A 94859-nucleotide genomic window follows, 5' to 3' on the forward strand; every position below is an offset into this window, starting at 1 on the left:
AGTGACACCAACCGGTGGCAAGGGCGTTACGACAACGGTTCCGACGGATACGACTAATCCAGGTGGCACGACTGGTACAACTCCAGGTGGCACGACTGGCACAACTCCAGGCGGCACGACTGGCACAACTCCAGGTGGTACCACTGGTACAACTCCAGGTGGCACCACCGGCACAACTCCAGGTGGCACAACCGGGACAACCCCAGGTGGCACGACTGGTACAACTCCAGGTGGCACGACCGGGACGACCCCAGGTGGTACGACCGGGACGACCCCAGGTGGCACGACTGGTACAACTCCAGGCGGCACGACCGGGACAACTCCAGGCGGCACAACCGGGACAACCCCAGGTGGCACGACCGGGACAACTCCAGGTGGCACGACTGGCACAACTCCAGGTGGTACAACTGGCACAACTCCAGGTGGTACGACTGGCACAACTCCAGGTGGTACGACTGGCACAACTCCAGGTGGCACGACCGGGACAACTCCAGGTGGCACGACTGGTACAACCCCAGGCGGTACAACGACTGGTACGACCCCAGGTGGAAGCACAACTGGCAATACCAAGACTTCGAACAATAATGGGTCAACGATCAATAACCCATCAGCAACGAAGGACAATAATGGCAAGGTCACGGTTACTGGCAATACTAAACCAAACGCTACTGTAACAGTCACAAATAGTAACGGTGAAAATGTTGCTACTGGTACAGCTGACGGCGATGGTCACTTTACAGTCACTGTTTCTAGCAACCAAGATGTTAACCCAGGTGATCAATTAACAATCACAACGTCGGCTGGCGATACCGCAACTGTGACGGTTGAAAGTTCAGCTGATCAGACCACTGGTTCTGGTTCAAACAACACTAATGGTGGTAACGATTCATCGGCCAACGGTGGTGTCGCTAACGGCTCAAGCTTGAATGGTGGCTCTGCAGTTGGTTCAGCCAATGGCAGTGCAACCGCAAATGGTTCGAGCGTTGCAGCTGACACGAGTTCACAGTTAGTTGGCAATGGTAACAGCAGTAATGCAAATGCTCAAAAGCAATTACCACAAACTAACGAGAATCAAAGCCACGCTGGTGTTCTTGGACTGCTTAGCCTCATCTTGGCAAGCTTAGGCTTTGCCGGTGCTGACAAGCGTCGCAAACGCGACTGATTAAAAGGATTAATGTGAATCTCCATTTACACTTTAATTCTGGTTTATAAATGCAAAAGCTCTTGCTCCTTCATTAGGAGTAAGGGCTTTTGTCGTTTCACATTGCAAATGTTCAGCATTTACACAACAAAAACCCTCTAACGATCACAGTTAGGGGATTTTTAGTCATACAGAATGACGCTGATGAAGAAGTATCAACGGACTGACTTAAAATAATTTTTTAAAATAAAGTAAAATACTATGCAGTCGCATACTTAATGTGTTAAACTCGGTTACATTGCAGAACGGAAGATGTTAAAAATTTCCGAATATAAATGCTGCAAGTGAAAATAATTGAGTGAAACAAGCTGAATTTAGAGACCAAATCACTTGTTGAGCTTCATCAACTATTAACCTAGTATTCCAAAGGCTGTACACAGGTGATTTTGGTTAATTGGAAAGGACGGCTTTTATGCCACCATTAAAAATTAAGAATCGGACTTATCCGGATCTACAGATACCAGCAGGTTACCAAGTTGTGGTGGATCAACTGGTACCGCGCAACGGGCAACAGGTTCATTTGTTACGCTACCAACCCGCCAATTTACCCGAGGAAGCATTGAATCGCGAGCATGTCACCGTAATTTACGGCGAAAATGGGTATTTATATTCATATAATGCATTGACGCAGCCACAAAGCGGCAAGTTGCCAACCGAAAAGCAGGCCTTTGACAAGGCGGAGCAAATCTGGCAGGAAATTGACCCAACTTATCGAAATGAGTTGGAACAGTTACGCAGCCTGACGAATCAAGAGCGAACCTACGTAAACGATGATGGGGAGACCGTCACTATCCCACTAGTGTGGGCAAAATATGCAAACACAGTCAAAGATGGCAGTTACGAATGGGTTGGCCTGGGGCCCAACAATCAAGTCGTTGAATTCGAGCGCGAAAGTTACTGGGATTTCTCAGCTGGGCGTCAAAAGACGGAGATGTGGAACGGTGACGACTGGATCCTTGCTCGGCGAGGTTTAGGTCCGCAACTTTCAGCACCGTGGCCAGCAGCCTAGAAAAAGGTTTAGATTTTAAAATACGTGATTTAAAAATAAACGAGTAGACAAGATAATTTTATCTTGGCAGATCAAAGGAGACTAAAACATGAGAAAAGCAGTCATTGTAACCGGGGCAAACTCTGGGTTAGGATTTGAAACCACTAAGCAAATTGCACAGCGAGAACCAGACTATCAGCTGATCATGGCGTGTCGTAACATGTCTAAGGCGGAAGCAGCTCGAGAAGAAATCATTAAAGATGTGCCTAGTGCAGACATTTTGTGCCTGGAGTTAGACACCTCTTCGTTGGCGAAAGTCCGGACATTCGTGGAAGAATTCCGTAAATTAGACATGCCGCTATACGGGTTGGTCTGCAACGCGGGCGTTGCTGGCCGAAGTGTGCACGAAACGGCGGATGGTTTCAATAATATCTTTGAAACTAACTATCTTGGGCACTTTTTGTTAACGCAGTTGTTGTTGCCAATGATGACCACGGATGGCCGAATCGTCACGGTCAGCAGTGATCGTCATGATGCACCGAAGGGAATCACTTGGCCCGGGGCAGATGTTTTGGCACATCCGGGTAAAAATCCCCGTGCTGACCAACTGAGTTACTCGTATTCCAAACTATGTATGATCTTATTTGCGTATGAATTAGACCGGCAGTTAACGGCGGCGGGCCAGCCTTTGGCGGTAAATACGGTTAACCCGGGGCTGATGATTGAAACCGGTTTGGCAAAGGATAAATCTCGCTTTACACCAAAGATGCTCGAACATTACGCTGATATCATTGCGACAGCCGCCGATTCGGCTAAGATGATCGTTAATTTGATGTTCGACTCTGAATTTGCCACTGGCTCTGCAAGGTACTTTGACCTTCGCAGTAACCATCCAATTGCATCGTCCGACTTGTCATATGACAAAAAAGTCGCCCGTGAACTATGGGATTACAGCATGGATGCAGTCGGCTTGAACAAGTAGATTTGTTCATTATTGGTGAATCAATTGGGCACTTGACTGCCAGTTGGTCCATCTTTTTATTTGGAGACTAGGATTTGTGAAATTAATTTTGAGAAGTATTGCTTATCCAAAAAAATAGGCTTGACAATGATTTTTGAGATGTTAATATTATGGCAAATATATTAGAATATTAAAAATTCTTTGAGATGAGTAGATGCTTTAACTTTTACAGAGAACTTGTATGCGGTGAAAGCAGGCAAAGAAAAGGCGTCGAATATGGTCTCTTAAGTTGAATCTAGTAGTAAGGTTATGCCGAGCTATTAGCGGGCTTGTGTCCGTTATTTCTTACACAGAGTTAGAGTTCAAACTGTAACTCACAGAGCCATTTTTTGCGAGAAAAATGGAAATTTAGGTGGTCACACGGTTATCGTCCTTAGATTCTTTGATCGGAATCTAGGGACTTTTTTAATATTCTGAAGGGAGTTTTTATATGTCAGAAAAAAATATCAAGAATTATCAGCAAAAACTTGTGGAGTATATTCACTTAAGTTCCGTTTCAGCCCAGCATAAAAATATTCCAGAAACTGCAGGATTCTTAAAAGGAATCTTCGAAGAACTTGGTGGCCAAGTCAAAGTTTTTAAAGATCAAAAATTCCCCCTTGTTTTCGCAGACTTTCCTGTTAAATCCAGTACAGACGACGTTCCCACAATTCTCTTTTATAATCATTATGATGTTCAACCGGCTACACCACTTGACCTTTGGGATAGCGACCCTTGGACGTTGACAGAGAAGGATGACAAGCTGGTGGCTCGAGGCATAGCTGATTGTAAAGGCGATTTATTTGTCAGATTGACAGCCCTAAAAAATTATCTAGATGAACATGGTGAACCACCAGTTCATATTAAATTTCTGGTTGAAGGTGCTGAGGAGATTGCTAGTCAGGGAATGTCATACTATTTAAAAAAGTATGCTTCACTATTTCAGACAGATCTTATTATTTGGGAGTCAGGTTCGAAGAATGCTATTGGGCAGTTAGTAATTTCTGGTGGCAATAAGGGAATTAGCTGTTTCGAGTTATCGACTGATTCAGCTAACAGTGATTTACATTCATCGAACGCAGCCATCATAGATGGTGCTCTTTGGCATCTCATAGACGGTATTGCTAGTTTAAGGAAAAACGGAAAAATTGCCATTGAAGGCTTTTATGACGGTGTTGAAAGACCTTCAGAAAGAGCCAGAGAACTTGCACATAAGATGTATTTTTCTGCTGATAAAATAAAGCAACAATATAAATTACAATATCCGTTTATTCAAGGCGATAACCTAGAGGCTATTAAAGAAGCTTATCTATTTGAACCAAGTTTTAATATTGAGGGTATCAGCGGTGGTTATGAAGAACAAAGTGTAAAGACTGTTCTTCCTAAACACGGTGTAGCTAAATTCGATATGAGATTAGTGCCGGGGCAAGATCCTGTTGATATTGCTGCAAAAGTAAAAAATCAGTTAGTTCAAAATGGTTTTGGGGATGTCCATGTAAATTATACAATGGGTGTTACACCTTATCGTTCCGATATGGACGCTCCCTTGATAACTAAATTAATTTCAACAGCACAAGAAGTTTATGGCGGTGAAGATAAAGTTGAAGTTTTGCCGACTTCAGCAGGCACTGGTCCTTCATATTTGTTTAATCATTATTTAAATGCACCGGTTGCAGCGTTTGGTATTGGAAATGCTAATTCAGGCGCTCATGCGCCTAACGAGAATGTTTTTATATCTGACTATTACTCAGGTATCAAAATGATTGAGAAGTTTTTTGACAAAGTCAAAGAGTCAGGTATTGTTAATAAAAAGCAAATTAGCATTGACAACTAAAAGAATTTTGATTAAGATTTGATTATAGAGCATTAATTGATTTTTAAATTATTCATTTTACAACTTGTTTAAACCTTTACAAACAAAGGTTTACAATCATTAGAATGACACATTAACATTTAATATACTGATAATCGATAAGAAGAAGAGTAGCCAAAAAAACATTTTCAGAGAACCTCGCGGGTGGAAAGAGGTAATGCAATGATGGTGAAGATGAGCTTCTTGAGGATGGTAAATGGTGGAAGCTGTTTACCCGGCAGGATCCGTTAGCATCCCAAGCATGAATGTGCTGTTGAGGTAATCCATGAAAGTGGCTTATAAATAAGGGTGGTAACACGGAGTTTTCGTCCCTTTGTCATACAAAATGACAAAGGGACGAAAACTTTTTTATTTTAAATCATAAATTATAGAGTTGGTAATTGAACAAGAGGAGAAGAGTAGATGATTTATCGTGCGCGGGAACCAGCTAGTAAATATAATTCATAAGTTGTAATTTGAAAAAGAGGGATGTTTAAATGGCAGAACCAATTATTAATCTAGAAAATATCAATGTATTATTTAATCAGACAAGTACCGCTGTTACGGCTGTTAAAAATGTCACATTACAGGTTAATAAAGGTGAAATATACGGTGTGGTTGGATACTCAGGAGCGGGTAAGTCTACTTTAGTTCGAGTTATTAATCTGCTCCAATTACCAACGAGCGGTAAAGTTGAAGTTAATGGCGATGTGCTATTTGAAAAAAATGATACCGTCAGCAAACGAATTGGAGCTAAGGACTTAAGGGTTAAGCGAAGAAATATTGGTATGATTTTTCAACACTTTAACCTTTTGGAAGAAAAAACAGTGCTAAGAAATGTCGAGTTCGCATTGCGTCATAGTCAAAAGAAAGAAAAAGAGATTACAGACCGAGCTATTCGATTGTTAAAGCTAGTAGGCCTTGAAGACCGTAAAGACTTCTATCCAGCACAACTTTCTGGTGGCCAGCAGCAAAGAGTTGCAATCGCCAGAGCCTTGGCAAATGATCCGGAGATTCTAATCTCGGACGAAGCAACTTCTGCTCTTGATCCTAAGAGTACAGTTCAAATCTTAGACTTACTAAAGCGAATCAATCGAGAACTAGGTTTAACAATTGTTTTAATCACTCATCAAATGGAAGCTGTTAAACAAGTAGCTGACAAAATTGCTGTGATGAGTTCAGGTGAAATTATTGAACGAGGGGATTTGGTTAACGTCTTTACCCATCCTCAAAAGGAACTCACGAAAGAATTGATAGGAACTAAAGGCGAATTAGCCAAAGCTATTCATTTATTAGATAAGGATGCTATTGAAAATCTTAATCATGAGGAATGGGAACTAGTGCATCTCACCTACACAGGCCAAGATGTTGTTGATCCTATAGCGGCCACGTTATATAAGAAGTTCGACGTGGAAGTTAGTATTATTTTTGGAAATGTAGATGAATTACGTGGTACGCCTGTGGGAACATTGTTTGTCACTCTAAAAGGGGATGCAAAGAGTCGTCAGAATGCCGTTGATTATCTTAAACAGGTGGGCGTCGACGTTGATGAGTATAATTCTAAGGAGGTGATTGCATGATTCAGTGGCTATCGCACGTGATGCCTAACGTTGTACATCTTGGCTGGTTGGGTCAAAACGGCTGGTTAACTTCCATTGGTCAAACTTTATACATGACTCTTTGGTCAGCTTTATTCGGTGGCGTTGTTGGTATGATCTTTGGGGTTGGCCTGGTCATCTTTGATAAGCATGGAATTGCTGAGAATAAGATCTTATTCAATATCTTCGATAAAATTGTGTCAGTATTTCGGGCTATTCCCTTTATTATCTTATTAGCATTCATAGCACCAGTGACCCAAGCAATTGTCGGAACTCAGATTGGACCAACCGCAGCTTTAGTTTCACTTTCATTAGGTGTATTTCCATTTTACGCCCGACAAGTTCAGGCAGCTATTTCCAGTGTGGATCAAGGCAAAATCGAAGCTGCACAGTCGCTAGGTGCGACAACGTCAGATTTAATTTTTGATGTTTATTTGCGAGAGGCTAGTTCAGAACTAATTAGGGTTACCACCGTTACATTGATTAGTCTAATTGGTTTGACAGCGATGGCGGGTGCTATTGGTGCCGGAGGACTTGGAAATACAGCCATTGCATACGGCTACAACCAGTTTTCAAATGATGTCACGCTTGTTGCAACGCTTTTAGTTTTAATATTAGTTGTTATTGTCCAACTCTCGGGTGATGCACTTGCACGGGCTACCAGTCACAGTCATCGATAATATAAAAAGGAAGGTCATATATTGAGTGAGGAAGACAATGAACGAATTAAAGTTTTACAGGATTTAATTAAGATTCATACACCAAATGGTAATGAGATTGAGGTTTCAAAGTATATTGGTGCCCTTTTTGATAAATATGGTATTTCATATAAGATAGATGAATTCGAAAAGGGTAGATCTAATTTAATTGCCGAAATTGGCGAGAAGAAGACGGATGATGTACTAGTACTAACTGGACACCAGGATACCGTCACAGTTCCTAATGCAGACGATTGGAGTCACGATCCCTTTGGAGCTGAAATTGTTGATGATAAGTTATATGGGCGTGGTGCGGCGGATATGAAAAGTGGTTTGGCTGCTCAAATATTAACTTTTATTGAGCTGGTAAAAGAAGGTTATAAGATACCTGGCACACTTCGTTTTATCGTGACAGCTGGTGAAGAGTTAGGTACTCCTGGTGCCAATCATTTAAATGAGCAACACGCGGCCAAAGATGTTGATGCTATGATTGTTGGGGAAGCTACGGATGGAAATGTTGTGTTCGCTCATTCAGGTAGTTTCAACTATCAGATTAAGAGTAAGGGGAAGTCTACACATAGCTCCACGCCTCAGCTTGGAATTAACGCGTTGGATGGATTGAACGAGTATTACAATCGTGAAAAACATATCTTTGATGGGGCACCGATTGATGATTATTTAGGCAAAGTAGTTCACAGTGTTACGCTTATCAATGGTGGGGATCAAGTTAATATTATTCCGGAATATGGTGAACTCTTTGGTAATATCCGGCCGACTCTTGCTTTTGATAATCAACACGTCATTGATACTATTCAAAAAACGGTGGATGACATCAATGCCAATAGCAACTATGATTTAACTTTTAACGTTCTGCATAGCTGGCACCCTGTTGAGACAAGTAAGACTAGTCGCCTAGTCAAGGCTGCTAAACAAGCTGCCGACAAAGACTATGAAGATAGGGAAGTCAAACTGATTACTTACAACGGTGCAACAGATGCCAGCGTCTTCACCAAAGACAATCCCAATATTGATGTGGTTGTTCTTGGACCTGATAATGCAAACGTGGTTCATCAAACTAATGAATTTACGACAATTAGTAGCTATTTGGAAACTTTAAAAACATATAAAGATACAGTTAAGAACTATTTTAATTAAAAGCTTAGAAAACAGAGGAGAATAAGTCATGAAAAGATCGACAAAATGGATCATTGGAATTATTGTGGTTGTAGTAATTGTAATTGCTGGTTACTTTAGTTTTGGGGGTAGCCTGAGCGGCAAACAAAAAGCACAAACGGTCACTATTGGCCGAGTTGCACCTTCTAAAGCCGATGAGTCAATCTGGGATGTTGTCTCAAAGCAAGCTAAGAATAAATATAATGTAACCATTAAATTTAGAGATTTCACTGATTATGTTCAGCCTAATAAGGCAGTTCAAAATGGTGAAATTGACTTGAATTCGTTCCAAACGAAACAATATCTTGACGTTTGGAATGCAGCACATAAAAATAGTACTTTAGTTTCAATTGGTTATACAGTTACTACTCCGTTACGACTATATTCTCACAAGGTATCGAACGTTAAAAATCTAAAGCGTGGTGCCACTATTGTGATTGATAATGATGCCGCTAATCAAGCTCGTTCGTTGGAATTACTTCAAAGTGCCGGTTTGATCAAATTGAATAATTCAAAGACACCTACGCCATCGGATATTGTTTCTAATCCTAAAAAATTTAAGATTACACCGATTGATGCTAATCAGACAGCTCGTCAGCTTGATGATGTAGATGCAGCTATTGTAAACGGTGGTTTTGCAAGTACTGACCATGTGAACCTTAAGTATTCGATCTACAAAGAACCACTAACCAAGACAAATGAACAATACTTTAATGTTATTGCTGCTACAAGCAAGAATCGAAATAAAAAAGCGTACAAAGACGTTGTTAAAGCTTATCAAACTAAAGCTGTTAAAAAACAAATCAATAAGAGTTACGGACAGCTTGAGCGTTCAGCTTGGGACATTAAGTTTTAAACGATAAATGAATATAAATGTGCCTTTATGATTAAAAAGGAGTGCCACTGCTTTCCTGATTTAAAAGTGATGAAAGCAGTGGCATTTTCTGTACGTTACCCAAAGGTTTCTATAGTGTCCAAAATTCATTTTAAAGGGTTTTAAATAGAACATTAGTAGGAGGTTATGAAAATGAAGACAACATTTGTGGCAGTTGGGGACGCAATAATTCAACGGAACATGCCACGTGGTGGTTATCCGGGTTTTAATAAAGTTCAAGCAATTTGTCAGGGCGCTGATGCTAGTCAGTTTAATTTGGAGACTACAGTTCATAAATATGAGTCATATGGTTCACAGTACAGCGGAGGTGGTTATTTCTGCGCCAATCCTAGTGTCTTGGATGATTTAAAAAAGTTTGGCTTTAATATGACAGCTTTTGCAAATAACCATACTATGGACTACTCATATGATGGTTTACTGAAAACGTTAGATTACGTGGATCAATCGGGTATTAAATTAGCCGGCGCAGGACGTAATCTACAGGAGGCATCCAAGCCAGTCTATTATGATTCTGCAAATGGGCGAATAGCTGTTATCGGGGTTACAAGTTCATTCAATGATGCCGCAATTGCAGGGGCAGCCTCCGTGTATTTAAAGGGAAGACCAGGCTTAAATCCATTGAGACACAAGAGTACTTACTTTGTGACCCGTGAGGATGCTAAAGTTTTAAAACGCCTTGTAAATTATACGCATGCGGACGATGGCAATCGTTTGTTAAGAACAGCAGGCTTTTTACCAGAAGTCGCTGAAGACACCATTACTTTAGGTGATTTCCGCTTTAAAATCTCATCAAGTGTTGGTCAGCATACTGAAGTGGATTCAAAGGACATGACTCGGATTTGTCGCTCAATTGAAGAGGCTAAGGATCAGGCGGATTTCGTGATCGTTTCAATTCACTGTCATGAAATGGAAACGGACGACCGTGAATCAATACCCGAATTTTTAACACAGTTTGCACGGAACTGCATTGATGATGGTGCTGATGCAATCGTGGGTCATGGCCCCCATACTTTAAGAGGAATCGAAATTTATCAGAATAGGCCAATCTTTTATTCTCTTGGTGATTTTATACTGAACATTCAAAGTATGTCTAAAGCTCCAGCCGATTATTTTGAAATGTATGACTTACCATCGGATTCAACTATTAAGGATTTATTTAATGCACAATGGGCCGGTTATACAAGAGGGATGCAAGTGGATCCTAAACTTTATCAGGCTGTTATTCCACAGTGGACTATGGCAGATGACCGTTTGACGGAGTTAAAATTAACTCCCGTCGAATTAGGCTTTGATTATAAACTTTCTGACGGACGAAAGGGATGGCCAGTCGTTTCTAATAAAGGTCAAATTTTACAACGAATTGCTGACCTGTCAGAACCCTTTGGAACCAATGTAAAAATTGATAATGATAGTGCCGTTATCCAATTATAGTCCGACATCAATAGATGCTCTTACATTTTAAGTATGAGCATCTTTTTTGATGCATCATTATTTAAATAAGTTACAACTTTTATGGCATAAAGTTTTACTTGTCCGTTATGAGTAATTTAGACCTGCGTGTGTTAAAAAGGCAGGCAACAGAATGTAATTGTCCGATTCTGGGAACCCCATTTTAGGGGGAATAAAAATAAATAGTAAACATATTGTACAACATCTTTTAATTTCGACTGCTGTGCTTAGTGGCCTGTTGGTAACGACGCCATTGACTGTAAAAGCAGACATGATTGTTAATTCTGGGAATACTGCTGCAGTTATGATGATTGCACAGGCGATAATCAATTGTACTAACATAGCGAAAAGCCCGCCCAGTGATTCAATTTTGCGCCCAAATGACACGTCCGAAATGAACCCACAAATCCCCTCACTGCGAATGACCAGCTACCAAGCCGCCAGGGAGTCAATCACAAAAATTACCGCAACCTATTGACTCTCAGTACTCAACAATGGCATTCGTTGGTCTCGGATTGCTGATAGGTTTTCTGGGGGTTGGTTAGTTTCAAACGCTGCCGAAATTAATTTATAGAACTAAAAAAGCACCTTGCAAACGACTGCAAGGTGCTTTGGTGCTGCAAGTATTTAAATTACAATGGGCACAATAATCCGACCCAAGGTGATGGCGACATCTTGACTATTCAAATTTAGTGGTTAATCGTTTCAGGTCCTTAGTTGATAGGCCTAATCCCTTGGTCAAATACCCGTGGAGCGAGCCGTACTTTTTATCGGCCGCTTGATAAGCCGCGTTCAAGTAACTTGACTTAACCAATAAGGTATCGCGCTTTCTGGTTATAGCTGCGCTTGAATATCGTTCCCTTTTCATGATTGAGACCTGGTGATTGATTGCGGTCCGATTGGCTTTGTTGGAGGCCAGATAATCTTGAAAGATGGTTTTTTTCGGCACCCCTAGTGAGGTTAGGACTAGCGCACTGGCGAACCCGGTGCGATCCTTACCCTCACTGCAGTGCCATAAAACGGCTTTGTTATTGGGGGCGGCTAATAAAATGTTAAAAAGTTCCCTGTAAGCGTGACGAGCCTGTTTCGTCGTCACAAATGTCTGGTATAACCTGATCATAGACTTAGACCCGCTTGAGCGCGCAATTCGATTCACACTTGCTAGCGTTTTATCAGAAACGACTGGGTCTTTGACGTACTTGACGCCCGTGATCTTAACGTCAGGGACGCTTTTAATTTTAGCTGGTGTTCGAAGATCCACGACCTCAGTTAAATGATATTTTCCCTTGAGTGTGCGTTGACCAGTGCGGGTCAGGTTGGCTAACTTTGATGACCGTAATAGCCGGCGATATTTCACCCGATGTTTTGACGCTGTTTTATAGCCACCTAAATCACGAGCGTTATTGACCCCAGCCAATCTAATGATGTGATGATTAGAGGACGCCGTTGTCGGTGTGGTATGAATTGGCATGGCACAACCCGCCGTTAGCCCTAGCAGCATCATTAAAATAAATAGTCGTTTTTTCAATCGTTTCACCTTCATTTCCTATACTGTACCGAATTAGCCTGCTGCTGACAAGTTTAGATGCCTTAATAAGGGAATTTTAAACGGCAGATTTAAACTGAAAGTAAATTTGGCATGTTAAGCTTTAAAAGGAGTCAGTTTCCTGGATTCGGAAATTAATAGGAGGGTTTCATGATGAGTGATGATTTTAAAATGTCAGCCGCACAGAAGGTTAAAATTCTAAGTGATCTAGTGGCATTCAAGTCGGTCAACGACCATGAAATAGACGTTGCTAAATACATTCAGAATTTGTTGAAACAATATGATATCGAGGCTAAAATACTTCCGATTACGGATACTCGTGCGGACCTAGTTGCTGAAATCGGCAGCGGTCATCCCGTTTTAGGGGTGTCCGGACACATGGACGTCGTGGCCACCGGTGATGAGACAAAGTGGCATACCGACCCATTTAAGTTAACGAAAAAAGACGGCCAACTGTACGGTCGTGGCGCAGCCGATATGAAGTCGGGACTGGCAGCCTTAGTCATCGCACTGATTGAAATCAAGACGAATCGCCTGTTGAAGCAAGGAACAATCAGACTAATGGCAACGATGGGTGAAGAGGTTGGCGAACTTGGCTCGCGTAAATTTGCGGATGAGGGCTACATGAATGATGTCGATGCATTGGTGATCGGTGAACCAAGCGGTTACGACGTGGCATATGCTCATAAGGGATCCATGGATCTGCGGCTGTCCTCAGCAGGTAAAGCGGCCCACAGCTCGATGCCTGAACAGGGTTACAATGCAATCGACCCCTTGCTTGACTTACTGGTAAAGGCCAATCAAGCATTTCGAGAAACCGATAAAAAGAGTGCTTTGCTGGGTCAATTGACCTTTAACACGACTATTTTTAATGGTGGCGATCAGGTTAATTCAATTCCGGAATCCGCCAGCGCTGAAATCAACGTCAGAACGGTGCCAGAATTCAATAACGATGCGGTCAAAAAGCAGATGGAAGCGCTCGTGGACCAGCAAAATTCCCGTGGTGCCAAGATCTCTTTGGATATTTATATGTCACAGCCTGCCATTGAGACGACTGGTGACTCATTTTTGATCAGTTTGATCAAAGAAATTGGTAATCACTATGCCGAAAATCCGGTTAAGGCGGTACCTTTACCAGCCGTCACAGACGCCTCGAACCTGCTGCACGGGAAGGGAAAAGATTTTCCACTAGCGATTTTTGGCCCCGGCAGCAACTCCGTTCACCAAGTTGATGAATACGTCAGCCAGCAGATGTTTCTGAACTTCACTGACATTTACGTTGAATTGTTCAGTCGGTATTTAAACGAATCAAACTAGTCAAATTCGCCACCCAAAGCAATCAGCAACACAGCCTAAGATGATTCACCATTGATTGTTCCTCAACTTGCGGTAGAATTTAAGTATTCGATTGCCTGTAAAGTTTGAAATGCAGTTTAGGAGACTGCATTTTTAATTGGCAATCATCCTACATTTGTGAGGGGCATTCATTCTAATGAAACGAAAAGTTAAAGCGTCACCGGCGTTGCGGCGATCCATGACCGCTGGGCAAATGGAAATGATTTCGCTTGGGGGCGCAATCGGTGTTGGGCTGTTCATGGGGTCAACGTCTACGATCAAGTGGACGGGGCCCTCAGTGTTACTGGCGTACATGTTTGTGGGGCTGATCCTCTACATTGTCATGCGCGCTTTGGGGGAAATGATCTATATTAATCCGGGGACGGGTTCTTTTGCGGACTACGCAACGGAGTACGTCCATCCCTTAGCTGGCTATCTGGCAAAGTGGGCAAACGTGTTCGAGTATATCGTTGTGGGTATGTCGGAAGTGGTGGCTGCCACCCAGTATCTGGAGTATTGGTGGCCACATATTAATACCTTTACCGTTGGTGTCATTATCATCGTTTTTCTGCTGGCGGCTAATCTCGCCAGTGCTAAGGCGTATGGCTCACTGGAATTCTGGTTTGCCATGATCAAGATCATTACCATTATCATGATGATTATTTTAGGCTTGTTAGTGATCTTCTTTGGCTTCGGCAACGGTGGGCATCCCACTGGCTTTAGTAATCTGTGGGCTCATGGTGGCTTCTTTACCGGCGGTTTTAAGGGCTTCTTCTTTTCTATGTCAATTATTGTTGGCTCGTATGAAGGTATCGAACTGTTGGGTATCACGGCCGGCGAAGTGGCTAACCCGCAAAAGGCGATCGTTAAATCGGTGAAATCCGTTCTTTTGCGAATTCTGATTTTCTACGTAGGAGCGATTTTTGTGATCGTCACCATTTATCCGTGGAATAAGTTGAGTTCAATTGGGTCACCATTTGTCTCGACCTTTGCCAAAGTCGGCATTACATCGGCTGCCTCGGTGATCAACTTCGTCGTCCTAACCGCTGCGCTATCCAGTGCCAATTCAGGAATCTATTCGTCGAGTCGAATGCTGTTTAAGCTGGCTCACGAAAAGGATGCACCAAAAGTTTTTGGGCGATTATCCAAACGGGTCGTTCCCGATGCTGCCATTTTGGGCATCTCAGGCGGAATTTTAATTGGCTTTTTGTTGGATATCGTTTTTTCCGCGCAGAACAAGTCGGCTTCCAACCTTTTTGTGGTGGTCTTTAGTTCATCTGTTTTGCCCGGTATGATTCCCTGGTTCGTAATCCTATTAGCTGAACTGCGTTTTCGCAAAAATAACGCTATCGTGATGAAGGACCATCCCTTTAAGTTGCCACTCTACCCATTTTCAAATTACTTTGCGATGATTGTATTGGTGGTCATCGTTGGCTTCATGTTTGTTAATCCGGATACTCGAATCTCGGTGATCGTCGGTGCTGGGGTGATGATTCTAGCCACCGTGTTCTACGTGGTGCGTCACCGTCACGGTCGCCTGGATTAAAGAACTGGCAAATTTTAAATGCAGATGATTTATGATGTTGACGAAGAGTTCATTTAAAAGAAGAAATCAAAGACAAAGGACGTGCATAAATTGGCAGAAATCACAATTGACCCAGAGTTTCGACAGCTATTTCCAGACGCCCAGATTCGGACGTTGACCGTTCACGGATTGAATAATCAAGTTGATGACTCTAAGACCGCACATTATCAAGCACTGTTGGATGATGCCATGGATGAGGCCCAACAGTATTTGACGGAAGACACGTTCCGGTTTAATCCGGTCGTGGCTCAATGGCGGGAAGCCTTTACCAAGTTTAAAAAGAAACGTGGCGCTCGCTCATCCATCGAGGCGCTACTGAAGCGGGTCAGTCAGGGAAAGCAGTTACATCCAATCAACCCGCTAGTCGATATTTATAACAGTGTTTCGTTGGCGTACGGCGTTCCTTGCGGTGGCGAAGATCTATCCAAGATTGCTGGTACGATGCACCTTGGCGTGGCTAAGGGCGGAGAGGCGTTTCATCCTTTAGGTGAAGATGAAGACGATCCCGCATTACCAGGCGAAGTGATTTATTACGATGATATCGGTGCGGTCTGCCGTTGCTTTAACTGGCGCGATGGTGCCCGAACGGAATTGACTGAGCAGACCACCGACGCAATTTTAGTCATTGAAGCAATTAATGAAGAGCAGGGGAAGCGTGCTGCTGAAGCGGTCAAAGTAATGTCTGACAGCATCGTTGGTGAACTTGGCGCCAAGGTTGAATAGTGCTTGCTACTTTAAAGTCCAAGCAGCCAGCAAATCAACTTCCGTGAATTCTAATCTGTAGATTCAAAATAAGGAGACTTCCTGTATTTGGGAAATCTCCTTTTTAATGGCTAGTTAGCAGTCCTGAAACGATCGAACAGCAATCATTTGTGCTGAACAATTAAGGACGCCATATTTTTATCAATCGTATTTTATCGGACACTTTTATTATTCTGAAACAAGTTGAAAATATTTATCCCATAATTACCCCATTTAGGTAAGCGATTTCTCAATTTGATATCGACTTTGATATGGTTATGTGGTAGCTTAACCTTATATATTCTTTTATTAAAGATTAAGGGTTAGCTATTGGAAATAGTTAACAGCATTAATAAAAATGATAAATACGGGGGAACGTTTTTGACCCGGTTAGCAAATGGTGATTACTAACTTGGTTGAAGTTTCGTTCCTTTTTTTGCGCTTTTAAGGGATGAATGTGCTAGCCATTTGGTTAGTGGATACTGAGGGGAGATTCTGTGATGTCAAAATTTAAACAACGCCAGTTTCGTCAGGCAACAGCAACGACGACCCGACGCTATAAAATGTATAAAGCGGGGAAATTTCTTGTATTTTCAAGCCTGTCGATCATTGCTTTTGCGTCGATGTCATTGTTTGGAACTGGAACGCGTGCTAAAGCAGCTGATACTGCCGTTGTACAGACGGCTTCGCAGACCAGTAGCGATTCAACGAGTGGCTCTGCTGGATCCAGCACCGCAACGGGGGATCTTGATAGTTCGAACACGACTCAAGCTGATGATTCCGCAGGTAACACGAAAGTTGCAGAAACTGGTGATTCGGACGCTACAACCAATAATACGACTAGCAATACCGATAATAAGAGTACAGATGCGGCAAAGCCAACGACGTATTCAGCTGCCAACCAGCAAAACAATGTGACTGATACAGCGACTCAGAAGGCTGCCAGTCCAGTGACGGCTAGTCCGGCAACGACTGCTGTTCAGGGTGCTGATGACACCACAAACAACAGCACTGATTCAGCAGTGACAAGTGCCAGTTCAATTACAACGGCTAATTTGAATGGCGCTAATCCTGATAATGTCACGGCAGACGGTAGCTATTCTGGCAATGATGCCAACAGTGTTGACCTCAAGGACAGCAGTGCGATTACGGCCAATTTTAAAGGTATGCAGGTTACTAAGGGCGACGACGGTAAAATTACGACTACCAATATTACCAGCAACATTAAAGATGGCACCCTGACACTGGTTCCAGCAACGACGAAGAATGCAGCTGGAACGCTGGTTTTTAAGAATCAAATTGACACCACGAAAGATTTCCAGTTTGAAGCGGAATTAACAACGGCGGCTTCTGGTACTAACAGCGGTGGCGGTCTCGGGATTATTTTACAGCCTGTGGATCCGCAAGATGCTGGGGTTGGTGCAGATAGTAACCCTGGAGACGACATTGGGATTTATGGTCAGCCGAATACGACTTTTGCCGGTCGTGATGGTTACGTTGATACTTCGCATCCTGATCGTGCTGACTTGCCTTGGAATAATTTAAGCATTCGGCAAACGGATGCACAGGGTGTTCTGACATCGGCAAATACATGGAAGGACACCACGAACACTGCAGCGGTCGCAAACCTCTTGACGGAGTATGTTACTTTAGTTTGGACCCCACAGACAGTCAATAGTGACAATACGGTTACTGGTGACCTGGTCTACACCACCTATTCCGACGCTGCCCGAACCCAAAAGGTTCAAAGCGTTGATGGCAATGGTGTTATTTTGAATCGATCCGTTTCGATTGCTGCTTTCGGTGCGACTGGTGGGAATACCAGTTTAAGAACGGTGACCGCCAATGAATTTCAAGCGACGATCACATCTGTTCCGGTTCAAATCAACTATGTGGATGTGGATACCAATGTCGTTTTGCATGACCCGGATACGACGAACATTAACGTTGGTGATTCCTTGACGGTAGCTGACACTACCGATTTGTCTACCAGCACTTTTGCACCCCGTGTGATCAACGGCTACCGGTTCGTAAAAGCCGTTTCGCAGCAAAGCGGAACCAATACGATTTCAATTACCAATAACATTTTAAATGCCTCGACTCAAGGCACTAACGTCAACGATATTACCGTTTACTATACTGAGCAAAACACCTTTTCTGTGCAACCAGTTGATGTGCAGGGTAATGCGATCGCTGGCCTTGCGCCAACTACGATGACCGGTGTCATTGGAAAGACCGTTTCAGCACCAACTCATGCCGGCTATACTTCTGACCCAACGGTGACCGTGCCTGCAGATAACGGTGCGGTTGTGCCAATTACTTATACAGCTCAGACTGCGGGAAAGGTGACGGTCAACTATGTCGGGGCTGATGGGATTGCATTACCAACGGCAGTTCAACCGCAAGCAGTCGTGTTAACTGACGGTAAAGTCGGCGATGTATTTAACGTTCCCACACCCCTTATTAAGGGTTATGTTCCAGACCAAGCCGCTGTAAGTGCGACGTATAGTGCTGATGATCAAAACTACACCGTCACTTATACGCCAACCAATAATCCGTATACGATCACTCCGGTGGATGAAAATAACCAGCCAATTGCGGGGCTTCGTACAAGTAGTGGGACAGCCGCAACCGGCACTCAAATTACACTGCCGGATTACAGTGCTGATGGCTATGAGGCGGTTGCTGGCCAGCAAATCATAAGTGCACCTGATCAGACGAACTATAACGTTCAGTACAAGGGTGCTGCCATTACATTAACCGTTCACTATGCCGGTTTACCCGCTTCAATCCAACCGGCAGACGGGACTGAACAGATTGAAGTCGGTGACCAATACAACATTGTGTCGCCGACCATTGCCGGCTACACACCTGACCAGGCAGTCATTTCGGGTCTTTATCAAAAAGATACTGCTGCGAACCGGACTTTCACAGTTACGTACACGCCGAATGCTGCCCAAGCTAAGTTGGTTTATTCTGGGCTGGATGATGCGACTGCAGCCAAGATGCCAACGGTGACGGTTACTGGCAAGGTGGGTGACTCCTACACGATGAACGCACCAACTGTCACCGGCTACACGGCTGACAAAACCTCAGTAACGGGGACGTATGGAGCTGATGACGCTGATAACATTCAGGTCATTAATTATACTGGGCAAGACGCCAAGGTGACTGTTAACTATGTCGATGCGGATGGTAAAACACTCAGCACCGCGGTTTCTCAGTCCGGTAAAGTTGGCGGTTCTTACTCGATCACGTCACCAACGGTCGATAACTATACTCCTGAAACGGCGACGGTCACGGGAACCTTCACAGCGGACTATTTGGACACTGATAACAAGACGGTGACGGTCAAATACGATCGAAATGACGGCATGATCTCCTACACTGTGCAGCCAGTTGATAAGAATGGTAATTCGATTCAAGGCCTCACGACCACAAATGAACTGGGGTTGCCGGGGGCTGCAATCACAACTCCTGACTATTCACAACAGAGTTATGTGGTTCTGCCAGGACAGAAGCTTCAGGTGCCAACTACCAGCAATCAAACGGTTAACGTTGAGTATGGTAAACAAGTCAACTATCGAATCGTGGCAGTCGATGAAAATAAGAAGCCAATCACCTCAATTCCAACTACCGAAACGTTGCAGGGAATTGCGGGTGAAGCCGTAACGCCAGGCACACATGATGGCTATCAAAGTGTCGGCACGTATGTTGTTCCAGATGCTGACGGGGATTTACAGGTCGAATATGAGCCAAAGTCATTTGATCTAAAGATTCAGCCAGTTAATGTGAATCAGCAACCGATTTCCGGATTACAGTCAGTTGATGTGGGGAATGTTCAAGGAGATAGCACCTTTTCTGATTTTCCAACGTTTTCTGGATATGTACTTGCGGATGATTCACCAATTGCCATTCCGTTGAGTGATGAAACGTCGTACACGGCTCAGGTCGTGTATTTGAAAACTGCTGTTCTAAGCCTTTCTGGTGAAGACAGTGTGACCTATGATGGACAATCACATTCGCCTGATCCAGACCAGTATACGGTAAGTCTTCCTGATGGCAGTTCGCTGGCATTAACAAGTCAGGATATTCAAATCACGTCGACTGCCGGAGCGACCAATGTTGGAACGTATGATGTTACTTTGACTGATGCTGGGGAAGCGGATGTTAAGAGCCAATTAGGGTCGAACTATTCGGTTAGTTTTGATAACACGAAGGTCGGCACGTTTACAATTGATCAAGCTACTCTAAAGCCAATCGCACCAAACGAAGCAACTATTACTTATGGACAAACAACGCCAACATTTACTGTTGATACTCAAAATAACCAATTAAACACTGCTAATCTCACGCAGGCTGATTTTAGTTTTAGTGATTCAGACGGTAAGTCATTGGCTGATGTACCAACAAATGCAGGCCAGTACCGGGTTATGGTGAATGCAGCTGGTCAAAAGCAGCTGCAAGATGATAATCCAAATTACAATTTGACTGCAGCAGATGCATTTAATAGCAGTGATTTTACAATCAACCCAGCTGCAGCAACCGTTACACCGACTCTAAGTGCGTCACAGATTACCTATGGTGATCAAGCACCGACAGTTCAAGCAATTGCAACCGATGAGGCAGGACAGTTAAATCAAACTGATTTAGCAAACAGCAGCTTTACCTACACCAACACTGCCACTCAGCAGACGTTGACGGATATGCCGACGAATGCTGGCACCTATACAGTGGCGTTAAGTGATGAGAGTCAAAAAGCTCTGAATAACGATGATCCTAACTATAAATTGAAATTCAATACGACCACTTTCAAGATTCAACCAGCCGAGTTAGCCGTTCAATTGAAACAAGTTACTAGCACTTATGGTGACGAAAACGTGCCAACGTTTACGGTTGATGATCCGTCTGGCGAGTTGAATGTTGCTGATCTAAGCAACGCAGACTTCAGTTTCATTAATAATGCGGATCAAAGCAAGACGGTTTTGACCTCATTACCAATCGATGCTGGAACGTATACGGTTGAGTTAACAGCAGATGGACAGCAACAGTTGAAGAATGATAACCCGAACTATACGCTCTCATTTACGACTGGTACGTATACCATTAATCAAGCTACTCTAAAGCCGATCGCACCAAACGAAGCAACTATCACTTATGGACAAACAACGCCAACATTTACTGTTGATACTCAAAATAATCAATTAAACGCAGCTAATCTCACGCAGGCTGACTTTAGCTTTGTTGATTCAGTCGGTAAGTCATTAGCTGATGTTCCAACAAATGCAGGTCAGTACCAGGTTGTGTTGAATGCAGCTGGTCAAAAGCAACTTCAAGATGATAATCCAAATTACAATTTGACTGGAACAGATGCATTTACTAGCGGTGATTTTACCATTGATCAAGCGGCAGCATCACTTACAATCACCGGTGGTAAAACGTATGATGGTACGACTGATTTGACGACGTTACCAACAGTGAATGCCCCTACAGGTGTCACGGTACCTACGCTGACAGCTAGTGATTTTACAGCTCTTACTTCTGCCAATGTCGGCAGTTACGAGATTGACTTGACGGCGGCTGCTTTGAAGGACATTGCCGACCAAAATCCTAATTACAACATTTCAGTTGGCAATAAACAGTACACTATCACGGCAAAACCAGTTTCTATCAGCCTTTCTGGGGCATCTAGTGTTGCCTATGATGGTCAGACGCATTTGCCTGATCCAGACCAATACACGGTAAGCCTTCCTGATGGCAGTTCAATGGCATTAACAAGTCAGGATATTCAAATCACGCCGACTGCCGGAGCGACCAATGTTGGGACGTATGATGTCACTTTGACTGACGCTGGGGAAGCGGATGTTAAGAGTCAATTAGGGTCGAACTATGCAGTTAGCTTCGACAATAAAGTTGGCACCTTTACCATTGATCAAGCGGCAGCATCACTTACAATTACCGGTAATAAGATTTATGATGGTACGACTGATTTGACGACGTTACCAACAGTGAATGCCCCTACAGGTGTCACGGTACCTACGCTGACCGCTAGCGACTTTACAGCTCTTTCTTCTGCCAATGTCGGCAACTACGAGATTGACTTGACGGCGGCTGCTTTGAAGGACATTGCCGACCAAAATCCTAATTACAACATTACAATTGGTAAAAAACAGTACACTATCACGGCAAAGCCAGTTTCTATCAGCCTTTCTGGGACATCCAGTGTCACTTATGATGGGCAATCACATTTGCCTGATCCAGATCAATATACGGTAAGTCTTCCTGATGGCAGTTCACTGACATTAACAGGTCAGGATATTCAAATCACTCCGACTGCGGGAGCGACCGATGTTGGAACGTATGATGTTACTTTGACTGATGCCGGAGAAGCGGATGTTAAGAGTCAATTAGGGTCGAACTATGCAGTTAGCTTCGACAATAAGGTCGGCACGTTTACGATTGATCAAGCGGCAGCAGCACTTACAATCACCGGTAGTAAGATTTATGATGGTACGACTGATTTGACGACGTTACCAACAGTGAATGCCCCTACAGGTGTCACGGTACCTACGCTGACCGCTAGTGATTTTACGGCTCTTTCTTCTGCCAATGTCGGCAGTTACGAGATTGGTTTGACGGCGGCTGCTTTGAAGAACATTGTCGATCAAAACCCTAATTACAACATTACAATTGGCAATAAACAGTACACTATCACGGCAAAGCCAGTTTCTATCAGCCTTTCTGGGACATCCAGTGTCACTTATGATGGGCAATCACATTTGCCTGATCCAGATCAATATACGGTAAGTCTTCCTGATGGCAGTTCACTGACATTAACAGGTCAGGATATTCAAATCACTCCGACTGCGGGAGCGACCGATGTTGGAACGTATAATGTCACTTTGACTGACGCCGGAGAAGCGGATGTTAAGAGTCAATTAGGGTCGAACTATTCGGTTAGTTTTGATAACACGAAGGTCGGCACGTTTACGATTGATCAAGCGAAAGTATCGCTTTCAATCACCGGTAGTAAGATTTATGATAGCACGCCTGATTTGACGACGGTACCAACAGTGAAAGCACCTGCAGGGGTTACGTTGCCTACGCTGACAGCTAGTGATTTTACAGCTCTTACTTCTGCCAATGTCGGCAGTTACGAGATTGGCTTGACCGCGTCAGCTTTGAAGAACATTGCTGCGCAAAATCCTAATTACAATCTATCCTCTACAGGATCGTATACGATCAAGCAAGCTACCTTAAAGCCAATCGCACCGAACGAAATAACTATCACTTACAGCCAAGCAACACCGACGTTTGCGGTTGATACTCAGAATAATCAATTAAACACTGCTAATCTGACTCAGGCTGATTTTAGTTTTAGCGATTCAGATGGCACAGCATTAGCTGCTGTACCAACAAATGCTGGTCAGTACCAGGTTATGTTGAATGCAGCAGGTCAAAAGCAACTTCAAGATGACAATCCTAATTACGATTTAACTGCAGCAGATGCATTTACTAGCGGTGATTTTACGATTAATCAGGCTGTAGCAACCGTTACACCAACTCTCAGCGCATCGTCAATTACTTACGGAGATCAAGTGCCGACAGTCAAAGCGATTTCTGATAAGACGACTGATTTGGCCGACAGTGAATTTTCATATACAGATGCGAATGGGAATACTTCTACCAGCATCCCAACTGAAGCCGGGACTTACACCGTGGCTTTGAGCGCTGATAGTCAAGCTAAATTGGCGGTCGACAATGCAAATTACAAACTGACATTTGACACCACAAAGTTATTCATCAATAAAGCTACCAACACGGTTTCATTGAGCGCCACGACGCCAATTGTCTACGGATCGACCCCAGTATTCACTGCTAATTTAGGGGTGAAACTCGTGAACTCGGCAACGATTGACCAAAGTGATTATGATATTTATCAAGATGGTCAATTAGTTAACATGGGTGCTGGTAAGTTACTCAGTGTGGGAGACTATACGTTCAGTTTGAAGCAGTCAGTTCAGGATTCCATCACTTCACAGAACCCTAACTATGCTGTTAAGTTTGGCACCGGTGCATTTACCGTGACATCAGCTACGGCGACCATTACGCCGACTCTTAGCAGTTCCCAAATCACATTCGGCAATCTAGCGCCGACGGTCCAGGCAAATGCAACCGATGAGGTGGGGCGGTTAAATCAAACTGATTTAGCAAACAGCAGCTTTACTTACACCAACAATGCTACTCATCAGATATCCACTAAAAGGCCGACTGATGTTGGAACCTATACAGTGGCGTTAAGTAGCGATAGTCAGGATACTTTAAGGAATGACGATCTTAATTACACATTGAGCTTTGGTACAACCACCTTCACGATTCAACCAGCTAATTTAGCCGTTCAACTGAAAGCAGTTACTAGCACTTATGGTGACGGAAAAGTACCAACGTTTACTGTGGATGATCCGTCTGATCAGTTGAATATTGCTAATTTAAGCAACGCGGACTTTAGTTTCATTAATAATGCGGATCAAAGCAATACAGTCCTGACCTCATTACCAACCAATGCTGGGACGTATACGGTTGAGCTGACGGCGGCTGGTCAAAAACAGTTGCAAAATGATAATCCGAACTATGCGCTGTCGTTCAGTAATGGCACTTATACCATTAATCAGGCTACTTTAAAACCAATCGCACCAAGTGAAGCAACGATCACTTATGAACAAGCAGCACCAACATTTACCGTTGATACTCAAAGTAATCAATTAAACATAGCTAATCTCACGCAGGCTGATTTTAGTTTTAGTGATGCAAATGGCACGGTATTATCTGCTGTACCAACAAATGCAGGCCAGTACCAGGTTATGCTGAATGCAGCGGGTCAAAAGCAACTGCAAAATGACAATCCTAATTACAATTTGACTGGAGCAGATGCTTTTACTAGCAGTGATTTCACAATTAACAAAGCTGATGCATCACTTACAATCACCGGTAGTAAGATTTATGATGGCACGCCTGATTTGACGACGTTACCAACAGTGACAGCACCTGCAGGGGTTACGTTGTCTTCGCTGACAGCTAGCGACTTTACAGCTCTTTCTTCTGCCAATGTTGGCAAGTACGAGATTGGATTAACGGCGGCTGCTTTGAAGAACATTGCCGACCAAAATCCTAATTACAACATTACGAATGGTAATGAACAGTACACTATCACGGCAAAACCAGTGTTGGTCAGCCTTTCTGGAGCATCTAGTGTGACTTATGATGGCCAAACACATTTGCCTGATCCAGACCAATATACGGTAAGTCTTCCTGACGGCAGTTTGCAGGCATTAACAAGTCAGGATATTCAAATTATTCCGACTGCTGGAGTGACCAATGTTGGGACGTATGATGTTACTTTGACTGACGCTGGAGAAGCGGATGTTAAGAGCCAATTAGGGTCGAACTATTCGGTTAGTCTTGATAACACTAAGGTCGGCACGTTTACGATTGCTCAAGCGAAAGTATCACTTACAATCACCGGTAGTAAGACGTATGATGGCACGACTGATTTGACGACGTTGCCAACAGTGACAGAACCTGCAGGGGTTACGTTGCCTACGCTGACAGCTAGCGACTTTACAGCTCTTACTTCTGCCAATGTTGGTAAGTACGAGATTGGCTTGACGGCGGCTGCTTTGAAGACAATTGCTCAGCAGAATCCTAATTACAATTTATCCTCTACAGGGTCGTATCTGATCAATCAAGCTACTCTAAAGTCAATCGCCCCGAACGAAGCAACCATCACTTTCGGTCAAGCGACACCAACATTCACTGTTGATACCCAAAATAATCAATTGAATATTTCTAATCTGACTCAGGCTGATTTTAGTTTTAGTGATTTAAATGGTCAGTCATTAGTTGATGTACCAACAAATGCAGGTCAGTACAAGGTTATGTTGAATGTAGCTGGTCAAAAGCAACTTCGAGATGCTAATCCTAATTATGATTTAACTGCAGCAGATGCATTTACAAGTGGTGATTTTACAATCAATCAGGCTGTAGCAACCATTACACCAACTCTAAGCGAGTCACAGATTACTTTTGATGATCAAGCACCAACAGTCAAAGCGATTTCTGATAAGTCGACTGATTTGACCGACAGTGAATTTTCATATACGGATGCGAACGGAAATACATCTACAGAAGTGCCAACGAATGCTGGAACTTACACAGTTGATTTGAGTGCTGATAGTCAAGCTAAATTGATAGCGGATAATCCCAATTACACACTGATATTTGGCACTGCTACCTTGACGATTAACCCAGCTGATGCAAAAGTCACACCAACTCTAAGCGAATCACAGATTACTTATGGTGCTCAAGCACCAACAGTTAAAGCAAGTTCTGATAAGTCGACTGATTTGGCCGACAGTGAATTTTCATATACGGATGCGAACGGAAATACTTCTACAGAAATGCCGACGAATGCTGGGACTTACACTGTGGCTTTAAGTGCAGATAGTCAAGCTAAACTGACAGCTGATAACACTAACTACAAACTAGCATTTGGCACTACAAAGTTAGTCATCGATAAAGCGATTAACACCGTTTCATTGAGTGCCACGAAACCCGTGGTATACGGATCGACGCCAACCTTTACTGCTAATTTAGGTGCAAATCTCGTGAGCGCCGCAACCATTGACCAAAGCGATTTTGATATTTATCAAAATGGTCAGTTAGATAACGTCAGCGATGGTAAGTTACTTGACGTAGGAGATTATACATTCAATTTGAAACCGTCAGTTCAGGATGCCATCACTTCGCAGAACCCTAACTACGCTATTAAGTTCGGCACGGGTGCCTTTACAGTCGCATCAGCTACGGCGATGATTGCTCCAGTTCTCAGCAGTTCCCAAATCACATTTGGTGATCAAGCACCAACGATTCAGGCAACTGCAACCGATGAGGCAGGACAGTTAAATCAAACTGATTTAGCAAACAGCAGCTTTATCTACACCAACACTGCCACTCAGCAGACGTTCACGGATATGCCGACGAATGCTGGCACCTATACAGTGGCATTAAGTGATGAGAGTCAAAAAGCTCTGAATAACGATGAGCCTAACTATAAACTGAAATTCAATACGACCACCTTCACGATTCAGCCAGCCGATTTAACCGTTCAACTGAATCCAGCCACTAGCACTTATGGTGACGGAAAAGTACCAACGTTTACGGTTGAAAATTCGTCTGGTCAGTTGAATGTTGCTAATTTGAGCAACGCAGACTTTAATTTCATTAATAATGTGGATCAAAGCAAAACGGTTTTGACCTCACTGCCAACAAATGCCGGAACATACACGGTTGAGTTGACAGCGGCTGGTCAGAAACAGTTGAAGAATGATAACCCGAACTATACGCTGTCATTCAATACTGGTACGTATACGATTAACCAAGCTACTCTAGAACCAGTTGCACCTGATAAAGTCGCCATCACTTACGGTCAAGCAACACCAAAATTTACGGTTACTAACCAGGGTAATAAGTTAGATACCTCTAAGCTCACTCAGGCGGACTTTAGTATTACCGATCAAGCCGGCAACGTCTTAACCACTGTGCCAGTAAATGTTGGTCAGTACAAAGTTGAACTGAATGAAGCTGGTCAACAGCAGCTGAAAAATGATAATCCAAATTATAATTTAACGGGTACGGATGCCTTTACTACCAGTGCATTTACGATTACTCAAGCCGCAGCACCAAGCGTAAAGCTGAATAATGCGCAAATCGTATATGGTGATCAGACGCCAAACTTTACCGCTCAAAACGATTCCGATTTGGATCTGAGTGGTTTAACCAACAGTGATTTTGAATTTGAAGATAATCAGCATCAGGCGCTGACCGGGATTCCAACCAACGCGGGTTCATACACCATCACGTTAAATGCAGCTGGCTGGCAGCAGTTAGCTCAGGCCAACCCGAACTACCAGTTCACAGCCCAAGCACTTAGCGATGGGACCTTCACCCTCACACCGTTTGAAGTACCAACCGTTACTGTAGCCTCGCAGCAGATCATCTTTGGTACCACGCCGACCTACATGGTTGATTACGACCAGGTTGGTGGCGGTGTCCAGGAAGTGGCACTGGATCCTGAAGACGTTACCCTGACCCCATTTACTGACAATGATCATCCAGAAAATGAAAATTATACCGTCAGCTTGAATGCAAAAGGTAAGGCTAAACTTGCTGCTCGTGATGCAAATGACGCTTTCAGCCAAACGGTATTTAAAGACGGCACACTCACCATTCAGCCACTGCCAGCCTCCGGTGTTAAAGCTGCTGACCAGACAGTGACGTATGGGAAGGATACAGTTCTTCAGGCGGGTTACGGTCAGGGCTTAACGTCAGCCAGTTTGAGTAATGACGACTTTGCCATTTTCGACTCAAATGGCAATCAAATGACGCAGCCAATCTCGCAACTAGATGTTGGTGAGTATACGGTTCGTCTTAATTCGGCTGGTAAAGCAGCGGTTCAGAGTGCCAATCCGCATGACAGTTTCAGTTCATTTGGCGATGGGACGCTGACAGTTGTTCCCGCAACTGCACCAGAGGTGACGGCATCAAACTTTACCATTAACTACGGTAGTCAAGAAACGTTGCCAGTCTTTACGGTCAGCTCAAAACAGGACTTGAATCTAAATGGACTGTCGAGCGCCGACTTTGATATCAATGGTCAACCAAGTACCAATGGTGAAACACTCCCCGTAGGAAACTATACGATCACCCTTAATCAGGATGGTCAAGAAGCCATTCAGCAAGCTAATCCAAACTACGATTTCGAGCCAGGTGACTTCCTAAGCGGGACCCTAAGCGTGAAGAAGGCTAGTGCAACGACTGTCACGCCAGCTACCCAGACGATCAGCTATGGGGAAACGCCGACGTTAGCCGTGACTTACGGTAACGGTATTGTGGATCCGCAACTAAATGCTTCAGACTTTACGTTCACTGATTCGCAGGGCAAGGTTACCGATGGTATCGTCCCTCAAAATGCGGGGACTTATGCCGTTACGATCAACGCGAACGGGCAAGCTAAGGTTCAGCAGCAAAATCCAAACTATGAGTTCGATGCTTCGGACTTTATGACCGGTCAGTTGGTGATTGAACCAGCTAAAGTCACCGGTCAAGCCGTAGCAATTGAACCCGGCTCGAAAACGTATGATGGTGCACCGATTACGGCTGTTCAGGTCAGTCTGTCAAAGCAATTTTTGTCACCGACCTGGCAAATGGGTGATTTTACCAACACTACCGATCCAAATAAGGGCTCATATACGGTTAGCTTGAGTCAGCAGGGCTTAGCGAGACTGCAAGCTGCTAATCCAAATTACGTACTCACTTTGGCGAACGTGACGCCGGCAACTTATAAGATCCTGCCTGCAACATTGGCGGCCGGTTCGATCAAGGTCGGCGATAGCGGCAAAGTGTACGATGGCAGTAATATGGTCACAGCATTGCCAACGGTGACAACGGCAACTGGAATCACGTTGCCAACGTTTATTGCCAGCGACTTTACCGCACTGCCATCGGTCAATGTCGGCACCTATGCAGTTGGTTTGAATGATAAAGCCATTAAAGCAGTTGCAGATCTGAACCCGAATTACGTGATCACAGGTGACAGTATCGCAACTGGTCAATACAACGTGTCTCCGGCTACAGTAACGATCTCGGCAAACAACGTCAGCAAGGTCAGTGGTCAGGCTGAGCCGAAACTTACGGCAGTCGTCACGGGATTGATTGATAATGATCAGTTGGATTACCAGCTAGTTCGCACTGGCACAGATGAGCCAGGTACCTGCCTGATTACGGTCAACGTCACTCCAAATCCGAATTATTTGGTCATAGTTGTTGATGGTCAGTTCACCATAACACCAGCGCCAGCAGATTCAGGTCAACCAGGTGTTACGCCGAATAATTCGAATTCTGCAGGTCAGACGGCTACGACGCCAGGGACACCAACCGGATCAGGGCAACAGACTACGCCAACGACAACGGTTAATCCTGGTGGGCCGAACATGCCGGAACCGACTAAAAAGCCTGGTAACGGGCAACAGCCAAAGGCACCAAGTCAACTGTCATCAAAGCCGGAAGCCCAGCGAAAACAGGCGGGCATCATACCTGTACGGAATCATCGATCGTCAAGTGAGACCAACGCTCAACAGTCAGCTGAGAATGCAAGGTCAACTCATTTGAAGACTGCGGGTACAAGTCAGCCGCTTGCTCAACGGCAGACTAATAAGGCCACTCATGAATTGCCACAGACCGGTGAAACTTCACAGGGATGGTTAGCAGTTCTTGGGGCGAGTCTTTTGGGCTTGTTGGGTCTCTCAGCTCGTCGTAAGCGTCAGCACTAAGTATTATTCAAACGAAACCGAATCAAGTTAACGGTCAGATTTACGATTTGTGATCTGACGGAACATGAGAAATACAAAGAACGGTATGGAATCCAATTGAGGGTTTCATGCCGTTTTTGAGTTTCATTGAGATGGTGCCGCAGTTGAACGACTGAACAAATTGAAATGAAACTGAATTTTAATTTTTTAATTCATTTCTCATAATATGTGATATAATGTCTATTAACTACATGGTATGTGCAGTGGCAAACATAGTAACTGATAGCCAATTACATATAGAGGAGTGTTTTAAATGACTTATAAATTTTCAAAGCGTGTTCCACAAGGTGATACTGATGCTGTTGGTGACATTTTAAAAGTTGCTGGCGACCCGAAAGTCATGTCATTTGCGGGTGGTTTACCGGCACCGGAGTTATTTCCCGTGGCTAAAGTGAAGCAAGCAGCTGACAAAGTTCTTGATGAAAAGGGCCCGGCTGCGTTACAGTACGGCTCATCTCAAGGTGTGCCTGAACTGCGTGACGTCATTTTAAAGCGCCTGGAAGTTGAAGGAATTCACACGGATACTGATCATATTATGGTTGCTACCGGTTCGCAGCAATCGATTGACTTGACCGGAAAGATGTTTATTGACGAAGGTGACGCTGTCATCGTTGAAGATCCAACTTATCTGACTGCCATTGACGTGTTCCGTTCATACGGGGCCAAGTTTGTTGGCGTTGATATGGATGAAGACGGGATGCGGATGGATTCCTTGGAACAGGCTCTAAAGGATAATCCGAATGCGAAATTGATTTACACTGTACCGACCTTCCAGAACCCAACTGGTCGGACAATGACCTTAGAGCGTCGTAAGAAATTAGTTGAATTAGCTGACAAATACGATGTTATGGTGCTGGAAGATAACCCGTACGGCGCCATTCGTTGGGAAGGCGAGAACTTACCATCATTGAAGTCGATGGATACTACCAACCACGTCATTTACATGGGCACGATGTCAAAGATCTTCTCACCAGGCTTACGGTTAGGCTGGGTCGTAGCTGATCCCAAGCTGATCAAGAAGTATACCATGATGAAGCAGTCTGCCGACTTACACACTGATAGCCTTGCGCAATACGTTTGCGCTGAGTACTTCAAGGAAAACGACATCAACGACCATATCAAGGCCATCACTGCACTGTATCACAAACGTGAACAGCTAATGGTCAAAGCAATCGATAAGTATTTCCCAAAGGGTGTTAAGCACAGCAACCCTGAAGGCGGGATGTTCTTGTGGGTCATGGTTCCTGGCGTCGAAGATTCACAGAAGTTATTCGACGCAGCCCTGAAACGTAACGTTGCAATCGTTCCGGGCGACCCATTCTTCGGTAATGCCACGATTCCTGGCACCTTCCGGATGAACTATTCCAACACTCCAGAAGACAAGATCGAAGACGGTGTTAAACGGCTTGCCGAGGCGATTGAAGAAGTCATGTCGGTTAGCGCAACGAAGTAGCAAGTTAAATTAAAATGCATTTAAAAAAAGGACGTTAGCCATTGTTGGTTGACGTCCTTTTTGAATATCAATAAATCAGTACATACCAAGTAGTTTCCACCAGCCGAGGCCAATGAACACGTAAACCAAAATCTCAAAGACTGATACTAAAAAACCGATTCGCCACCATTCACGCTGGGTCAAAAACCCGGTCGAAAAGTAGATTGAGGCCGTACCCGTTCCGTAATGGGTCGTAGCAGGCGACACACAAGTTAAGAGTGCTAACAGCATGGTCGTGACTAACGGTGAGGCACCCAGACCTACCAGCACAAGTGCGAAGGGAATGAAAAAGGCCTGAATATGAACCAGCACACTGGTTAAGAAATAATGAATGTAATAGTAGGCTAAAATAAGAATCGCACCAGCCAATAATAGTCCAAATCCCTTGGTGGCATTGGTTAGATTCAGTTGGATCCACTTGATGACACCGGAGCCATTGAGGTACTCAGTGACCCCAATCAGGGGTGCTAACCAGAGCAGGATATTCCAACCCTGTTTTTCAGTCAGCACATCATCGACTGAAATGACGTTGAAGACTAGTAGTAGGGCTAAGCCAATTAGAGCAATCAGCGTATTATCCAGTTTAGTGATGCCCGAAGTCGCCCATAAGCTGATCGTCAGTATAAAAGTGGCGATCATCAACCATTCTTTAACCGACATTTTGTCCAGCCCGTTGAGCTCTTTTTCAGCGGTGTCGCGGATGACCTGCATGTTTTTGATGGTTGGCTTATGCAGCCTCAAAATCAAAATTGGCAAGCCAATCAAGGCAACAAGGGTGGGTACGCTGGCGTAAATGAACCATTGGATCCAAGAAATATGGATGTGAAAGGCACTGTTAGCTAGACTGACAGCTAATGGGTTAGTTGCCATGGCCGTTAAGAATAGGCCGCCCACCACTAGATTTTGGTGGAAAGTGACTAATGTGAGGTACGAACTCAACGTTGGCTTTGGTGCCGCTGTTTTCTCATCCAAGGCGTCAGTGATCGATTCGTTGATGGGAAACAGGATGCCGGCGCCCCGGGCGTTGGTATTTGGAATAATCGGGGCCAAGATCAGATCTACCATGCTCATCGTGTACGCTAAGGTCACCGGTGAGCGACCGAACCATTTGATTAACGTGTAGGCGAGTCGTTTACCCAGTGGTGTCCGCTTAAAGCCAATCGCAATGAAGAAAGCAAACAGAACCAGCCAAACGGGGCTAAGACCCAGAAACGAAAATAATGTCATGGCTGGAATCGCGCCAGTGACACCCAGTAACGCAACCATTACGAGAGAAAGGGTCGCAAGGGGCGCAACGTTCAGCACACAGCCGAGAATAAATAGCAAAACCAAAATGAAACTGTGCCACCCGCTGATGGTAACCCCTGCAGGTGCATGCTGTAACCACAAATAACCTAGACCTAAAAGCCCAATCACAAAAACGCTTAAGTTAATGCGATTGGTTCGCTTTATGTTCATAACCTAAACTCCTCCAAAGTTTATTTTGGTTTGGGCACGTTGCTCAAGGTGACGGTACTAATGCTAATGAGCTGTTGCCCAAGCACCGTTTCAGTATACCATGTTTGTAGCGTGTTTCCGATATGGACAGGAGTGGCAGTGGTGACCAATTTTCCATGGCTTACTGGTCGAAGGTGATGGGTCGTAATATCGACGCCGACAGCCACGCGGTCGTCTGGCAAGTTTTCGTTAGCCCCAAGGGAGGCCGCGGTTTCCGCCAAGACTGCATTTATTCCGCCGTGCATGATTCCGTATGGCTGTTTAACGGCATCGGTCACCTCAAGTGATATAATGATTTTTGTCTGAGTGATTTGTTCAGACTTGATGTGCAGCAGTTCGCTAAGATTCATGGTTAACCTCCATTATGAAAGGATTGATACTATTGACTAGTGTAACTTGGAAACCGGTAAAAACCTATAGTGAAATTATTTTTGAACGGGCGGATAAAATTGCGAAAATCACTATGAACCGACCGAAGAAGCTAAATGCATTTACACCGGTAACGATTCACGAGATGATCGACGCCTTTAACATTTGTCGCGATGACAGTACTATTGGCGTGATTATTCTAACGGGTGCCGGCGACAAAGCGTTTTCGTCCGGCGGTGATCAGACCGTGCGTGGCAATGGCGGCTACGTGGGTCCCGATCACATTGCGCGCCTAAACGTGCTGGATCTGCAACACCTGATTCGGATCATTCCTAAGCCAGTTATTGCGATGGTCAAAGGCTGGTCGGTTGGCGGTGGCAACATTTTGCAACTGGTTTGCGATCTAACCGTCGCCGCTGACAACGCGCAATTTGGTCAAACCGGTCCGAAAGTCGGTAGTTTCGATGCTGGGTATGGTTCGGGGTACCTAGCGCGAGTGATTGGTCATAAGCGGGCTAAGGAAGTCTGGTTCCTCAACCACTTCTATTCAGCCAAAGAGGCACTGGCCATGAATTGGATCAACCGGGTGGTACCATTGGCTGAGGTTGAATCTGCTACCTTGGACTGGTGTAACGAGATTTTGAAGAAATCGCCAACTGCGCTGCGTTTAATTAAAGCCGCTATGAATGCGGACACGGATGGTCTGGCTGGCTTGCAGCAGTTGGGTGGCGATGCCACGATGTTGTTCTACACGACGGATGAAGGCAAGGAGGGCCGCGATGCATTTAATGAAAAACGTGACCCTGACTTCGATCAGTTCCCGAAGTTTCCTTAAAATTACAGGTATAGGAAGTCGATAACTTTTGGATAATTGGATAAAAAAACAGGCGTTGATCAACCCTAACAGGCTGGCAGTTGATGACGGGACAACGCGCTATACCTTTGCGGAAATGGCACCCATTGTTGCTGATTTGGCGGGCAAGGTAGATTCACTGACGAATAATCAGCGGGTGGCGATTGAAACTGATAATTCGCTCAACGGCTACTTGATGGCGTTGGCTGTTTTAGCCAGTGGCCGGACTATCCTGTGGTTAAATCGACGATTAGCCCCCGAAGAAATTGAACGTCAATTAACAGATGCGGCAGTCGACTTATTGTTGGTTGCAGATGAAATGGCTGACTTTAAGTTTTCTGTAATGACCTATCGATTTAGTCAGGTGCAAAGTTTGCCGATTGAAAAGCCCAAAATGATTGCTCAATTCGCCGACGATGCAGTTGCCAGCATTATGTATACTTCTGGCACTACGGGCGCACCAAAAGGGGTCTTGCAGACCTTCAACAATCATTTTTCGTCAGCGGTTTCTTCAGCTTTAAATTTAGGCCTTTCCTCTCATGATGAATGGCTATGTACTGTACCAATCTTTCACATTAGCGGCTTTTCCATTATGATGCGTGGCCTGATCTATGGCATGGCGGTGCGTCTGGTCGACCATTTTGATGCGGCTACCATCAATCAAATTCTGGTCAAGGAGCCGATTTCAATGATTTCAGTAGTGCCCTACATGCTAAAACGTTTGTTGACCGAGCAGGAAAATACCGGGACACCTTATACTGCCAACTTTCGAGGAATGTTGCTAGGGGGCGGACCAATTGACCGCCAAGCTTTAGAGCGCTGTCAACGGCTGGATCTATCAGTAGTTCAATCCTATGGAATGACGGAAACCTGTTCGCAAATTATTGCGTTAAATTACGCGGATGCGGCTGATGAACTTGGATCCGTTGGTAAGCCCTTGTTTTTGACACAACTGAAGTTAGATAGCGATGGCGAAGTGTTGTTGAAAACACCGGCTTTGACACCTGGTTATTTGAATCGGCCAGAAGCTTTAGCAAATAAAAAAGTTAATGGCTGGTACCAAACTGGGGATATTGGGCATTTGGACGCTGATGGTTTCCTTTTCATCGACGGTCGAAAAGATGACATGATTATTTCGGGAGGCGAGAATGTTTTTCCTAACGAAATTGAGAATGCCTATGCTGATTTTCCGGGATTAGAGGCGATTGCGGTCGTTAAGAAAGCCGACCCAAAGTGGGATCAGGTTCCAGTGGCGTTTTACGTGGCGGAAGAAGACTTGAGTGAACAAGCACTGGTTGCATACGGTCGAAAGCATCTAGCGCATTACAAGGTACCAAAAGCTTTTTACCGGATCGCAAAATTACCAATGAATGCTGGGGGTAAGGTTCAGCGATATCGGTTGATTAATACGCTTGAACGATGAGTCAAAAAATCTTGAAAGGGTAATTCTTTTTATTTTCAAATCAAGTATCGAATCAAAGACTTATCATTTGGCTAGTTTAAAGCCATGCAAAAACTCAGATCGGGGATGTATAGCGATATAAAAAGTGGATTCTTACATTTTTGGGGAATCTACTTTTTATATTGCTAAATGCCATGCTCCTAGTGCGTTTTGTCACAATCACTAATATCTTTTATTACATTTTTCACTAAAGCCTTCAATTTTACAAGTTTTTTTCGTATAATAACGGCAAAGAGCAATTATTTAAAATACCCAATGTTTCCTATTGTACGAAATTTAACTTTTGATGTATGATGTTCTTATACCGCGCCGTAATTAGATTACTCATGTACGCTAATCTGATGAATCAAAAGTACTTCTCCCTATTGAAACTTTTTTAAACTAAATGTGTTCCCCCGTATTACTCACTATTAGTTGTTCGTCAGAATATTTAGCTTGAGTATTGGTTATGGCGTCAAAAGCTCTGAACAATTCCCGGTTCAGGGCTTTTCTTTTTGCCCTTTTAGAATGGAAGGTTTTAAAACGTATCCAGTGTTTATTGCTGTTATATATAAACTTTACTTTAAATTTCTACCCAGAATGTCATCGAAAAGAGCTTGCAGCAAAACTGCCTTATTGACAAGAATGTCACTCATCTCTTCACTGAAAAACTTGCGCTGGTCTTTATCACTTCTGGGCGTTAACCCTAAATTAAACGAGTGTCAAGAATCAGATCCCGGCTGTATCGCAAAAAAGGAAACTCCCCAAGTTCAGGAATTTCCTTAGTGGGTCACTATCTTCTGGAATTTAACCGAGTCTTAGCAGATAGTCTGCTGGTCAATCATTTTCTTTTAACCAGTGATCCAGTACGCTAATGAATTCATCGTGCTGATCCAGTAAAGCTAAATGACGGCTGTTCGCAAACAGGTGCCATTTGGCACCCGGAATGTGGTCGTAAACGGACTTGGCGATCAGTGGCGTGCACAGATCATCGGTACCGTTGGTGACTAAAACGGGAACGTGGATCTTCTTTAAATCATCGGTCACGTCATAATCACTGATGGTGCCATTTTCGGTGAATTCATTTGGCCCTTCAGCAATCAGGCTAGCCCGTTTACCATTGGTTTCTCGCCGCAACGGTTCCGGTGAATTCTCGTCTGGATCATCCCAGCAATAACGTTCCATGTAACGGTCGTTAGCTGCCAAGTACTTAGGTCCGGAAAAATTTCCTGTCCGTTCGGCTTCAGCAATGGCTTCACGGTCTTCATAGCTGAGGTACGAGATCAGGCGGTGCTGTTCCTGCGTCCAAAGCTTAATGGAGGCGGGTGAACCGTCGATCATGACACTTTTAACACCGGTTTGGTCATACTGGGTCAGGTACAGCATTTCCAGCATGCCACCCCACGATTGACCTAACATATGTATCTGGTCGAGATGCAGGTATTTCCGTAACGCAATCAACTCTTCCGCCCAGGTCTCTTTGACGTACACGCTCTCATCTTCAGGCAATGAAGACTTGCCGCAGCCCACTTGATCGTACATGATCAGCTGGCGGCCAGTTTCAGCGTAATCGTCCAGCAGTTCAAAATAGTTGTGTGAGGAGCCAGGTCCTCCGTGGATCAGTAGTAAAGGCGCCTTTCCAGGGGTTTGTTCACCGACGATGCGGTAGTAAGTTTTATACCCGCGAAATGGCATGTAACCTTCTTTGATTTTCATTTGATCAGCCCTTCCAGCAATGTGTTTACCACTCGATTGTACCGCTTCTAGACAGGTCCAGTCACGTAAATATTAAAAATTGATGAGTTATTAAAATGCTTTTCAACTGCATTTAGTCCGATAGTCTGTACCGGATATTGCCTCACATTCATCATGAACGGCATTGTTTTGCCATTCCATGCTATCGTGTTGCTTGAAAGTGCCATGAGAAATGGCATAGAATATAATTGGTGGTATCGATAACACATATGTGGAGTGGTGAATGCTTATGGCAGATGAAATGATAGCATTAACAGAAGCTGATTTAGCAGAATTACGCGCAATCAGTTTAGAAACGTTTAGCGATACTTTTGGCCCGTTTAATTCTGATGAGGACATGAAGACTTACTTGGACAATGCTTATAGTTTGAAGACTCTGCAAGCAGAAATGGATAATCCTAACTCGCAGTTTTATTTTTTGAAGCATGATAACAATATCGTCGGCTATCTGAAACTTAACGTTGGCGACGCCCAGTCTGAAGAGCAGGGCGGTGACGCACTGGAAGTTGAACGGATCTACGTTCGACCGGGTTTCAAACGGCGCGGGTACGGCGGCCAAATGATGAAGTTCGCTCTCAGCCGTGGTTATCAGCTTGGTAAGCAGTTTGTTTGGCTGGGTGTGTGGGAACGAAATCACGCTGCTCAAAAATTTTATGAGCAATTTGGCTTTGAAATGTTTGATGATCATCTGTTTATGCTGGGTAATTCCCGCCAGCGCGACGTTTTGATGAAGAAACAACTAGGGTAAATGAATCCGTGGTGACGTTCGAAAGTGAGCGTCATTTTTTAATTCTGAACATGTTATTAAAGGGACTCTCGCGAATCCCAGGGAAATTTTCATCGTTTTCACTCCCAATCCAGGGCCAATTTCACGTAAAATAGAGTTAGAAATTATTCACGGGAGAATTGAACAAATGTCTTCACAAAAATTGAGTCTTCATAACCTTATTTTTATTGGGATGATGCTGTTTGGCTTGTTTTTTGGTGCTGGAAACCTAATCTTTCCAGTTTTCGTAGGCCAGCAGGCAGGTACTAATTATTGGCCGGCCATGATTGGTTTTCTGATTTCGGGGGTTGGGCTTCCGTTACTGGGAGTGGCAGCCATCGGAATCACTAAATCCGAAGGGGTGTTCCAGCTCGCCCAGCGCGTGAGTCGGCCTTACGCCTACGTTTTCACCGTTTTGCTTTACCTCTGTATCGGACCGTTGTTTGCGTTGCCCCGGCTGGCCTCCATCTCGTTTGAAGTGGGGTTGAGCCCCTTTGTTGACAGCCATCAACAGACGTTTGGGTTGCTGGTGTACTCGATCTTGTTCTTTCTGCTAGCCTGGTGGTTTGCACGCAAACCGAGCAAAATCATGGTCTACGTTGGCAAGTTTTTGACACCGGCCTTTTTGATTTTGTTAGCTGCTTTGCTCCTCATGGTGTTGATTAAGCCAATGGGACACGGTGCTAGTCCAGTGGGTGAATACGCAACCGTGCCATTAGCCACCGGTTTTACAGCGGGTTATTCCACCATGGATGCCCTGGCAGCTTTGGCATTTGGTATTATTGTGGTCAATGCGATCCGCCAGTTAGGAGTAACTTCTCCGACCAGAATTGCGACTGATACCATTCGTGCCGGTAGTATTGCGGTTGCCTTAATGGCAGTGATTTATGGGCTACTCGGTTTACTGGGACGAAACGCGTTAGGGCGTTTTTCACGGGCAACTAATGGCGGTCCAGTACTAGCTAACGTTGCCCACGCCTATTTTGGTAGTTTTGGTAACATTTTGTTGGCGTTATTGGTAATCGTGGCGTGCCTAAAAACCGCCATTGGTCTCATAACCGCCTTTGGTGACACCTTTAAGGAACTCTTTGCCCGGGCATCGTATCCGTGGCTGATTATTTTTGCCAGTGCGGCACCGTTGCTTTTTGCCAATATTGGCTTAGATCGTTTACTGGCCTTTTCAACGCCGCTGCTGTACTTTATCTATCCGTTAGCTATCACCCTGATTTTAATGGGATTGCTGACCCGCTTCCTAGGTGAATCACGCTGGTTATTTGTGACGGTGACGGTTTTTACGGTTATTCCAGCGGTGCTGGATGGGTTAAATGCACTGCCAGCGACTTTACACCATGGTTGGATTGTCAGTCTGCTGCACCTTGGCCAGTTTTTGCCCGGATTCAGCGTTGGCTTGGGCTGGACGGTTCCAGCGTTGATTGGGCTGTTAGTAGGTTGGATATTGTCTTTTAGCGCTGGTGAGATACGATAATACATTAAGTTAAAATGCACCACAGCCTGGTTGCTGTGATGCATTTTAACTTGTATTTATTCAATAAATTGAAATCACTAAATATTTCTAAATTAGTAAATTACAATAAATTTTATTTTAGTGAATCGTTATTCTTAGATAAATTAGCTTTGAGTAAGCTCATTAACTCTTTATCACGCTGTCGAATTATTTTTTTACCATTTTTAGCAGACCAATCAAAGAACCCTTTACCAGTCTTCAAACCAAGGCTATTTTCAGCGACTAGTTTTTCTAGAGAAGGATCAGTTCCAGTTTCAGCCGACAAATCTGCATAAATATATGAACTTATATTTTTAAAAATATCAAGTCCACCAAGGTCAGCACTGGCCACCGGGCCAACTAGATTCCACCGTCGACCCAAACTGTATCTAACAATATCATCCACAGATTGAGGGGAGGCGATGCCTTGGCGGATTATATTGAATGCCTCCCGTAAAACGGCCATTTGAATGCGGTTACCCACAAAACCAAGTGATTCTTTTTTTAAAGGGACAGCATGCTTTCCAATATGATTCATTAATTCAACGGTTATATTAACTGTTTTTTGACTGGTCTTAGCTCCAGGCACAATTTCCACGAGTGGCATTAGTTGAGCTGGATTCCAAAAGTGCGCAACTACAAAACGTTCAGGCTTTGACAAGATAGATTGAATTTCTGTTGGACTTAGACCAGAAGTGTTAGTGGCCAATATAGTATCATCCGTGACATAATTTTCGACTTTTTTCCAAACAGATTTTTTTACGGCCATATTTTCAGAAACAGATTCAATTACATAATCAACGGAAGATAAAGCATCTTCATAGTTAGTTGTGAAATGAAGTCGGTTTATAATTTCAACATCAGGTTCGGTTAAAATATTAGCACTATTAAAGATCTCTAAATCTTTTTTGATATTCTTAAAACCCTCATTGAGAGCTTTTGTAGAGGTATCTAATACGTTAACTGAATAGCCTTTTAGTGCAAAAAGAAGCGCTATTGCGTGGCCCATCGTTCCTGCACCAATGTTTGTAATAGTTTTAATTTTTTTGATTGTCATAAGAAGTTCCTCTCAGACGGTGGCCAAATTCATATTTTTTATTTCACAAGGAAGGCTATTTTTGTTACAAGTTTATAACTATTTTTATTAAATTACAATAATTAAATTTAAATGGTTAACGCTTTAATCTAAAATAAAACTATATAAAGTCTGAATTATTGAGACCAATACGAATATAGGAATATATAACACTTTTTTTTTTTATATTTAAAGGTATTTTAAAAATAATATAATTTGTGAAGATATATACAAATAAGCAACAAAACCAAAGAGTTCTGTTGCTTATTTGTATAAAAAATCAATCAATGTCCATGTAAAGTATAATTATTTGATGCTACGATTTAATCGTTGAGAGGGGTTTAGAAAACTAAACGCAGCTCAATATTAGAAATTTGAAGGTGGCCAAAGTGGAGCAGGAAGGCTATTTGAATAGGCGCGAATTACCGTGTCAATTGCTTCGCTTGTACCAATTGTTAGTGCCCACTGAATAGAATTAAGAGCTAAGACTGCATAAGATAAACAAAGATAGTCAGCTTCCAAGTGTGAAGGTTCTGATTTAGTAATGAAGGTTAAATGGTCATGATAGGTAGATTTTAAAATATCCATTAAATCATCCCATAAGTAATGGTTATTTGTTTTTACCTTAAACATAGCTAGCATAGCCTCTCGGTCTTTGAAAATAGTTAAATAGAAAGTTCGCATGGATGCTGAACTATCAGTGGGTAAAACGGGTTTCTTAAAACGTTTCGTTAGTGCAAGCTGAAATTTATTAATTAAGTTTTCACTAATGATATCTGCAAGTTGGTACTTGTCCGCATAGTGAGCATAGAACGTTTTGTGATTAATCAAAGCTTCGTCCAAAATATTTTGGACTGTTATGCGCTCAAAGGATTTATTTTTTAGCAGTGAAATGAAAGCCCTTTCAATTGTTGTTTTTGTTTTAATAACCCGGAGATCTTTTGAATTACTCATGTCTTACCTCCTTAACAAATATTTTAGAGTAATGGACATGTGAAAGCAACGAATGAATGGTAATCAAAGCATTAAATTTCTAAATTCAAAATAAATTGGAGGTGTCAAAATGGACTTTATCACAAAATTACGCAAGCGAATTTCTGATAAGCCTGTTCGAATTATTTATCCTGAAGGCACGGACTTAAGGATTCTTATTGCTGCTGTTAAAGTGAATGCTGAAAAAAATGTTAAACCGATTTTAATTGGTCCTGAGAGTGAGATTGTTTCTCAAGCAGAGTCAGAAAATGTTTCTTTGGATGGAATTGAAATTATCGATCCGTCACATTTTGAAAAGCTTGATGATTACGTTCAGTTGTTTGCCAAGGAAACAGGTTTTCCAGAGATAGCTGCTAGGGTAGTTATTAAGAAGCCTCTTGGATTAGGGGCAGCAATGATACGCTTTGGTGATGCTGATGCTATGGTTGCTGGTGCGATTAATACAAGTGCCGATGTAATTCAGAATAGTAAACAGATTATCGGCTTAAAAAAAGGTATTAGTGCGCCATCGTCATTAATGGTAATGCAAACGCCTCATTACCAAGGTGCTGGCGATCATGCTCTGATTTTCGCCGATCCGGGAGTTAATCCTCATCCGAATTCTTCCGAATTGGCTGATATAGCCATTACTAGCGCACAAAGTGCCGGGCGTTTGTTCGGATGGAAGCCTAGAGTTGCAATGCTATCATTTTCAACTCAGGGCAGCGCTAAACACCCAGATGTGGAGCATGTTGTTAAAGCATTAGAAATCGCTAAAGAGCGTGCGCCACATCTGCAAATAGACGGAGAAATGCAAGCTGATGCCGCTTTGAATCCAGCCGTAGCCCACAGAAAGATGAAAAAGGCTAGCGGAGTAGCAGGAAGGGCCAATATTCTAATTTTTCCAGACTTAGATGCTGCTAACATCGGTTTTAAACTTGTTCAACAATTAGGTGATGCTAGTGCATATGGCCCATTTCTACTAGGATTTAATAAACCCGTGAGTGATTTGTCTCGTGGCTCTACAGTTGATGACATTGTTGGGGTCAGCTTTATGGCGGCTTTGGAATTTCAAGGTCAAAACCAGCAGATTTAGACTAGTTATTCTCATGCTAAACAAATTATTTAAAAAAAGAGGTCATTACTATGGATACAAGCATAAAAAACAAAGTTATTGGGGCTTTTGCAGAGACAACAGGGAAATCAGCCTCAGAGCTGTCTATGAAAACTCGTATTGAAGAGGACCTAGAATTAAAGTCGATTAACATGTTTACTTTGGCCGCAATGCTTGAAGGCAGCTTAGGATCAGCACCTGATGCAGATGAAGCTGAGAATCTTAAAACCATTGGAGACTATGTTGAATATTACAAAAAGTAGACTACCACTTTTGTTTAGAAGGCACCTTAAAATTTGTATTAAAAACAAGTAGGAGGAATAATCATGTCAAATACTTATAACAATACTTTTCATACAAAAGTTGGGAATTATGCTCGTGACGTTTCTATTATTGGGGTGGGTAATTCTCCGTGGATGCTAACGCATAAGCACCCTGAATGGAATGGTATTACCGAACAAGAATTATTTGCTCTTTCAGCAATTTCAGCAATGGATGACGCAGGAATTACTGGGAAAGATATTGATGCTCTTGCATATAGTCAACTTTTTACCGAGACTTCACAAGTTATTAATCCGAATGTCTTCGTTGAAGATTGGCTAGGAATGCGAGGTAAAGCCTCATGGCATACAGAATCTGCCTGCACTTCTCCAGCAATAGCCTTTGATACTGCCGTTATGGCGGTCGCGTCTGGTAAATATGATGTGGTTTTAGCTGGTGGAGTTGATATTGCTCAAAGTCGTCCAAAGCCCAATATGCCAGCGTGCTTCAGAGAACCACAAACTGCTGATGAGCTTCATAAAATTGCTGCAACTCAATGGACTGACACAGCTTATACAAGATATAGTACCGATGAAGGCGTAGGAATGATGGAAGATTATATCCCTTATTATATGAATAAATATGGAGTAACTTCTGATCAAATCGATGATGCATTGAATGGTTTGGCTATTAGTGATAGTCGTTCCGCTGCCTTATGCCCTGACGCTATTATGGACGAATCTTATGTTCAACTTGCCAAAAAGGCTGGCTATGATGATGTGCATGAATATATGAAATCACCTCACAATCCTAAAATAGCTAACTATGTTCGGGTTAGTGGTACTACCAAGTATGCTGATGGTTCAGCTGCCGTGATAGTTTGTGCCAGCAATATAGCTCAAAAAATTTCGAAGAACACACCGATAAAGGTACTTGGTACAGGCAACTCGTTTCTGGATCATATTCATCCATTTAACTTAAATTCAATGACTAAGGAAGCAACTAGTCAGTTATACGAAAGAACAGGACTCTCTGGTAAGGACATTGATTTACTACTATCACCAAACTTCATGATTACTGAAGCGTTACCTGTGGTTGAACAAGTTGGATATATTCCCGAAGGCCAGGCTTGGGAGTATTTCAAAGATGGAAGAACCGCATTTGATGGTGATAAGCCCTTTAATCCAGGGGGCGGGACTCAATGTTTCGGTCATTGTTACGGTGCAGGTGGTTTGCTGATGATAAGCATGGCCGTTAAGCAAATGCGTGGCGAAGCTGGCGCAATTCAGGTTAAGAAAACTCCCCAAACAAGTCTCATTCGAGCGCAAGGTGGGGCACAAGGGACCATTATGATTGCACTCGGTTCTCCAGATAAATATTAATTTAGTCGTCGAAAGGAGAAAAATTATGAAACCAGACTTAACTGTAAAGAGATATTACCAGTCGCTAGAAGAGGGAAAGATACTCGGAAGAAAATGTGAAGATTGTGGAAATGTTGAATGGCCACCGGTATACAGTTGCAATAAATGTGGTGGGCATCATACTGACTGGATTGAATTGAGTGGGAAAGGTGAAGTCGTTGAATTTGTTCCAGCCATTGGTGCTCTAGTTCAAAACAAGGACTGGATGCCATATGCTGTTGGTCACGTACGTCTACAGGAAGGACCAATAGTGATGAATATCGTTGAGGGTATCTCACAAAAAAATGCAGATGAATTGCATGCTAAATTACCAATTCCAGTAAAAGCCAAAATAGTCAAGATGGCAACTGGATTTAGTCGTGTAATATTTGAAGTTGTGAGCCATTAATGTACCTTATTGTGAGTCGAGTTTGCCATTCGAAAGGTGGCCGCAAATTTTTGGAAATCATGACAAATTCATTACCAACCGTAAAATGCTATGTACTGAATGTACAAAAGCTGATGATTTCTCGCCTAATGATGGCAGCAAAATACGAATCTGTTTCACCTTACTATTTAACCAAAGCTGCAAATTGTAAAAGCAAGCAAAATCAATTATTGGAACTTGGTGTTGGTCTGTTATTAGAACGAGAATTAGGTGTCCATTCAGTTAACGACATTTATTTTGGACAACATGGAAAGCCTTATCTTGCTGATCATTCCAGAGAAATTAGTATTTCTCACGCGGGATCTTTAGCGGTACTTGCAATCGCTAATCAGGCTGTGGGAGTTGATGTTGAGCCTTTGCCAGATAAGGTGGATCGTAATAGTCGGTTGGCTCTAAAAAAAGCTTATGGTGACAATTATGATGAGCAAGCTGATATTAGTCCTCAAAGATTTGGAGAGATGTGGACTCAACTTGAAGCTACGGTCAAATTAGATGGGCAAGGCCTATGGCTCGATTCACAATTACGTGTTGGTCAGATTAACAATGTTAGTTTACACTTCACTTCTTACAATCAGCATATGATTTGTACTGCAACGAATGAGCTGGCCAATTTCAAGTTTGACTCTATAAAATTTACCGTTTAACGAATTAAAAATATTTTCTAAAAGATGAGGTGTCGGAATGAAGGTCACAAAATTAATGCATGTGTGTATTGTTGTACCTAATTTAGAGCGAGCTCTAAATTTCTACTGTGATGTATTAGGATTTAGATCCGATTTTGAGACTGATAACGATAAAGCGGATGGTCGTTTGCTTGGCTTTGATGAAGATGAAATTCATTTGAAAGCTCAGCATTTGATCTCAGAAAGCACGGATCCAAGTGAGGCAACAGAAATTAATGTTGTCGAGTATACAGATCCTAAAACTTTGTTGAGTTCACAGCCTTACACGCAGCAAAATAATATTGGAATTACTCGTTTGGCTCTAGAGGTTAATGATGTCGATGAGGCATTGGATGATATCAGAAGCGTTGAAGGCGTAGAAGTGGTTTGCGAACCAAAGAATATTCTAATCGTAGAACCTGCTGTAACTGTGACTGCTAGATGGTGCAGTTTCAAAGATCCTTTTGGAATTTTTATCACGTTATCGCAACCACCAATGACAAAATAGGAGAAAGTGCAGGACTGAAAGATGGATAATAACTATATTAAACGATTATTTCATGTTTGCGTTACTGTGGAAAATATCGAAGATGCTTTAAAATTTTATGTTGGTGTTCTGGGATTAAAATCAATTGGTTCATTACGAAATGAAAAAAGTAAGGGAGATGTTTTAGGACTTCCTGGTGAAGATATTGAAATCAATGCGGATCATCTTGAGGGAAGCGAAACAAAAAATGCCACGGTAATTGACTTAGTTCAATATATTAAACCAAAGCCAAACACTTCTCGTCCGCCAAAAGACCTTAACCGGTTAGGAATAACCAGAATGGCTTTTGGAGTTGATGATATTGATAGCGTTTATACCAAGTTAACTGCTCGAAATGATATCGATTTTTTATGTAAACCAACTATGTTAAACGCACCAGGTGGTGGATGGTTAAAAGTCTGTACGTTTATTGACCCATTTGGTGTCACTCTAGAGTTAATTGAAAGTGGACAAGAATAATAGGAGGAATATTAATATGAATCATTTAACTGTGCAGGATTTAATTGATCGTGAAGAAATACATGATGTTCTAACAAGATATTGCCGTGGACTTGATCGCATTGACGAAGATCTAATTCGAAGTGCCTTTTTCTCAGACGCACTCATTGGTTTCCCCGGGGACGTTTATCAAGGACCGGTTGATGGCTTTGTCAAGTTTCTATCTAAAGAAATGCGCGACTTTGAGCGAACCCAGCACTTCCTAGGTAATTGTTATATTGAATTGGATGGTGATGTTGCTTACGTTGAAACCTATTTGATGGCTAATCACCGTGCGACAATGCAACATAAGTGGCATGGGAAGCATGTGACATTGTGGGGTCGATATGTTGACCGCTTTGAGAAGCGAGAAGGCGAGTGGCGAATAGCTCAACGACGCCTTTTATTAGACTTTCAACGTGATGATAATGCTGGTGGTTGGCGAGAAATTCCAAAGGAGCAACTTGGATTACGAGATCAAGAGAAGGACCCGGCTATTACCCATGAGCAATTGACAGCAGAGAAGTTGAAAATGGGTGATAATCAGTAACTTAGATTAAAATCTCAGCAAGGTCTGTCAACTTTGAAGTGTTATTTTTTCTAGTTTCTTTTTGAACGATATGTTAGTACAAAAGGTTAAAGAGGGTCAATTATTCATAAATTGACCTTTTTTATATGAACGCAGGTTTTTAATAATTATATGGGAGATTCTATTAATTTATTTTGAAACCGCTTACTTAAATCCAGTGACGATATCATCACCTTTTGCTAGAATAGCCGGTGAAAAGGGTGGTGTTTTGAATGGTACATTCGGATCCAAACAAGCAGTCTGAAGAACCTCCACAACTTAAAAAGGTAATTGGTGTATTTGGCGGTAGCAACATTCTCATTGGTATTATGATTGGCTCAGGTATTTTCTACATTGGGTCTTATGTACTTCAAAGAGCTGGTATGTCAATGGGTCTGGCACTGTTGGCTTGGTTAATTGGTGGACTGGTTACCTTACTTGGTAGTCTTTGCTTTGCTGAGTTAGGTGCTATGAATCCGGCCACCGGTGGTATTTACGTTTATTTGTCGGATGCATATTCACCGGTAGTTGGCTATATGTTCAATTTTCAAAGTATGGTCATTGGTGGGCCAGGCTCGATTGCAGCCATTGCGATTGCGTTGCCGATGGCGCTAAAAACATTTCTCCCCATGAATGGGCAGATGGTGAAAATATGGGCAATCGTGCTGATTGTTATTTTCACGTTAATCAACTATTTCGGCGTGGATACTGGTGAATGGGTACAAAATCTTTTTAATGTATTAAAGGTACTACCGTTGATTTTGATTATTCTCTTGGGCCTATTCTGGGGTCATTATGATCCCAATCTAACATTAGCACCACATACAGGACACGTTAGTCCAGTCGGGTTCATTCAAATGTTGGCCTTTGCGGTGATTGCTTCACTTTGGGCTTACGAAGGGTGGACCAACTTGAACGCCGTCGCAGGAGAAATGAAGAATCCACAACGAAACCTGCCACGGGCTTTGATTTTATCAGTTGGATTTACCACGATTGTTTATGTATTATTCAATTTAGCCATTTATCGATCATTGCCGTTTGGTCAAATTAGCAATACAATTCAACACAATCAGCTGTACTTAGGGACGGATGTAGCCCGTAGTTTTCTGGGCCAGTTTGGTACGGTACTTGTAGCTGGCGCCATGGTGTTAGCGATGATCAGTTCACTGAATGGTATGATTTTAGCTTTTGCCCGGTACTATTATGCAGCAGCGAGAGATCATTTATTGTGGAGGTCTTTCGCCCATATTAACTCAAAGTACCGAACACCTGATTTCAGTTTATTTATTCAGATGCTCATTTCAATTGGATTAGTAATGACTCGGGAATTGGATCAGTTGACTTCATTAGTGGTATTTTCTGGTGCCATTTTCAACTTATTGTCAGTTTTGGCGGTACCCGTTATGCGGCACCGTCAGCCGAATACGCCCCGGCCTTATAAAGTATGGGCTTATCCTTGGACGGTGGTTATTGCTGCGGTTGCTTTCTTAATTATTCTTGGTAACAATTTCATTGATGATCCAGTAACTTCAGTTTTGGGACTAGTTGTGCCAGCAATTGGTGCGATGGTTTACTGGGGCTTTCGACACCACTATAATTCGGATCAAGTGGGATAGTAGTTACTTAAATACAGATGGCTCATTAAGTATTTAAAGATACTAAAAAATGCCAGGAAATCAGCTCACTGACTTCTTGGCATTTTAAATATACTAATTTAATTTAGGTCTATCTTAGTAGCCCCAAGCACTCATACCTTGTGACTTGTACAGCGAAACTGCCGCGTTCACTTGGCTAGTAACGTCACCGCTACTGATGTGCATGTTTTGGAACAGACCATAAGCACCACTTGAACTGTTGCGGATGCTTGAGTTCCAGCCGGATTCACGAGTGATGATGGCGTTCCAAGTTAAAGCTGAAACACCGGTCCGTGAAGCCATCTGGCTCAAAACGTAACTCTTAGTGCTGCCACCATTGTAGCTTGAAGCACCTGAGTTAGAGGTTGTCGCAGTGGTACCAGTTGACTGGTTAGTTGAAGCAGTTGATGATTGGTTGTTGTAGTTTGTTGCTGACTGCTTGTAACCAGTAGTTGCTTGGCTGGTGGTTGCTGGCGTCGTAGTCGTGGTTGCTGATTGACTAGTAGTCGTAGAACCATCAGGAATGATCAGCTTGTCGCCAACGTAGATCATGTTGCTGTTGCTTAAGTGGTTGGCTTTTTCGATTGCGTTTACAGTCGTGTTGAACGTCTGTGAGATGTTCCATACTGAATCGCCTGACTTAACTGTGTAAGTTGTCGAAGCATTTGCGCTTGTTGCACCGGCAAAGAAAAGGCCAACAGCGGCTGCGGATGTAGCGAGAATCGTAGTAACAAATTTTTTCAAGATATACACTCCTATAATTTAAACCTGTAAGGGTCCATCAATGTGTCGATCCGTATCAATCAACACGACCGAGTTTACAGGCTGGGTGTTACCTGGACGTATCACACAATTTAAGAACGTAAGTCAATCTGCAACAATAAACTGAGTTTTTGTAATATTTGAAATAAACCATTTTCTTCTCAGAAAGAGGCCGTATTGTTGTCAGGACATGGGTGATTTGAGACGATTCACCAGCATATTTCCTGGTTGGATATTAAGTTTATTACTGGATTCTCGGTTTTAGAAATATGATCTTGGGTCAGAAACAGATTTTTTGACGTTGATTTCGATTGAATTTCGTGAATTCTAGGTTGATTTTCTCGATATTTGAGAATCCTCGGGAGTATTTTCCGTTTACAAGTCATTATTTTAGGAAAATGGCTGGCAGTTGATTTGCAAATTGGAGAATTATGCTATTAAACTACTATAGTATAGAAACAATCGATGATTAACGGCCACTCAGCAGATCAAAAGGTGGTCGTCAATGGAGAAACCTGATGACCATTTCACCTAACAGCAACTATGAAAGACTAATTGTATTTTTACGTCATGATCTCACCAAATATGATTCTGGAATATTCTGAAACCGGATACTATATATTGTGGTAATATTCGGCAATTCTTTCAAATTGCACACAATATATGGTTGCAGGACCGATGTGAACACTATATCATGTAGTTTGTAGTCAGCCACCACACAATATAGGTAGCTGGTAGAAAAACATGAAAGAGTTGATCAGGATGCAAGAGGCTAAAGAATTAACAATTGAAACGTTAACCGTCCTCAAGCGTGACGGCCGAGCCGTTAAGTTTGATTCTAGTAAGATCAAACGGGCTATTCAGCGTGCCGCACTCTCTGTTGAAGACGCTTTGACGGACAAAGATAATCAAGCTATTGATGACGTGATGGATGCCGTTTTGACCGAAATTAGCAATCGGTTTAAGGACGACGTTAAAATTTATGAGATTCAAAGTATTGTTGAACACGAACTGATGGAACGCCACCAGCTTAAGTGGGCAAAGGCCTACATTAACTACCGCGCGCAAAAGGACCTCAAGCGTAGTCAAGCCACGGATATCAACTTTACGATTCAGAAGTTATTACATAAAGATGAAACAGTGGTTAACGAAAACGCCAATAAAGATAGTAACGTCTTTAATACTCAGCGTGATTTGACCGCTGGCACCGTTGCAAGAACAATGGGCCTGAAGATGCTGCCAGAAAAAGTTGCTAACGCACACATGAAGGGCGATATTCACTGGCACGATTTAGACTACCAGCCATACAGCCCGATGACTAACTGCTGTTTGATCGATTTCAAAGAAATGCTAAACCATGGCTTCAAGATTGGTAATGCCGAAGTTGAGCCGCCGCACTCCATTCAAACGGCAACGGCTCAAATGTCTCAAATCATTGCCAACGTTGCTTCTAGTCAATATGGTGGCTGCTCGGCTGACCGGGTCGACCAGTTGTTAGCACCATTTGCACTGAAGAACTATCAGAAACACTTGGTCGATGCGAAGGAATGGATCGATGGTCAAGACCGTCAAGAAGCCTTTGCCAAGAAGAAGACGATCAAAGATATCGATGACGCTATGCAGGCCCTTGAATATGAGATCAATACCCTCTATTCATCACAGGGTCAAACACCGTTTACAACGCTGGGCTTTGGTCTGGGAACTAGTTGGGTCGAACGCGAGATTCAAAAGGCGATTTTGAACGTGCGTATCGAAGGTCTAGGTAAGGAAAAGCGAACCGCGATCTTCCCTAAGTTAGTCTTTACGATCAAGCGCGGTTTAAACCTTAAACCTGGCGATCCAAACTATGACATTAAAGAGCTGGCCGTTGAATGTGCCACTAAGCGGATGTACCCTGACGTTTTGATGTACGATAAAATCGTTGAATTAACTGGTTCCTTCAAAGCACCAATGGGCTGCCGGAGTTTCCTGCAGGGCTGGAAAGATGAAAATGGTAAAGAAGTCAATGCTGGGCGGATGAACCTTGGCGTTGTGACCCTGAATCTGCCACGGATTGCCCTAGAATCAAAGGGCGATAAGGATAAGTTCTGGGCTATTCTTAAGGAACGGCTCGGTATCTGCAAAGAAGCCTTGGTCTTTAAAGTTAACCGGGCAAAGCAGGCTTCGCCGGAAAACGCACCGATTTTGTATGAGTACGGTGCTTTTGGTAAGCGCCTGAAGCCGGAAGATTCAGTTGACGAACTGTTCAAGAACCGCCGTGCTACCGTTTCACTCGGCTATATTGGCTTGTATGAAGTTGGCACTGTATTTTACGGCCCAACCTGGGAACATAATCCCGAAGCCAAGAAGTTTACGGTCGATGTTGTGAAGGCACTTTATAACAGCTGCAAGAAGTGGGAAGACGAATATGGCTACCACTTCAGCGTTTACGCAACGCCAGCTGAAAGTTTGACGAATACCTTCTGCCAAGCTGATATCAAGAAGTTTGGCCGCATCAAAGACATTACCGATAAGGAATACTACACCAATAGTTTCCACTACGATGTTCGGAAGGCGCCAACGCCATTTGAGAAGATTGATTTTGAAAAGGACTACCCGCCTTACAGTGCAGGAGGCTTCATTCACTACTGCGAATACCCGAATTTGAAGCAAAATCCAAAGGCACTGGAAGCCGTTTGGGATTATGCCTACGACCGAATTGGTTATCTTGGTACTAACACGCCGATTGATCAGTGTTTCAAGTGTGGCTTCAAGGGTGAATTCAAGCCAACTGCCCGGGGCTTTGAATGCCCAAAGTGCGGCAATCATGACCCCGCAACCTGTGACGTTGTTAAGCGGACCTGCGGCTACCTTGGCAATCCTAACCAACGACCAATGGTTCACGGCCGTCACGTGGAAATTGCTAGCCGGGTCAAGCACATGACGTTGGGCAATGACCAAACTGATATGGCTCGACAGTAAGGGGGTCAGTTATGCCAACAAAACAAAAGAGAGTTCGTTTACCCAAAAATCCCCAGCCCCAGGAATGGCAGGCAGCAGATCTAAGTGAACAGCGAATCGCCAGCTACAAACCGTTTAACTTTGTGGACGGCGAGGGTGTACGGTGCAGTCTCTACGTGAGCGGCTGCAAGTTTGACTGCCCAGGCTGCTACAATAAAGTGGCGCAAAACTTCCATTTTGGAACCCCGTATACACAAGAGCTGGAAGACCGAATCATTGATGATCTGAGTCAATCTTACGTTCAGGGCTTAACGTTGCTAGGTGGTGAACCGTTTTTAAACACACAGGTCTGCAACCGTTTATGCCACCGAGTTCGTCAGGAATTCGGGCACGATAAGGACATTTGGAGCTGGACTGGATATACCTGGGACGAATTAATGAAGGAATCCGATGACAAGAAGGAACTTCTCAGTCTTCTTGATATCTTGGTTGATGGTCGTTTTCTTCAGGCTAAGATGGATCTGACCCTGCAGTTTCGTGGCAGCAGCAACCAACGAATCATCAACGTTCCAGAGTCTTTGAAGACCGGAAACGTTGTCATTTGGGATAAATTAGTAAAATAAGCGGCAGTCTTAAGCGTCAACTTAGTGCTGTTCAAATAAGCGTTAAGCATTGAGTTCATGAATTAGGATTCAGTACTTAGCGCTTATTTTAGGCCTGAGTCTTACCGTTATTATTAGAAGAGCTGAATGGTATTTTGACTATTGATTAACCGCTTTCAACATCATAAAATAGACATAGGTCGATTGAATTGTGCACGGCCAAATCTGTTGTGGATTTTACCAAGGAGGAATTATTGTGGACAAGCCAAAGATTATTGTTGTAGGTGCATCTCACGGTGGTCATCAAAGCGTGCTGGAATTATTGCATCGGTATCCAAATGCTGATGTTACAATGTTTGAAGCCGGTGACTTCGTCTCGTTCATGTCCTGTGGAATGGAACTGTTCTTAGAAAACCAAGTTACAGACGTTAATGATGTCCGGAATTTCCGACCAGAAGAGCTGACAAAACGGGGCGCTCATGTTTTGAGCAACCACGAAGTCACAGCCATCAATGCTGATGCTAAATCGGTGACCGTGCATGATCTTAAGGCGGACACCACTCAGGATTATCCTTACGATAAGCTAATTTTGAGTTCGGGTGTTCGGCCAAAATCACTCCCTGTACCTGGTGCTGACCTTGAAAACGTCTTTTTGATGCGTGGTTATGACTGGGCCAATAAAATTAAGGCTAAGTTAGCGGATCCTAATGTAAAGAACATTGCCATTATCGGTGCTGGCTACATCGGTATCGAAGCTGCTGAGGCCAGCAGTAAAGCCGGAAAGAACGTGACGCTGCTTGACATGATCGACCGCCCATTAGGCACGTATCTGGATGCTGATATGACGGATATTCTTAGCCAGGAATTGAAGGATCATGGTGTTGCACTTAAGTTAGGCGCTAAAATTGAAGGCTATAAGGGCACTGGTAGTGTCACAGCAGTTCAGACTGATTCCGGTGATGTGCCTGCTGACTTGGTCATTCAAGCAGCTGGTGTCGAACCAGCTACCGAGTGGCTCAAAGGGACTGTGGACCTTGATGAACGGGGATTCATTGAAACTGATCCATACTTACGAACAAATCTACCTGACGTTTACGCGATTGGTGATGCCACCCTCGTATACTCACAAGCCGCACAGACAAAAGTACCGATTGCCCTGGCTACCGTGACCCGTCGTGAAGCACGTTACGTGGCTAAAAATATTTTTTCAGCTGCACCAGCAGCACCATTCAGCGGTCTGGTTGGTTCCAGCGCCCTCAGTGTATTTGACTACCACTTCGCGGCTAGCGGTTTAAATAGTTTCACTGCTGCACGAAGTCACGTTACGATTCAATCATCCTTCTATGCTGATACCCTGCGTCCAAGCTATGTTCCGGCTAAAAATGGGAATCCGCAAGTGTGTGTAAACTTGGTTTTTGACCCGCAGACCCACAGATTGTTAGGTGGCGCGGTATTATCCAAATACGATATTACCGCTGATGGCAACGTCTTAGCGTTGGCTATTCAGCAGCACTTACGAGTTGAAGATTTAGCTGAAGCCGATTTCTTCTTCCAACCAGGTTTCGACCGTCAATGGAGTTTACTGAACTTAGCTGCTCAGCATGCTTTGGGCGAACCGCAATTCTAGATTGATTAGCGAATGTTGAAATAGTTATTTCCGACGACGCCTCCAAAAGGGGACGTCGTTTTTGCTGCTGGCCAATAAAAATGAATTCTCCAGTAATTAAACTAATGTTTCTATCCAAAATGTAGTAAGCTACTAACAGTGAAATAATCTTTTGAGGGGGAATGGTAGTGAGTAAGTACCGTTTACAAGCCATCGTATTCGTACTGGTTGCTTTTATGCTTGGTTGCAACGAATTTATGGTGGTTGGGATCCTGTCTGATATCGCGACGCATCTGCAGGTCAGCATCGCAGCCGTCGGGTATTTGGTGACCGTCTTTGCGACCGTCTACGCTGTTAGTACGCCGTTCATAACGGTTTTGACTAGTAAATACAATCGGTTTAAAGTCTTGATGATACTGATTGGGATTTTCTGGGTGGGTAACACCCTGAGCGGTTTTGCCACCAACTACTGGTTTATGTTAGTCTCACGAGTTATTTCAGCAAGTGTTGCTGGCTCGATTATTTCGTTGATCATGACTTTCGCAACTACGGTGGCACCGCGGAATAAGCGGGCCAGCCTTGTTTCGTGGATCTTCGCTGGTTTTAGTATTGCCTCGGTCTTTGGTGTGCCGATTGGAACAACGATCAGTACAGCGTATGGCTGGCGTTACGCTTTCTTTGCAGTTTCAGTAGTGACGATCGTTATTTTGCCCCTACTGTTCTGGTTACTACCGAAACGCGTTGAACAAGTCCAGGGTTCTATTCGTGGGCAACTTAGCTTGTTAAAGGACCGTCGAATCTACGTCGGGATTGCGCTGGTGCTCTTCACCGCCGCCACCATGTACGGCTATTACACCTATATCCGGCCACTCTTGACGACATCAATGGGCTTTAGTAAAACTAGTCTGAACATCTTATTATTCCTCATTGGGATTATGAATATCATTAGTAACAAGTGGTCGGGACGGTTAGCAGAACATGGCGGTCTGCGTGCGCTACCTAAATTCTACGTTGTCGATATTATCGTTTTGATCCTCTTGCCATTCACACTGAGTAGTAAAATCATCGGCTTCGGGTTGATTCTAATCCTGAGTTTAATCGTCACGATTTCTAATTCGCCGATGCAGATGCACTTTTTAAACACTGCTGAACGGGATTATCCACAGTCATTGGTCTTAGCATCGTCGCTAAATTCGATTTTCTTTAATTTCGGCATCTCCTTAGGTTCAGCAACGGGTTCAATTCTCGTCGGGGTAATCGGTGTTAACCACATTAGTTGGGGAGCTGCTGTTTACGCCGTTATCTCGCTGGGATTGATCTGGTTATTAAACAGTGTCATTAAAACGCATCGATCAAAGAGAGATCCAAGTCCTGATGCAGATTGACAATTGATTCTAGCTGTTTCTTAACGGCTGGATGTTGGCAGTTGATTAGGATACTTCAATTAGCGCCGGCTAAAAAAGCAATGATCAGTTTCGGGTGTTCGAAGCTGATCATTGCTTTTTTTAAATCATATTCTGCCTAGACATAGCGTCGACGAATTAGTTGATGGCGTCTAGATTACCAACCGTTTTTAAGTAGGGAATGCTAAAAGCCAAACTGGATTTGCGGTCACTCGCTTTTACCCGATACGTTAGTTTTGGTCGGTACTGGGTCAGCGTTAAATTGAATCGAACCGTCTTGCCCTTGCCGGTATTACCACTCTTAATCGACTTATTTCCGTTATATACAGTGACTTGTTGGTGAGTGCCAAGGGTATGAATCGTGATGTTAGCAGCGTCACTTGTGCGCGACTCACCGAAGTTTACGATTTCCGGAGTTGCATAAGCGTTGTAAGACAGTTTCTTCACTTGAGTTACTCGATGATGCTTGGCTGTGGTCCCGTAAAGTTCAAAGGTTTTATAACCGGTGAACTTGTAGTTGACCGCCGCGTAACTTTTCTTCACTTTATAGTAAGTGGTGTGCCGATTATATCTAACTGCGATCCGTGTTGCAGCTTTCGGCGCCTTAACTCGAACCTTCAGTTTTGAAGATGCGTACGATAATTTTGAGGTACTGACTCTCGGTAGTGACTTAGCCGATGAAGACGAAGGTGCAACAAAAGTTCCCCCAAGTAACGCCAGCCATAGACCTGTAATTGCAATGGTTTTCCGCATGATCTACTCCTTTATAAACAGTTTTAAAATTCACTATCGTGCACCTTACCACGTCCATGATAGCCGGTCAAGTGATTGGGATATAATTCTCAAATGTAAACGAATTCGCTGAACAATTACCATTTATTTCACTCATTTTGAGGATTATTGCTACTCTATAGGTCTGAAATCCTGTAAACTTAGGGTACTAAATACAAAGGGGAAATTAGCGATGATCAAAGGTGATGCACTGCCCGAAAAGATCAAAGTCGTGTGGCGAATCAGTGCCCTGGGAACACTGATCTTTGGACTTTTGATCACGGGTGGCTTACTGTTTGCACAGCATTTTTGGGGTTGGTGGCAGTGGCTGGTACTTGCTGCTTTAGCGTTGACAGTCGTTTACACACTTATAGGATTTGCTATTATTCCGTACCGGTACCGTTATTGGCGCTACCGCATATCAACAGATTCAGTTGAAATTGAGTCGGGATTCTTTTTCCATGTGTTAACGGCAATTCCAATCAGTCGCATACAAAACGTGACACTTGAGGCTGGACCAATTCTTCAGTGGCAGCATTTGCAGACGGTCAATATTGAAACAGCGGCGACCACGCATAAAATTGAGTCGGTACTGCCGGTAACTGCAGAACAGCTTAAAGAGCAGATCATGACGTTAGCAACGGGGGTGGTTGATGATGACACCGATTAGACGTCACTTGAATCCGCTGGCAATCGTTGTGTTCTGGTTTCGTTACATGGCAAGTTTATTCTGGCTGGTCCCAGTTGTCCTCTTTTCTAACGGAAGCCGCACGTTTGAATTGCTTGGTACTGCCGGGTGCTTTCTTCTGCTGACTATCATGGCGGTGGTCAGATACTGGTGGTACCGTTTTGAAATTGGTAACCAGGCGATTACGATTCATTCTGGTGTGATTTTTCGCAAACAGGTGCACATCCCTTACGCTAAGATTCAAACGTTGCAGCGGCAGCAGTGGTTTTACTTTAAGCCCTTTCACGTGCTGGCGGTCAGTATCGAAACGGCCGGCCAATCGCATGATGAGGCGGAGGGCAGCCTGCCAGCTGTTAGTCAGCGAGTGGTGGACCAGTTGCAGAAGTTGGTGAATAAACAGTCTCAAGACCCGTCATCAGCAGTATCCAACTCAAGCTCAGTGATTGCAGCTCAATCGCAACCCGTTGCTGAACAACGGGAAGATTCGAATCGTAGTCCGGAATTAGAGCAGAATCGTTCAGCCGCTGTATCAGCAGGTGAGAAATATAAAATTTCTTGGCGTGATTTAAATACCTATGCGTTGACGTCAGTTGGCGTGGTGCCAATTTTACTGGGTCTGTTATGGCTGTACAGTAAATTAGATGATCTCTTACCTGATCGAGTTATGAATCAAGCAGTCAATACTTTCGTTCATTACAGCTTTTTGATCATTATTGCCGTCCTCATTTTTTCACTGTTATTAGGCACAATTGTCAGTTATCTAACGATTGTTCAACGCTATTATCATTTTGTACTATCGAAGCGAAACCAGCAGTTAACAACGGAAAAGGGGTTCTTTCAACGCAACACGATATCGGCTAGTCAAAGCAGAATTCAAGCGGTGATCTTTAGGCAGACTGTTCTTCGCCAACTGTTAGGATTAGTCTCCGTTCAATTAGTGCTGGCATCCACGGCAACGAAAGCAGAAGATGAAAACAATCTGGTTATGCTGCCAGTGATTGATCGCAGTAAAGTGCCCATCGTTCACCGGTTTATTAACTGGGTGCCGACGGACCTGCCTGCATTTGACCCAATCAGTTGGGCTGGGCGTTGGCGAATGATTCGAAATGCAGTTTGGCTGTCGCTCATCCCCGTTGTCCCACTGGTCTATTGGTTGCGGCCATGGGGGTGGTGGTCACTGCTATTGATGCCGCTAGCGGTGTTGATGGGGTTGTACGCCGGTCGTCAAATGGGTATCAGGCAAATTGATGCGACTCATTTGGCCATTCGAGTGGGAAGCCATTTTCAACGTGATACGGTGATTGTCGCGAAGCCTAAATTGCAGTCGGTAAGCATCAAACAGTCGATTTGGATGAAACGCGTCGAGCTGGCACATTTAATCCTAAATATCCGTCAGGGTGACGATGTTCAGGCACTTCGAGTTCGTTATTTAGCGTTGGCGGATGCTGAGCAGATCTATGGCTGGTATCGCGGCCAAACGGATTAGAATTAGTTGGTGCTCAGGGCTAATTTTGGTACAATGAAGGCGAAGTCAAAGTTCGTGTGATCCTTGGAGTAGTGCGCAATAAGGGAGGTGTTTGGGATGTCAGAGTTAGATCCGAAAAAGTTTAAGCATATTCTAGTGGGGGTCGATGATTCTCCAGATGCACAGCTGGCGTTTCGGTACGCAATGAATCGAGCAAAGACTGACGAAGCTGAGCTGACCATCACATCAATTCTGGAATCTGATGAAATGAACGTTTACCAGGCTTTAAGTAAAGATTTTGTGCATGGTAAGCGTGATGAGCTTGAAAAGCACATTTTAGATTATCGTGATTTAGCCATGCGGTTCGGCATTAAAAAGGTCAACGCCATTATCTCGGAAGGTGACCCAGGTGAAACCATAATTAAGGAGATTATTCCTGAGGTTAAGCCGGATCTGTTAGTCATTGGGTCACTGGCCAAGAAGGGGTTGCGAAAACGGTTCGGCTCCCAAGCAGCCTATATGGCAAAATACTCACCAATCTCAGTGCTGGTTGTTCGGTGATGAGTCGACAAAAACAAGCCATTGTTTGCGCAATGGCTTGTTTTTGTAATATTTGAAACTATTCAATTATCCTCCATCTCACCGCGTTCCTTAGCCTCTTGATTCAGTTGCTGGGCTTTGTCGAAGTCCTCAGTGTGGATGTAACTTCTGATTCCCCAGTAATAAAAGGCGAGTGACGCAATCACGATGACGACAAAATCGAGGGGGTATGGCACCCAATTTAACCCGTTGAACTGATGACTACCAATCAATGACATGATCGAGATAAATACCAGGTAGCCAATCATCCAGCCACTGGCTTTAAAGGCTTGCCGAGTTGAAACGAAGTGGTTTTTCCATTCGTAATAGAAGTAAAATGGCAGGCCCAGCAGAATAATAAAAATCACTTCAACAGTGGTTGGCCACATGGCCCAATAAGTTGCCAGTGACGCCAGTACGAAGGACAACGGCGCCATCCAGGGCAACCATTTTAAGCGGATCGGCCGGTATAATTTTGGTCCCATTTTTCGCAGCGAAATAGCTGTTACGGGACCCGTCAAATAGGCGATCAACGTGGCAGTGGACAACACGGTAGCCAGCACCGCCCATGAACGAAAGACGGTCACCATCACCATGCTTAAGATGGTATTGACCAGCATCGCATTGCGCGGAATCCCGTATTTTAAATTGACCTTACCTAAAAAGTGCGGTACGTGGCGATTTCCCTCCATGGCGAAGAGCGCCCGGGCAGTATTAGCTACAAATGAAACTCCGGTGCCAAACGGCGAAACGAAAGCATCCATGTATAGCAAGACAGATAACCAGTGGATTCCTAACAGAATCGCCATGTCCGCAAATGGTGAATTAAACACGATGCCGTGCCAGCCGGTTGCGGCAATCATCTTGGGTGGAATTGCAGTGATGAAGGTACTTTGTAAAATCACGTAGAGAATGCCGCTGATCAGCAAGGAAATCGTAATGCCCCGGCCAATGTTTTTCTTAGGATGTTCAATTTCTCCGCCCATATTGATGACGGTTTGAAAGGCGTCAAAAGAAAAGATAATGCCGGCTGCCGAAGTGGCGGTAAAGATGGGTGCGGAGCCATACGGCATGAATTCGTGCAAATTAGTACCATAATTACCAGGATGGAATCCTGACATGGTCAGCATAATGATGGTCAGCAGGGGGATCCCAATTTTAAAGATTGAGATCAGACTGGTGAAGCGTGTCAGAATTGTGACCGACCAGAAGTTGAGCATGGTGAAAACCAGGATGAAGCCGAAAACCACCAGCAGACCACTATTGGTGATCACACCGCCACTCAAAAAATGGTGGGTCCAATGTGCCCAGGACCACGGCCAGGTACTCATGTACTGCACGGCAGCCACAGCTTCAATCGGGATCAGTGTGATTAAGGAGACCCAGTTAGCCCAAGCTGCGATAAAGCCCAGTAATGTTCCATGGGAATATTGCGCGTACTTACTCATCCCACCAGATTCTGGGAACATTGCGCCAATTTCGACGTAATCATAGGCAATCGATCCGATGACGAGACCACCGATGACCCACGAAATAATGGCAGCGGGGCCCGCAATTTTCGTTGCCTCCCACGAACCAAACAGCCAGCCAGACCCAATCAAGGAGCCCAGTGCCAACATGACCAGTTGAAAGAGGTTGATTCGTTTAATTTTTGGTGTACCCATGCTTGAGCCCCTTTCATAGATTTAAAGTAATAATTGAAGGGTCGAATTGAAAGACTGCCAATTCGACCCTTCAATTTAATTGATAGTCAGCGATTTATTGGTCGTCATCTGATGACGTCCGGAATGGGCTGACGATTTTAGCCCCTGGCTCGTTTTCAAGATTCGTCCGAATAACTAGGACATCACAAGCCGCATTATGGGTAACAAAATCGGTGACGGAGCCAGTCATGACCCGTTCAAATGCACTCATACCGGTGGCACCCATCATGACAAGATCATTTTGGTGATCTTTAACGAATTCAAGTGCAATGACCGTCTTGGGATTCCCAAAACGAATGTGGGTGCTGATATCAGTTAAACCATATTGATCCTTAATTTGTTCGGTTAATTCTGATAGATATTTAGTGGCGTCTTCCACCAGTTTATTCACGATATCACCGTTGGCTAGACCACCAAAATAATTGTTCTGGTGGGTGTCAATAACGGATAGCAGGTCAAGATGCGAACCGTTTCGTTTAGCGACACCGACGGCTTTGGCCAGTGCTAGTTCGGCAAATTGTGAAGTATCCAGTGGAACTACGATCGATTGGTATTTTAACATGTAATCATTCTCTCCCTATTTCAAGCAAATTCTGCTTGCTTTCTAATGCCCGTTGATTTTGAATTGACTAGACGCGGCCCAGCACAATCTGCGTTGCTTGAGCCAAAACGTGTCCAGCCATCGCATCGTGAAGTTCATTGAGCCAGAAACCGTCTTGGAGCGGCAATTTGCTATCTAATGCGTACACCGTGACCGTGTATCGGTGATCTTTATCTGGTGGTAACGGACCGCTGTAACGCTGGGCTGTCAGTGGGTTTTGATTATTAACCATGTGACCAGCAGTGGAATTATTGCCAAATGTCATTGGAACTTCACCGCTTTGACTGGCGTTTTCTGGAATCGTTGTCAGATTACCAGGCAGGTTAGCAGCTACCCAGTGGATCCACGTGAACCCGCCAACTGGAATTGCGTCATGGTCGATCATCGTTACCGCAAAGGTTTTGGTGTCTGCTGGCGCATCTTGGATCTCAATTGGAAATGACCGTGTTGGCCCATCATCGATTCGGTATTCTGCTGGTGCATATTTGCCGAATTTATCTGGTAGATAGCCGTTTTCAACTGGCACTTTGATTTGCATAATGTCACGCCCCTTCGTCAGACTTTCTTCTATTATAACGCAACTATTTGAATTGCATGGCGTTTCATTTTTCAAAATCCAGTTTTTCTGCTGGTATTTCATATTCAAGGACACATCTGAAGGACATCCGAGGTAGTTGTGGAGCTCAACAAAGGATGTGAGCAACCTCGTGCTGTAATCCAATGATCAGGCTCGACCAGCGATGTCCATGGCATAACTTAAATTCTAATGAGTCAAAAAAGCAGGTTCCCCAAATTGGGCAACCTGCTTTCTATTTACTCCCATAGTCAGTAAGTTAAATACTAATTCACCACTAAATTTGCTTTTCTAAATTGATCATTTCGATCACACCGTCTGCGCAGTCAGCACCCTTGTTGCCACCTTTGCCACCAGCACGACTGATGGCTTGATCCAGGGTATCGGTGGTCAGTACTCCAAACATCACGGGTACTGATCCGTGCAACGAGACTTCAGCTAAGCCACTAGCCGTTTCAGCGCAAACGTAATCATAGTGCGAAGTCTCACCACGGATGACGGCACCTAACGCAATGATGCCGTCGAAATGTCCAGAGTCGGCCAGTTGCTTGACGATTCGCGGTAATTCCATCGCACCGGGAACGTGTGCGACCGTGATCGCATCATTAGCTACACTGTATTTTCTTAACTGAGCGACTGCCCCCTCCTGTAGTCTAGCGGTGACGATTTCGTTGAACTGAGCGACTGCGATGCCGATGCTTAAGCCTGCGCCATTTCTTGAATTCTCTAATTCCGTCATTTTAATTGACCTCTTTCAGTAAGTGATGAAATTTCATCTTTTTAGTTTGTAAATACCGTTGATTCTCCACTGTCAATCCGGTTTCAAGCGGGATGCGGTGGGCCACTTTGATGCCGTGCTGCTCCAGTTGGTCGATTTTGTCCGGATTATTGGTCATCAAGTTTACCGTTGTGACACCAGCTTGTTTAAGAATCGTGGCCGCCAGACCATAGTTCCGGTCGTCAGCAGGCAAGCCCAGTTTCAAATTGGCCTCAACGGTGTCTAATCCCTGTTCCTGTAGCTGATAAGCACGCAACTTGTTGGCCAGACCAATGCCGCGGCCTTCTTGACGTAAATACAGGACGGCGCCCCGTCCCTGACGTTCGATCATGCGCAAAGCGGCTGCTAATTGGGCACCGCAGTCGCAACGTTTTGAACCGAAAACATCGCCCGTTAAACATTCTGAGTGGAGCCGAACTAGTAACGGCTCATCGCCGCTGGAAATATCGCCCTTAGTCACCATCAGGGTGGGTTCGTTCTCGTCATTTGTCTTGAAGGCGGTCATCTTAAAGTGCCCGTACTCGGTTGGCAGATCAACCGTGGTGATGGTGTTAACCATTTGTAGCCGGCGGTAGGTTTGTAAGTCTTCAATCGTAATCAGGGGGGTCTGCGTGCCTTCCGCGTAAGCTTTTAAATCCTTGCGGCGAGCCATTGTGCCGTCCTTTTTTAGGATTTCACAAATATAGGCTACCGGCTGTGCTCCAGCCAACCGTGCCAAGTCCACGGCGGCTTCAGTATGACCGTCACGTTCTAGGACGCCATTCTCGCGGGCAATTAATGGAAAAATATGACCCGGATGATAAAAGTCGTTAAAGCCACTGGCCGGATCAGCCAAAGCCTGAATGGTGGCCGCGCGATCAAAGGCCGAAATACCAGTACTTGTCGTCCGGACATCAGTACTAATGGTGAAGGCGGTGCCAAATGCATCGGTGGCATCCGTCATCATTGGCTTTAAGTTTAACCGGTGAGCCACACTAGCAGCCATGGGGACGCACAGTAATCCCCGCGCCTTGGTGACCATGGTATTGACCGTTTTAGGCGTCACTCGGTCGGCCAGCCCGACCATATCGCCTTCCGCTTCGCGATCCAATGAATCAGCCACGATAATCAATTGACCCTTTTTTAACGTTTCAATTGCCGCTTCAGTGCGGTGAATCACATCTTGATTTGTCATTGTACTGCTTCCTTTCGTTGCATGGCTACAATGTACTTCCCGATCACATCAGTTTCAATATTGACTAGATCGCCAATTTGGCGGTCACCTAGAGTTGTTTCGGCTAGGGTATAGGGAATCAGGCTGACCGAAAATTGCTGGGCGCCCTTTTGCGTCACGGTTAAACTGACGCCGTCAATGGCAACCGAACCTTTTTCAACGATGTAGTCATCGTATTCGGGGTCAATTTCGAAGGTCAGCGTTCGTGAGTCTTGATCTTGGACTTGGCGAATCAGTTTTGCCGTGGTATCCACGTGTCCCAGCACAAAATGGCCATCTAAGCGCGCCGTTGCCGGCAGGGCAGGTTCTAAATTGAGACGGTCATTCACACGTAGCCCCTGTAAAGCCGTGCGGCGGCTAGTTTCTGGCATCACGTCTACGCCGATTTGAGAACCGGTGACACTGGTGGCGGTGAGACAGATGCCATTGAACGCAATACTGTCGCCCAGCTGAGGCTGAATTTCAGTGAATAAAGGAGCTTCCACCGTCAAATGAGCACTTTCGTCATGTTGTTTGATTTGAATGACTCTGCCAATGCCTTTAATAATTCCTGTGAACATCGCTATTGCCTCCTACTTTGAATCTTGATGTCGTTGCCTAATTGCGTCACGGTGGGGCTGCTGAAGTGTTCTTGCTGACTGAGCGCCGAGCCGACAACCGCGGGCAGACCCGTTCCGCCGATTAGAATTGGTGCTAAATAGACGATGACTTCATCCGCCAATCCCGCTGCAATAAAGGCCGCCTGCATGGCACTGCCGCCTTCAACTAACAGTGATTGAATCCCTTTTTTCGCTAAATACGAAACGATTGCTGTGGGTGTCCAGTCAGAATTGACGATCACCTGCACGTTTTCGGGCAATTGTTGCGATGCCTCCGTTTGACTAAAGATCCAAGTCGGTGCTTGATCGTCAAATAGGTGGCGACTATTCTGGAAGTCATTCACATCATGAACGACCGCGATGCGAACTGGGGGGAAAACCATTGGCTGACCCTCCCGCACGGTTAATTGCGGATCGTCAATGCTCAGGGTGTGTTCACCAACTAAAATTGCTTGATGTTGGCGCCGAACTGCTTGCGCATCCTTTAAGGCGGGTGTTTCAGTTAAGTGCGTGCGTTGCTCACCAGCCGCATTGATCTTGCCGTCTAGAGACATGGCGTATTTGACGGTAACCCAGGGTCGATTCTGCCTGTAGAAAAAGTTGTAGGCAGCGTTCAAACCGCCCGTTTCATGGCGGATTTGAACCTCGATACCGTGTTGCTGGAGAATTGCCACACCCTTTCCGCTTACCAGCGGGTTAGGGTCAAGCTGGCCGATGACCACCTTAGCGATCTTTACTTCTGCCAGTCGTTTGGCACACGGTGGTGTCTTGCCGTAATGACTGCACGGTTCAAGGGTCACGTACATCGTGGCTCCGGCGGCCTGGGAAGTATCATCTAGTTGACTCAGGGCGTCAATTTCAGCGTGGCGGTGGCCAAACCGATGATGATAACCCACAGCTAGCAGGTGGTCATCCTTAACAATCACGGCGCCCACTTGGGGATTAGTCCAGGTATCGGTGCCCTGTTTGGCGGCATCTACTGCCAATTGAAAATAAGTTGCATCTGACAAATCTCATTCACCTCACGAAAAAAGGCCTCGCAAATTAATGCGGGGCCTAGTTATTTGATAAGCTAAACAAGATTTCATACGAGTATTGGTACACCAAAAAGTGCACCTATGGTACGAAATAGTTGCGTTTCTTCTCCCATCCAGACTTTAACTGTCGGTCCCAGACTCTCACTGGGTCAACCACGAAAACGTGGGTCACGGACTTCAGCCAAAAAGCGATTGCTTGTGTCAATCTAGCTGTCACCATCGGTCGGGAATTACACCCTGCCCCGAAGAAATCTATTCAGTTTTCAAAATCATAGTACTATGAAAGGGGATTCAGTGCAACTGAAATGTTACGACAAAGCCGTCTTATTTTCTGCAGACGGCTTTACATCCGGCTCCTTGATTGGAATGCTGCGGGCTCTTAACGCCCAAAGAATCGTGACTGTATCCACGACTTCCTGAAGTAACGCACCAAAGATTACCGGGATCACACCCAAGCTGGCGATCAGCATTAATACGGTACAAATGATGATGCCGACCATCACGGACTGCCGGGCAACGTGCATGGTGGCACGAGAGATTTGGACCGCGACAACCGTTCGTCTCAAATCATCTTTCAAGATGACGGCGTCCGCAGATTCGCTGGCCGTCGTCGCGCCACTAGCTCCCATTGCCAAGCCAACGTCAGCCGTGACCAGGGACGGGGCGTCATTCACACCGTCACCGACCATGGCGACCGGCCTTGCGGTAGCTGGTAGCCCTTTTAGCACCTCGATTTTATCGCCTGGTAAGCACTCGGCATATACCCGGTCGAGACCGACCGCTTTCGCAATCTTTTCTGCGATCGGCTTGCGGTCTCCAGAAATCATCATTAAGTGCTTGAGGCCTAAGTCGTGCAGTTCAGCCATGGTCGTGGCTGCTTCTGGTCGTGGTGAATCCGTGAACGTGACACAGCCCATGTATTTGCCATCTCGAGAAACGTAAACGGCGGTGTCAGGCACTTTTTTAATCTGGCCATCAGGCATTGCAAAGTCCGCCTTGCCAACGCGAACGATCGACTCGTTGATTGTTGCTTGCACACCACCACCAGTGGTTTCTTTGACGTGACTGACCGTTGGTAACTGGTCAGGGGCAGCCTGCATCAGTGAGCGGGCTAAAATGTGGTTGGACTGCTGTTCCGTGGCGGCTGCTAAGACCAACAGTTGCCCTTTATCTACATCCGGTTTCGCAATAATATCGGTCACTTTCAGATGACCTTGAGTAATCGTGCCAGTCTTATCAAAGGCCATGGTCTTCACTTTGGCTAACTTCTCTAGCGTTGTGCCGGTCTTAACGATGATCCCGCTCTGGCTAGCGCGACTCATGCCAGCGACGAGCGCAATCGGTGCTGCTAAAATCAGTGGGCAGGGGGAGGCCACCACCAGCACCTCGGCAAAGCGAACCGGATCACCAGTCACCGCCCAAGCAGTTCCAGCAATCACGTAGGCAATCAGGGTAAAGGGCACGGCATAGCGGTCGGCCATGCGGACAAAGTGAGCCGGTTGGGCTTCCGCTTGCTTCACAAGCCGAACGATACTTTGAAATTGACTATCGGCTGCTTTTTGATCGGCCACGATTTGAAACGAAGCGTCACCGTTGACGGATCCTGACATCACGGTATCACCCTCAACCTTATCAACTGGCCGTGATTCGCCAGTTAAAGAGGACTCATCTAAGGTGGTCACCCCTTTAATGATCGTGCCGTCGACGGGCACCACTTCGCCAGGGCGGATGAGCACGTGATCACCCACGGCAACTTGGTCGACTTCGACTTGTTTGATGATGCCATCGATCATCAGCGAGGCCTTTTGCGGCGACTTCTCCAGCAGTGACTGTAAATCGGCGTTAGCTTTGTGGGCGGCGTAGTCTTCTAAGGCGTCACCACCGGTCAACATCAATAAAACGATCAGGCCAGCCCAGTATTCACCGATTGCAAGCGTGGCGATCACGGCGGTAATTGCTAGCAGGTCCACGCCAAACTTGCCAGAACGCAGTGTTTTGACCATATCGATAAACATCAGAAGTGCAATCAACGACCCCAAAACGGTCACCAAAGCTTGTGCCCAAAAGTTTAAATGCAGTCCGAAGGCTAGTACCAGCGCAATGGCACCAACCACAAGGACCATCCACAAACGCCGATAATTCGAGAGCTGTTTCATGATGCACCTCCTGTTATGCTTTGTTTACTTAATTATATAATATTTGAATTGCATTTAGCGAACTATAAGCCAAGCATATTTTGACGTGGTTTTAGACGTTTGTTGTTTCGTTCAAGAACCCGAAATTTTTCAGATTGGCGAATTGAGTGCACCGGGGTCTCTCTTCATGATATAACAGTATTTGCGTCAGCACCGGACAGTTTGACGGCCAACAGTTTACGAACACAAGCGAAACGGAGTGGGTGCGGGTATATGGTGGTGTCGTGACTGTTAGCAAGCGTTTTTGGCTTGGTTACAGTCACAGGCAACTGGAGGGATCCGCAGGTCGGGGGATGGGTCCCGACCTGCTAGCCCGGAAGTGGCTGCACTTCGAGATGTCCGCGCCCGCGCAATGGAGCGATACTGCGCAAAACTCGTATCGCTATCTTTTTATAGTAGTGTGATAAACCAGCCTAGCCGTTCCTGAAACTAATTAATTTTTCATGCTGCAGAAACTGATCCAACCAGAAGTCCCAAACTGCATTTCACATTGCAATACCACTTCGCAGCGGAGTATGCTGGTGGTAAATGATTGATAAGGTGGGAGTTAGGGTGGAAAATGCCAAGAAAATTTCGATTCTGCAAAGGCTGATTCAAATTAAATCGGTGAACGATAATGAAGCTGAGGTGGCACACTATCTGGCCTCCCTTTTTGAACCGTACAGGGATCGTGCTAAGGTCGAATTTCTGACTTATGCCCCCGGTCGTGATAATCTAATCGTGACGATTGGCACCGATACCGGCAAGCGTTTGGGACTTTCTGGCCACGAAGACGTTGTTGATCCCGGTGATCTGTCTACTTGGGACTATGATCCATTTGACGGTCAAATCGTTGGCGATAACCTGTATGGTCGCGGAGCCTCTGACATGAAGAGTGGACTGGCGGCGACGGTGATTGCCATGCTGGAGCTGCTTGAAAAACAGACCCCGCTGAAGGGTTCGATCCGCTTGCTGGCCACGGTCGGCGAAGAAACTGGCGAGTATGGCGCTGCCCAGTTAACCGATGCCGGTTACGCTGACAGCCTTGATGGGCTGGTGATTGCGGAACCAACTGGCCTTGATAAAATCACTTATACCGCTCGCGGCGTCATCGATTATCACATTGATTCGACTGGGAAGGCGGCGCACAGTGCCCAACCGACCAAGGGCATCAACGCCATTGATAACTTGCTGGTTTACTATAACGAGGTCAACGAGCTGATGAAGAGGTTTGATAAGCTCGATCCGGTCTTGGGTGGTCTGTTGCACAACGTTGACTTGATCTCTGGTGGTGAGCAGATCAACAGTATTCCTGCTAAAGCACGGTTGTCAGCCAATATGCGGACGATTCCAGCCTACCCGAATCAGGTGATTTATGACGCTTTAGCAGGCTTGGTACACGAATTAAATGACCGTCCAGGATTTAATTTAAAATTAACTTACAGCTACCCAGAAGAAGCCATTCCGGGCCGTCCGGACGCACCGTTAGTCAAGCTTGCTCAATCTGTCGGTCACCGGGTGACTGGTAAGCGAGTCATTCCAGTCGGTTCAGGGGGTGCTAATGACGGTGCCGAATTTCTACGGGCTGACAGCCACTTCACTGCAATCGTTTACGGCCCGGGCACGGATACCTCTCATGAAGCCAACGAATACGTTGATTTGGAGCAGTTTTTGCAGGCCACCGAGCTGTATCAGCAGCTCGCACTAGCCTTTCTGGCAGATTAAGATTCGGATGGCGCACCTTGGCGGCGACGTAAGGTCAAGGCGTTTTTTAAATACAGCAAGGGGGAATTGATTCATGCAAGTTTCGAAGGGGAAGGCCAACCTGATGTTATTGCTAGCAGCAATAATCTGGGGGTCTGGTTATGTATTCTCTAAAATGGCAACCAATGCCCATTTTCAGGCGGGGATGATCAACGCGATTCGCGGTTTGATCTACGCCGCTTGTGCTTTCATTTTCTTTCATAAGGCAGTGTTAAAGATGAATGGCGTAGATATTCGCATCGGGTTGACCGCTGGCTTCATCAACTTTCTGGGCTATCAGTTCCAGACGTGGGGCTTGCGGTTTACCACACCATCAAATAACGCTTTTTTGACCGCGTTATACGTGGTACTGATTCCCTTTATCGTTTGGCTACTGTTTAAAAAGAAACCAAGTTCTAAAAGTTACGTCGCTATTATCGTGGCGATCATCGGCATGATGTTTTTGACCAACATTGTCGGGCATGGTTTCATTCTGCACGTAGGTGATCTATTGACGCTGATCTCAACGTTTTTCTATGCGCTGCAGATCGTCTATTTTGGCATGCAGGCCACCAGCACCAGTCCACTCAGCCTATCATTTATGCTGGGCTTGACCCAGGGAGTACTGGGGTTGGTCTGGTCGTTGCTGTTTGAACACGCCACGTATGGGAGCATCAACTGGCAAGCCGGTTTATGGCCCATCATTGTGTTGGGACTCCTGTCCTCGTTTGGTGCACAAACGCTGCAGATCGTCGGCCAGCGGTTTACGGATCCCACCCCGGCAGGACTGATTTTAATGACGGAATCGATGTTTGGCAGCTTCTTTTCGGTGATCCTCGGTTTTGAACCACTAACGTTGCACTTGCTGATTGGCGGCGCTTTAATTATCGTGGCACTTTTGATCATGCAGCTGGACTTCAGCCGTTTTCGGTTCAGTTCGGAGTGACGTATTTGCTGGTTTAGCAGATGACGTCACCATCGTGATCAACTTCCTATCCTTCACGTGAATCAGCAAATCGTGAGGTTTCAAAAACGGCTTTCATAACCACCAACCGGTGATTGTGAAAGCCGTTTTTGATCAAGTTCGACTAGGTTATAACTGACTCGTTACTTCTGGAATTTCAACACGTAGTTACCCTGTGCGTCCGAAGTAATCGTGTAATTTGTGTAGCCATCTTTCAGCCATTGCGATTTTGTGGTTTGGGCCCATTTCTTGGCCTCTGCGACCGAAGAAAAGGTATGAGACTGACTGAATGAAATGGCGTACGAGTTGTTGCTGGTTTTGTCGGTTGCTTTAGAAGATGACCCAGATGAGTTAGAAGTAGTATTGGCGGAACTAGACGAGTCCCGGGTATCGGACTTGGACTTGGTTTGGTCTAGCTTTTTTTGTTCGCTGTTCTTAATTGCTGCATCTGATTGTTGATTGATCGAACTTTGCATAGAACTTCGTTGTGACGACGTGATGCCTTGGTCGCCAGATGTCCCACTTTGTTGAGCATCATTAGACTGATTGTTTGAGTCTGAATCGGACTGATCTGCTTGCGAATTGTTGGCAGACTCATCGTTGTTACTAGAACTACTATTAACAGTTTGTTCGGTGTTTTGAGCACCATTTTCGACTTTTGTCGAGCGGTTAGCAAGCCAAACACCAACACCGACGATCAGCACAAGTGTAACTAAAAAACTGATGATGATTTGACGAAGCCGGTGCGGTCGTTTTGGCCGCTTCGGTTTCTGCTCGTTGCCGGTATTGAAGTCGTAACGTTGCATCCGCGATTGCGGTTCTTGATTATTCACGTAAATACCCTCCAATATCAAGAACGAGCGAACATGTCAATTGCATACTACTATGCTTATTCTACCTCATTTAGCTTTAAAGTTTACTATTTTTTCTTGCGTATTTCAACTTTCCAGTACTCAAATTACCCCAAATGTAGGTGGGACTAAGGCTAGCTGGAGGTGGAAAATTCTGAACACTTATTGGAAAATGATACATAAAAAAAGGCCGCGGGCGCAAAATTAAAGTTGAAGTGACGGATGTCAAAATGCAGTTGAACTGCCATTCGGTCAACCATACCGAAAATGTTTTATGGTAGAATGGATGTTAGATGACTGCGGGGCGACAATACCCTAATGCCTAGGTGTTTGAGTATCATGAGCGTTGGCCTGGATCTGGCAGACGTCACTCACCACGTTATTTTACGAAGTGGTCGATTTGGTTCGGCAAGTTCTGGCAAACACAGTGTGCCAGCTCATTGTATATACCAGCTAGATGACTGTATTTAAATGAAAATGCAACTTAGCTCTCAACTTTTGAAAGGTGGTTTTTCTTGTGCATAATGATATTCCTCAGATTCCGTTAGCAAATGGCAACACGATTCCGCAACTCGGCTTGGGTGTTTTCCAGGTGGATAATGCGAACGACGTTAAAAACTCGATCAAGTGGGCGCTAGCTGCCGGTTACCGCCACATCGACACGGCTCAGTACTACGGCAACGAACAGTGGGTCGGCGAAGCTATCCGTGAGAGCGGTTTGGACCGTCAAGACCTGTTTATCACGTCCAAGGTCTGGAATAGTGTTCGCGGGTATGATGAAACCAAGCAGGCGTTCCAAGCTAGTCTCGACCAGTTAGGGTTGGACTATTTGGACCTGTACTTGATCCACTGGCCGGCTCCCGGATACGTTGAGACTTGGAAGGCGATGGAAGACCTGTATCGGGATGGCAAGATCAAAAATATCGGTGTCTCAAACTTCGAACAAAATCAACTAGAAGACCTAATGAGTAAGACCGAGATCAAGCCGCAAGTTGACCAGATCGAAACCCACCCGTATTTCCAGCAGACTAACATGCACGCCTATTTGGAAAGCCAAGGTATCGTGCATGAAGCTTGGAGTCCATTGGGTGGTGGTAGAAATAACGCCCTCAAAGACCCACTGATTGAAAAATTAGCCCAGGCCCACAACGTCACCCCAGCCCAAATTATCTTACGCTGGCACATTGAGCATGAAGAAGTTGTGATTCCGAAGTCGATTCACAAGACCGGGTCAAGCAAAACCGTGACATCTTCGCCTTTGGGCTAGATGAGGCTGAAATGGCCGCCCTTGATAAGCTTGACGCTGGTAAGCGGGTCGGTCCGGATCCACAGGATACAGCCTGGCTGAAACGGTCCCAAGAGTATGAAGGTCGGAAGTAAACTAGTTACAAGCAACGCGTGTAGACAACCTGAGAGGCTACCTGCACGCGTTTTTTAAGCAATCATCAAAGACTTGGGTTGTATCCAGTAAAGAGGTTGATTAAAATAGGACTATGCAAATGAACGATCAAAGGGGCGATAATGTGACACACCGGGTCAAATGGGCGTCGATCTCCATCATTATTTACGTGATTTTTGTGGTCTGTGCAGTGGTCTTCAACTTTTTGGATCCCGCTAAGATCGGTATTTCTTGGACCATTTTCTGGTACGTTGCTGTGGCAGGCTTTATGTACTATTTCTATTTTAAAAACATGGCCTATCAGGAAGTGGTTTACTATGCGCGCCAGTTTCACCTCACTAAAACGGATCTGGAAGCGATGGTGCCGGACCGTAAAAAGACGGCTGAGGTACCCGATCCCGAACGTGCCAATATTTTCACCCCACTGATTTCGATTCCACTAAACGTGACCAATCGGCTGACGGATATTTTGGAAAAGCGGGCGCATGATGAGGGTGTAGCACCATTTAAATAGGCCATCATCCTTGCGGTTTTGAGAGTAGACCGACAAATGGTTTCAGAAGTGATTTCACCATTAAATGATATGGCTTGACACGCCTGCATTTAACATGCTAATCTTGATTTACTTTAAAACTTCTCAAGTCAAGTAGTGCTCAGTCTGGGTGTCAGGAAGTCGGTGGTTGCTGCGAACCGATCAGGGCTGAGTGGCCAAATACGAGGAGTACTGTACGGATAATAACTAGAACCGATATCATCTAGTGAGTGAGGTGTCTTAGTGCGCCTAAGCTGGGTGGTACCACGGTTAGTCCAATCGTCCCTGTTGCGAGAGTTCTCGTAGCAGGGACGATTTTTATTTTGAAGGGAATGTCAGTTATGTCGGGAAAAGCTAACGTTAAATTTGGGGAAGCCGTTTCAGTTTTAGCGATGATGCTCATCGTGATGGGAGTCGGCGTGATTGGGTTTGGCATCAGTCCGCAGATCCCAGTTTTGCTGGTGATTGCGCTGGTCATTTTGTGGGCGCGGTTTCGTCATTTTTCATGGAGTGAGATTCACAAGGGTATCACGGAGGGAGTCAATACTGGAATCGTGCCGATCTTCATCTTTATTTTGATCGGGGTTTTGATTAGTGTTTGGATTGCTGCCGGAATTATTCCATCGTTGATGGTGGCTGGTTTTCATATGTTAAGTGTCCAGTGGTTTGTGCCATCGGTTTTTCTGGTTTGCGCCTTGATTGGAACATCAATCGGTAGTGCTTTTACGACGATTTCAACGGTCGGCATCGCATTATTTGGTATGGGAACTACCATGAGCTTGAATCCTGCACTGGTTGCAGGGGCCATCATTTCCGGAGCCATTTTTGGTGACAAAACGTCGCCACTCTCCGATTCCACCAACTTGGCATCGGCTATTGCGGATGCGGACCTCTTCAAGCACATTAAAAATCTGATGTGGTCGACGATTCCGTCGTTTTTGGTATCACTCATCTTATACGCAATTTTGGGTCACGGTGCCGCCAGCAGTGATGCACTGGGAAAGGTATCGACAACCGTCAACGTGCTGACAACTCACTTTACGGTGACATGGTGGGCCGCACTGCCAATTATTTTAATGTTTGTGTGTGCTTTCATGAAGATTCCAGCAATCGGCACGTTATTGATCAACATTGCGGTGGCCGTGGCGATGATTTTTATTGAAAACCCGTCGACGCACGTGAAGCCCTTAGTCACGATGATGGAAACCGGTTTCGTTTCACACACCGGCAACCAAGCTGTTGACGCCCTGCTGAGTCGGGGTGGCATCTCGTCCATGATGGGGACTGTTTCGCTAATCTTCATGACACTGTCACTGGGTGGCTTACTGATGCGCTTTGATCTGATTCAGATTGCGATGGCGCCACTCGTTGCTCGGTTGCACCGAGATGGTGATTTAGTCACAGCCGGGATTCTCGCCGGTATTGCCGTCAACCTGTTCGTCGGCGAACAGTACCTGTCGACCATCTTGCCAGGGCGGGCGTTCAAAAAGCCGTTTAACGACCACGGCTTGGATAACCTCGCTTTGAGCCGGGTCTTAGAAGACGGTGGTACGGTTATTAATTACTTAGTTCCCTGGGGCGTTGCCAGTTCATTTGCGGCTGGCACGCTAGGGGTCAGTACCTTAGCCTTTCTGCCATTTTGTTTCTTCAGCTTGCTATCACCGGTCTTTTCGATCCTGAGTGGTTACACCGGAATTGGGTTAAAGAAAATTTCTCAAACAGCATAATTTAACAGGTCTTATAAAGCTGAATTTAAGGCTTTATAAGGCCTGTTTAGTGTGCAAATACAGACCAAAAATTCACAAATGGTATATGTTGATTCAGCCGTCAAATATGATAAAGTTACAGTGAAATTAGCTGGGTCATCGGTGGGGTGATGATCGTTTGAACGCTAATTTCACGTTGATGATGACAACTGTCGTTAAGTCATCTTGGAGTAGGATTCATTCGCAAATTTAGTCGTGTTCTGACACGTTATGTTCATTTATTCACAATTGTTCAAGGCATCGTAGAGAAGGAGTGAGTGAAATGGTAAAGTGGTTACGGCATTCCAAGAGCGCAATGTGGCTCACGACTTTGATCCGACTTTATCTGGCGTATGAGTGGATCTCCGGCGGTGTGGAAAAGATTACGTCTGGTTTCAGTGCTAAAGGGTTCATCATGGGCGCCATTAATCACCCAGTGATGACGCCAGAAAATACTCAGGCCTATAAGTTGTATACCGCTTTTTTAAAAAGCGTCGTTGCGCCAAACGTTAACGTTTTTAGTTTCGTGGTTTCCTGGGGCGAACTATTAGTTGGTTTAGGGCTATTATTCGGAGCGCTAGCAACCGCAGCCGCCTTCTTTGGAATGTTGATGAACTTCGCCTACTTGTTTGCAGGCACGGTGTCGGTTAACCCATTGTTCTTGATTCTGGAATTCATTATCTTAGTGGCTGGTTACAATGCCAGCAAGATCGGTTTGGATCACTGGATCGTCCCTTGGATGCGAGATCGGGTCGGCTGGTTGAAACGGTCAGTTGATTAAGTGCAAATTAACAGGGGCGTTGTGATAAAATTCGATCCTGGTCTGACTATTTCTAGATGTTTGGGCGAAATAGATTATTATTTTTATTTATCTCAAAGCCACTATTCTGTTTAAAACTAATAGCTCAGCTACACACAACAAAATGGTGATTTTCCTAAACTTAGGAAAATCACCATTTTGTCGCAATTTTTTTAGGTAATCTGAGTCAGTGCAATTTTAGTACGAATCGCCATTCATAACCGAATTCTTAACGACCACGTAGTCTACCAAACGGATGTCCATCAGCTTGCGGCCACCGGCGTAAGAAATTGAGCTTTGAAGGTCCTGCTGCATCTCAGTCAACGTATCGGCAATGTCACCGCGGTAAGGAACCAACATTTGTTTACCTTCCACGTTACGGTAGGCGCCCTTTTGCGTTTCTGAAGCTGAGCCCCAGTACTGCTTATAGGTTTTACCGTCAATTTTGATCACGCTGCCAGGTGACTGCATGTGGCCGGCCATCAATGAACCGATCATGACCATGCTGGCCCCGAAGCGGATCGACTTAGCAATGTCACCGTTGTACCGGATTCCGCCATCGGCAATTAGCGGTTTGCTGGCTGCTTTTGAGCACAGGCGTAATGCAGCTAACTGCCAGCCACCAGTACCAAAGCCGGTCTTTAGTTTGGTGATGCAGGCTTTACCGGGACCAATGCCGACTTTAGTTGCGTCAGCACCGGCGTTTTCCAGTTCCCGAACAGCTTCGGGCGTGCCGACATTACCGGCAATAACAAAGCTTTCCGGCAGGTACTTTTTGATGTGCTGGATCATCCGGATCACTGAGTTCGAGTGACCATGAGCAATGTCGATGGTGACGTATTCCGGTACGTCGTTGGCATCAGCCAGCTCTTGGATGAAATCAAGTTCTTCTTGTTTGACACCCACACTGATTGAAGCAAATAGGTTTTTATCGTGCATCATTTTCACGAAATCGTGCCGTTTTTCAGGTTGAAAACGGTGCATCACGTAAAAGTAATCATTTTGAGCCAACCATACGGCGAGGTCGTCATTGATCACAGTTTCCATGTTCGCGGGAACAACGGGGATCTTAAACGTCCGCGGACCAAATTTAACGGAAGTATCAGCCTCTGATCGGCTGTCGATGATGCACTTATTAGGGACTAACTGAATATCTTCATAGTCAAATACTTCTGGGTTCATCATGGATCAGGCTCCTTATTCGTGGACAATGGCGTCCGTATCTTGCCAAGCGTCGATCAAGACGTTGGTTTGTGTCCGGTCTGGGCCGACTGAGAAGGTCGCAATGTCGACACCAACCAGTTCGGCGAGGCGTTTTACGTAGTTTTGAGCGTTAATTGGTAGGTCTTCGTAACGCTTGACACCAGTGATATCTTCCTTCCAGCCGGGTAATTCTTCATAGATTGGTTTGCATCTGTTCAGTTGCTTTAAACTAGCTGGATAATGGTAAATGGTTTCACCATCGAGTTCGTAAGCTGTGGCAATTTTCAGCGTGTCCAGGCCGGTTAACACATCTAGACAGTTTAGAGACAGATGAGTCAGTCCGGAAACACGCTTAGCATGACGGAGAACCACGGTATCAAACCAGCCGATTCGACGTGGCCGTTTAGTTACGGTACCGTATTCGTGACCGGCTTCACGGATGAAGTCACCGGTTTCGTTGTTGAGTTCAGTAGGAAATGGACCGTCACCAACTCTGGAGGTGTAAGCTTTGCAGGCACCAACCACTTCGTCAATTTTGGAAGGACCAACGCCGTTACCAATGGTGACGCCACCGGCAACCGGGTTAGAACTGGTAACAAATGGGTAGGTTCCGTGGTCAATATCCAGCATAACGCCTTGCGCACCTTCGAATAAAACGTGCTTGCCAGCATCGATCGCGTCGTTGATCACGACTGAAGTATCGGTGACATAGCGTTTCAGTTCCTGACCATATTCATAGAAGCTTTCGAAGATAGCGTCAAAGTTTAACGGTGCGTGATCGTAAAGTTTCGTGATCAACTGGTTCTTTTCGGCCAGATTTTGCCGCAGCTTTTCTTCAAACGTATCCTTTTCCAGGAGGTCCGCCATCCGAATACCAATTCGTTCGGCTTTATCCATGTAGGCTGGACCAATGCCCTTATTAGTAGTCCCAATTTTTGCGGTTTTAGCTTTTTCTTGTAATTGATCAATGAGGATGTGATAGGGCAAAATCACGTGTGCCCGGTTTGAAATGCGTAAGTTGTCTGTTGAGACGTTACGGTCGTGCAGGTAATGGAGTTCTTCAACCAGTGACTTCGGGTTGAGCACGACACCGTTACCGATGACACTTAACTTGTCTGAGTAGAAGATCCCAGATGGAATTAAGTGTAACTTGAAAGTTTCACCTTTGAAGACAATGGTGTGTCCAGCATTGTCGCCGCCTTGATAACGTGCAACAACGTCGGCCTGCTTACTGAGGAAGTCGGTAATCTTACCCTTACCTTCGTCGCCCCATTGGCTCCCTACTACTACGATTGATGACATTAGAACACCTCATATCTAAAAATTGCTGAGTGGATAAACACGAACAACCCAGCAATTAATATACTAACAACTTCGAATGGTAAATGCAAGCTAAATCCGAATATTATTAACGATATATTTTTAAAATGTTCTTAAATAGCTAAATATGGGCATAAAAGAGGTAGGAAAGCCGACTGATTAAGCCACTAATTTGATTTCCTAATGAATCTGCGCTCAGAATATGTTATGATTTTAGTGGAAATTCAGTCTAGAATTTCAGTTAATGTTCGGAATTAGATGATATTAATCAGAAATGAGGATGAAGATGCTCGATAGATATACCCGTCCAGAAATGGCAAAAATTTGGTCACTTCATAACCAATACCAATCTTGGTTAGAGGTTGAAATTGCGGTGGATGAAGCCTGGGCACAGCTTGGGGTCGTCCCACAGGAAGATGTTGATAAGATCAATGCCAACGCGACCTTTGATGAACAGCGGATCGCTGAGATTGAAGCGGTGACTCACCATGACGTGGTGGCGTTCACCCGCGACGTGTCTGAATCGCTGGGCGAAGAGCGAAAGTGGATCCACTACGGAATGACGAGCACGGATATTGTTGATACCGCGCAGGGGTATCGTTTGAAGCAGGCCAATGAAATTTTACGCGCCGACCTGCTGCATTTAAAAGAAGTCATTAAGGCTCAAGCTTTAAAATACAAAGATACGGTGATGATTGGTCGGACACATGGTGTGCAGGCCGAACCAACCACCTTTGGATTGAAATTAGCGCGCTGGTACTCAGAGGTTAACCGGGATATTGATCGCTTTGATGAAGCGGCTAACGAAGTCGAAGCGGGGAAGATCTCCGGTGCAGTCGGCACGTTCGCCAATGTGCCACCATATGTAGAAAAGTACGTTTGCGATAAATTAGGCTTACGGGCTCAAGAAATTACCAGCCAAGTCTTGCCACGCGATCTCCACGCCAACTACATTGCCACCTTGGCGCTAATTGGGACCAGTCTGGAAGAATTCGCCACTGAAATTCGCGCACTGCAGCGTTCTGAGATCCATGAAGTCGAGGAACACTTTAATAAGGGGCAAAAGGGTTCGTCGGCCATGCCTCATAAGCGTAACCCAATCGGCTCAGAAAACGTAACTGGTTTGGCACGGGTACTTCGCGGCCACGTTCAAACGGCATACGAAGACGTTGCTTTATGGCATGAGCGTGATATATCGCATTCTTCAGCAGAACGGATCATTCTACCTGATACGACAGCGATTCTAGATTACATGCTGCACCGCTTTGCCCGAATCGTCGAAAACTTAACGGTCTTTCCAGAGCGGATGAAAAAGAACATGGGTCTGACTTACGGTTTGATTTATAGCCAACGTGTCCTACTCAAGTTGATTGATTCTGGGTTGACCCGTGAAGCAGCCTATGACCTCGTTCAGCCGCTAACGGCTAAGGCTTGGGATGAAGGGGTTCAGTTCCGGCCTCTGGTAGAAGGCAATCAAACGATCATGTCGCATCTGACAATGGCTGATATTGAAGATGCGTTCGACTATCACTACCATATTAGACGAGTCGATGAGATTTTTAAGCGCATTGGGTTATTGGCTGATTAAATCAATGAAGTTCAAGCATTCGTGTTGAGATAAGAGAAGTTACAAAATGATTTTAAAAGCAGCTACCAATACTGATGCATCAGTATTGGTAGCTGCTTTATAGTTTGCAGTATGAAATAGTCATAACGGTAGAAAAGTTAAGACGGTGGCTACTATGGTAATGTTTCCCTAGTTCCTGTAATTATTTTGAGGAAGAAAGAAGCCCAGTGTTCGTTTCGGGTGCAATACAATTCATGTCGGTATTCGGTACGTTCTTTAATGGCACCAAAAAAGCCAAACTCCGACGAGCTTGGCTTTTTTAAAGTTGTCGATATCCATCTTAGGGGAGGAAGTGGACATCAGCGGATCTCTTCTAGGGAGGAGGATGGATCCGTTTATGCAAGCAACATCAGTTTCCTAGGGGGAGAAAACCGATTAAAGGAAGTGCTCCTCTGTTCAAGAGGAATAGCTAGTTGCCTTTGCTATGTTTATAATATAACAACAAATTGTGATGAAAGTGTGAACTATGCTTGGGATATTCGTGAAATTTACTTATCTCAAAAATAAGTTTTTAGAAACTGCCCAACTCGGTGCTGATAGGCTTCCGGGTTGTACCAGAAGCTTTCAGCGTGCGTGGCATTTTTGACGATCCAAAGTTGTTTTGGCGCCTTGGTCGCCCGGTAATTCTCATAGGCCATTTTAACCGGAACGTAGGTGTCCTTACCGCCGTGGATAAAGAGAATTGGTCGCCGATTTTTGCGGAGCTGATCGATGGAAGAAACGTCGCCCAAGTAAAAGCCGAGACGTTGGCGGTTAATGGTGCTGACTAGTGGTTCAATTGGGTATTCAGGGAGGTGGAACTGTTCCTTCAACAGGTAAGTCATTTCCTCTTTGATGCTGGAATAGCCACAGTCCGCAATAATTGCTTTCACTTGTGTTGGCAAGTTTTCACCTGACAACATTTCAACGGTTGCGCCGCCCATGCTGACGCCGAACAGCAGGATCTTTTCGTCTTCACCCTTAACGGCGATCAACTTATTGATCCAGTTCAAGTAATCTAGGCGGTCTAGCCAGCCAAAGTTGATGTATTCGCCAGCGCTGTCGCCGTGTGCCCGGTCATCTGGCAGCAAAACATTAAAGCCCATGTTATAAAACATGTGGGCGTAGTTAGCCATCGTTTCCCGGTTACCCTTGTAGCCGTGAGAGATAATGACGGTTTTCTTTAAATGGTCTGGATGTTGAATAAAGGTTGCTACTAAGCGCTTTTTAGGTTCATGTTCGTTTAAATACCAAGTCTCGTGTGGAATCTTTTTGAACCAGTCAACGTATTCATAATACTGGTCCGCGTACTTTTGCTTTTCGGCTGAGGTTTCCGGGACATAGTTGACCCGGGGAATGAACATGTCGAAAAGTTTTTGGCTTACATAAAGAGCGCCACCGGCAACAGCCGCCAGTGGCAGTCCAAGTGCGAGTGATTTTTTCAATGGGATACCTCCGTTAATCAGTGAGTCAGATACAATTGTTTCAGGTCAGCGATATCGTGGTCAGTCAGCTCAAGGGCATTTGCTAAGAAAGCCTGCATCGACCCATAGTTCGTCTCAATGGCCTTCATCGCCGCGTCAAAGTAGTCGCTTGACACGGACATGAGGGCCTTGACTGAGGCCAGTGATTGACCCGTGATGCCCTCACTTTCTGCTCTTTTTAGTCGGTCTTGAATAAGTGGTGACAGTGTTTTATTGGTTAGTAAATAGTCCCGTTTGACCGTTTTTCTCGGAACACCGAGTGCGGACAAAAAGAACGCGGCACCCATACCAGTTCGGTCCTTACCAGCCGTGCAGTGGAAAAGGATCGCATTATGGGCGTCAGTGTTTGCCAGCAGCGTGGCAAAGAAATTCTGATAAGCTTCATGAGCTTGCGGCATTGTGACCATTTCCTGATAGACATCGATCATGTGCTGACGGCCGTTTTCCTGGCGTTCCTTCATCTCGGCTTTTAATTCAGCTTCCGACTTAGAGGCGTCCGTCTTATCTTCCGTGAAGACGGGCAGGTGGCGGTAGCGGATACCAGCCGGAATTCGGTCGGGGGAGTCTGAAACCTCCGTGTTAGACCGAAAATCGACGTCGACTTTAATGCCATAATCGACCAGTGACTGCTGATCCCGATTGGATAAGTAGGCCAGTGATGCGGTTCGAATGACTCGTTGCCACTGAACCTTTTGGCCGTCAATTGTTTGGTAACCGCCCAAGTCACGGAAGTTATACCCGTGCTCCATTGGCAGGATTCGTTGGTTAGTTTGCTGCATGAAAGTGCCCCCTTTTTCGCTTGTTGACAAGTACACCATTCATTGTAACGCAATCAAAACCGGTGAACCAGCGTTTATACCCGGCCGGTGATAGTAGAAAATGCAGTTATGCAGTTTCACTTATCAGCGGAATACTTTGTTTGGAGAAATGAAAGCGCTATAATACCAGTATTGATATCTAAACGTTGGGATGGTGAACAAAATGAAAATTGGAATTATCGGCGGCAGTGGTAAAACCGGTTCGGCTGTTTATCAAGAAGCGCAAAAGCGCGGCCATGAGCCAACTGCATTTGTCAGAAGTGAAGAAAAGGGTCACGCCGTTTTGGGTGCTGACGCCCGGTTACTTGTTAAAGACGCCTTTGAGCTCACTAAAGCTGACCTGACTCAGTTTGACGTGATCATCGATGCCTTCGCCGTTCCAATGGGCTCGGGCACTAGTTATCTGCATCTGGACTTACTGACCCAGTTAGTTCATGAACTCAGACAGACTGAGACGCGCTTGTTCGTGATTATTGGAGCGGCCAGCCTGAAGCTTGAAGACGGTCGTCGCCTGCTGGATCAGCTACTAGCAATGCCCGACCATGAAAAATGGATCGGGACACCACTGAATCAAACCTACGAACTGGAATTTTTGCAAATGGTTGATAACGTTGACTGGGTGGCTGTTTCACCGCAGCGTAACTTTGGCCCTGGACCAACCAACGGCTATGTCATGGGGACGGATAAGATCATGGTCGACTCAAATGGCAAGTCGGAGCTGTCAAATGGCAACATGGCACTGGCGATACTCGATGAAATTGAAACGCCCAAGCATCGGCATCAGCGGTTTACAGTTCGAAATCAAGAGGTGAAGTAGTTCATGAGTATCCGTGGTGATTGGTTATTATTTAAAATCAAACGCAGCCGGCTGAAACAGCAGGTGGCCATCAGTTTTCAGCATCCCAGCCGGCGGACGGATGAACTGGATCCGGCAAAGTTCAAAAAACCAGCCCAGGTCAAGGTAGTGCCCATGGAAGACGATCACGCGCGTTTGATCACGCTGTCGCCCGAAGCACAGACCAACCGTCACGTGGTTATTTTTCACGGGGGTGCCTATACGGTACCAACCACCGAGAGTCATCGGCAGTGGATGGAGTTGATCGTTTCCCGAATGGCGGCGAAGGCCACCATGCTAGATTTCCCCCTCGCCCCAGAACATACCGCTGTTGAGACTGTTCCGGCAGCGCTTGACGCCTATGCCGAACTGAAAACCGAGTATCCAGACGACCAATTTTTCTGGTTGGCCGATTCTTCGGGTGCGGGTTTAGCGCTAGTGCTTTTGCAGCAACTGCGTGCTAAACAGCAGCAGCTACCAGCTGGTACGGTGCTGGTTTCACCTTGGGTCGATTTGGCGATGCGCGATCCAGAAATTGAAGCGCGCACCCAAAGTGATCCAGAATTACCGTTGCAAGCCATGCGTCAGGTGGCAGCCAACTATGCGGGCAATCTAGTATTGGACGATCCACTAGTGAGTCCAATCAACGGACCGCTTGATCATTTGGGCCTGATCAGTCTCTGGTTCGGTACGACAGAACTGCTGTTACCGGATCACCACCGCTTAACCGAGGCGTTGCAGCAGGCGGATGGGACTCAGGTTGATGTTCACGAGATGCATAATATGCTGCACGATTTCTTGTTATGGCATAACCTGCCGGAAAGTCGGAAAGTTTTTGAACGGTTAAATCAAATGATGACAGCAAAAGAGTGAGGCAAAACTCGGTTAGATCCCAGAATGTATGTAAAGCGCGCCGTAGATTCCTGGTTTTGGAATCTGCGGCGCACTTTACTCACATGACCGGAATCTGAGTTTTGACACACGTTTAGGCCATGTCCAGTCTCGAGATTGAGTTACATTTTTAACGACCTCGGCGTTAAAAAATCAGTTCGATACTTACCAATATTAACTTTTGTCCCAGCCCCTTAATGCCTTTTTTGAGCGATTTTGGCGCTGCGAGTGATCAGATCCGAAAAAATCGCCTTAGATTCCACGTGATGCTTATACATGTTTTCGGGGTGCCACTGAACGGCGAGGATTTGGTCGCTATCGATCGATTCCACGGCTTCGATCACCTGGTCATCGGCCCGGGCAGTGATCTTCAAGCTTGGGGCTAGATCCTTGATTGCTTGGTGGTGCCGGGAGTTCACGTAGGGCCGTTCACCGACGATCTGGTACAGACGACTTTCGGACTGTACCGAAATGTGGTGAGACGGCATGTTGCCGGGGGCTTCTTGACTGTGCTTAATGGTGGCATGGGGATTTTGAGATAGGTCCTGATACACTGTGCCACCAAGGCCAATATTAACTAACTGTAGACCGCGGCAGATACCCAGAATTGCCTTACCAGCAGCAACGGCTTGTTTCAGAAGTTCGATCTCAAACAGGTCGCGCTTCCGGTAGGTGATTCCCAGTTTTTCGCGCGGTTCTTCACCATAAAAGGTGGGGTCAACGTCTGCTCCGCCTAAGAAAGCAACACCATCAAACAGATCCATATAATCCGTCACGTCTTTTGGCTCAACACTTGGGAAAATAATCGGGATGCCACCCGCCTTCACCACCGCTTCAATTGCGGGGCGGGGCGCAAAGGCAGCGTTTCGTTCGTTGATGATGTTAGTGGCTTCCGCCAGCGTATCGGCTGGTAACGCAATTCTTGGTCGCAAAGCAATTCCCCCTCTATTCTGTGAATACGATGAGGCTAATCTAGCAGACTTTGCTGGTAAATGTCAAGTGGCATGGTGGCTCAGGACTGCTGGGCAGCTGATCAAGCAAAGATAATTTGGGTCAAATTAGAAGGATTGTTCAAATGCAAGGCCATTCTACTGTATTTCACAAAGGAAGGCAGCTTAATATTTAACAATCGCGTCAAATAGCGGTACATTAGTTATGTAACTAAAATTAAAGAGGTATAAAAAAATGGCAATGACAGAACGACAGTTGATTCAAGAAATTCTGAACACGGTGGACGTGCTCTACGAATTTGAAAACGCCGATGAAGACGCTAAGGCTTACACACTGCTGATTACGCAGCAGGATAACGATACGCGTGAGCTCGAGACTGTGAACGCAGAAATCAAGAAGTACTTCCAGGAAGCCGACTTTGACTACAAGGAAGAACTTCACCCAACTAAGACTGAACGCCCAGCTGATATCCGAGTTGATATCAAACGGTGATTAGTCGAAGCGACAACTCTAATGTTTAAAGCATTTAAAAACGGTACTAAATCCTTTTGGGGGTCAGTACCGTTTTTTGTTGCGCCTTAAATGCAACGCTGGTGATTTAAAATTTAACAAAGCTAATGGTTAATTAATGACATGAACTTTGTGAATGTGATAAAGTAAGACTAGTTTTGAAACCGTTTTCGTTATCACAAAGTTGGAGGTTGGAATTGTTATGGCAATGAAAGAGCCGGAGCATTATATTCTCGCGATTGACCAGGGGACTTCCGTGACCCGGGCGATGCTGTTTGACCACTCAGGACGCAAGGTGATTGAGAGCGAAAAAAGTTTTCCGCAATACTATCCACACAACGGTTGGGTCGAAGTTGACGCTAATGAGGTGTGGAACTCGGTTCAGTCGGTGATTGCCAGTGCGCTGATCGACGCTGGGGTTCACCCCGAGTACATCGATGGCATTGGGATTTCTAGTCAACGTGAAACGACAGTCATTTGGGATAAGGCGACTGGTCAGCCCATTTATCACGCCATTGGCTGGTTATCAAAGCAGACCACGCCCATTGCTAAGCAGATGGTCGCTGATGGTTACACCGATATGATCCATGAACACACCGGGTTAGTGATCGATTCATATTTCTCAGCCACCAAGGTTCGCTGGCTATTGGATCATGTACCTGGTGCTCAGGAACGAGCGGAAAAGGGCGAACTGCTGATGGGTACGATCGACAGCTGGCTAACTTGGAAGTTATCCGATGGCCAACTGCACATAACTGACTATACCAACGCCAGCCGAACCATGATGTTTAACATTCATGACCTAACTTGGGACGATGAGATCTTGAAGATTCTCAACATTCCGAAGCAAATGCTGCCGGAAATTCATTCGTGTTCCGAAATTTATGGGACGACGAAAAACTACCAGTTCTATGGTGTTGAAGTACCGATTTGCGGCCTAGTAGGTGACCAACAGGGTGCCTTGATCGGCCAAATGGCATTTAAACCCGGTGAAGTTAAAAATACCTATGGCGATGGTGCCTTCATCATGATGAATACTGGTGATCAGCCGCAGTTTTCTAAGCATCAGTTGCTGACGACTATTGCCTATGACTTAGACGGGAAGATCAACTACGCGCTTGAAGGGTCGATCTTCGTGGCCGGAACCGCGCTAAATTGGCTCCACGAAACGATGAAGATTATTGATAACGTGCCACAATCACGCCAGGTGGCTATGGAATCGACTAACGATGATGAAGTTTACGTTGTCCCTGCATTTAACGGCCTCGGCGCCCCTTACTGGGACCAGGATGCGCGTGGTGCGGTGTTTGGCTTGACTCGCGGGACGAACCGGGCCGACTTCGTCAAAGCGACGCTGCAGTCGATCGCCTATCAGACGCGTGACATCATCGAAACGATGCGCCAGGATACGGACATGCCAGTAGTAGAGATCCTTGCCGATGGCGGCGCCTCACGTAACCGCTACTTGATGCAGTTTCAAGCCGATATTTTGAACCTGCCGATCGTCCGGTCTAGTGATGAAGAGACCACGGCGTTAGGTGCAGCGATTTGTGCTGGACTGGCGGTTGGCTACTGGAAGAATCTGGCAGAAGTGAGTCAGATTCACGCGGCGGGACGGACCTTCCGACCAGATATGACTGACGAGCGGCGCAAACGGCTCTATGATGGCTGGCAGGTGGCTATTAAAGCGACACGAGCCTTTAAAGTTTAATCTCAATTTGGCACCTCGCAGATGATTGCGGGGTGTTTTTCAGTTGTCAGTCACTAGTTACCCCTGTTATGCTGAACGGGATAGCGATTTGTTAAAGGGGGATCTGTAATGTCAACAATTAATATCAAAGCTGCTGTGATTGCGGGCACTGTCGCCGGTGTAGCTTCTGGCCTCGTGAAATTAGGCTGGGAAAATATTTTGCCACCCCGGACGCCAGCTCGAAACCAGACCAATCCGCCGCAACGACTTTTAGAACAGTTCGGCGTTCCTGCAAAAGTGACTCATGCCACTTACACCTATTCTGATACACGGCTGCCATGGGTCAGTTACTTGATTCATTTCGGGTTTTCAACGACCTTTGGCGCTCTTTACAGTGTGGCCGGGCACTATTTACCTGTGCTGAGGCTGGGTCAGGGCACGCTGTTTGGTCTCGGTGTTTGGGGCGCTTTTCATCTCGGTATTATGCCCGCGATGGGGACGGTGCCAAATGCCAAGCAGCAACCGGTGGAAGAACACGTGTCGGAAGCTTTGGGGCACATGGCTTGGATGTGGACGAACCATGTTATTTCGGATGCGGTTTATCGGCAGTTGACCAAGGGTGAATAGTGTTTATTGGAAGTTGGATAGAGTAAAGTCAATTGTTTGAAATGCAAAAGAGCAGCCAAGTTGAATTTTGAACTTGGCTGCTCTTTTTGAGTTGATGCTGATGTTATATGGCTGAAACGTGCTCCGCAAGGCAAAGACCTGCATGTAACGAATTCTGGTCATAAACCCAGGAAAACCACCTGGCTTTCTGCCCAGACTCCGTTACACTCCGGTCTTTAACCGCCTTGCTTCACACTCTGATTGCTGCTACACAGCCGAAACGCGTTCCACAAGGCAAGGGACTATGTAGAAGCCAACTCTGACATAAATCCAAACCCGGGATTTTTGCCAGAGTCGCCTTCTACGCCGTCCCTTAACCGCCTTGTTCCACGCTCTACTTCTTTTTCAAATACCTACTCTTCTCCAACAAATCAAGCGATCTCTTTGTTGCCGGTTGATAGCCCAGATTAAACAGATGCCTAAAGTACATCAGATTATAAATGAACCCCCACAAGAGATCCAAAACTAGCTCCAAAACACTATAAGCCATGCTCTGTGCCTGCACCGTTGAAAAATGAATCGAGTAGAGCCCCAAGACTGCACCAGCATCGATGCCAATCATACATAGAAGGTTATACCAGTCGCCCCGGAAAATCGGTACCAGAAAGTTGAACAGAAATGCCGTATACGAGAACCCGACCTTTCCAATTCGTATGTCGCCACTATCCGGTTTAGCTACCGTCGCGTAGTTTGGTGGTACCGGAAGCCCGTTTGGACCCTCGTTATTATCACCATTACCAAATGGATTTTGCATCTAAACCCTCTTTTCTACTTTGATATTCTTAATAGTCAAAATTGGTCAAACTTGTTATTGCTTAATGATAAGCCTAATTGAGGCATATTGCTAGCACTATGCCCGTGTAAATTTCACAACCGCTTCACATCTGGCAGTCTGCGGCATCATATCCACCGACTGAATATAGTCGACATGGTATTGCTGCGTCAGCTTGACTAGGTCTTTGGCCAGCGTTGATGGATTACATGAAATGTACACGAACTTCTTTGGTTTGGCGTCCAAAATGGCATTGATCAAACCGTCATCCAGACCAGTGCGGGGTGGGTCGACAATCAGCGCATCCGGCTTGAAGCCCTCCGCTAGCCACTTCGGGATCACCGATTCAGCCGTGCCGGTTTCGTAGTGAACGTTGCTGATCCCGTTCAGTTTGGCGTTTTCGTTGGCATCGTCCACGGCATCCTTAATGATATCCATGCCGCGGACTTCCTTGGCGGCGTGGGCGATCGACAGCCCAATCGTGCCAACACCGGAGTAAGCATCGATTACCGTTTCATTTGCCGACAGGTCGAGAGCCTTCAATGCTTCGTCATATAAGCGAACAGTCTGGTAGGGGTTCAACTGCAGGAACGCTCTGGCTGACAGGTTGAACTGCAGGCCATTTAGCACTTCCCGAATTTTCGGCTTGCCAGCTAATAGGCGCGTTTCCTCGCCCCAGATCAACGATGTTTTTTCATTATTAATGTTTTGCATGATTGAAACGATTTCTGGAAATGCAGCTTGAAGGCGCTTGATCAGCGTATTTTTTTGCGGGAATGGTGCCTCAGTGGTCACGAAGACGACCTGTACTTCTCCGGTGCCGGCAGCCACGCGGACAACCACTGTCCGCACGAGGCCCGTGCCGTGCTTTTCATCGTACGTTGAAACGTCCAGTTCCTCCATTAAGGCAACGATTCCCCGCATGACGTGCATGGTTGCGGGCATTTGCACGGAACAGGTTGCCAGATCAACTAGGTGGTGACTGCGTTCTTGATACAGGCCCGCAATCACGTGACCGCTTTCGTCACGACGAACTTGAAACTGCGCTTTATTGCGGTACTCATAGGGGTTATCCATGCCAATGGTTGGCTTCAAGTTATAGCTCCGATACCCCTTTGGCTGGTACTTCTCCAACGACTGTAAGACCACGTCGCGCTTAAAAGCTAATTGAGCGGGGTAGGCCAGGTGTTCTAGCTCGAAGCCGCCCACTTCTTCAGCGTAACTGTCCCGTGGCTTGACGCGGTCGGGGCTTGGGATCTTCAAACGGTGCATTTTGGCCGTTAAAAAGCGCGGTTTCACGTCGGTCACTTCAGCGACGATGACTTCGTTTGGCAGGGCACCCTTAACGAAGACTAGCTTGCGCTTAAAGTAGCCGATGCCCTCCCCGTTGATTCCCATTCGTTTGATGGTCAGTGGGAAACGCTGGCCGATTTCGACTTTCACGTCTCGTTGCTGGCGCGGTCGATGGTTATTTGAATGTTGATATTGTTTTTGTGATTGGTTTGTTTTCAATACGTTTTCCTATCTTTGACTGAGTGGCGTTGCTTCTTTGGTATTGTAGCGTAAAAAGGCGGTTCAGCACAAGCTGAGCCACCTCTAAGATGAAGTTATTTGATTGATTTTATTGGTTGTAAAATGCAGTCTGCAAAAACTTATTTTTCGTAGTACTTATACCGAATCGTGTAGGACTTTAAATCGCCCTGTTTCAGTTCGATATCACCAAAACCGTCGTGGTTGATGGCGTCTGGTAAGGTCTGTGCTTCAGTGGCTAGCGCATTGTAAGGCTGGCTTTGATCAAACGGGTTAGCGGTGAAGACTACCAAGCCGTTGCGGTCAGAGAAGATATCCACGTGCCGGTTCGAGTCGCTGTCACTGAGAGTCGCAATCGGCTTGTCAGCACTTGGAGTGACTTCGTAAGCGTCGTCGATTTCAACCTTACCCGTCTGTGACTTGATATCTTTCAGTGCGCTTGGAATGTCTCTGGTCTGTTCAAAGTCGTAACCAGTCTGAGCTAGGTCGGTAAAGTTGCCAGTTGGCACCTTATCTGAGGCTAACTCCAAACGGCGCTTGCTGTTGATCTGCAGGAGCTGCGTATCCAGTGATTTTTGACCTTCAGTCAGGTTCCAGTAAACGTGGCAAGTCGGGTTAAAGAGCGTGGTTTCAGTCGAAGCCGCACTAAAGTTGATGCTGACTTCGTTGTCATCGTTGAAACTGTAAGTGATGCGCGCGTCTAAATCACCAGGGAAGTGGTCTTCAGAACTTGGAATGTGACGTGAGAAAGTGATACTTGCATCGTGGTCGCGAATCGACTGCTCTGCGTGCCAAACAAGTTCTGAAAAGCCGTGCGGGCCACCGTGCAAAGTGTTGTCATTTTCGTTGGCATCGAAGTGGTATTCTTTGCCCTCAATCGTGGCGGTTGCTTTTGTGATTCGGCCGGCAACCCGCCCAATCGATTTGCACAAACTGTATGATGCTGGGCTATCATAGTGTGCCAGGTCCTTGAAGCTGACGATCAGCGGATGCTGGTTGACTGTAAAGCCAACCCAAGTTGCGCCCAGCGTGCTGACTTGAATGAAGTTGCCAGCGGCGTTAGTAATTGTATAACGGTCAATGTTTTGGTCACCATGTTGACCAAAAATGTCGGATGTAATCTGCATTGCAAAAATCCTCCTTATGAAAACGCTTTATCAATGAACATTATACACTTCATTTTGATAAAATTTTAGTAAAATACAGGAGTTTTACGCAAAATTTTTCCTGAACAGTCTTAAAATCAATTCTTTACTGTTTCTCAACATTTCCTTCACGATTTCGTGACAATTGGTTGATATGATATTTACTGTAATATCAATTAATGGTATTGAAAGGGCTGAGAGGCATGTTACTTGATAATTCAGAAGTTGAGACTATCGCGGTACAATTGGTACACGTTGATGGATCTAAGATGACTGCTAAAACCGAAAATAATCGTGTGATTGAAATTCAACCGGGTGAGGGCGAGAAGCGTGACAAGTCGTTCTGGCAAAGCATGAAAGATATTGCGAAGGCCAAGATTTGGCTGCCAGTGACGAAGGGCACCCACCGGTTGTTACAATACGACTGGCTCAGTGCAACGCCAGTGGTTTAAGACACATTTAGATTTTGAAAAATGACAACAGGCGGCTTCCTGGAAATTAGGGAAGCCGCCTTTGTGTGCTATTTAGGCTCACTAGGCGGTTGTTATCGCTGGTTTGACGTTGCGTTCACCGCAATAATAGCCAGCTGTGAGTTGCTGTTGATTAATAGAGCATCTTTATTGGCCTAATTTTGACGGTTTAACGCATCACCAGAGGAGAAAAAATGAGTTATCCAAATGTCCGTTTCAGGTTTAATCCAACTGTATTTGAAAAAACCTCTCTTTTTAGCAGTATAATTCTGGAATTTCATTGACTTATAACAACATTTGAATTATGTTTGATAAGTCAGATAACAGCGCTTGAGGTATATTCGGGCGCGGTGTTTTGTTTTAACACAAGTTTAGACGGGAGAGTTTATCATGAAATTATTTTCAAAGTTGGGTATAGAACTCGTAAGTGCTGGCGCATTGCTGTTAGGGGTCGGCAGCTTGCCTGTCATCGCTCATGCAGATGGCGACAGTATGACTTCAGACGCAACGATCAACGTGATTAAGTCTACGCAAACCGGATCATTAAAGCTGGTATCAGTCCCAAGTTTTACCTTTAGTAAGGCTTTGGACAGTGCTGATACTTCGCTGACCGATGCCGCTCCAAGCGGTCAACTGGACGTTGACGATGAGACCCATACCGCTTCTGGTTGGAACGTAACGGCTCAGATGAGCAACTTTACGGATGCCAGTAAGCAGACGGTCAGCAACGGCTGGTACATGGGCTTAGGGATGCAGGCACCACAGTTCACAGGCGACAAACAAGTCGGGGATTCACCCAGCGATAGTAGTGCCACAACGTTGAATGCCGGTGGTGCCGCTGTCACGGTCCAAAGTGCCGCAGATGGTGCCGGCTTGGGTGACTGGCAGACCAACTTTGCGAACGCAACGCTGAGCCTTGGTACATTACCAGCCAAGGTTGCAAGTTATAATGCCACGATCACTTGGTCATTGACCTCTGGGCCGACTAGTGACGTTACCACCAACTAATGGCAAGGCAATTTAAATTAGCGCTGGTTGGATTACTGGCGCTATTGAGTGTTTGTGCCTGGCAACCCCGATCCGTTCACGCCCAGACAACGGTGAACGGTTTTGAGGTGCGAGCTGTTTTACCGAGTGACAACCGCTCGGGTTCTAATTTCTTTGATTTGAATTTACACCCCGGAACTGAACGTCGCCTACCCGTTAAAATTACTAATAATAGTGCGAAGACGCAACATTTTTACGTCCAGCCCAATAATGCCACGACGAACAGTAACGGCATTATTGACTATAGTAATGGCACGAGAAAAGACGTTTCTGCCAGCACGTCACTCACCGATATGTTGAGTGACAAAACTGGTTTGCCGGTAGTGATCAAAGGGCATCGTAGCTCAGTTGTGACCTTCCGGCTAAAAGCCCCGGCGCAATCCTTTGCGGGGACTGTTCTAGGTGGCTTCGTAGTTAGTTCGGTGACCGCAGCTGGGAACGCTAAGGCTGCTGGGATCAATAATTTAGCCCACTACGTCCTGGCGGTGAGACTGCGTGAGTCGAACCAGAAGATTCAGCCTGATTTGGTTTACCACGGCGCCCATTATAACGTCAGCAACGGGATTCCAATTGTCGGGGTCAAGCTTCAAAATACCGCGCCGGTGATCGTTGGCAAAGTGCATTTAAAAGCCACCGTTACCGGTGAAGGTCACAAAGTGGTAGCTCGAATCGACCAGCAGAATTTAAACTTTGCGCCCACTTCAAGCTTTGATTATCAGCTCAAAACGCTTGGTCAAAAAGCGCTTAAAACAGGGCGTTACCGGTTAAATATGACGGTTAAGGCGGATAATGGCTACTGGAAATTCGACAAGCTATTTGATGTGACCGCCCAGGACAGCCATAAAGCCACGGCTTATAAGCAGCCGATTAACTGGACTCAGATCGCATTGTGGGTGATTGAAGCGCTGGCTGTGCTAATCGTGTTGAGTTATGTATACCGCAGGATTAAACAGTGGTTAAATCGAACTAAATAAAGTTATTGTTGGATGCTTCATGAAAATGTTAAGAGAGTGGGGCAACACTCAGTTAGAGCCCAGCATGCAAGTAAAGAGCGCCGCAGATTCCTGATTT

The 94859-nt window shown here is 45.2% G+C and carries 73 protein-coding genes, 1 pseudogene and 1 riboswitch; of the genes and pseudogenes, 49 read left to right on the forward strand and 25 right to left on the reverse strand.

Annotated elements, in window-relative coordinates:
• The 9 genes from GM612_RS12490 to GM612_RS08795 all read left to right on the forward strand — a co-directional run.
• Window positions 1-1162, forward strand: a 1162-nt coding sequence (locus GM612_RS12490; RefSeq protein WP_246147676.1) for an Ig-like domain-containing protein, incomplete at its 5' end; no start/stop codon positions are given.
• Between the two features lie 451 nt (window positions 1163-1613).
• The gene (locus tag GM612_RS08760) at window positions 1614-2210 is read left to right on the forward strand and encodes a hypothetical protein (protein ID WP_155432001.1); all 597 of its coding nucleotides are present in this window, start codon (window positions 1614-1616) and stop codon (window positions 2208-2210) included.
• An 88-nt stretch (window positions 2211-2298) separates the two neighbouring features.
• Window positions 2299-3171 (forward strand): SDR family NAD(P)-dependent oxidoreductase, encoded by an 873-nt coding sequence (locus tag GM612_RS08765; protein ID WP_155432002.1) that lies wholly within the window; start codon window positions 2299-2301, stop codon window positions 3169-3171.
• Between the two features lie 469 nt (window positions 3172-3640).
• The gene (locus GM612_RS08770; RefSeq protein ID WP_155432003.1) at window positions 3641-5023 is read left to right on the forward strand and encodes a M20/M25/M40 family metallo-hydrolase; all 1383 of its coding nucleotides are present in this window, start codon (window positions 3641-3643) and stop codon (window positions 5021-5023) included.
• A 515-nt stretch (window positions 5024-5538) separates the two neighbouring features.
• On the forward strand, window positions 5539-6621 hold the full coding sequence (locus tag GM612_RS08775; protein WP_155432004.1) for a methionine ABC transporter ATP-binding protein: 1083 nt from the start codon (window positions 5539-5541) through the stop codon (window positions 6619-6621).
• The gene (locus GM612_RS08780; RefSeq protein ID WP_155432005.1) at window positions 6618-7319 is read left to right on the forward strand and encodes a methionine ABC transporter permease; all 702 of its coding nucleotides are present in this window, start codon (window positions 6618-6620) and stop codon (window positions 7317-7319) included. The genes GM612_RS08775 and GM612_RS08780 overlap by 4 nt, the downstream gene beginning before the upstream one ends.
• Before the next feature lie 21 nt (window positions 7320-7340).
• Window positions 7341-8492, forward strand: a complete 1152-nt coding sequence (locus GM612_RS08785; protein WP_155432006.1) for an ArgE/DapE family deacylase — start codon at window positions 7341-7343, stop codon at window positions 8490-8492.
• A gap of 28 nt (window positions 8493-8520) precedes the next feature.
• A complete protein-coding gene (locus tag GM612_RS08790) occupies window positions 8521-9366 on the forward strand; it encodes a MetQ/NlpA family ABC transporter substrate-binding protein (RefSeq protein ID WP_155432007.1) in 846 nt (281 codons plus the stop codon).
• A 171-nt stretch (window positions 9367-9537) separates the two neighbouring features.
• Window positions 9538-10836 carry a CapA family protein gene (locus GM612_RS08795; RefSeq protein ID WP_173021256.1) on the forward strand — a complete coding sequence of 433 codons (1299 nt, stop codon included), beginning with the start codon at window positions 9538-9540 and terminating at the stop codon, window positions 10834-10836.
• A 697-nt stretch (window positions 10837-11533) separates the two neighbouring features.
• Here GM612_RS08795 and GM612_RS08800 read toward each other — a convergent pair.
• Window positions 11534-12382 (reverse strand): tyrosine-protein phosphatase, encoded by an 849-nt coding sequence (locus GM612_RS08800; protein ID WP_173021257.1) that lies wholly within the window; start codon window positions 12380-12382, stop codon window positions 11534-11536.
• A gap of 171 nt (window positions 12383-12553) precedes the next feature.
• Between GM612_RS08800 and GM612_RS08805 the strand changes: the two genes are divergently transcribed.
• The 5 genes from GM612_RS08805 to GM612_RS08825 all read left to right on the forward strand — a co-directional run bounded on the left by GM612_RS08805 (window position 12554) and on the right by GM612_RS08825 (window position 31940).
• Window positions 12554-13717, forward strand: a complete 1164-nt coding sequence (locus tag GM612_RS08805) for an ArgE/DapE family deacylase (protein ID WP_155432010.1) — start codon at window positions 12554-12556, stop codon at window positions 13715-13717.
• 175 nt (window positions 13718-13892) lie between these two features.
• Window positions 13893-15281, forward strand: a complete 1389-nt coding sequence (locus GM612_RS08810) for an amino acid permease (RefSeq protein WP_155432011.1) — start codon at window positions 13893-13895, stop codon at window positions 15279-15281.
• Window positions 15282-15371: 90 nt separating this feature from the next.
• Window positions 15372-16043, forward strand: a complete 672-nt coding sequence (locus tag GM612_RS08815; RefSeq protein WP_155432012.1) for a B3/B4 domain-containing protein — start codon at window positions 15372-15374, stop codon at window positions 16041-16043.
• Window positions 16044-16561: 518 nt separating this feature from the next.
• On the forward strand, window positions 16562-30448 hold the full coding sequence (locus GM612_RS08820; RefSeq protein ID WP_155432013.1) for an MBG domain-containing protein: 13887 nt from the start codon (window positions 16562-16564) through the stop codon (window positions 30446-30448).
• 292 nt (window positions 30449-30740) lie between these two features.
• Window positions 30741-31940 carry an aminotransferase-like domain-containing protein gene (locus tag GM612_RS08825; protein WP_155432014.1) on the forward strand — a complete coding sequence of 400 codons (1200 nt, stop codon included), beginning with the start codon at window positions 30741-30743 and terminating at the stop codon, window positions 31938-31940.
• A gap of 75 nt (window positions 31941-32015) precedes the next feature.
• Here the strand turns inward: GM612_RS08825 and GM612_RS08830 are convergent, their stop codons facing one another.
• Window positions 32016-33437 (reverse strand): DASS family sodium-coupled anion symporter, encoded by a 1422-nt coding sequence (locus GM612_RS08830; protein ID WP_155432015.1) that lies wholly within the window; start codon window positions 33435-33437, stop codon window positions 32016-32018.
• A gap of 20 nt (window positions 33438-33457) precedes the next feature.
• Window positions 33458-33826, reverse strand: coding sequence for a PaaI family thioesterase (locus GM612_RS08835; protein ID WP_155432016.1), 369 nt, complete (start codon window positions 33824-33826; stop codon window positions 33458-33460).
• Window positions 33827-33858: 32 nt separating this feature from the next.
• On the opposite strand from GM612_RS08835, the gene menB reads away from it, so the two are divergent.
• Together menB and GM612_RS08845 are read left to right on the forward strand one after the other, a co-directional pair.
• On the forward strand, window positions 33859-34680 hold the full coding sequence (gene menB, locus GM612_RS08840) for a 1,4-dihydroxy-2-naphthoyl-CoA synthase (protein WP_155432017.1): 822 nt from the start codon (window positions 33859-33861) through the stop codon (window positions 34678-34680).
• Window positions 34681-34708: 28 nt separating this feature from the next.
• Window positions 34709-36121, forward strand: a complete 1413-nt coding sequence (locus GM612_RS08845; protein ID WP_155432018.1) for an o-succinylbenzoate--CoA ligase — start codon at window positions 34709-34711, stop codon at window positions 36119-36121.
• Between the two features lie 855 nt (window positions 36122-36976).
• Here GM612_RS08845 and pepI read toward each other — a convergent pair.
• On the reverse strand, window positions 36977-37855 hold the full coding sequence (pepI, locus tag GM612_RS08850) for a proline iminopeptidase (RefSeq protein WP_155432019.1): 879 nt from the start codon (window positions 37853-37855) through the stop codon (window positions 36977-36979).
• Between the two features lie 268 nt (window positions 37856-38123).
• On the opposite strand from pepI, the gene GM612_RS08855 reads away from it, so the two are divergent.
• Window positions 38124-38642 carry a GNAT family N-acetyltransferase gene (locus GM612_RS08855; RefSeq protein WP_155432020.1) on the forward strand — a complete coding sequence of 173 codons (519 nt, stop codon included), beginning with the start codon at window positions 38124-38126 and terminating at the stop codon, window positions 38640-38642.
• A gap of 166 nt (window positions 38643-38808) precedes the next feature.
• Window positions 38809-40146: a branched-chain amino acid transport system II carrier protein gene (brnQ, locus tag GM612_RS08860; RefSeq protein WP_155432021.1), complete on the forward strand. Its 1338-nt coding sequence runs from the start codon at window positions 38809-38811 to the stop codon at window positions 40144-40146.
• Between the two features lie 112 nt (window positions 40147-40258).
• On the opposite strand, the gene GM612_RS08865 is transcribed toward brnQ, so the two are convergent.
• Together GM612_RS08865 and GM612_RS08870 are read right to left on the reverse strand one after the other, a co-directional pair.
• Window positions 40259-41221 (reverse strand): 3-hydroxyacyl-CoA dehydrogenase family protein, encoded by a 963-nt coding sequence (locus GM612_RS08865; protein WP_155432022.1) that lies wholly within the window; start codon window positions 41219-41221, stop codon window positions 40259-40261.
• 384 nt (window positions 41222-41605) lie between these two features.
• Window positions 41606-42193 carry a TetR/AcrR family transcriptional regulator gene (locus GM612_RS08870; protein WP_155432023.1) on the reverse strand — a complete coding sequence of 196 codons (588 nt, stop codon included), beginning with the start codon at window positions 42191-42193 and terminating at the stop codon, window positions 41606-41608.
• 109 nt (window positions 42194-42302) lie between these two features.
• On the opposite strand from GM612_RS08870, the gene GM612_RS08875 reads away from it, so the two are divergent.
• The 9 genes from GM612_RS08875 (at window position 42303) to GM612_RS08915 (ending at window position 49304) form a co-directional block, all read left to right on the forward strand.
• The gene (locus tag GM612_RS08875) at window positions 42303-43307 is read left to right on the forward strand and encodes a phosphate acyltransferase (protein WP_155432024.1); all 1005 of its coding nucleotides are present in this window, start codon (window positions 42303-42305) and stop codon (window positions 43305-43307) included.
• Window positions 43308-43357: 50 nt separating this feature from the next.
• Window positions 43358-43588: an acyl carrier protein gene (locus GM612_RS08880; protein ID WP_155432025.1), complete on the forward strand. Its 231-nt coding sequence runs from the start codon at window positions 43358-43360 to the stop codon at window positions 43586-43588.
• A gap of 63 nt (window positions 43589-43651) precedes the next feature.
• Window positions 43652-44968 (forward strand): thiolase family protein, encoded by a 1317-nt coding sequence (locus tag GM612_RS08885; protein ID WP_155432026.1) that lies wholly within the window; start codon window positions 43652-43654, stop codon window positions 44966-44968.
• Window positions 44969-44993: 25 nt separating this feature from the next.
• Window positions 44994-45395: a Zn-ribbon domain-containing OB-fold protein gene (locus tag GM612_RS08890; protein WP_155432027.1), complete on the forward strand. Its 402-nt coding sequence runs from the start codon at window positions 44994-44996 to the stop codon at window positions 45393-45395.
• A gap of 50 nt (window positions 45396-45445) precedes the next feature.
• Complete coding sequence (locus GM612_RS08895; RefSeq protein ID WP_155432028.1) at window positions 45446-46078, forward strand: 4'-phosphopantetheinyl transferase family protein; 633 nt, start codon at window positions 45446-45448, stop codon at window positions 46076-46078.
• 37 nt (window positions 46079-46115) lie between these two features.
• On the forward strand, window positions 46116-46604 hold the full coding sequence (locus tag GM612_RS08900; RefSeq protein ID WP_155432029.1) for a VOC family protein: 489 nt from the start codon (window positions 46116-46118) through the stop codon (window positions 46602-46604).
• 21 nt (window positions 46605-46625) lie between these two features.
• Window positions 46626-47102 carry a VOC family protein gene (locus tag GM612_RS08905; RefSeq protein WP_155432030.1) on the forward strand — a complete coding sequence of 159 codons (477 nt, stop codon included), beginning with the start codon at window positions 46626-46628 and terminating at the stop codon, window positions 47100-47102.
• Window positions 47103-47118: 16 nt separating this feature from the next.
• Window positions 47119-47670, forward strand: coding sequence for a nuclear transport factor 2 family protein (locus GM612_RS08910; protein ID WP_155432031.1), 552 nt, complete (start codon window positions 47119-47121; stop codon window positions 47668-47670).
• A gap of 251 nt (window positions 47671-47921) precedes the next feature.
• Window positions 47922-49304, forward strand: coding sequence for an APC family permease (locus GM612_RS08915; protein WP_155432032.1), 1383 nt, complete (start codon window positions 47922-47924; stop codon window positions 49302-49304).
• A 114-nt stretch (window positions 49305-49418) separates the two neighbouring features.
• Here GM612_RS08915 and GM612_RS08920 read toward each other — a convergent pair whose 3' ends face one another.
• Window positions 49419-50066 (reverse strand): LysM peptidoglycan-binding domain-containing protein, encoded by a 648-nt coding sequence (locus tag GM612_RS08920; protein WP_155432033.1) that lies wholly within the window; start codon window positions 50064-50066, stop codon window positions 49419-49421.
• 780 nt (window positions 50067-50846) lie between these two features.
• Here GM612_RS08920 and nrdD point away from each other — a divergent pair.
• The 4 genes from nrdD (at window position 50847) to GM612_RS08940 (ending at window position 56617) form a co-directional block, all read left to right on the forward strand.
• Window positions 50847-53045, forward strand: a complete 2199-nt coding sequence (gene nrdD / locus GM612_RS08925) for an anaerobic ribonucleoside-triphosphate reductase (protein ID WP_155432034.1) — start codon at window positions 50847-50849, stop codon at window positions 53043-53045.
• Between the two features lie 11 nt (window positions 53046-53056).
• Window positions 53057-53647 carry an anaerobic ribonucleoside-triphosphate reductase activating protein gene (gene nrdG, locus GM612_RS08930; protein WP_155432035.1) on the forward strand — a complete coding sequence of 197 codons (591 nt, stop codon included), beginning with the start codon at window positions 53057-53059 and terminating at the stop codon, window positions 53645-53647.
• A gap of 235 nt (window positions 53648-53882) precedes the next feature.
• Window positions 53883-55253: an NAD(P)/FAD-dependent oxidoreductase gene (locus tag GM612_RS08935; protein WP_343031866.1), complete on the forward strand. Its 1371-nt coding sequence runs from the start codon at window positions 53883-53885 to the stop codon at window positions 55251-55253.
• Between the two features lie 167 nt (window positions 55254-55420).
• Window positions 55421-56617 (forward strand): MFS transporter, encoded by a 1197-nt coding sequence (locus tag GM612_RS08940; RefSeq protein ID WP_343031868.1) that lies wholly within the window; start codon window positions 55421-55423, stop codon window positions 56615-56617.
• A gap of 156 nt (window positions 56618-56773) precedes the next feature.
• Here the strand turns inward: GM612_RS08940 and GM612_RS08945 are convergent, their stop codons facing one another.
• Window positions 56774-57388 carry a hypothetical protein gene (locus GM612_RS08945; RefSeq protein WP_155432037.1) on the reverse strand — a complete coding sequence of 205 codons (615 nt, stop codon included), beginning with the start codon at window positions 57386-57388 and terminating at the stop codon, window positions 56774-56776.
• A 211-nt stretch (window positions 57389-57599) separates the two neighbouring features.
• On the opposite strand from GM612_RS08945, the gene GM612_RS08950 reads away from it, so the two are divergent.
• From GM612_RS08950 to GM612_RS08960, 3 genes are all read left to right on the forward strand, one after another.
• On the forward strand, window positions 57600-58076 hold the full coding sequence (locus GM612_RS08950) for a PH domain-containing protein (protein WP_155432038.1): 477 nt from the start codon (window positions 57600-57602) through the stop codon (window positions 58074-58076).
• Entirely contained in the window at window positions 58063-59580 is a 1518-nt protein-coding gene (locus GM612_RS08955) for a PH domain-containing protein (protein ID WP_173021259.1), read from the forward strand. The genes GM612_RS08950 and GM612_RS08955 overlap by 14 nt, the downstream gene beginning before the upstream one ends.
• Window positions 59581-59676: 96 nt before the next feature.
• Window positions 59677-60120, forward strand: a complete 444-nt coding sequence (locus tag GM612_RS08960; RefSeq protein ID WP_155432040.1) for a universal stress protein — start codon at window positions 59677-59679, stop codon at window positions 60118-60120.
• 62 nt (window positions 60121-60182) lie between these two features.
• Here GM612_RS08960 and GM612_RS08965 read toward each other — a convergent pair whose 3' ends face one another.
• The 8 genes from GM612_RS08965 to GM612_RS09000 form a co-directional block, all read right to left on the reverse strand.
• A complete protein-coding gene (locus GM612_RS08965) occupies window positions 60183-61802 on the reverse strand; it encodes an APC family permease (protein WP_155432041.1) in 1620 nt (539 codons plus the stop codon).
• 94 nt (window positions 61803-61896) lie between these two features.
• Window positions 61897-62403, reverse strand: a complete 507-nt coding sequence (locus tag GM612_RS08970; RefSeq protein WP_155432042.1) for a universal stress protein — start codon at window positions 62401-62403, stop codon at window positions 61897-61899.
• 67 nt (window positions 62404-62470) lie between these two features.
• Complete coding sequence (locus GM612_RS08975; RefSeq protein ID WP_155432043.1) at window positions 62471-62980, reverse strand: YbhB/YbcL family Raf kinase inhibitor-like protein; 510 nt, start codon at window positions 62978-62980, stop codon at window positions 62471-62473.
• A 313-nt stretch (window positions 62981-63293) separates the two neighbouring features.
• The gene (ribH, locus tag GM612_RS08980) at window positions 63294-63755 is read right to left on the reverse strand and encodes a 6,7-dimethyl-8-ribityllumazine synthase (protein WP_155432044.1); all 462 of its coding nucleotides are present in this window, start codon (window positions 63753-63755) and stop codon (window positions 63294-63296) included.
• Window position 63756: 1 nt separating this feature from the next.
• Complete coding sequence (gene ribA, locus GM612_RS08985; protein WP_155432045.1) at window positions 63757-64968, reverse strand: GTP cyclohydrolase II; 1212 nt, start codon at window positions 64966-64968, stop codon at window positions 63757-63759.
• The gene (locus GM612_RS08990; RefSeq protein WP_155432046.1) at window positions 64965-65567 is read right to left on the reverse strand and encodes a riboflavin synthase; all 603 of its coding nucleotides are present in this window, start codon (window positions 65565-65567) and stop codon (window positions 64965-64967) included. Before GM612_RS08990 ends, ribA begins: the two co-directional genes overlap by 4 nt.
• Window positions 65568-65569: 2 nt before the next feature.
• The gene (ribD, locus tag GM612_RS08995) at window positions 65570-66616 is read right to left on the reverse strand and encodes a bifunctional diaminohydroxyphosphoribosylaminopyrimidine deaminase/5-amino-6-(5-phosphoribosylamino)uracil reductase RibD (protein ID WP_155432047.1); all 1047 of its coding nucleotides are present in this window, start codon (window positions 66614-66616) and stop codon (window positions 65570-65572) included.
• Between the two features lie 124 nt (window positions 66617-66740).
• Window positions 66741-66897: riboswitch (FMN riboswitch) on the reverse strand.
• A gap of 54 nt (window positions 66898-66951) precedes the next feature.
• Window positions 66952-68799, reverse strand: a complete 1848-nt coding sequence (locus GM612_RS09000; protein WP_155432048.1) for a heavy metal translocating P-type ATPase — start codon at window positions 68797-68799, stop codon at window positions 66952-66954.
• Window positions 68800-69390: 591 nt separating this feature from the next.
• On the opposite strand from GM612_RS09000, the gene GM612_RS09005 reads away from it, so the two are divergent.
• Together GM612_RS09005 and GM612_RS09010 are read left to right on the forward strand one after the other, a co-directional pair.
• Window positions 69391-70542: an ArgE/DapE family deacylase gene (locus GM612_RS09005; protein WP_343031870.1), complete on the forward strand. Its 1152-nt coding sequence runs from the start codon at window positions 69391-69393 to the stop codon at window positions 70540-70542.
• 73 nt (window positions 70543-70615) lie between these two features.
• Window positions 70616-71506 (forward strand): DMT family transporter, encoded by an 891-nt coding sequence (locus tag GM612_RS09010; RefSeq protein WP_155432050.1) that lies wholly within the window; start codon window positions 70616-70618, stop codon window positions 71504-71506.
• Window positions 71507-71667: 161 nt separating this feature from the next.
• On the opposite strand, the gene GM612_RS09015 is transcribed toward GM612_RS09010, so the two are convergent.
• The gene (locus GM612_RS09015) at window positions 71668-72357 is read right to left on the reverse strand and encodes a hypothetical protein (protein WP_155432051.1); all 690 of its coding nucleotides are present in this window, start codon (window positions 72355-72357) and stop codon (window positions 71668-71670) included.
• Between the two features lie 535 nt (window positions 72358-72892).
• Here GM612_RS09015 and GM612_RS09020 point away from each other — a divergent pair.
• From GM612_RS09020 to GM612_RS09035, 4 genes and pseudogenes are all read left to right on the forward strand, one after another.
• Window positions 72893-73755, forward strand: a pseudogene (locus GM612_RS09020) (aldo/keto reductase).
• Between the two features lie 119 nt (window positions 73756-73874).
• Window positions 73875-74288, forward strand: coding sequence for a hypothetical protein (locus tag GM612_RS09025; protein WP_155432052.1), 414 nt, complete (start codon window positions 73875-73877; stop codon window positions 74286-74288).
• Window positions 74289-74647: 359 nt separating this feature from the next.
• Window positions 74648-76033, forward strand: coding sequence for a Na+/H+ antiporter NhaC (gene nhaC / locus GM612_RS09030; RefSeq protein ID WP_246147678.1), 1386 nt, complete (start codon window positions 74648-74650; stop codon window positions 76031-76033).
• A gap of 301 nt (window positions 76034-76334) precedes the next feature.
• Window positions 76335-76832, forward strand: a complete 498-nt coding sequence (locus GM612_RS09035) for a DoxX family membrane protein (RefSeq protein ID WP_155432053.1) — start codon at window positions 76335-76337, stop codon at window positions 76830-76832.
• Window positions 76833-77048: 216 nt separating this feature from the next.
• On the opposite strand, the gene GM612_RS09040 is transcribed toward GM612_RS09035, so the two are convergent.
• Window positions 77049-78032: a GMP reductase gene (locus GM612_RS09040; protein ID WP_155432072.1), complete on the reverse strand. Its 984-nt coding sequence runs from the start codon at window positions 78030-78032 to the stop codon at window positions 77049-77051.
• A gap of 15 nt (window positions 78033-78047) precedes the next feature.
• Window positions 78048-79355 carry an adenylosuccinate synthase gene (locus GM612_RS09045; RefSeq protein ID WP_155432054.1) on the reverse strand — a complete coding sequence of 436 codons (1308 nt, stop codon included), beginning with the start codon at window positions 79353-79355 and terminating at the stop codon, window positions 78048-78050.
• A 304-nt stretch (window positions 79356-79659) separates the two neighbouring features.
• On the opposite strand from GM612_RS09045, the gene purB reads away from it, so the two are divergent.
• Window positions 79660-80961, forward strand: a complete 1302-nt coding sequence (gene purB / locus GM612_RS09050; RefSeq protein ID WP_155432055.1) for an adenylosuccinate lyase — start codon at window positions 79660-79662, stop codon at window positions 80959-80961.
• 536 nt (window positions 80962-81497) lie between these two features.
• Here purB and GM612_RS09055 read toward each other — a convergent pair.
• Together GM612_RS09055 and GM612_RS09060 are read right to left on the reverse strand one after the other, a co-directional pair.
• The gene (locus GM612_RS09055; protein WP_246147680.1) at window positions 81498-82424 is read right to left on the reverse strand and encodes an alpha/beta hydrolase; all 927 of its coding nucleotides are present in this window, start codon (window positions 82422-82424) and stop codon (window positions 81498-81500) included.
• Window positions 82425-82441: 17 nt separating this feature from the next.
• Window positions 82442-83242, reverse strand: coding sequence for a tyrosine-protein phosphatase (locus tag GM612_RS09060; RefSeq protein ID WP_155432056.1), 801 nt, complete (start codon window positions 83240-83242; stop codon window positions 82442-82444).
• Between the two features lie 202 nt (window positions 83243-83444).
• Between GM612_RS09060 and GM612_RS09065 the strand changes: the two genes are divergently transcribed.
• Window positions 83445-84098 carry an NAD(P)H-binding protein gene (locus GM612_RS09065; RefSeq protein ID WP_155432057.1) on the forward strand — a complete coding sequence of 218 codons (654 nt, stop codon included), beginning with the start codon at window positions 83445-83447 and terminating at the stop codon, window positions 84096-84098.
• A 3-nt stretch (window positions 84099-84101) separates the two neighbouring features.
• Window positions 84102-84989 carry an alpha/beta hydrolase fold domain-containing protein gene (locus tag GM612_RS09070; RefSeq protein ID WP_155432058.1) on the forward strand — a complete coding sequence of 296 codons (888 nt, stop codon included), beginning with the start codon at window positions 84102-84104 and terminating at the stop codon, window positions 84987-84989.
• Between the two features lie 212 nt (window positions 84990-85201).
• On the opposite strand, the gene GM612_RS09075 is transcribed toward GM612_RS09070, so the two are convergent.
• Window positions 85202-85939, reverse strand: a complete 738-nt coding sequence (locus GM612_RS09075) for a gamma-glutamyl-gamma-aminobutyrate hydrolase family protein (protein ID WP_155432059.1) — start codon at window positions 85937-85939, stop codon at window positions 85202-85204.
• 253 nt (window positions 85940-86192) lie between these two features.
• Between GM612_RS09075 and GM612_RS09080 the strand changes: the two genes are divergently transcribed.
• The 3 genes from GM612_RS09080 to GM612_RS09090 all read left to right on the forward strand — a co-directional run bounded on the left by GM612_RS09080 (window position 86193) and on the right by GM612_RS09090 (window position 88785).
• Complete coding sequence (locus GM612_RS09080) at window positions 86193-86450, forward strand: hypothetical protein (RefSeq protein ID WP_155432060.1); 258 nt, start codon at window positions 86193-86195, stop codon at window positions 86448-86450.
• A gap of 220 nt (window positions 86451-86670) precedes the next feature.
• Window positions 86671-88179 (forward strand): glycerol kinase GlpK, encoded by a 1509-nt coding sequence (gene glpK / locus GM612_RS09085; RefSeq protein WP_155432061.1) that lies wholly within the window; start codon window positions 86671-86673, stop codon window positions 88177-88179.
• 108 nt (window positions 88180-88287) lie between these two features.
• Window positions 88288-88785, forward strand: coding sequence for a DUF1440 domain-containing protein (locus tag GM612_RS09090; RefSeq protein WP_155432062.1), 498 nt, complete (start codon window positions 88288-88290; stop codon window positions 88783-88785).
• A 373-nt stretch (window positions 88786-89158) separates the two neighbouring features.
• Here the strand turns inward: GM612_RS09090 and GM612_RS09095 are convergent, their stop codons facing one another.
• From GM612_RS09095 to GM612_RS09105, 3 genes are all read right to left on the reverse strand, one after another.
• Window positions 89159-89578 carry a DUF2628 domain-containing protein gene (locus GM612_RS09095; protein ID WP_155432063.1) on the reverse strand — a complete coding sequence of 140 codons (420 nt, stop codon included), beginning with the start codon at window positions 89576-89578 and terminating at the stop codon, window positions 89159-89161.
• A gap of 96 nt (window positions 89579-89674) precedes the next feature.
• Window positions 89675-91108, reverse strand: coding sequence for a 23S rRNA (uracil(1939)-C(5))-methyltransferase RlmD (gene rlmD, locus GM612_RS09100; protein ID WP_155432064.1), 1434 nt, complete (start codon window positions 91106-91108; stop codon window positions 89675-89677).
• A gap of 140 nt (window positions 91109-91248) precedes the next feature.
• Window positions 91249-92253 (reverse strand): aldose epimerase family protein, encoded by a 1005-nt coding sequence (locus tag GM612_RS09105; protein WP_155432065.1) that lies wholly within the window; start codon window positions 92251-92253, stop codon window positions 91249-91251.
• A gap of 221 nt (window positions 92254-92474) precedes the next feature.
• On the opposite strand from GM612_RS09105, the gene GM612_RS09110 reads away from it, so the two are divergent.
• The 3 genes from GM612_RS09110 (at window position 92475) to GM612_RS09120 (ending at window position 94762) form a co-directional block, all read left to right on the forward strand.
• On the forward strand, window positions 92475-92723 hold the full coding sequence (locus GM612_RS09110; RefSeq protein ID WP_155432066.1) for a hypothetical protein: 249 nt from the start codon (window positions 92475-92477) through the stop codon (window positions 92721-92723).
• A 408-nt stretch (window positions 92724-93131) separates the two neighbouring features.
• Window positions 93132-93749 (forward strand): WxL domain-containing protein, encoded by a 618-nt coding sequence (locus GM612_RS09115; RefSeq protein ID WP_155432067.1) that lies wholly within the window; start codon window positions 93132-93134, stop codon window positions 93747-93749.
• The gene (locus GM612_RS09120; RefSeq protein WP_155432068.1) at window positions 93749-94762 is read left to right on the forward strand and encodes a WxLIP family cell surface protein; all 1014 of its coding nucleotides are present in this window, start codon (window positions 93749-93751) and stop codon (window positions 94760-94762) included. Before GM612_RS09115 ends, GM612_RS09120 begins: the two co-directional genes overlap by 1 nt.
• Window positions 94763-94859 lie beyond the last annotated feature (97 nt).

It is taken from the genome of Secundilactobacillus folii (assembly GCF_009720675.1).
In the GTDB taxonomy this organism is placed as follows: domain Bacteria; phylum Bacillota; class Bacilli; order Lactobacillales; family Lactobacillaceae; genus Secundilactobacillus; species Secundilactobacillus folii.

Coding starts and splice junctions, on each gene's coding strand:
- GM612_RS08760 (WP_155432001.1), top strand. CDS start 1,614: ATGCCACCATTAAAAATTAAGAATCGGACTTATCCGGATCTACAGATA.
- GM612_RS08765 (WP_155432002.1), top strand. CDS start 2,299: ATGAGAAAAGCAGTCATTGTAACCGGGGCAAACTCTGGGTTAGGATTT.
- GM612_RS08770 (WP_155432003.1), top strand. CDS start 3,641: ATGTCAGAAAAAAATATCAAGAATTATCAGCAAAAACTTGTGGAGTAT.
- GM612_RS08775 (WP_155432004.1), top strand. CDS start 5,539: ATGGCAGAACCAATTATTAATCTAGAAAATATCAATGTATTATTTAAT.
- GM612_RS08780 (WP_155432005.1), top strand. CDS start 6,618: ATGATTCAGTGGCTATCGCACGTGATGCCTAACGTTGTACATCTTGGC.
- GM612_RS08790 (WP_155432007.1), top strand. CDS start 8,521: ATGAAAAGATCGACAAAATGGATCATTGGAATTATTGTGGTTGTAGTA.
- GM612_RS08795 (WP_173021256.1), top strand. CDS start 9,538: ATGAAGACAACATTTGTGGCAGTTGGGGACGCAATAATTCAACGGAAC.
- GM612_RS08805 (WP_155432010.1), top strand. CDS start 12,554: ATGAGTGATGATTTTAAAATGTCAGCCGCACAGAAGGTTAAAATTCTA.
- GM612_RS08810 (WP_155432011.1), top strand. CDS start 13,893: ATGAAACGAAAAGTTAAAGCGTCACCGGCGTTGCGGCGATCCATGACC.
- GM612_RS08820 (WP_155432013.1), top strand. CDS start 16,562: ATGTCAAAATTTAAACAACGCCAGTTTCGTCAGGCAACAGCAACGACG.
- GM612_RS08825 (WP_155432014.1), top strand. CDS start 30,741: ATGACTTATAAATTTTCAAAGCGTGTTCCACAAGGTGATACTGATGCT.
- GM612_RS08830 (WP_155432015.1), bottom strand. CDS start 33,437: ATGAACATAAAGCGAACCAATCGCATTAACTTAAGCGTTTTTGTGATT.
- GM612_RS08835 (WP_155432016.1), bottom strand. CDS start 33,826: ATGAATCTTAGCGAACTGCTGCACATCAAGTCTGAACAAATCACTCAG.
- pepI (WP_155432019.1), bottom strand. CDS start 37,855: ATGAAAATCAAAGAAGGTTACATGCCATTTCGCGGGTATAAAACTTAC.
- GM612_RS08855 (WP_155432020.1), top strand. CDS start 38,124: ATGGCAGATGAAATGATAGCATTAACAGAAGCTGATTTAGCAGAATTA.
- brnQ (WP_155432021.1), top strand. CDS start 38,809: ATGTCTTCACAAAAATTGAGTCTTCATAACCTTATTTTTATTGGGATG.
- GM612_RS08865 (WP_155432022.1), bottom strand. CDS start 41,221: ATGACAATCAAAAAAATTAAAACTATTACAAACATTGGTGCAGGAACG.
- GM612_RS08870 (WP_155432023.1), bottom strand. CDS start 42,193: ATGAGTAATTCAAAAGATCTCCGGGTTATTAAAACAAAAACAACAATT.
- GM612_RS08875 (WP_155432024.1), top strand. CDS start 42,303: ATGGACTTTATCACAAAATTACGCAAGCGAATTTCTGATAAGCCTGTT.
- GM612_RS08880 (WP_155432025.1), top strand. CDS start 43,358: ATGGATACAAGCATAAAAAACAAAGTTATTGGGGCTTTTGCAGAGACA.
- GM612_RS08885 (WP_155432026.1), top strand. CDS start 43,652: ATGTCAAATACTTATAACAATACTTTTCATACAAAAGTTGGGAATTAT.
- GM612_RS08890 (WP_155432027.1), top strand. CDS start 44,994: ATGAAACCAGACTTAACTGTAAAGAGATATTACCAGTCGCTAGAAGAG.
- GM612_RS08900 (WP_155432029.1), top strand. CDS start 46,116: ATGAAGGTCACAAAATTAATGCATGTGTGTATTGTTGTACCTAATTTA.
- GM612_RS08905 (WP_155432030.1), top strand. CDS start 46,626: ATGGATAATAACTATATTAAACGATTATTTCATGTTTGCGTTACTGTG.
- GM612_RS08910 (WP_155432031.1), top strand. CDS start 47,119: ATGAATCATTTAACTGTGCAGGATTTAATTGATCGTGAAGAAATACAT.
- GM612_RS08915 (WP_155432032.1), top strand. CDS start 47,922: ATGGTACATTCGGATCCAAACAAGCAGTCTGAAGAACCTCCACAACTT.
- nrdD (WP_155432034.1), top strand. CDS start 50,847: ATGCAAGAGGCTAAAGAATTAACAATTGAAACGTTAACCGTCCTCAAG.
- nrdG (WP_155432035.1), top strand. CDS start 53,057: ATGCCAACAAAACAAAAGAGAGTTCGTTTACCCAAAAATCCCCAGCCC.
- GM612_RS08945 (WP_155432037.1), bottom strand. CDS start 57,388: ATGCGGAAAACCATTGCAATTACAGGTCTATGGCTGGCGTTACTTGGG.
- GM612_RS08950 (WP_155432038.1), top strand. CDS start 57,600: ATGATCAAAGGTGATGCACTGCCCGAAAAGATCAAAGTCGTGTGGCGA.
- GM612_RS08955 (WP_173021259.1), top strand. CDS start 58,063: ATGACACCGATTAGACGTCACTTGAATCCGCTGGCAATCGTTGTGTTC.
- GM612_RS08960 (WP_155432040.1), top strand. CDS start 59,677: ATGTCAGAGTTAGATCCGAAAAAGTTTAAGCATATTCTAGTGGGGGTC.
- GM612_RS08965 (WP_155432041.1), bottom strand. CDS start 61,802: ATGGGTACACCAAAAATTAAACGAATCAACCTCTTTCAACTGGTCATG.
- GM612_RS08970 (WP_155432042.1), bottom strand. CDS start 62,403: ATGTTAAAATACCAATCGATCGTAGTTCCACTGGATACTTCACAATTT.
- GM612_RS08975 (WP_155432043.1), bottom strand. CDS start 62,980: ATGCAAATCAAAGTGCCAGTTGAAAACGGCTATCTACCAGATAAATTC.
- ribH (WP_155432044.1), bottom strand. CDS start 63,755: ATGACGGAATTAGAGAATTCAAGAAATGGCGCAGGCTTAAGCATCGGC.
- ribA (WP_155432045.1), bottom strand. CDS start 64,968: ATGACAAATCAAGATGTGATTCACCGCACTGAAGCGGCAATTGAAACG.
- GM612_RS08990 (WP_155432046.1), bottom strand. CDS start 65,567: ATGTTCACAGGAATTATTAAAGGCATTGGCAGAGTCATTCAAATCAAA.
- GM612_RS09000 (WP_155432048.1), bottom strand. CDS start 68,799: ATGAAACAGCTCTCGAATTATCGGCGTTTGTGGATGGTCCTTGTGGTT.
- GM612_RS09010 (WP_155432050.1), top strand. CDS start 70,616: ATGCAAGTTTCGAAGGGGAAGGCCAACCTGATGTTATTGCTAGCAGCA.
- GM612_RS09025 (WP_155432052.1), top strand. CDS start 73,875: ATGAACGATCAAAGGGGCGATAATGTGACACACCGGGTCAAATGGGCG.
- nhaC (WP_246147678.1), top strand. CDS start 74,648: ATGTCGGGAAAAGCTAACGTTAAATTTGGGGAAGCCGTTTCAGTTTTA.
- GM612_RS09035 (WP_155432053.1), top strand. CDS start 76,335: ATGGTAAAGTGGTTACGGCATTCCAAGAGCGCAATGTGGCTCACGACT.
- GM612_RS09040 (WP_155432072.1), bottom strand. CDS start 78,032: ATGAACCCAGAAGTATTTGACTATGAAGATATTCAGTTAGTCCCTAAT.
- GM612_RS09045 (WP_155432054.1), bottom strand. CDS start 79,355: ATGTCATCAATCGTAGTAGTAGGGAGCCAATGGGGCGACGAAGGTAAG.
- purB (WP_155432055.1), top strand. CDS start 79,660: ATGCTCGATAGATATACCCGTCCAGAAATGGCAAAAATTTGGTCACTT.
- GM612_RS09060 (WP_155432056.1), bottom strand. CDS start 83,242: ATGCAGCAAACTAACCAACGAATCCTGCCAATGGAGCACGGGTATAAC.
- GM612_RS09065 (WP_155432057.1), top strand. CDS start 83,445: ATGAAAATTGGAATTATCGGCGGCAGTGGTAAAACCGGTTCGGCTGTT.
- GM612_RS09070 (WP_155432058.1), top strand. CDS start 84,102: ATGAGTATCCGTGGTGATTGGTTATTATTTAAAATCAAACGCAGCCGG.
- GM612_RS09080 (WP_155432060.1), top strand. CDS start 86,193: ATGGCAATGACAGAACGACAGTTGATTCAAGAAATTCTGAACACGGTG.
- glpK (WP_155432061.1), top strand. CDS start 86,671: ATGGCAATGAAAGAGCCGGAGCATTATATTCTCGCGATTGACCAGGGG.
- GM612_RS09090 (WP_155432062.1), top strand. CDS start 88,288: ATGTCAACAATTAATATCAAAGCTGCTGTGATTGCGGGCACTGTCGCC.
- GM612_RS09095 (WP_155432063.1), bottom strand. CDS start 89,578: ATGCAAAATCCATTTGGTAATGGTGATAATAACGAGGGTCCAAACGGG.
- GM612_RS09105 (WP_155432065.1), bottom strand. CDS start 92,253: ATGCAGATTACATCCGACATTTTTGGTCAACATGGTGACCAAAACATT.
- GM612_RS09110 (WP_155432066.1), top strand. CDS start 92,475: ATGTTACTTGATAATTCAGAAGTTGAGACTATCGCGGTACAATTGGTA.
- GM612_RS09115 (WP_155432067.1), top strand. CDS start 93,132: ATGAAATTATTTTCAAAGTTGGGTATAGAACTCGTAAGTGCTGGCGCA.
- GM612_RS09120 (WP_155432068.1), top strand. CDS start 93,749: ATGGCAAGGCAATTTAAATTAGCGCTGGTTGGATTACTGGCGCTATTG.